Source organism: Enterococcus sp. AMC1623 (genome assembly GCF_058216495.1).
Genome location: NZ_CM177096.1, coordinates 1456787 through 1572129, shown reverse-complemented (window position 1 = coordinate 1572129; position 115343 = coordinate 1456787). Strand labels below are relative to the sequence as shown.

The 115343-nt window shown below is 34.9% G+C and carries 105 protein-coding genes, 3 pseudogenes and 1 other annotated feature (2 of these 109 running past the window's edge); of the genes and pseudogenes, 85 read left to right on the top strand and 23 right to left on the bottom strand.

Going from position 1 to position 115343, the window contains the following annotated elements; translation table 11 throughout:
* Both AC4BC7_RS07725 and AC4BC7_RS07720 read left to right on the top strand, forming a co-directional pair.
* A protein-coding gene (locus AC4BC7_RS07725; protein ID WP_490504307.1) for an AcpB/EbpR/MafR family transcriptional regulator crosses the window boundary here: on the top strand, window positions 1–494 show its 3' portion. 970 nt of this gene lie to the left of the window's left edge; only the last 494 of its 1464 coding nucleotides appear in the window; the start codon falls outside the window, past its left edge; it ends in the stop codon at window positions 492–494.
* A gap of 74 nt (window positions 495–568) precedes the next feature.
* Window positions 569–797, top strand: a binding site (T-box leader).
* 57 nt (window positions 798–854) lie between these two features.
* On the top strand, window positions 855–1949 hold the full coding sequence (locus tag AC4BC7_RS07720) for an aminotransferase class I/II-fold pyridoxal phosphate-dependent enzyme (RefSeq protein WP_207941358.1): 1095 nt from the start codon (window positions 855–857) through the stop codon (window positions 1947–1949).
* A 41-nt stretch (window positions 1950–1990) separates the two neighbouring features.
* On the opposite strand, the gene paiA is transcribed toward AC4BC7_RS07720, so the two are convergent.
* Window positions 1991–2512, bottom strand: a complete 522-nt coding sequence (paiA, locus tag AC4BC7_RS07715; protein ID WP_207941357.1) for a spermidine/spermine N(1)-acetyltransferase — start codon at window positions 2510–2512, stop codon at window positions 1991–1993.
* A 307-nt stretch (window positions 2513–2819) separates the two neighbouring features.
* Between paiA and AC4BC7_RS07710 the strand changes: the two genes are divergently transcribed.
* From AC4BC7_RS07710 to AC4BC7_RS07665, 10 genes are all read left to right on the top strand, one after another.
* Window positions 2820–3380, top strand: a complete 561-nt coding sequence (locus AC4BC7_RS07710; protein ID WP_207941356.1) for a DUF1836 domain-containing protein — start codon at window positions 2820–2822, stop codon at window positions 3378–3380.
* Window positions 3373–4227, top strand: a complete 855-nt coding sequence (locus AC4BC7_RS07705; RefSeq protein ID WP_490504306.1) for a DegV family protein — start codon at window positions 3373–3375, stop codon at window positions 4225–4227. The genes AC4BC7_RS07710 and AC4BC7_RS07705 overlap by 8 nt, the downstream gene beginning before the upstream one ends.
* 163 nt (window positions 4228–4390) lie before the next feature.
* The gene (gene yycF / locus AC4BC7_RS07700) at window positions 4391–5095 is read left to right on the top strand and encodes a response regulator YycF (protein WP_016174435.1); all 705 of its coding nucleotides are present in this window, start codon (window positions 4391–4393) and stop codon (window positions 5093–5095) included.
* Window positions 5096–5101: 6 nt separating this feature from the next.
* Window positions 5102–6934: a cell wall metabolism sensor histidine kinase WalK gene (gene walK, locus AC4BC7_RS07695; RefSeq protein WP_207941352.1), complete on the top strand. Its 1833-nt coding sequence runs from the start codon at window positions 5102–5104 to the stop codon at window positions 6932–6934.
* A complete protein-coding gene (locus AC4BC7_RS07690; protein ID WP_207941350.1) occupies window positions 6931–8247 on the top strand; it encodes a YycH family regulatory protein in 1317 nt (438 codons plus the stop codon). Before walK ends, AC4BC7_RS07690 begins: the two co-directional genes overlap by 4 nt.
* Complete coding sequence (locus AC4BC7_RS07685) at window positions 8237–9100, top strand: two-component system regulatory protein YycI (RefSeq protein WP_490504305.1); 864 nt, start codon at window positions 8237–8239, stop codon at window positions 9098–9100. Before AC4BC7_RS07690 ends, AC4BC7_RS07685 begins: the two co-directional genes overlap by 11 nt.
* 53 nt (window positions 9101–9153) lie before the next feature.
* Window positions 9154–9960, top strand: coding sequence for an MBL fold metallo-hydrolase (locus AC4BC7_RS07680; RefSeq protein WP_207941346.1), 807 nt, complete (start codon window positions 9154–9156; stop codon window positions 9958–9960).
* Window positions 9961–10007: 47 nt separating this feature from the next.
* Window positions 10008–10775 carry a MurR/RpiR family transcriptional regulator gene (locus AC4BC7_RS07675; protein WP_490504304.1) on the top strand — a complete coding sequence of 256 codons (768 nt, stop codon included), beginning with the start codon at window positions 10008–10010 and terminating at the stop codon, window positions 10773–10775.
* 174 nt (window positions 10776–10949) lie between these two features.
* On the top strand, window positions 10950–12245 hold the full coding sequence (locus AC4BC7_RS07670; protein ID WP_490504303.1) for a PTS sugar transporter subunit IIC: 1296 nt from the start codon (window positions 10950–10952) through the stop codon (window positions 12243–12245).
* 23 nt (window positions 12246–12268) lie between these two features.
* Window positions 12269–13696 (top strand): 6-phospho-beta-glucosidase, encoded by a 1428-nt coding sequence (locus AC4BC7_RS07665; RefSeq protein ID WP_490504302.1) that lies wholly within the window; start codon window positions 12269–12271, stop codon window positions 13694–13696.
* 34 nt (window positions 13697–13730) lie between these two features.
* Here AC4BC7_RS07665 and AC4BC7_RS07660 read toward each other — a convergent pair whose 3' ends face one another.
* The gene (locus tag AC4BC7_RS07660) at window positions 13731–14369 is read right to left on the bottom strand and encodes a CPBP family intramembrane glutamic endopeptidase (RefSeq protein ID WP_490504301.1); all 639 of its coding nucleotides are present in this window, start codon (window positions 14367–14369) and stop codon (window positions 13731–13733) included.
* Between the two features lie 228 nt (window positions 14370–14597).
* On the opposite strand from AC4BC7_RS07660, the gene groES reads away from it, so the two are divergent.
* The 7 genes from groES to AC4BC7_RS07625 all read left to right on the top strand — a co-directional run bounded on the left by groES (window position 14598) and on the right by AC4BC7_RS07625 (window position 25331).
* The gene (gene groES / locus AC4BC7_RS07655) at window positions 14598–14882 is read left to right on the top strand and encodes a co-chaperone GroES (protein ID WP_207941338.1); all 285 of its coding nucleotides are present in this window, start codon (window positions 14598–14600) and stop codon (window positions 14880–14882) included.
* A gap of 47 nt (window positions 14883–14929) precedes the next feature.
* Complete coding sequence (gene groL / locus AC4BC7_RS07650; protein WP_207941336.1) at window positions 14930–16555, top strand: chaperonin GroEL; 1626 nt, start codon at window positions 14930–14932, stop codon at window positions 16553–16555.
* Between the two features lie 948 nt (window positions 16556–17503).
* Window positions 17504–20053, top strand: coding sequence for a sensor domain-containing diguanylate cyclase/phosphohydrolase (locus AC4BC7_RS07645; RefSeq protein WP_490504300.1), 2550 nt, complete (start codon window positions 17504–17506; stop codon window positions 20051–20053).
* 14 nt (window positions 20054–20067) lie between these two features.
* Window positions 20068–20925 (top strand): HAD-IIB family hydrolase, encoded by an 858-nt coding sequence (locus AC4BC7_RS07640; RefSeq protein ID WP_490504298.1) that lies wholly within the window; start codon window positions 20068–20070, stop codon window positions 20923–20925.
* 113 nt (window positions 20926–21038) lie between these two features.
* Window positions 21039–22523 carry a nicotinate phosphoribosyltransferase gene (locus AC4BC7_RS07635; protein ID WP_207941330.1) on the top strand — a complete coding sequence of 495 codons (1485 nt, stop codon included), beginning with the start codon at window positions 21039–21041 and terminating at the stop codon, window positions 22521–22523.
* A complete protein-coding gene (nadE, locus tag AC4BC7_RS07630; RefSeq protein WP_490504296.1) occupies window positions 22520–23344 on the top strand; it encodes an NAD(+) synthase in 825 nt (274 codons plus the stop codon). Before AC4BC7_RS07635 ends, nadE begins: the two co-directional genes overlap by 4 nt.
* Before the next feature lie 187 nt (window positions 23345–23531).
* A complete protein-coding gene (locus AC4BC7_RS07625) occupies window positions 23532–25331 on the top strand; it encodes an LTA synthase family protein (RefSeq protein WP_490504294.1) in 1800 nt (599 codons plus the stop codon).
* Window positions 25332–25531: 200 nt separating this feature from the next.
* Here AC4BC7_RS07625 and AC4BC7_RS07620 read toward each other — a convergent pair whose 3' ends face one another.
* Together AC4BC7_RS07620 and nrdI are read right to left on the bottom strand one after the other, a co-directional pair.
* A complete protein-coding gene (locus AC4BC7_RS07620; protein WP_207941326.1) occupies window positions 25532–26359 on the bottom strand; it encodes a LysR family transcriptional regulator in 828 nt (275 codons plus the stop codon).
* A gap of 32 nt (window positions 26360–26391) precedes the next feature.
* The gene (nrdI, locus tag AC4BC7_RS07615) at window positions 26392–26850 is read right to left on the bottom strand and encodes a class Ib ribonucleoside-diphosphate reductase assembly flavoprotein NrdI (RefSeq protein WP_490504293.1); all 459 of its coding nucleotides are present in this window, start codon (window positions 26848–26850) and stop codon (window positions 26392–26394) included.
* Between the two features lie 86 nt (window positions 26851–26936).
* On the opposite strand from nrdI, the gene AC4BC7_RS07610 reads away from it, so the two are divergent.
* Window positions 26937–27497, top strand: coding sequence for a GNAT family N-acetyltransferase (locus AC4BC7_RS07610; protein ID WP_490504292.1), 561 nt, complete (start codon window positions 26937–26939; stop codon window positions 27495–27497).
* A gap of 82 nt (window positions 27498–27579) precedes the next feature.
* On the opposite strand, the gene AC4BC7_RS07605 is transcribed toward AC4BC7_RS07610, so the two are convergent.
* Together AC4BC7_RS07605 and AC4BC7_RS07600 are read right to left on the bottom strand one after the other, a co-directional pair.
* Window positions 27580–28098 carry an LURP-one-related/scramblase family protein gene (locus AC4BC7_RS07605; RefSeq protein WP_490504291.1) on the bottom strand — a complete coding sequence of 173 codons (519 nt, stop codon included), beginning with the start codon at window positions 28096–28098 and terminating at the stop codon, window positions 27580–27582.
* Between the two features lie 35 nt (window positions 28099–28133).
* Entirely contained in the window at window positions 28134–29003 is an 870-nt protein-coding gene (locus AC4BC7_RS07600; protein WP_207941322.1) for a Cof-type HAD-IIB family hydrolase, read from the bottom strand.
* A 140-nt stretch (window positions 29004–29143) separates the two neighbouring features.
* On the opposite strand from AC4BC7_RS07600, the gene AC4BC7_RS07595 reads away from it, so the two are divergent.
* The 4 genes from AC4BC7_RS07595 (at window position 29144) to AC4BC7_RS07580 (ending at window position 32047) form a co-directional block, all read left to right on the top strand.
* Window positions 29144–29824 (top strand): uracil-DNA glycosylase, encoded by a 681-nt coding sequence (locus tag AC4BC7_RS07595; protein WP_490504290.1) that lies wholly within the window; start codon window positions 29144–29146, stop codon window positions 29822–29824.
* Between the two features lie 152 nt (window positions 29825–29976).
* On the top strand, window positions 29977–30957 hold the full coding sequence (gene pta / locus AC4BC7_RS07590; protein WP_207941320.1) for a phosphate acetyltransferase: 981 nt from the start codon (window positions 29977–29979) through the stop codon (window positions 30955–30957).
* Window positions 30958–31061: 104 nt separating this feature from the next.
* Complete coding sequence (gene tsaE / locus AC4BC7_RS07585; RefSeq protein WP_207941319.1) at window positions 31062–31529, top strand: tRNA (adenosine(37)-N6)-threonylcarbamoyltransferase complex ATPase subunit type 1 TsaE; 468 nt, start codon at window positions 31062–31064, stop codon at window positions 31527–31529.
* A complete protein-coding gene (locus tag AC4BC7_RS07580) occupies window positions 31526–32047 on the top strand; it encodes a GNAT family N-acetyltransferase (protein WP_207941318.1) in 522 nt (173 codons plus the stop codon). The genes tsaE and AC4BC7_RS07580 overlap by 4 nt, the downstream gene beginning before the upstream one ends.
* Before the next feature lie 47 nt (window positions 32048–32094).
* Here AC4BC7_RS07580 and AC4BC7_RS07575 read toward each other — a convergent pair whose 3' ends face one another.
* Window positions 32095–32628 (bottom strand): 3'-5' exonuclease, encoded by a 534-nt coding sequence (locus tag AC4BC7_RS07575; protein ID WP_490504289.1) that lies wholly within the window; start codon window positions 32626–32628, stop codon window positions 32095–32097.
* Window positions 32629–32786: 158 nt separating this feature from the next.
* On the opposite strand from AC4BC7_RS07575, the gene AC4BC7_RS07570 reads away from it, so the two are divergent.
* From AC4BC7_RS07570 to AC4BC7_RS07500, 15 genes and pseudogenes are all read left to right on the top strand, one after another.
* The gene (locus AC4BC7_RS07570) at window positions 32787–33701 is read left to right on the top strand and encodes a Gfo/Idh/MocA family protein (RefSeq protein ID WP_490504288.1); all 915 of its coding nucleotides are present in this window, start codon (window positions 32787–32789) and stop codon (window positions 33699–33701) included.
* A gap of 62 nt (window positions 33702–33763) precedes the next feature.
* Window positions 33764–34666, top strand: a complete 903-nt coding sequence (gene murB, locus AC4BC7_RS07565; RefSeq protein WP_490504287.1) for a UDP-N-acetylmuramate dehydrogenase — start codon at window positions 33764–33766, stop codon at window positions 34664–34666.
* Window positions 34667–35021: 355 nt separating this feature from the next.
* Window positions 35022–36386, top strand: a complete 1365-nt coding sequence (allW, locus tag AC4BC7_RS07560; RefSeq protein WP_490504419.1) for an allantoin permease — start codon at window positions 35022–35024, stop codon at window positions 36384–36386.
* Between the two features lie 17 nt (window positions 36387–36403).
* Window positions 36404–37768, top strand: a complete 1365-nt coding sequence (allB, locus tag AC4BC7_RS07555) for an allantoinase AllB (RefSeq protein ID WP_490504286.1) — start codon at window positions 36404–36406, stop codon at window positions 37766–37768.
* A 99-nt stretch (window positions 37769–37867) separates the two neighbouring features.
* A pseudogene (locus tag AC4BC7_RS07550) lies at window positions 37868–38756 on the top strand (transposase); the annotation flags it as partial.
* A 447-nt stretch (window positions 38757–39203) separates the two neighbouring features.
* Entirely contained in the window at window positions 39204–39887 is a 684-nt protein-coding gene (locus tag AC4BC7_RS07545) for a hypothetical protein (protein ID WP_490504285.1), read from the top strand.
* Window positions 39887–41620, top strand: a complete 1734-nt coding sequence (locus tag AC4BC7_RS07540) for a sensor histidine kinase (protein ID WP_490504284.1) — start codon at window positions 39887–39889, stop codon at window positions 41618–41620. Before AC4BC7_RS07545 ends, AC4BC7_RS07540 begins: the two co-directional genes overlap by 1 nt.
* A gap of 20 nt (window positions 41621–41640) precedes the next feature.
* A complete protein-coding gene (locus AC4BC7_RS07535) occupies window positions 41641–43017 on the top strand; it encodes a response regulator transcription factor (RefSeq protein WP_490504283.1) in 1377 nt (458 codons plus the stop codon).
* A gap of 220 nt (window positions 43018–43237) precedes the next feature.
* Window positions 43238–44188: an ABC transporter permease gene (locus AC4BC7_RS07530; protein WP_490504282.1), complete on the top strand. Its 951-nt coding sequence runs from the start codon at window positions 43238–43240 to the stop codon at window positions 44186–44188.
* An 18-nt stretch (window positions 44189–44206) separates the two neighbouring features.
* Window positions 44207–45124: a carbohydrate ABC transporter permease gene (locus AC4BC7_RS07525; protein WP_490504281.1), complete on the top strand. Its 918-nt coding sequence runs from the start codon at window positions 44207–44209 to the stop codon at window positions 45122–45124.
* Window positions 45125–45139: 15 nt separating this feature from the next.
* Window positions 45140–46579, top strand: coding sequence for an ABC transporter substrate-binding protein (locus AC4BC7_RS07520; RefSeq protein WP_490504280.1), 1440 nt, complete (start codon window positions 45140–45142; stop codon window positions 46577–46579).
* A 76-nt stretch (window positions 46580–46655) separates the two neighbouring features.
* Entirely contained in the window at window positions 46656–49700 is a 3045-nt protein-coding gene (locus tag AC4BC7_RS07515) for an alpha-mannosidase (RefSeq protein WP_490504279.1), read from the top strand.
* A 13-nt stretch (window positions 49701–49713) separates the two neighbouring features.
* Window positions 49714–51927 (top strand): glycoside hydrolase family 3 N-terminal domain-containing protein, encoded by a 2214-nt coding sequence (locus tag AC4BC7_RS07510; RefSeq protein ID WP_490504278.1) that lies wholly within the window; start codon window positions 49714–49716, stop codon window positions 51925–51927.
* 22 nt (window positions 51928–51949) lie between these two features.
* Entirely contained in the window at window positions 51950–53194 is a 1245-nt protein-coding gene (locus tag AC4BC7_RS07505; RefSeq protein WP_490504277.1) for a beta-N-acetylhexosaminidase, read from the top strand.
* A 14-nt stretch (window positions 53195–53208) separates the two neighbouring features.
* Window positions 53209–54564: an alpha-L-fucosidase gene (locus AC4BC7_RS07500; protein ID WP_490504276.1), complete on the top strand. Its 1356-nt coding sequence runs from the start codon at window positions 53209–53211 to the stop codon at window positions 54562–54564.
* 247 nt (window positions 54565–54811) lie between these two features.
* On the opposite strand, the gene AC4BC7_RS07495 is transcribed toward AC4BC7_RS07500, so the two are convergent.
* From AC4BC7_RS07495 to AC4BC7_RS07480, 4 genes are read right to left on the bottom strand one after another with little or no spacing between them, the layout of a single operon-like run.
* The gene (locus tag AC4BC7_RS07495; protein ID WP_207941311.1) at window positions 54812–55453 is read right to left on the bottom strand and encodes an ECF transporter S component; all 642 of its coding nucleotides are present in this window, start codon (window positions 55451–55453) and stop codon (window positions 54812–54814) included.
* Window positions 55454–55465: 12 nt separating this feature from the next.
* Window positions 55466–56014 carry a phosphopantothenoylcysteine decarboxylase gene (coaC, locus tag AC4BC7_RS07490; RefSeq protein WP_207941310.1) on the bottom strand — a complete coding sequence of 183 codons (549 nt, stop codon included), beginning with the start codon at window positions 56012–56014 and terminating at the stop codon, window positions 55466–55468.
* Between the two features lie 25 nt (window positions 56015–56039).
* Window positions 56040–56774 (bottom strand): phosphopantothenate--cysteine ligase, encoded by a 735-nt coding sequence (locus AC4BC7_RS07485; protein ID WP_207941309.1) that lies wholly within the window; start codon window positions 56772–56774, stop codon window positions 56040–56042.
* Window positions 56774–57763: a YhdH/YhfP family quinone oxidoreductase gene (locus tag AC4BC7_RS07480; RefSeq protein ID WP_207941308.1), complete on the bottom strand. Its 990-nt coding sequence runs from the start codon at window positions 57761–57763 to the stop codon at window positions 56774–56776. Before AC4BC7_RS07480 ends, AC4BC7_RS07485 begins: the two co-directional genes overlap by 1 nt.
* A 267-nt stretch (window positions 57764–58030) precedes the next feature.
* On the opposite strand from AC4BC7_RS07480, the gene AC4BC7_RS07475 reads away from it, so the two are divergent.
* The 9 genes from AC4BC7_RS07475 (at window position 58031) to AC4BC7_RS07435 (ending at window position 65214) form a co-directional block, all read left to right on the top strand.
* A complete protein-coding gene (locus tag AC4BC7_RS07475; RefSeq protein WP_207941307.1) occupies window positions 58031–59119 on the top strand; it encodes a polyamine ABC transporter ATP-binding protein in 1089 nt (362 codons plus the stop codon).
* A 10-nt stretch (window positions 59120–59129) separates the two neighbouring features.
* Window positions 59130–59936 carry an ABC transporter permease gene (locus AC4BC7_RS07470; protein ID WP_207941306.1) on the top strand — a complete coding sequence of 269 codons (807 nt, stop codon included), beginning with the start codon at window positions 59130–59132 and terminating at the stop codon, window positions 59934–59936.
* Entirely contained in the window at window positions 59933–60772 is an 840-nt protein-coding gene (locus tag AC4BC7_RS07465; RefSeq protein ID WP_207941304.1) for an ABC transporter permease, read from the top strand. The genes AC4BC7_RS07470 and AC4BC7_RS07465 overlap by 4 nt, the downstream gene beginning before the upstream one ends.
* On the top strand, window positions 60769–61842 hold the full coding sequence (locus tag AC4BC7_RS07460; protein WP_490504275.1) for an ABC transporter substrate-binding protein: 1074 nt from the start codon (window positions 60769–60771) through the stop codon (window positions 61840–61842). Before AC4BC7_RS07465 ends, AC4BC7_RS07460 begins: the two co-directional genes overlap by 4 nt.
* A 299-nt stretch (window positions 61843–62141) precedes the next feature.
* On the top strand, window positions 62142–62435 hold the full coding sequence (locus tag AC4BC7_RS07455; protein ID WP_490504274.1) for an ArsR/SmtB family transcription factor: 294 nt from the start codon (window positions 62142–62144) through the stop codon (window positions 62433–62435).
* A gap of 21 nt (window positions 62436–62456) precedes the next feature.
* Entirely contained in the window at window positions 62457–63533 is a 1077-nt protein-coding gene (arsB, locus tag AC4BC7_RS07450) for an ACR3 family arsenite efflux transporter (protein ID WP_071131631.1), read from the top strand.
* Window positions 63530–63946 (top strand): arsenate reductase (thioredoxin), encoded by a 417-nt coding sequence (gene arsC, locus AC4BC7_RS07445; protein WP_048720943.1) that lies wholly within the window; start codon window positions 63530–63532, stop codon window positions 63944–63946. Before arsB ends, arsC begins: the two co-directional genes overlap by 4 nt.
* A gap of 20 nt (window positions 63947–63966) precedes the next feature.
* The gene (locus tag AC4BC7_RS07440) at window positions 63967–64953 is read left to right on the top strand and encodes a permease (protein WP_071131630.1); all 987 of its coding nucleotides are present in this window, start codon (window positions 63967–63969) and stop codon (window positions 64951–64953) included.
* A gap of 24 nt (window positions 64954–64977) precedes the next feature.
* The gene (locus AC4BC7_RS07435) at window positions 64978–65214 is read left to right on the top strand and encodes a thioredoxin family protein (protein ID WP_490504273.1); all 237 of its coding nucleotides are present in this window, start codon (window positions 64978–64980) and stop codon (window positions 65212–65214) included.
* A 273-nt stretch (window positions 65215–65487) separates the two neighbouring features.
* Here the strand turns inward: AC4BC7_RS07435 and AC4BC7_RS07430 are convergent, their stop codons facing one another.
* Window positions 65488–66300 (bottom strand): helix-turn-helix domain-containing protein, encoded by an 813-nt coding sequence (locus AC4BC7_RS07430; protein WP_490504271.1) that lies wholly within the window; start codon window positions 66298–66300, stop codon window positions 65488–65490.
* A gap of 161 nt (window positions 66301–66461) precedes the next feature.
* On the opposite strand from AC4BC7_RS07430, the gene AC4BC7_RS07425 reads away from it, so the two are divergent.
* The 3 genes from AC4BC7_RS07425 (at window position 66462) to AC4BC7_RS07415 (ending at window position 69301) form a co-directional block, all read left to right on the top strand.
* Window positions 66462–67694, top strand: a complete 1233-nt coding sequence (locus AC4BC7_RS07425; protein WP_048720935.1) for a replication initiation factor domain-containing protein — start codon at window positions 66462–66464, stop codon at window positions 67692–67694.
* Window positions 67695–67835: 141 nt separating this feature from the next.
* Complete coding sequence (locus tag AC4BC7_RS07420) at window positions 67836–68039, top strand: DUF3173 domain-containing protein (RefSeq protein WP_048720931.1); 204 nt, start codon at window positions 67836–67838, stop codon at window positions 68037–68039.
* A gap of 59 nt (window positions 68040–68098) precedes the next feature.
* Window positions 68099–69301: a site-specific integrase gene (locus AC4BC7_RS07415; protein ID WP_490504269.1), complete on the top strand. Its 1203-nt coding sequence runs from the start codon at window positions 68099–68101 to the stop codon at window positions 69299–69301.
* 353 nt (window positions 69302–69654) lie between these two features.
* On the opposite strand, the gene AC4BC7_RS07410 is transcribed toward AC4BC7_RS07415, so the two are convergent.
* Entirely contained in the window at window positions 69655–70428 is a 774-nt protein-coding gene (locus AC4BC7_RS07410) for a GntR family transcriptional regulator (protein WP_490504268.1), read from the bottom strand.
* Window positions 70429–70586: 158 nt separating this feature from the next.
* Here AC4BC7_RS07410 and AC4BC7_RS07405 point away from each other — a divergent pair, with 158 nt between their 5' ends.
* From AC4BC7_RS07405 to AC4BC7_RS07385, 5 genes are all read left to right on the top strand, one after another.
* Window positions 70587–72323 (top strand): class I mannose-6-phosphate isomerase, encoded by a 1737-nt coding sequence (locus tag AC4BC7_RS07405; RefSeq protein ID WP_490504267.1) that lies wholly within the window; start codon window positions 70587–70589, stop codon window positions 72321–72323.
* A gap of 75 nt (window positions 72324–72398) precedes the next feature.
* Window positions 72399–73292, top strand: a complete 894-nt coding sequence (locus AC4BC7_RS07400; RefSeq protein ID WP_490504266.1) for an ROK family protein — start codon at window positions 72399–72401, stop codon at window positions 73290–73292.
* A gap of 38 nt (window positions 73293–73330) precedes the next feature.
* A complete protein-coding gene (locus AC4BC7_RS07395) occupies window positions 73331–75781 on the top strand; it encodes a glycoside hydrolase family 38 N-terminal domain-containing protein (protein WP_207941278.1) in 2451 nt (816 codons plus the stop codon).
* A gap of 14 nt (window positions 75782–75795) precedes the next feature.
* Window positions 75796–77874, top strand: coding sequence for a DUF5054 domain-containing protein (locus AC4BC7_RS07390; protein ID WP_490504265.1), 2079 nt, complete (start codon window positions 75796–75798; stop codon window positions 77872–77874).
* Between the two features lie 291 nt (window positions 77875–78165).
* A complete protein-coding gene (locus AC4BC7_RS07385; RefSeq protein WP_207941274.1) occupies window positions 78166–78507 on the top strand; it encodes a hypothetical protein in 342 nt (113 codons plus the stop codon).
* Window positions 78508–78559: 52 nt separating this feature from the next.
* Here AC4BC7_RS07385 and AC4BC7_RS07380 read toward each other — a convergent pair whose 3' ends face one another.
* Entirely contained in the window at window positions 78560–79318 is a 759-nt protein-coding gene (locus tag AC4BC7_RS07380; protein ID WP_207941272.1) for a MurR/RpiR family transcriptional regulator, read from the bottom strand.
* Window positions 79319–79481: 163 nt separating this feature from the next.
* Here AC4BC7_RS07380 and pfkB point away from each other — a divergent pair, with 163 nt between their 5' ends.
* The 10 genes from pfkB (at window position 79482) to AC4BC7_RS07330 (ending at window position 88467) form a co-directional block, all read left to right on the top strand.
* Window positions 79482–80408: a 1-phosphofructokinase gene (gene pfkB, locus AC4BC7_RS07375; RefSeq protein WP_207941270.1), complete on the top strand. Its 927-nt coding sequence runs from the start codon at window positions 79482–79484 to the stop codon at window positions 80406–80408.
* 7 nt (window positions 80409–80415) lie between these two features.
* Entirely contained in the window at window positions 80416–81816 is a 1401-nt protein-coding gene (locus tag AC4BC7_RS07370; RefSeq protein ID WP_490504264.1) for a PTS fructose transporter subunit IIC, read from the top strand.
* Between the two features lie 12 nt (window positions 81817–81828).
* The gene (locus AC4BC7_RS07365; protein ID WP_207941266.1) at window positions 81829–82275 is read left to right on the top strand and encodes a fructose PTS transporter subunit IIA; all 447 of its coding nucleotides are present in this window, start codon (window positions 81829–81831) and stop codon (window positions 82273–82275) included.
* A gap of 4 nt (window positions 82276–82279) precedes the next feature.
* Window positions 82280–83287, top strand: coding sequence for a tagatose-bisphosphate aldolase (gene lacD, locus AC4BC7_RS07360; protein ID WP_490504263.1), 1008 nt, complete (start codon window positions 82280–82282; stop codon window positions 83285–83287).
* Between the two features lie 781 nt (window positions 83288–84068).
* A complete protein-coding gene (locus AC4BC7_RS07355; RefSeq protein ID WP_207941262.1) occupies window positions 84069–84401 on the top strand; it encodes a PTS lactose/cellobiose transporter subunit IIA in 333 nt (110 codons plus the stop codon).
* Window positions 84394–85794 (top strand): glycoside hydrolase family 1 protein, encoded by a 1401-nt coding sequence (locus AC4BC7_RS07350; RefSeq protein ID WP_490504262.1) that lies wholly within the window; start codon window positions 84394–84396, stop codon window positions 85792–85794. The genes AC4BC7_RS07355 and AC4BC7_RS07350 overlap by 8 nt, the downstream gene beginning before the upstream one ends.
* Window positions 85795–85799: 5 nt before the next feature.
* On the top strand, window positions 85800–86090 hold the full coding sequence (locus tag AC4BC7_RS07345; RefSeq protein ID WP_207941258.1) for a PTS sugar transporter subunit IIB: 291 nt from the start codon (window positions 85800–85802) through the stop codon (window positions 86088–86090).
* Window positions 86091–86094: 4 nt separating this feature from the next.
* On the top strand, window positions 86095–86493 hold the full coding sequence (locus tag AC4BC7_RS07340; RefSeq protein ID WP_490504261.1) for a hypothetical protein: 399 nt from the start codon (window positions 86095–86097) through the stop codon (window positions 86491–86493).
* Between the two features lie 4 nt (window positions 86494–86497).
* Window positions 86498–87661, top strand: a complete 1164-nt coding sequence (locus tag AC4BC7_RS07335) for a BglG family transcription antiterminator (protein WP_490504260.1) — start codon at window positions 86498–86500, stop codon at window positions 87659–87661.
* A 116-nt stretch (window positions 87662–87777) separates the two neighbouring features.
* Window positions 87778–88467 carry an aspartate/glutamate racemase family protein gene (locus tag AC4BC7_RS07330; protein ID WP_490504259.1) on the top strand — a complete coding sequence of 230 codons (690 nt, stop codon included), beginning with the start codon at window positions 87778–87780 and terminating at the stop codon, window positions 88465–88467.
* A 62-nt stretch (window positions 88468–88529) separates the two neighbouring features.
* Here AC4BC7_RS07330 and AC4BC7_RS07325 read toward each other — a convergent pair whose 3' ends face one another.
* A complete protein-coding gene (locus AC4BC7_RS07325) occupies window positions 88530–89912 on the bottom strand; it encodes an MATE family efflux transporter (RefSeq protein ID WP_490504258.1) in 1383 nt (460 codons plus the stop codon).
* Between the two features lie 144 nt (window positions 89913–90056).
* Here AC4BC7_RS07325 and AC4BC7_RS07320 point away from each other — a divergent pair, with 144 nt between their 5' ends.
* A complete protein-coding gene (locus AC4BC7_RS07320; protein WP_207941252.1) occupies window positions 90057–90812 on the top strand; it encodes a MerR family transcriptional regulator in 756 nt (251 codons plus the stop codon).
* Between the two features lie 42 nt (window positions 90813–90854).
* Here AC4BC7_RS07320 and AC4BC7_RS07315 read toward each other — a convergent pair whose 3' ends face one another.
* The 4 genes from AC4BC7_RS07315 to AC4BC7_RS07300 form a co-directional block, all read right to left on the bottom strand.
* Entirely contained in the window at window positions 90855–91310 is a 456-nt protein-coding gene (locus AC4BC7_RS07315) for a DUF1307 domain-containing protein (protein WP_207941251.1), read from the bottom strand.
* Between the two features lie 104 nt (window positions 91311–91414).
* Window positions 91415–92524: an alanine dehydrogenase gene (gene ald, locus AC4BC7_RS07310; protein WP_207941249.1), complete on the bottom strand. Its 1110-nt coding sequence runs from the start codon at window positions 92522–92524 to the stop codon at window positions 91415–91417.
* An 81-nt stretch (window positions 92525–92605) separates the two neighbouring features.
* Entirely contained in the window at window positions 92606–93307 is a 702-nt protein-coding gene (locus AC4BC7_RS07305) for a C39 family peptidase (protein ID WP_207941248.1), read from the bottom strand.
* A 90-nt stretch (window positions 93308–93397) separates the two neighbouring features.
* On the bottom strand, window positions 93398–95329 hold the full coding sequence (locus AC4BC7_RS07300; RefSeq protein ID WP_207941246.1) for an ABC-F family ATP-binding cassette domain-containing protein: 1932 nt from the start codon (window positions 95327–95329) through the stop codon (window positions 93398–93400).
* 212 nt (window positions 95330–95541) lie between these two features.
* Here AC4BC7_RS07300 and AC4BC7_RS07295 point away from each other — a divergent pair, with 212 nt between their 5' ends.
* From AC4BC7_RS07295 to AC4BC7_RS07285, 3 genes are all read left to right on the top strand, one after another.
* Entirely contained in the window at window positions 95542–96192 is a 651-nt protein-coding gene (locus AC4BC7_RS07295) for a redox-sensing transcriptional repressor Rex (RefSeq protein ID WP_207941244.1), read from the top strand.
* Window positions 96193–96270: 78 nt separating this feature from the next.
* The gene (locus tag AC4BC7_RS07290; protein ID WP_490503092.1) at window positions 96271–96846 is read left to right on the top strand and encodes a transposase; all 576 of its coding nucleotides are present in this window, start codon (window positions 96271–96273) and stop codon (window positions 96844–96846) included.
* A complete protein-coding gene (locus tag AC4BC7_RS07285) occupies window positions 96756–97691 on the top strand; it encodes an IS3 family transposase (protein WP_490504418.1) in 936 nt (311 codons plus the stop codon). Before AC4BC7_RS07290 ends, AC4BC7_RS07285 begins: the two co-directional genes overlap by 91 nt.
* A 97-nt stretch (window positions 97692–97788) precedes the next feature.
* On the opposite strand, the pseudogene AC4BC7_RS07280 reads toward AC4BC7_RS07285, so the two are convergent.
* A pseudogene (locus AC4BC7_RS07280) lies at window positions 97789–98133 on the bottom strand (thioredoxin family protein).
* 269 nt (window positions 98134–98402) lie between these two features.
* On the opposite strand from AC4BC7_RS07280, the gene AC4BC7_RS07275 reads away from it, so the two are divergent.
* From AC4BC7_RS07275 to AC4BC7_RS07265, 3 genes are read left to right on the top strand one after another with little or no spacing between them, the layout of a single operon-like run.
* Window positions 98403–98669 (top strand): IreB family regulatory phosphoprotein, encoded by a 267-nt coding sequence (locus AC4BC7_RS07275; protein WP_207941240.1) that lies wholly within the window; start codon window positions 98403–98405, stop codon window positions 98667–98669.
* Window positions 98669–99100: a Holliday junction resolvase RuvX gene (gene ruvX / locus AC4BC7_RS07270; protein WP_207941238.1), complete on the top strand. Its 432-nt coding sequence runs from the start codon at window positions 98669–98671 to the stop codon at window positions 99098–99100. The genes AC4BC7_RS07275 and ruvX overlap by 1 nt, the downstream gene beginning before the upstream one ends.
* A gap of 30 nt (window positions 99101–99130) precedes the next feature.
* Complete coding sequence (locus tag AC4BC7_RS07265; RefSeq protein WP_207941236.1) at window positions 99131–99436, top strand: DUF1292 domain-containing protein; 306 nt, start codon at window positions 99131–99133, stop codon at window positions 99434–99436.
* 84 nt (window positions 99437–99520) lie between these two features.
* Here AC4BC7_RS07265 and AC4BC7_RS07260 read toward each other — a convergent pair.
* The 3 genes and pseudogenes from AC4BC7_RS07260 to AC4BC7_RS07250 form a co-directional block, all read right to left on the bottom strand.
* Window positions 99521–99643 (bottom strand): annotated as a pseudogene (locus tag AC4BC7_RS07260) (site-specific integrase); the annotation flags it as partial.
* A gap of 371 nt (window positions 99644–100014) precedes the next feature.
* A complete protein-coding gene (locus AC4BC7_RS07255) occupies window positions 100015–100500 on the bottom strand; it encodes a hypothetical protein (RefSeq protein WP_490504257.1) in 486 nt (161 codons plus the stop codon).
* Between the two features lie 109 nt (window positions 100501–100609).
* Entirely contained in the window at window positions 100610–101488 is an 879-nt protein-coding gene (locus AC4BC7_RS07250; RefSeq protein WP_207941233.1) for a hypothetical protein, read from the bottom strand.
* 1014 nt (window positions 101489–102502) lie between these two features.
* Here AC4BC7_RS07250 and AC4BC7_RS07245 point away from each other — a divergent pair.
* The 12 genes from AC4BC7_RS07245 to AC4BC7_RS07190 all read left to right on the top strand — a co-directional run.
* Complete coding sequence (locus AC4BC7_RS07245; RefSeq protein ID WP_207941232.1) at window positions 102503–103312, top strand: MetQ/NlpA family ABC transporter substrate-binding protein; 810 nt, start codon at window positions 102503–102505, stop codon at window positions 103310–103312.
* Between the two features lie 98 nt (window positions 103313–103410).
* Window positions 103411–104151 (top strand): methyltransferase domain-containing protein, encoded by a 741-nt coding sequence (locus AC4BC7_RS07240; RefSeq protein ID WP_490504256.1) that lies wholly within the window; start codon window positions 103411–103413, stop codon window positions 104149–104151.
* Between the two features lie 58 nt (window positions 104152–104209).
* A complete protein-coding gene (locus tag AC4BC7_RS07235) occupies window positions 104210–104659 on the top strand; it encodes a MarR family winged helix-turn-helix transcriptional regulator (RefSeq protein WP_207941230.1) in 450 nt (149 codons plus the stop codon).
* 87 nt (window positions 104660–104746) lie between these two features.
* Window positions 104747–105934 carry an MFS transporter gene (locus AC4BC7_RS07230; RefSeq protein WP_490504255.1) on the top strand — a complete coding sequence of 396 codons (1188 nt, stop codon included), beginning with the start codon at window positions 104747–104749 and terminating at the stop codon, window positions 105932–105934.
* Between the two features lie 320 nt (window positions 105935–106254).
* Entirely contained in the window at window positions 106255–106956 is a 702-nt protein-coding gene (locus AC4BC7_RS07225) for a polyphosphate polymerase domain-containing protein (RefSeq protein WP_207941228.1), read from the top strand.
* Between the two features lie 22 nt (window positions 106957–106978).
* The gene (locus AC4BC7_RS07220; protein ID WP_207941227.1) at window positions 106979–107659 is read left to right on the top strand and encodes a DUF4956 domain-containing protein; all 681 of its coding nucleotides are present in this window, start codon (window positions 106979–106981) and stop codon (window positions 107657–107659) included.
* A gap of 11 nt (window positions 107660–107670) precedes the next feature.
* Complete coding sequence (locus AC4BC7_RS07215; protein WP_207941226.1) at window positions 107671–109254, top strand: CotH kinase family protein; 1584 nt, start codon at window positions 107671–107673, stop codon at window positions 109252–109254.
* Window positions 109255–109266: 12 nt separating this feature from the next.
* Entirely contained in the window at window positions 109267–110667 is a 1401-nt protein-coding gene (locus AC4BC7_RS07210; RefSeq protein WP_207941225.1) for an MBOAT family O-acyltransferase, read from the top strand.
* Window positions 110668–110689: 22 nt separating this feature from the next.
* Window positions 110690–111865 (top strand): alginate O-acetyltransferase AlgX-related protein, encoded by a 1176-nt coding sequence (locus AC4BC7_RS07205; protein ID WP_207941224.1) that lies wholly within the window; start codon window positions 110690–110692, stop codon window positions 111863–111865.
* A gap of 6 nt (window positions 111866–111871) precedes the next feature.
* Window positions 111872–112723, top strand: coding sequence for a ComEC/Rec2 family competence protein (locus tag AC4BC7_RS07200; RefSeq protein WP_490504254.1), 852 nt, complete (start codon window positions 111872–111874; stop codon window positions 112721–112723).
* Window positions 112724–112727: 4 nt separating this feature from the next.
* Window positions 112728–115097 (top strand): glycosyltransferase family 2 protein, encoded by a 2370-nt coding sequence (locus AC4BC7_RS07195; protein ID WP_490504252.1) that lies wholly within the window; start codon window positions 112728–112730, stop codon window positions 115095–115097.
* 52 nt (window positions 115098–115149) lie between these two features.
* Window positions 115150–115343 carry the 5' end (the start) of a glycoside hydrolase family 5 protein gene (locus AC4BC7_RS07190; protein WP_490504250.1) on the top strand. 832 nt of this gene lie beyond the right edge of the window, so the window shows 194 of its 1026 coding nt (coding positions 1–194); its start codon is at window positions 115150–115152; its stop codon lies off the right edge, out of view.

The window sequence follows — 115343 nt, the reverse complement described above, 5'->3', positions numbered from 1 at the left end:
TACTCTACGCAAATCTGATTCATAAACACATCAAAGCTCTTACGTTTCAAGGCGCAGGTACATTAAGTGGCATTGATATTAGTGCTTCGGTATTTCTTCCACCTGAAATGAATCAACGAGTTGAATTTATTGTGAATCAACTCACGAATAAGAATAAAATTTTGCGTAAAAATCAAGCATTTTTGTTGGATAATTATCGTTTTCTCATTAGTCAATATATCGAACAAGAACGTAAACCAATATCTATTTGTATTTTATCAGTATTTGGAGAGGAAGGGTTAGAAATGATTAAGCGCCGCGCCTTCCAAGGGATTGATATGGATGTGACTGTCACAGGTACCATTACACCACAAACGGACTTGGTGATTATGGATCGAGAATATGAGCAGGTGTCGTTCGATCAAGAGAAGATTCTTTATTGGGAAAATATCCCTAGTAAGAAATCAATTTTTCGTGTACATTATTTTATTAATGAACATTTCGGTTATGGATAAAAATCAAAAAGGTTATTGACATTTTCTCATCTTGCAGTCTATACTATCGTCATAATCTAATTTAATTCTCATAGTTTAAAACGTTGACGAGAAGAGTAACTTAAGGATTCAGTTAAGAGAACCCGGTTTGGTGCGAAAGGGGACTGAAGAGCAAAGTGAAGATGAGCTCTAAGTTTGTAAATAGTTCACGCTATTTATGCGGATGCGACCGTTATATCGCCGGATTTCAACAGGAATCGTCGAGGTATCATTTGTGAGAATGGTATAAATTAGGGTGGTAACGCGAATTTATTCGTCCCTTTGTAAAAAGCAATTGCTTTTACAAAGGGACGATTTTTTTTTATTTTAGGAGGGAAAGATATGACTGAAAAACAATTAGCAACAAATTTAGTACAACTAGGGAATCGCACAGATTTGCAAAACGGTTCTATCAGTGCGCCGATTTTTTTATCAACAACTTATGCGCATCCGGGTTTAGGCCAAAGTACAGGATATGATTATATCCGTACGAAAAACCCTACACGCGATGTTTTAGAAGAAGGACTAGCAAAATTAGAAGCAGGTACTCAAGCAGTAGTGACCAGTTCTGGAATGAGTGCGATTCAATTAGTGTTTAATTATTTTTCAGTAGGAAGTAAATTTTTAGTTTCTAGAGATTTATATGGTGGTAGTTTCCGTTACTTTGATGACCTTGAGTCAAAAGGTATCGCAACGTTTGATTATTTTACAGATTTAGATAATTTTAAAGCAAAAATGACCAAAGAAATAGATGGTGTGTTCTTAGAGACGCCAACGAATCCATTAATGAATGAAGTTTCTATTCGAGAAGTAGCAACGATTTCCAAAGAACACGAAGCTCTTTTAATTGTTGATAATACTTTCTTAACGCCATTACGCCAGCGTCCTTTAGAAGAAGGAGCGGATGTAGTCATTCATTCAGGAACGAAATATTTATCTGGGCATAATGATATTTTAGCTGGTGTCGTCGTTGCAAAAGACCCTGTGTTGGGTGAGAAACTAGCTTGGCTAGCAAACACAACAGGACCAACATTGAGTGCTTTTGACAGCTGGTTATTTGTTCGTAGTTTAAAAACATTAGAAGTCCGTTTTAATCAACAAGAAAAAAATGCGCAAGCAATCGTTGAAGTATTGAAAAAACATCCAGCAATCAAAGATGTTTTATACGTAGGCATTGGGGCTATGATTAGCATTCGTGTCGCTGATGAAAATAAAATTAGTGATTTTTTACAAGCGTTAGAAGTGTTCTCTTTTGCTGAAAGTTTAGGTGGCGTTGAAAGTTTAATCACGTATCCTACGACGCAAACACATGCAGATATTCCGCAAGAGTTACGTGAGTCATACGGCTTAACCCCGGATTTATTACGTATTTCTGTCGGAATTGAACACGTTGCTGATTTGATTGCCGATTTGGAAAAAGCGTTAAATGTTTTTTAATGAAATAAAAAGAGGACCTGCACTCGGGTCCTCTTTAATCGTTAGTCTGTTAATTTCTTTACCATAATAAAGTCGGTTTGCTGGTCTTCCCCCATAAAAAATGAGTGTTGACCTTGGCGTACAAAGCCCATTGTCTGATAAAAAGCTCGTGCAGGTTGGTTGTGTTCCCACACGCCAAGCCAAACGGTGTCTTTCCTTTGTTCTAACGCCATTTGGATTGCTTGGTCAATAAGATAGCGACCTAAGCCTTGACGTTTATGGGACATGCGAATATATAACCGCTCAATTTCTAAGGCGTTGTTGGCAATAGCTTCAGTTTGGGCATCATCGGTATTGATTTTTAAATATCCAGCAAGTTCTTCATTTTTGTATAAAAAGAAAAAGGTAGAATGAGGTGTTTGTAATTCATTGGTTAATTTCTCATCTGTATACGCATGATCTAGATAAGCTTTCATATTTTCAGGCGAATTTTGTTTGGCAAACGTGTCACTAAAGGTTTCAAAACTAATTTCTTGTAAAGTTTTTAAGTCTGTTAACGTGCCTTTTTTTAATTGAATCGACATAGTCTTCTCCTTTTTTAATTTTCTTTTTATCATACGCGTAATTTTTTTAGGACGCAATAGTATTTTTTCCTTACTTTTTTATAAGAAAAAATTTACAAGATGGAAGATTTTCATTCATTATTTATTCATATTTAGTGATTATTATTTGTACATACCAATAAAACAACCCTAACACTTTTTCATTTTTACTCCTACGTCTGCCGATTCCCCGTTGGCAGACAATTTTTTTGCTTTACCTAGTTCTGAAAACTAGATATAATGATTATATAAAACATATTTAATGAATTTCAAAAAGAGGTGCATTTTTTTGGACAAGCTACAAGCGGATATTTATGAATGGGGTGAATCACTGGCCGATTTTCATTTGCCACGTTGGGATGAATTGCCAGAATTAGATTTATATATGGATCAAGTCATTACATTGGTAGATCGTTATTTGTCACCAGTCATTCGGATTGATAAACATACCCTTCTAACCTCTTCAATGGTAAATAATTATGTGAAAAAAGGCATGATCCCACCGCCTGAAAAAAAACGTTATACGCGTCGACATGTTGCGTTTTTAATAGCAATTACATTGCTAAAACAGGTGCTAACCATTCCAGAAATTAAAAATGGCATCTTGTTTCAAGGAAAAGCTGTTGGTATTCGTAATGCATATAATCTTTTTTGTGAAGAGCAAGAAACAGCTGTGCAGCATGTATGCTTACAAGCCATGGGGCAACTTGAACATCAAGAGCCACAAAAAATTGCAGTAGAATATTTGGCAGTTAAAGCCGCAACCGTTTCGTTTGCAAATAAATTATTTGCTGAAAACGTAATTGAAATAGAAAGTCAGTATTTAGAAAAAGGAGAAAGCCATGACTAAAGAAAAAATTGCCTTACTGGTAGATTCAGGTACAGATGTTCCACAAGAAATAATTGACAAGTATGGAATGTTTATGATTCCGTTAAAAATTATTTATAAAGAACGTACGTATACAGATAAAATTGATATTACACCTGAGCAAGTATATACACGTTTGAAAGAAGAGGTGCCAACTACCTCTTTACCTGATGGGAAAGCTATTCAAGAAATTTTTGATGAAATCAAAGCGCAAGGCTATCAGAAAGTAATTGCGGTTACTATTTCAAGTGGCTTAAGTGGGACCTATAATATTTTACGGTTATTAGGTCAAGAACAAGAAACCGAAGTCTTTGTCTTAGATACAAAAAGTATTGGAATCGGCGCTGGTCTACAAGCAATTCATGCAGCCGAATTAATCGCTCAAGGAATGGAATGGGAAGCGTTGATTCTGCAATTAGAGAAAAAAGTCAAAGAATCTAAAGTCTATTTCAATGTTGCAACGTTAGAATATTTGCAAAAGGGTGGCCGGATTGGTTTAGTTGCTTCACTTATTGGGACGGCCTTAAAATTAAATCCGACGATTTCTTGTAACGAAGAAGGTGTCTATCATACCGTTGCTAAAACTCGTGGGCGCAAAAAAAGTTTAGAGAATATGGTCAAACTAGTGAAAGAATTTGTTGACGATCGACCATCTTTTCGTTTGGCAATTGCCCAAGGAGATGCCATAGAGGAAGGTAAATGGTTACATGATTTAGTTAAACAAACCTTTCCCAATGCCGAATCGATTTTATTTGGGCCAATTTCTCCTGCGTTAGTGGTACATACAGGACCAGGACTTCTAGGAATTGGGGTACAATTATTAGACTAATTATTAACAGACTCAAATTTTATGAGTCTGTTTTTTTAGTAAGAAAAACTTTAGAAAACTATTATCAAAAGGTGTTTTAATGAAACCATGCGCAAAATCATGTATAATAGACACGATAGTCAAGATGTGAGCGCATAATAATTAAAAACGAGGTGACTTTTTTGTGAAAAAAATATTAGTCGTAGATGATGAGAAACCGATCTCAGATATTGTTAAGTTTAATCTTACTAAGGAAGGTTATGAAGTATACACCGCATACGATGGGGAAGAAGCGCTTGAAAAAGTGAACGAAATAGAACCAGATTTGATTTTATTGGATTTAATGTTACCTAAAATGGATGGTTTAGAAGTAGCACGTGAGGTTCGTAAAACGTATGATATGCCAATCATTATGGTAACTGCCAAAGATTCTGAAATCGATAAAGTATTAGGTTTAGAATTGGGTGCCGATGATTATGTCACGAAACCATTTTCGAATCGTGAGCTAGTTGCTCGCGTCAAAGCAAACTTGCGTCGTGGCTCTTCTGCTGGTAAAGAAGTGGAAGAACCTGTTAACACAGAGTTGTCAATTGGCGATTTAACGATTCATCCCGATGCGTATATGGTAACAAAATATGGTTCAGCTATTGAATTAACACATCGTGAATTTGAACTATTACATTATTTAGCCAAACATATTGGTCAAGTAATGACTCGCGAACATCTATTACAAACAGTGTGGGGCTATGATTATTTTGGTGACGTGCGTACAGTGGATGTAACAGTTCGTCGTTTACGTGAAAAAATTGAAGACAACCCAAGTCATCCAAACTATTTAGTTACTCGCCGCGGTGTAGGATATTACCTACGTAATCCGGAACAGGAGTAAGAATGTATGAAGAATAAAGTTCGCTTTTTTCAATCAGTGAACTTTAAAATCGCCCTGACATTTATCTTGATTTTGTTAATTTCAATCGAGATTATCGGGGCGTATTTTATTCGCGGATTGGAACGCTCAACGATCGAGAGTTTTAAAACAGGGATGAATTCTCAAGTTGAAACGCTCGCAGGTACGTTAGGCAATTATTTAGGTCAAGAAGGAACAAATAGTCAACAAGTGGATAGTGAAATCCAACGAGTCTTAGATAATAGTGATTCACCAGACATTGTTGAGATGAAAGTCGTCGATCAAAAAAGCATCATTCGAGCAACGACAAATGTCAGTGACCGTAATTCGATTGGTAAGAAAAATGAAGATCCGTATATCAATGATTTTGCGAATAAAAATATTACAGCGATTGATGATTCCACAGGTGATCGTGTGCAGATTAATGTTCAGGTCATTCAGTCTGCTGGTGATACGGTCATTGGTGTCTTATATGTGAAAAGTAATTTAGAACAAAAGTACAATGAAATTAATAACATTGCGTTTATCTTTGTAACGGCATCAGTGATTGCGGCGATGATTTCTATGCTAGTGGCGGTCTTGATTGCACGTTCTATTACGCAACCCATTGGCGAAATGCGAGAACAAGCATTGCGGATTGCTAAGGGAGATTATAGTCACAAAGTAGAGGTTAAAGGTCGTGACGAGCTAGGTCAATTAGCCGAAACATTCAATCAACTAGCCGAAAGAATTGAAGAAACACAAGAAGCGATGGAGTCTGAACGCAATCGATTAAATAGCGTATTAGCGCATATGACTGACGGCGTCGTTGCGACTGACCGACGAGGCAAAGTTATCACCATCAACGAAATGGCGTTATCGTTATTGAATGTCAAACAAGAAGAAGCAATCGGGCAATCGATTCTAACGTTATTTGAAATGGAAGAAGATTATACATTGCGTAAATTATTGGAAAATCCAAATGAAATTTTATTGGACCGCCCTTCAAATGATCCTAATTTAGAGGCTTTAATCTTACGTGTCGATTTCTCAATGATTCGCCGGGAATCAGGGTTTATTTCTGGTTTAGTAGCGGTGTTACATGATGTTACTGAGCAAGAAAAAACAGAACAAGAACGTCGAGAGTTTGTCTCAAATGTTTCTCATGAATTGCGCACGCCGCTAACGAGTATGCGTAGTTACATTGAGGCATTAAATGAAGGCGCATGGCAGGACCCGGAGATTGCACCCAATTTCTTAAAAGTAACATTAGATGAAACAGATCGTATGATTCGGATGATTAATGACTTATTAAATCTTTCGCGGATGGACAGTGGGAATTCTGGTCTACAATTGGAATTTATTAATTTTAAAGAATTAGTCCATTTCGTCTTGGATCGTTTTGATATGATGGTTAATAATCATGAAAAGAGTTATATCATTCGTCGTGAGTTTACCAAGCGTGAGTTATGGTTAGAAGTGGACACGGACCGCATGATTCAAGTAATCGATAATATTATGAACAATGCTATTAAATACTCGCCTGATGGTGGGATTATCACTGTTCGTTTAGTAGAGACGCATAACAATATTATTTTAAGCGTGACGGATCAAGGCTTGGGAATTCCGAAGAAAGATTTAACAAAAATTTTCGATCGTTTCTATCGTGTAGACAAAGCGCGTGCTAGAAAACAAGGGGGAACGGGGCTTGGTTTAGCAATCTCTCGTGAAGTGCTTAAAGCACATGGTGGAACTATTTGGGCAGAAAGTCGTGAAAATGTTGGTTCAACGTTCTTTATCAGCTTACCATATGAACCTTACGAGGAGGATTGGTGGGAATGAAAATTACAGAAAGAATGGTACGCTTTGGCTTATGTACGATGATTGCGTTAAGTTTTTATTTGTCTTATCTGATATGGTGGAGTCCAGCAACCAAAGATACGACATTAGTCAATGAAGTCGAGACAGATGCGCGTACGGAATTAAACGTTAAAGATGCATCAGAGGTTTTTCTGCCGTTACGTTTAACACGCATTGACCAGGAAACAATTGATGAAACCAATACCGAAAGTTTAGTAAAAAAATTCCAAACAGATATCGCAAATGCACAGTTTGAAACAGCGCATATAAAAAAGTATGACTCTGCCGAAGATTTTGCTACCCAAACGCAATTAGATGAAGGCGTTGAGTTAGCATATGCAGCAGCGATGCCGATGAGTTCCTATTTAGATACTTTCCATATTACCTTGCCAATGTCAGAGGAAATGGAACAAGAGACGGAATTTTTACGTATTCAAATTGATTTCAAAAAAGAAAAGATTCGATTTTTAAATCGGAATAAATTGACTGTTTTAGAAGCGAAAGTTTTATCAGGAATGAATGAATTTAAACATACAATTAAGAATAATGCTGCAGAATGGGTGGCGGTATTTCGTGACCCAGGCTACAGCTCGTACCAATATTACACCGTTGAACCAGTGAAACTGAAGATGTATAGCTACATTTCTTCGACGCGTCCTTATACGGTATTTCGAGATTCATTCTTTACTAATCCTAAAAACGTGCGCAGTAATGATGGAACAGCTAATTTGAATTTTTACGATGGGACAGAATCAATGACAATCCAACAAGAGCAGCAACAAATCGATTTTCGTAGTGTTGTTCGTACGGATCATCAATTTGATATCTATACCACTAGTTATAATTATATTCGTGGATTAGGGACAAATTACGGCTCATTACGTTTATTCGATCAATCGAAAAATATCATTGATTACCGTATTTTTGTTGAGGGATTTCCTGTTTTTAGTGATAGAGCGGAAGGGAAAATCACTGTTCGTTTTAGTGAAAACGGTCAAGTGAATCAAAAAAATATCGAAATTAAAGCCAATTTAAATACGATTCAAGTACCGATTCCGTCAGAGCGAGAAATTACCTTGCCTTCCAGTTATGAAGTAGTCCAAAACTTGTATTTACATGGGGCGGAGTACGAAAAACTAAATATGATTGTCATTGGATATGGTTGGAAAAATATACAAGATACAGGCGTCATTGATTTAGAACCGAATTGGTACATTCAGTATGAAAACACTTGGTATAGCTATGAACAGTTACTAGCGTATTTAGAAGAAAGCGAGGAGACAAATGGATTTTAAACGAATCGAATGGATTTTTTTCCTAGCTTTTCTGGGGGTAAATATATTTTTAGTCAGTATTTATCGAGAAGCACGCTCTGAGCAAAATATTGTCTCTCGTTCGAATCAAAAAATTCCAATTGAACAACGGTTAGCTTCTGAGAATATTCAATCAGCGGGTGGTTTTTCAGAAGAAAAAATTCTCGGCTATTATTTAAGCGGCGAACCCACAAATATGGATCAACTCATAGAAAAAGAACGCGCAAACAGCGCTCATCCAGAACTTGTTAATGGCCAAACGACAACTGAAGGAACGGTGTTAACGCATGTCGTCAATGACGGCGCGTACCTACGTAATAATGGTCGAATGACAGATACTATACACAATTACTTTGAACGAAGCAAGAATTTAATGTTTCAAAATGAATATACGTATATTTCAGAATGGGATAGAGTAGACGGTGATTATGTTGAACTCTTTGCTGCTCAAGCGTATGAAGGAATTCCAATTAATGATGATTCTAGTCGCTTAGGAATCACAGTAAGAAAAGAAGAAGACTCCTTAACCGTGGTGAGTTATACACAAACGCATGTGGATAATTTAACACCACTCCGTGAAGCAATGACATTATATTCAGAAGACGATGCGGTCAATACGTTATATATCAATAATAAAATTCCAAGCAATTCCACTTTGAAGTGGCAACAGCTTGCCTATACGTTGACGCTTAAAGTTCGTGGGAAAAATGTTTATGTTCCAGCTTGGTTTGTTGCGATTGAAACCCCAGATGAGACGGTTCAAATTGAGCGCGTTAATGCTTTAACAAATCGTATTATCACAAATACTACAGTTCGCACAGTAGAAAATACGTAAAAAGATGGGTATAATAGATTCAATGTTTAAATTTAGAGAGGAAGTCACAGGCAATGGAGAAACAAAACGCATTTCAAATTAGCATCTTAGCAAGTGGAAGTTCAGGAAACTCGTTGTTTATTGAAACCGAGAAGAAAAAAATCTTGGTAGATGCTGGTCTAAGCGGTAAAAAAATTACTTCATTGTTAGGTGAAGTCGGACGAAAACCAGAAGAATTAGATGCTATTTTGGTTACTCATGAGCATCGCGATCATATTCATGGAGTCGGTGTTCTGGCTAGAAAATACAAATTGGATGTCTATGCGAATGAAAAAACGTGGCAAGCAATGTCACCTTTAATCGGTAATGTCGCAGTGGAACAGCAACATATTTTTGAAATGGGGAAAATCTTAACTTTTGGTGATATGGATATCGAAAGTTTTGGGGTATCTCATGATGCGGCTGCTCCTCAATTCTATCGTTTTTATAAAAACGGGAAATCATTTGTCATCCTAACAGACACGGGTTATTGTAGTGATTATCTACGCGGCACGATTCGTGGAGCAGATGCGTATTTAATGGAAAGCAATCATGATCTGGAAATGTTACGAATGGGTGCGTATCCGTGGAACTTAAAACAACGAATCTTAGGTGATCGAGGGCACCTATCGAATGAAGACGGGGCATTAGTGATGACTGATATTCTAACCGATAACACGAAACGGATTTATTTAGGACATTTAAGTCGTGAAAATAATTTGAAAGAATTGGCTCATATGACTATGGAAAATATCTTATATGAACACGGACTAGGTGTAGGTGAAACCGTGCATGTTTATGATACCGATCCAAGTAAAGCAACAGAATTATTTGTCATTTAAAAGAAGGGCGCGAGGCTCTTCTTTTTTGTTCAGAAAGGATAGTTGAGATGTTTGATAACGAAAAAGTGAGGACCTTAAACGAGTTAGAAATGCTGGTTTATGATTATATTTTAAAACATAGAGAAGTTGTAGTAGAAATGTCGATTCGTGAATTGTCTGCGGTATGTCACGTTTCGACGGCAACTATTGTTCGTGTGTGTCACAAGCTAAATTTAGCCGGATTCTCTGAGTTGAAATATGTTATTAAACAAAAAATTGAAACAGATACGTTGTATAATCTGGATTATTTTTATCATGAAACTTCTCAAATCGATACTTTTTTAAAACGTGTGAACCAAGAAAGTTATCGTAAAATCCTAGAGATCGCCATTGATATGATTGTTGCAGCGAATCATATTATTTTTACAGGGATTGGCACTAGTGGCATTTTAGGCATGTATGGTAGTCGTTATTTCATGAATGTTGGTTTGAATTGTTACAGCTTAACAGATGCTTTTGCTCCAGTTTCTCCTCGGTTGCAAACGAACACGTTAGTCATTGCTCTGTCGGTATCTGGAGAAACACCAGAAGTTTTAGACCAAATAAAAGAATTTAAACAATACGGCGGAACAATTTTAAGTATTACCAATGATGAGCATTCAACCATTGCTCGTTTTTCAGATTATAATTTATCGTATTATATGCCGGAAGTCTTTTATGGTAGAAGAGACGACTTAAATATTACCACACAAGTTCCTGTTATTACGCTTTTGGAAGTTTTAGCCCAACAAGCCAGTCATAAAATTTATCTTGCTAAAAAAACAGATTCCGAATGAAGAGAGGAATCTGTTTTTTTTATTGAAACATGTTTCAAATTTCTGGTAACTACTTTTTTTTCAAAAATTTTTTGTTTATATTAAGGGATGTAAGCGAATACTTTGTTGGATAATAGTAACAACAGATTTACAAGCAATTATTATAAGTAAAATGAACGAATAGGAGAAATGACAATGAACGATTTTATGAATGAAAGAGTATTACCTCCGATTTTAAAATTTGTTAATACCAAAGCAATCACAGCTTTACGTAATGGGATGTTATATACGATGCCCTTCACTATCGTAGGCTCAATTTTCTTATTGCTTTCTAATTTTCCAGTTACAGCGGTTGCTGATTGGGTAAGAGATTCTGGTTTAGGTGTGTATTTTGACCAAGCATACGGGGCTTCATTTGCCATTATGTCCATTTTTGCTGTCATGGGAATTGCTTACTCTTACGTTAAAAATGAAGGGTTTGAAGGCTTACCAGCCGGTATGATTGGATTAGTTGTTTATTTATTGACAATGCGTTCAACTGTAACCGATGCAGAAGCAGGAGTGACAATTGGTAATGTAATCGATAAAAACTGGACAAGTGGTCAAGGAATGATTAGTGCTATTTTAGTCGGTCTTTTTGTTGGTTGGGGTTATTCATGGTTCTTAAAACGAGATATTCGAATTAAACTTCCTGAACAAGTTCCGGCAAATGTTGCTAATTCGTTTACAGCATTAATTCCAGCAGCCGCGTTAATTACTGTCGCGATGATTGTATATGCTTTGTTTGATGTTTTCATGAAGACCACCGTAATTGAATGGATTTATGCAGTGATTCAAAGTCCAATGCAAGGTGTGACTGATTCTTTAGGCGGCGCCTTAATGATTGGTTTTTTAACGCCATTTCTTTGGTTTTTCGGAGTTCATGGTTCAACAATTGTTGGTGGAATCATGGGACCAATTTTACAAGCAAACTCATTGGCGAACTCAGAAATTTTAAATTCTGGAAAAGAATTGACGTTAGCAAATGGTGGACATATTGTGACACAACAATTTTATGACCAATTTATCAATGTGACGGGTGCGGGAATGACGATTGGTTTAGTGATGTTTATGGCGGTATTTGCACGTTCTGCTCAATACCGACAATTAGGTCGCTTGTCACTAGCGCCAGCTTTTTTCGGAATTAATGAACCAATTGTTTTTGCTACACCAATTGTGATGAATCCAATTATGGTTGTACCATTTATTTTAACGCCAGTTGTTTCTAGTATTATTACTTATTTTGCTCTATACACTGGATTAGTCCCCTTGTTTACAGCTATTCAAGTACCATGGACAACGCCACCTGTGATTTCAGGCTTTTTAATTAGTGGTTGGCAAGCAGCGTTACTTCAGTTAATCGTTTTAACAATTGGCTTTTTCATTTATTTCCCATTTGCAAGAAAAATGGATCAAATTAATGTAGCACAAGAACGTGGCGAAGAAATTTAATTAAAGGAAAAGGGTGTATAAGTATGTTAAGAAAAGATTTCTTATGGGGTGGCGCAGTGGCTGCCCATCAATTAGAAGGTGGTTGGCAAGAAGGCGGCAAGGGTATTAGTGTGGCTGATGTGATGACTGTAGGAAAACATGGCGTTCCCCGTCGAATTACCGATGGCGTGTTGGCAGGCGAAAATTATCCTAACCATGAAGCCATTCAATTTTACCATCATTACAAAGAAGACGTGAAGTTATTTGCAGAATTAGGATTAAAATGTTTTCGAACATCGATTGCTTGGACAAGAATTTTTCCTAAAGGGGATGAAATAGAACCTAATGAAGCTGGATTACAATTTTATGATGATTTATTCGATGAATGTCTAAAATATGGCATTGAACCAGTCATCACATTGTCGCATTTCGAAATGCCGTATCACTTAGTTACAGAATATGGTGGGTGGCGTAATCGGAAAGTGATTGATTTCTTTGCACGTTTTGCAGAAGTTTGTTTTACACGCTATCAAAATAAAGTAAACTACTGGATGACATTTAACGAAATTAATAACCAAGCAAATTATGTAGAAGACTTTGCGCCGTTCACAAATTCAGGTTTGAAATATGTTGAAGGCGAAGACCGAGAAAAAATTATGTATCAAGCGGCACATTACGAATTAGTTGCTAGTGCGAAAGCTGTTGAAATTGGTCATCGAATCAATCCTGATTTTCAAATTGGCTGCATGATTGCAATGGTGCCAATCTATCCATATTCTTGCGCACCAAAAGATATGATGGCCGCAACAGTAGCCATGCAACGTCGTTATTGGTTCACGGATGTTCATTGTAAAGGCGAATATCCAAGTTATATCGATGCTTATTTTGAACGCAAAGAGTATCAATTAGACCGAACAAAAGAAGACTTAGACTTATTGAAAAAAGGCACAGTTGACTATATTGGTTTTAGTTATTACATGTCATTTGCGATTAAAGACAGCAGGAAAGCACCAACCTTTGATTATGATGAAGCTCGTGATTTGGTGCGAAACCCGAATGTAGAGGCTTCTGATTGGGGCTGGCAAATTGATCCAATGGGCTTGCGTTATGCGATGAATTGGTTTAATGAACGCTATGAACGCCCATTGTTTATTGTTGAAAATGGCTTTGGTGCAATTGACGAAATCGATTCTGTAACGAATCGAGTAGAAGACGACTACCGGATTGCTTACTTGAAAGCTCATATTGAAGCGATGAAGGAAGCTGTGGAATACGACGGAATTGATTTGCTGGGGTACACACCTTGGGGGTTTATCGATTTAGTTTCTGCGGGAACTGGGGAAATGAAAAAACGCTATGGCTTTATTTATGTTGATAAAGACAACGAAGGTCAAGGAACGTTAGCTCGCAGTAAGAAAAAATCATTTGATTGGTACCAAAACGTTATTGCAACGAATGGAGAAGAACTATAAAAAAACCGTCTAGTGTTGAAGCTAGACGGTTTTTTTATTTGGGAAGTTCTATTGATTGTAAAAGTATATTGGCAATAACAACTAAGGTATTCATCCCCACATGCGCTAAAATAGAAGTCCAGATTTTTCCAGTGTTGTAATAGAGTAGACTAAAGAAAAATCCTAAGGCGAAATACAATAACAAATGCCCATCTTGATGAATGAGTGCAAATAAGAACGAGCTGATACTAATTGCTAACCACACATTCAGATATTTTTCAAGAAAACCAGTGATAGCACGACGGAAGACAAATTCTTCCATGATAGGTCCACCAATCATCACCGCAATGGCAAAAAGAGGTTGCTGTAAAACAATTTGAATAATATTTTGCGTATTTTCAGAAGCAACCTCTTGTCCAAATAATTGTTCGATTTGTAAGACGATATTTTGTAAAAAGATGGCTACAAAAATTCCGCCTAATCCAAATGCAATGACTTTTAACCAATTGCTTTCTTTTCTTTCGAAAGATAGCCATTCATTTTGTTGTAAATATAAGATAATTAAGACAGCTGCTCCTAAAAGATACGCAATCATCGTGGCAAATACTTGATTAGTTGCGGGTAAGAAAGCAGGCGAGAAAAAAGCAGCTGCATAAAATAAAATCGTTAATACACTATATTTTTTTGTGGACATAGAATTCTCCTCTCGTTTATTTACTATTATAACAAAAATAGTGCAGGACAAGTTGTTAAGAAGGAGAGACTTATTTAACCAATTTTGACTTTTATAAAAAAATAATTCAAAAGACTTGCATTCTAGAATGAAAATAAGTAATATTAGTTTTGTAAGTTAGCACTCGATATATGAGAGTGCTAATGACAGCAAATCATAGAGATTAGAAATTAATTGGAGGGATTTATCGTGTTAAAACCATTAGGTGATCGTGTATTGATCGAAGTCGCAAAAGAAGAAGAAAAAACTGTCGGAGGACTTGTTTTAGCATCTGCAGCAAAAGAAAGACCGCAAACAGGAACGGTTGTCGCTGTTGGTGAAGGCCGCGTCTTAGATAATGGGGAACTAGCAGCTGTACCAGTTAAAGTTGGTGACACTGTTTTATTTGAAAAATATGCTGGTTCAGAAGTGAAATACGACGGTAAAGAATATCTGATTTTTTCAGCAAAAGATATTGTTGCAATCGTAGAATAATCAAATAAACATACGCAGTATAAAAAAACTTTGAGGTGAAAAAAATCATGGCAAAAGATATTAAATTCGCAGAAGACGCTCGTTCAGCAATGCTACGAGGTGTAGATAAATTAGCAGATACAGTAAAAGTAACATTAGGCCCTAAAGGTCGTAACGTTGTTTTAGAAAAATCATATGGTTCTCCATTGATTACCAATGATGGGGTAACAATTGCTAAAGAAATCGAATTAGAAGATCATTTTGAAAATATGGGTGCAAAATTAGTTTCTGAAGTTGCCTCTAAAACAAATGATATTGCAGGTGACGGTACAACTACAGCTACTGTTTTAACACAAGCAATTGTTCGCGAAGGTTTGAAAAACGTTACTGCTGGCGCAAATCCATTAGGTATTCGTCGTGGGATTGAATTAGCAACAAAAGCTGCAGTTGAAGAATTACACAATATCTCTTCTATTGTTGACTCTAAAGAAGCAATTGCGCAAGTAGCGGCTGTTTCTTCAGGTAGTGAACAAGTTGGCGAGTATATCGCTGATGCGATGGAAAGAGTTGGTAACGATGGTGTTATCACAATTGAAGAATCAAAAGGAATTGAAACTGAATTAGATGTTGTAGAAGGTATGCAATTTGATCGTGGTTACTTATCTCAATATATGGTAACAAATAACGATAAAATGGAAGCAGAACTAGAAAATCCATACATCTTGATTACAGATAAAAAAATCTCAAACATTCAAGATATCTTGCCGCTATTAGAACAAATTTTACAACAATCAAAACCATTATTAATTATTGCAGACGATGTAGATGGCGAAGCTTTACCAACATTAGTCTTGAATAAAATTCGTGGAACATTTAACGTCGTTGCGGTAAAAGCACCAGGTTTTGGTGACCGTCGTAAAGCAATGTTAGAAGATATTGCTATTTTAACTGGTGGTACAGTGATTACAGAAGATTTAGGTTTAGATTTGAAAGATGCAACAATTGATACTTTAGGTCAAGCAAGCAAAGTAGTTGTTGATAAAGACAATACAACAATCGTTGAAGGTTCTGGTACAAAAGAAGCCATTGAAGCACGTGTTCAAGTTATTAAAAACCAAATTACTGAAACAACTTCTGATTTCGATCGTGAAAAATTACAAGAACGTTTAGCGAAATTAGCTGGTGGTGTAGCAGTAATTAAAGTTGGTGCACCAACTGAAACAGAATTAAAAGAACTAAAACTACGCATTGAAGACGCATTGAATGCTACACGTGCCGCTGTAGAAGAAGGCATGGTTTCTGGTGGTGGGACAGCTTTAGTGAATGTTATCAATAAAGTTGCTGCTCTTGAAGCAGATGGTGATGCTGCAACTGGTATCCGTATTGTTTTACGTGCGTTAGAAGAACCTGTACGCCAAATTGCTGAAAATGCTGGTTATGAAGGTTCAGTAATTATTGACCGCTTGAAAAATGCTGAATTAGGTATTGGTTTCAATGCTGCAACAGGTGAATGGGTAAACATGTTAGATGCTGGAATCGTTGACCCTACAAAAGTAACTCGTTCAGCGTTACAAAATGCCGCTTCGGTAGCTGCATTATTATTAACAACTGAAGCAGTTGTTGCTGATAAACCAGAACCAGCTGCACCAGCAGCGCCAGCAATGGATCCATCAATGATGGGCGGTATGATGTAAAAACGAACGACAATCCCTGTTTTAAAAGGGATTGTCGTTTTATTTTTGTTCTATATCATCTGAAAGAAGCAAAACTTGGCAGTTTATTTAAACACTGGTTTACTTGTTTTTTCATTACATAAGTATAAAAATGCAATGTTGTACTTGCATCCATAGCTCTTCATCCATTCAAACATAAAAATCGAGAATAGCCCTCTATTTTAAGGAAATGTATCCATGATAGGATAAAAAAGATTTATTTAAGGAATTTTAAATCAAGTGTAAATAACATGGCTATAAATGTAATAGCGTATAGAGCTTTAGAAATTACAAAAGAAGTCACCCTCAAATAGTAATAAGCTTGGATTTAAAACTAATGCTATAACTAGAATCATAGATACAACAATAAAAATATCATCCCATTTTTTTATAATAGATCACTCCTCAATGAAATAGTTCTTACCTACATTGATAATCCTAGCATTGATTTGTAAGCAATCACTTTTAGCTTAAACGTCGTAAATCAATGCTTGAACGTTAAATTTTTTTGTTTAGCAGATGAATCTGTGTGTTTAATTGAACAGGTGCTGAAAAATACTGCTTAGTCTTTCAAATTCGCTAAAAAAGTCTTATTAAATAACCCGAATAATATTATAAAATTATGTGAAGAGGAAATTTTAGCGGAACCTGAAATTACTGCAGATGATTTATAGAGACAATTGATAAGTTGCCAGGGTTTATAAATTAATTTAAATATTTTAGAAAAATTAAATGAATTTTTTTAATAAATCCAGATAACGAGCGCTATTAAATCAGTTTTTTACTAGAATTTTTATTTTTCTTTAATAAAAAAACAAAAAATATATTCAATCAAGCTAGTCCTAAAATTGCTTTTCTGAAAGGTGCTTGCTAAAATAAGAGAAGAATTGAACGAACTAGAAGAAATGATTCAAAACTGGTGGTAGATGAATGATTAAAGACAATATAATAAATACACAGGCAATGAATTCATTAGGAAGTTGTCAAATTGAACTAATTTTTGATTTAGAAAATAGTGTGGTCGATTTCCGATTACAAGCTATGAATGAAAGCTTTGCAAAAATGTTACATTGGAAACAAGAACAAATTGGAGAAAAACTTTCGTCACTTCTTAAAAAATTTCCTCATGAAGAAAAAATTTGGTTGTCTTTATGTAATTATGCAATTCGCTATAATAAAACACACGAATTAACTTGTTTTATAGCAAGTGCTAACGAATATTTTACAATGAGTGCGATGCCATTAAATAACAAACAAATGGTTTTGTTTTTACGATTAGCTGATGAACAACTAGCACTGCAAAAAGAAACAGAATCACGGATGGAAATAGTGCGTATTGTAGAGCCATTATTTGAAAGTCAAAATTATGCCTTAGCATTACTAGAATTTAATGAAGGCATATATCGCTATGTAAAAAGCAATGAGTTATACATGCAATTGACGGGGTTAAAAGATTTAAACGCAGAACCGCTTTCGACAGTTTTCAAAACGGATTTGCGACAAAAAATAGAAGGTTATTTGGATGAAGCAATTCAGAAAAATCGTTTGGTTCAATATGAACGGAGCTATGAAGTAGGTGAGCGAAACTTTACTTTACATACAGAACTAACACCTATCTTTAGTACTTATGGGATTCCGTATATTTTGTCTTACAGTAAAGATGTTTCAGAAGTAAATAAAGTAAAAAAAGAAAATCAGCAACTAAGTAAAAGGTTACGAGCAATGTTTGACCAACATGCGGCAATCAAAATCATTTTTGATGTGAAAACTGAGCAAATTTTATCCGTGAATCCTTCTGCCTGTGATTTTTATGGATATACAGAAGAGGAATTTTTAAAGCTTCGACTATCAGATATTAATGAATTATGGATTGATGAGTTTTACAAAAACTACAATAATAAAGGGCGAGGAAATACATTATTAAGTTCAGTACCCCAAACGTTAAAAAATGGTGAAAAACGTTTATTAGATGTCTATTGTAGCCCGATATGGGATGGGAGTGAACATATCCACTATGTCATTGCATATGATGTGACTGATCGAGAAAATTTACGTCGAAAATTAATACACGAGGAAGAGTTGTTACGAATTACCTTACAATCGATTGGTGATGGTGTGATTGCAATGAATGAGCAAGGCAACATTACTAGTTTTAATGATGAAGCAGCCAAAATTACTGGGTGGCAAAGTCAAGAGGTTCTAGGTAAACCGTTTGAAGATATCTTCACTATTTATGATGAGAAGACGCATGAAAAAATTGATTTCAAAGATAACGCGATGTTCTATAAAGACTCACAAGTTAAATTCGAGCACACCGCATTATTATTAACGAAAGACTCTCGTTGGCTACCAATTACTAAAAGTGAAGCGCCAATTAAAGATCAAAATAATGACTATCAAGGCGTAGTGATTGTTTTTCGAGATGTGCAAAGAGAATTGGAACATATTCAACAAATTGAGTTTTTAAGTTATCGTGATCCGATTACAAAATTGTATAATCGTCATTATATAGAAGAGCATTTTGATTGTTTTAGTCAACCAAGTAACTTCCCGATTACTGTAGTGATGGCGGATGTCAATGGCTTGAAATTGACGAATGATGTGTTTGGTCATAAAGCAGGTGACGAATTATTAAAAGAAATCGCATCGGCTTTTAACGGTGTCTTTTCTGAAGAACATATTATTTCTCGATGGGGTGGCGATGAATTTATGATGATTTTACCGAAGACAGAATTGGTAGCAGCAGAGGAAATGGTGCAAAAGATTCGCCAAATGCCAATCACTGTTCCAGGTATTGCTGGGATCAAAGCTAGCGTATCTTTAGGTTTTGCGACAATCACAAGTCCTACCAAAACAATTATAGAAGCAATGAATGAGGCAGAAGAATATATGTATCATCAAAAATTACTTGATGGCAAAAGTTATCGTCATGCTATTATTAACAGCTTATTAGCGACATTATATGAAAAAAGCAATGAAACCGAAGAGCATTCTCATCGTTTGGTTCAATATTGCCATGCGATTGGGAAAAAGATGAAACTCACTTCGAATGAACTAAATGAATTAGACCTATTGTGTTTACTCCATGATATTGGTAAAGTGGGAATAGATCCGAATGTATTAAATAAACCAGGAAGATTGACTGACAGTGAATGGCGAGAAATGAAGCGTCATGCAGAAATTGGTTATCGTATTGCCCAAGCGACACCAGAATTAGCCCCCTTTGCTCATTTGATTTTAGCGCATCATGAGCGTTGGGACGGACAAGGATATCCACGCCAATTATCAAAATGTGAAATTCCACTTGCATGTCGCATTTTAGCAGTTGCTGATTCATACGATGCGATGACTAATGATCGAGTTTATCGGAAAGCTTTGTCAAGAGAAGCGGCAATCGAAGAAATTCGTGTCAATGCCGGAACGCAATTTGACCCTGCTGTAGTAGACGTTTTCCTGAGTATATTAACCGATGAAGAGTGAGAAAGGGATAGAGCATGAATATTGTATTTTCAGATGTGGACGGTACGTTTCAAGATTTTGGTCAGACGGTACCACCCATTAACTTAGCTGCGGTTCGAGCACTCCATGATCAAGGCGATCATTTTGTTTTTGTAACAGGAAGAGGTTATGAATTAGCACAAGAATTATTAACAACAACTAATCTTCCATGCGACATTATTTTTGGTAATGGTGCAGGAATTAAGTTAGAAAATGAAGAACCACGATTGAGAAATTGTCTCGACCATCAAGTGTGTTTAGAGCTTTTAGCTCGTTTAGAATCCGAAAATACATTTTATTTTATTCATACGGACCAAGGTGTCTTTGTGAACACGATTACGCGTTACCACACGCATTTTGAAGACTTGCATGTCAAATTCGAATCAGAATTAGGAACGATCGGTGCTGAGATAATGGACTATAAAGAAGTCTATTTTACAAAAGAATGCCACAATATTTTAAGTGTACCTACGTTTATACAAGAACATCCAGAATTAAATATCATTAAAATTGAATTGATGGAAGCAGATGATTTACAAAAAGAGAGTTTACGCGACAAGTTAGCAATAGAGGGCGCGTATATTTTCGAGTCATACCAACAAACATTGGAAGTAGTCAATCCGTTAGCGACAAAAGGTGCGGCTATTTTATCTTATCTGAAAAATTTTCCAAAGGCGAAAAGTTATGGTTTTGGGGATGGCGAGAACGATGTGCCGATGTTTGAAGTGGTGGATGTTTCTGTTGCCATGGCAAATGCCAATACTGACGTTAAAGCCGTTTGTATGGAACAAGCTGGTGAATGTGCGGCAGGTGGTTTAGGAACCTACATTTTTGACCACTTGATTCAAAAATAAGCTAAAAATTAAAGCGATAGTGAAAAAACTATCGCTTTTTTGCGCTTGAGTCGGTATTTTTAATTTTTTTTGTTATAATAATAAATAGAAATTGACAAGGGAGTTACTAGCGTATGCAAAAAACATATACAGATGACAGTTTGACTTTACACACCGATTTATATCAAATTAATATGATGCAAACTTATTGGGAATTAGGCCGTGCCGATTTACATGCAATTTTTGAATGTTATTTTAGAGAAATGCCTTTTAAACATGGATATGCCGTTTTTGCAGGATTAGAACGTTTGGTAAAATATCTAGAAAATTTAACCTTTACAGAGACTGATTTGGCTTATTTACGGGAAGTAGGCGGCTATTCTGAAGATTTTTTGACGTATTTAAAAGAGTTTAAATTTAGTTGCACGGTTCGCTCAGTTAAAGAAGGCGATTTGGTGTTCAACAATGAACCATTGATTCAAGTAGAAGGTCCTTTAGCCCAAGCACAATTAATTGAAACAGCTTTATTGAATATGGTAAATTTCCAAACCTTGATTGCGACAAAAGCAGCTCGTATTAAATCAGTGATTGGCGATGATCCTTTATTAGAATTTGGTTCTCGTCGGGCACAAGAAATGGATGCAGCGATTTGGGGAACACGTGCAGCTTTTATTGGCGGTGCTGACGCAACAAGTAATGTTCGTGCAAGTAAAATTTTTGGTATACCAGCAAGTGGTACTCATGCGCATTCATTGGTTCAATCTTATGGCAATGATTACGATGCATTTATGGCATATGCCAAAACACATAAAGAGTGTGTCTTTTTAGTAGACACGTATGATACCTTGAAATCAGGAGTTCCTAATGCTATTCGTGTCGCAAAGGAAATGGGCGACAAAATTGACTTCTTAGGTGTACGGATTGATAGTGGAGATATGGCGTACATTTCGAAAAAAGTCCGAGAACAATTAGATGAAGCTGGTTTTACTGAAGCAAAAGTGTATGCTTCAAACGACTTAGATGAAAGTACTATTTTAAGTTTAAAAATGCAAAAAGCAAAAATTGACGTATGGGGCGTAGGAACAAAATTAATTACGGCCTATGACCAACCTGCTTTAGGAGCTGTGTATAAATTAGTAGCCATTGAAAATGAAGAAGGCATCTTAGAAGACACCATTAAATTATCTAGTAACGCAGAAAAAGTTTCTACACCAGGAAAAAAACAAGTGTGGCGGATTACTCGTAAAGTAGATGGTAAATCAGAAGGTGATTATGTCACTTTATGGGATGAAAAACCAACAGAACAAGAGAGTATCTTTATGTTCCATCCAGTTCATACGTATATTAATAAAACCGTCACAGATTTCGAAGCACGTCCATTATTGCAAGATATTTTTGTAGAGGGAAAATTGATTTATGAATTACCTGACTTAGAACATATCAAAGCGTATTCTCATCAATGTTTAGATGCTTTATGGGATGAATACAAACGAGACTTAAATCCACAACCGTATCCTGTCGATTTATCACAAGAATGTTGGAACCATAAAATGGCAATTATGGATAAAGTCCGTAAGCAAGTTCAAGCATTTAATGAACAAGGAGGAGCGAATTTATGAGTTTACAAGAAGAAATTATTCAAGAATTAGGCGTAAAACCAGAAATTGATGCCTATACAGAAGTTCGTCGCAGTATTGATTTTTTAAAAGCGTATTTAGTGAAGCATCCTTTTTTAAAAACCTTTGTATTAGGTATTAGTGGCGGACAAGATTCAACTTTAGCTGGGCGATTGGCACAATTAGCGATGGAAGAAATGCGTCATGAAACCAATGATTCAGATTATCATTTTATTGCAGTGCGCTTACCTTATGGCGAACAAGTGGATGAAGAGGATGCAAAGAAAGCAATGACCTTCATTAATCCAGATAGTCAATTAGCTGTTAATATCAAGCCAGCTGTTGATGCACAAGTCGCGTCTTTGGAAGCCGTGGGTGTGACAGTTTCTGATTTTAATAAAGGAAATATTAAAGCAAGACAGCGAATGATTACACAATATGCCATTGCGGGTGAATTTTCGGGTGCTGTCCTTGGAACCGATCATGCGGCAGAAAATGTGACAGGATTCTTTACGAAGTTTGGTGATGGTGGTGCAGATATTCTACCACTTTTCCGTTTGAATAAGCGTCAAGGCCGTCAATTGTTAGCTGAACTTGAGGCTCCAGAAGAATTGTATTCAAAAATACCAACTGCAGATTTAGAAGATGGCAAACCACTGATTGCAGATGAAGTCGCGTTAGGTATTACGTACGATGAAATTGATGATTATTTAGAAGGAAAAACTATTTCTCCAGAAGCTCAAGCAACTTTAGAGAATTGGTGGCGTAAAGGCGAGCACAAACGTCATTTGCCGATCACAGTTTTAGATGACTTTTGGAAGTAAAAATAAGTTAGTTTAAGAATAAACTATCCGAACTATCGAGAGATTGCTACTAAGGTCTAATTAGACCTTAGCACCCACCTTAATTAGGGGATGTTCTTTCATATAGTTCGGATAGTTTTATGTTGTTTGTCATTTACAATTGTAAAAAAGAGGCTTAAAATAAAACACTAATGGAGGAGGTTTTTCGTTGAAAATAAATTCTAAAATTAAATATAGTATTGCAACTGTTGTGAGTTTGGTAGGAATTATTCTTAGCAATCTTTATTTACAATGGTGTCAAAATAATTTATCTGCTGACTTAGCACTAAAATTTGCTTTTTCTTGGCATACAGAAAAATTTCTTTTAGGTAGTTTAGTGTTAGGGATTTTTTATTTGTTTTTGATTAGTTTAGCAGGTTCTTGGATTGCGGGCACCACCGTTTATAGTGTCATCATTTTATTAATTGGTTACGCTACCTATCTTAAAATGTTATATCGTCAAGAACCGATTTATCCAGATGATTTGAAAATGGTCACACAATTTGATTTATTAAAAGAAATGATTGGTACAGGACCATTTGTCGTGGCGATTTTAATTGTAATTGGTGCGTTGGGAATTTTTGGCTGGCAGTTGTATCGTAGCATTTATTTACCAAAAAAACGTCAAATTATTCGTGTATCGGTTTTGGCACTTAGTTTTTTAGGGCTAATTTATGTGAGTCATTTTAATGATGAAACTAATGTATTGCGTAAAGCTTATAATCGCACGGCTTTATGGATTCCATATTCACAGCAAATGAACTACTATAATACAGGTTTCATGGGTGGTTTTTTATTTAACTTACGAGTGGAAGCAATGGAAGAGCCTAAAGCGTATTCTGAAAAAACAATTGATGAGATTACAGAGAAATACCAGCCTAGCAAAAAAGAAGCAACCGAAGAGCCGAATATTATTTATATTATGAGTGAGAGTTTTTCTGACCCAAGTCATCTAAATGAATTAGAAATTACAGGCGATCCATTGAAAGAATACTACGAACGAGCGAACCAAACGTATAGTGGAAAAATGTTATCGCAAAATTACGGTGGTGGCACTGCTAACATTGAATTTGAAGCATTAACTAGCTTTTCAATGGAATTATTTAATCCACAAATGACGACACCATACACCTTGTTAGTTCCAAAAATGGATAATTTACCGTCATTGGTTTCCTTAACTGCACAACGAGGGTATGAAACAACAGCTATTCATCCGTATGATACTTCAATGTATAAACGAAAAGATGTCTATGATATTCTAGGTTTTAACCAGTTTTTAGATCAAGAGACAATGAAGCATACAGATAAAATTGAACAAAATCCCTATATTTCTGATAAAGCAGCTTATGATGAAATCATGGATATTTTGAAAGACAACCAACAACCACAATTTGTGCACTTAGTGACGATGCAAACGCACATGCCTTATGGTGGAAAATATGATACCTTGCATTATTCAGCAAAAGGTACAGGTAATATGAATAGTGTTGGAAATTATCTACAAGACATTGCCTACAGTAGTCAAGCCTTGAGTGATTTTATCAATCAAGTAGAACAACTGCCACGTCGGACATTAATTGTTTTTTGGGGCGATCATTTACCGGGAATTTATTCAGATGAAGTTCAAGCAGAAAATGAACAAAGCACACTTCATGAAACAGAATTTTTAATGTGGGATTCACAAAATGAATGGAAATTTGAGCCAAATCAAATAACCAGTCCATTTTATTTTGCGCCTAATCTATTTGAACGAAGCAATTTGCTGTTGTCACCTTTTTATGACATGTTATTAAAATTGGAAAATGAATTACCTGCCTTTGAAAAAGGGATGTATTTACAAGATGGTCAATGGCAATCAGAGTTAGCGTTAGATCAAAAAGCCCAAGAAATTTATAATGACTATCAGTTGATTCAATATGATATTGTGCAAGGAAAACAATACAGCGTGGATAAACAATTTTTTGAATGAATGTTTTGTTTCACGAAGGAAAACAAGCTTGAAAAGGTGAAAGCGGAACAAGCATGATGAACAAAAGGTTTTATGAATTTTCTCCTCGATCTTTTTTGTGAAACGTAAAAATTGTGAAACAATCCACTCGCAAATATGTGGATAAAAAAGAAGTCATCGTAAAAACGATGGCTTCTTTTTAGTTATTCACAAGTCCAGTTTTAAGAATGATTGGCTTTTTTGATTTGTTCTTGGATAAAGCTTGCGACAGCTGCTAATTCTTCAGAAACGACTTTTTGTCTAGTTACAAAATAAAGGCTTCGTTGACTCCCAACTTCTAACGAACACCACGGAATAGATTGATTGAGTGCTAATTTAGAAATGATTGTTTTTCCCACGCCATTTTTTAGTAAAGCTAACGTCATTTCATGACTGTTTGTTTGAATGATATGAGGAACCAGATTACGAATTTTTAAATAATTCTCGTTAATTTCTCCTAGTGGGGAATCTGATTCTGGTAATAACCAATAATTAGAAGTTAAATTACCAGCTAAAACTAATTCATCTTCTGCAATCAAATAACGATCAATTTGACTACTGCGTTCAGGAGTTTCAATTAAACCAAAGTCAACTTTGGATTTTTCTAAATCATGGATAATTTTCTCACTAGACATAATTGGAAAGCTAAAATCAATCATGGGGAACTCTTTTATCAAAATTGGCACAAATTTAGGAATCAGATAGGCCCCACATGTTTGAGAACTAGCAAAAATACATTTATCTCGAAAATTCTTTTGCGTGCTGACATGGTGAGTCGCATCTTCCCATTCTTCAATGATTTTTAAAATACGTGGGTACAAAAAATCGGCTTCTTTTGTTGGAATAATTTCTTGTTTTCCATTACGAATAAAAAGTGAAACATTTAAATGGTCTTCTAATTTTTTGATTTGGGCAGAAACAGTGGGTTGTGACAAAAAGAGACTGTCTGCCGTGCGCGTAAAATTATGTGTTTCATATACCGATAAAAATGTTCTTAATACTTGAAACAAATTATCACCTCATTTAATTCTCGTTACCTTGTTTACTGAGCGACTTTTTTCCATTCTGTGACTAACTTTTCATAGATTGCTGCTATTTCTGAATTATTTCCACGAAGTTCAAAATCTGCTAGTAGAGGCGTGTCGAATTGCTGACTGTATTGTTTCGCTGTTAAACAATATTGATAACCGAAATTCTTATTCCCACTACCGATAATTCCTAAACAAAAATCTGCGTTATTTTCAAATGCAATATACTCGCGTAACGCTTCCGTTAAAATTTCTTGATCGCCGTTGTCCACACCATTGCCACCTTCTAAATACGTAGGAACGATAGCGAAAAATGGTTCAGATATGGCTTCGTCGAAACTGTTGTCGTGAATTTCTTTTGATTGTATAATAGGGAAATCAGGGTTTTCTACGTGTTTTTGTTCAGATAAGGCTTGCATACGAGCGACAAAAGAACGAGTGTTGCCTGAAATTGATATATATAGGATATTCATTGTGTATTCCTCCTATGGAACAGTATAACAAAAAATAAGAAATTCAGCAGACTAAAACCTATACAAATGAAAAGAAGGTAGAATAAATGATTCGATTTGCAACATCAGAAGACGGTTTAGCTATTGCGAAATTAGTGCTGGTTATTTTGAAGGATATGGAATTGCCATTTGTCAAAGAAATCGGCGAAGCAAAGACCATCGAGATTTTAACTGAAGCAGTTAAAGACCCAACGTATCGTTATGGTTATAAGAGAGGCTTGGTCAAAGAAGTGGCTGGCGAAATTGCGGGAATTGCTTTTGGCTATCCTGCAGAAGAAGAGGCAATTGTCGATGATGCCTTAGCTCGTGTTTTAAAAGAAAAGGGAATGACCGAGCGTCCACTCTTCCTTGATCCAGAAACATTTCCAAATGAGTGGTATTTAGATACCATTTGTGTCGATGAAGCGTTTCGTGGTCAAGGAATTGGCTCTGAATTACTAGATACACTAGATAAAATGGCGAAAAGAGAAGCGAAATCTGTGATTGGCCTTTGTGTTGACCAAGCCAATCCCAATGCGCAACGTCTCTATGAACGAAAAGGTTTTGCAGTAGTGGGAGAACAAATGCTTAGTGGCCATAAGTATAACCACATGCAAAAAAATATTTAATAAAAAAACAGCATGTACTATGAGGTACTATCCCTAAAAGGTTCAACTTTTAGAGCAGTTAATTCATGTTACATGCTGTTTTTTATTCAAATGTATCAGCAAATTTAAGCCTATATTCAAGTGATTCTTTGGGTTTGCGATTATACAGCCAATAATCTAAAACTGCTGCGATACAAATACATTTTGGAGCGTTTTTGTCATCAATAACATTCAAGACATAAAAATCACCGGTTAGCAAACTTGCTTTGTACATCCGCATAATTTCTTCTTTAAAGTGATGAATTTGATAATGATGATTGTAAATATCACCGTGGACTTGCCAATGTAGTTGTTGAACATAATAGAAGTCACCAGGCCAATTAAAAATTTTTTGCATAGTACCAACTTTTTGGAAATTCTCGTAGATTTCAAACCGTTTGCCAAATGTAAAGCTAACTTGTTTAATGCTAGCAACCAAAGTTCCATTCATGCGATAAAGTGATAGCGCATCGCCTTTGGTTCCCCAACGACCGACGAGTAAATAAAGAGAGTGGCCCGCTTCATCTTTAATGACGGTTCTTGTTACGGCACTCAATTGTTCTTGAATAAAAAATTCAGACACGACCTCTCACCTCCGTTTGGTCGATACGTTACAGCTTACAACTCTTCATCAATCGCGCGACGAATAGCTTTTCCCACACCCGATTGAACATTTGGCTCAGTGACATATTTTGCATATTCTTTGAGCTCTGATAGGGCGTTGCCCATTGCAAAACTCACACCTGCTGCTTGAATCATGCTTACATCATTTAAATTATCCCCAATAGTCATAACTTCTTTCATATCAATATTTCTGTTCAATGCAACATGACTGACAGCAATTCCTTTTTGAGCAGCGCGATGATTGATTTCAATATTATTTTCACCAGATGAGGTTACAAACAATTCATCATAAGCATTAATTTTTTTAGCGGCTGGACCTAGATACACAGCGCCTTCTTTATGGAAGCAAATGATTTTTAAGATAGTAATTTCATCTTGAACAATCAACTCATGGATACTGTCCACAAAATGAATAGGCAAAAATTCAAGACGCGCGACTGTCATCGCAATCGCCATTTTATGAGTTAAATGAGGCATCGTTTCTGCGATATGCGCAGCAAAATTTTCAATGCGTTGTTCTTTGCTTTCTGAATAAGTTCCTTTGTTTGTTGACACTTCATAATAGATTTGATGTTCATCTAAAATGTCCAAAATAGTTTGTGTCGTTTCTAAATCGATGGGTGCACTAAAGACCACATTTCCTTCTTGGTCAAAGACTTGTGCGCCATTTAAGGTAATCATGGCACAGTCAATGCCGGCTTCTTCTAATGCAGGTAGTGCCTCAGAACGATTCCGACCAGTAGCAACCATAAATTCAATGCCGTGCGATTGTGCGTATTGAATCGCTTCTATATTTTCTTGGGAAATCCGCATTTCTGCGTCTAATAACGTACCATCCATATCTGAAGCAATTAATTTAATCATATAAGCAACCCTTTCTTCTCCTGTAATTCTCTTTTAGTTTACCACAAAAAATAGAAATTTTCTTGAAGTCAACGTGGGTTTTCGAGACTTGTCGTTTCTAACAGATTACGCTATTCTAAAAGAAATAAGGAGGAACGTATATGAAAACAATTATTCATAACAGTTGGCAAAACATCTTGGAAGAAGAATTCCAAAAACCCTATTATTTAGAACTCCGTGAATTTTTAAAACAAGAATACCAAACCCAACGCATTTTTCCAGATATGTATCATATTTTTGAAGCATTAGAAAAAACACCTTACGAAAAAGTGAAAGTAGTTATTTTAGGTCAAGATCCTTATCATGGAATGAATCAAGCGCATGGTTTATCTTTTTCAGTTCAACCAGGAGTAAAAATTCCACCATCATTAAAAAATATCTATAAAGAGTTAGCAGATGATTTAGGAATTCCACCTGTTACGCATGGATATCTTACGTCTTGGGCAGAACAAGGTGTGTTATTGTTAAACACTGTTTTAACCGTACGAGAAGGACAAGCTTACTCTCATCGTGGAAAAGGCTGGGAACAATTAACAGATGTAATTATTCAAAAACTAAACGAACGTGAACAGCCAATAGTTTTTATTTTATGGGGAAAACCAGCACAACAGAAAATGACGATGATTGATACACAAAAACATATTATCATTCGCTCTGTTCATCCGAGCCCGCTTTCGGCACACCGTGGTTTTTTTGGTTCAAAGCCATTTTCAAAAACCAATGATGCGTTAATTGCCTTAGGAGAAACACCAATTAATTGGCAACTTCCGGAAAGAGTATAACAGAAGGAAGAGTAAATTGTAGCAGAAAGAAAAAATGATGTGTAAAAGTCAATTAGATACTCTTTTTGATATTAATACAGACAAAAAAACTGTTCTTTTTTTTTAAGATAGTGTATGATGGGAATGTATAAAAAATCTGGAGGTTATTATCCATGGAATTATTTGACAGTTTAAAATTTAAAATCGTTCGTCGTGGCATCCGTATTGCTTTCCCAGAAGCTTCTGATACACGTATTTTAGGTGCCGTTGCTCGTTTAAAAGGGGAAGAGCTAATCGAGCCTGTTTTAATCGGTAAACAACATGAAATCGAAAAAGCTGCGGCAACTCGTGGAATCAACATTGCGAATATGACAATTTATGATCCAGATAACTGCGGTCGTTGGGATCAAATCGTTGATGCGTTTGTTGAACGTCGTAATGGAAAAGTAACAAGAGAGCAAGCGGAAGAGTTATTAAAAGATGAAAACTACTTCGGTACAATGCTTACTTACATGGGAATTACAGATGGTTTAGTATCTGGTGCGATTCATTCAACGGGTGACACTGTACGTCCTGCTTTACAAATTATTAAAACAAAACCTGGAATTAGCCGTACTAGTGGCGCATTCTTAATGATGCGCGGGAATGAACAAGAAAAATATATCTTTTCTGATTGTGCGATTAATGTAGCACCATCTCCAAAAGAATTAGCTGAAATTGCGATTGCTTCTGCTCATACAGCTGAAATGTTTGATATTGAGCCTCGCGTAGCAATGTTAAGTTTCTCTACAAAAGGTTCAGCAAAAGCGCCTCAAGCGGATGCAACCATTGAAGCGACTAAAATTGCCAAAGAATTAGCTCCAGAATTAGCAATTGATGGTGAATTGCAATTTGATGCAGCATATATTCAATCTGTTGCTCAATTAAAAGCTCCTGAATCAGACGTAGCAGGTAAAGCTTCTGTCTTTGTATTCCCAGATTTACAAGCAGGTAACATTGGTTACAAGATTGCACAACGTTTTGGTAACTTTGAAGCAATTGGACCAATCTTACAAGGGTTGAACAAACCAGTTTCTGACTTATCTCGTGGTTGTAACGAAGAAGATGTTTACAAACTATCAATTATTACAGCAGCCCAATCATTAATGGCTTAATCGCTGTTTTTAAGAGTCGTCGTTTCAGCGATGGCTCTTTTTGCTATTTCAGTTAAAAAAAGCTATACTAGTCGAGAAGTTAAAGGAAATGGAGTAATAGCGGTATGATTGTTTTGGAAAATGTCGAACAAACAGCAACATTTGCTCAACTAATTGGCGAAGTCGCCCAAGCAAGTGACAATTTAGTTTTAACCGGTGATTTAGGCGCTGGTAAAACTACTTTAACCAAAGGCATTGCTAAAGGACTAGGAATTGAGCAAATGATTAAAAGTCCAACCTATACGATTATTCGTGAGTACGAAGCAGGTCGATTGCCTTTATATCACATGGATGTTTATCGTGTAGAGCATGGTGCAAGTGAGTTAGGTCTGGATGAATATTTTGAAGGAGACGGTTTATCGGTGATTGAATGGGGAAATCTTTTGGCTGATGCCTTACCTGTTGATTACTTAGAATTAGTTTTAGAAAAAGATTCACAGGATGAAAATAAACGATTGGTTACACTGACATCATTTGGCAAACAAGGAGAAAGCTTTAAGCAACGAATTCTTGAAAAGTGGGAACAACTATGAGTGAAGCCATTGACTTGCTCATTCGTGAAGCGTTATCTGAAGATGCCACTAATATTTTAGCCATGATGGATCAGGTGAGTCGTGAAACAGAATTTTTAGTTATGGATGAAGGCTTCACTTTAAGTCCGGATCTTTTAGCACACCACATTGAGGCAATTTATGAAAGTTCCAATAATTTATTGTTAGTGGCGTATAATGGGGAACAGCTTATCGGTACGGCATCGATTCGAGCAAGTGAGGAAAAACGAATTGCTCATATTGGTGAAGTTGGTATTTCAATTTTGAAAGACTATTGGGGAATGGGCTTAGGCAGTGTTTTATTAGAAGAAATAATTATCTGGGCGCAAGAATCAGCATCTATCCGTCGTTTGGAACTAACCGTGCAAACTCAAAATAAACGAGCTACCCATTTATATGAAAAATTTGGTTTTCAATTAGAAGCAACAATGAAACGTGGGGCTTTAGGCGACGATGGCCGCTTTTTAGATGTGTTATTGATGAGTTTAATGATTGATTGAATCGTATCTCCAAATAAAAACAACGCCAACTCAGCTTGGCGTTGTTTTTATTTCATCATGACCAATTTTTTTAACGGTTCCACGCCAAACATTTTTTCTTGTTGTAATAAAATATTGGCACATGCGCGACTATCTTCTAACGCATCGTGGTGGTTATTTAATGGAATATCCAACAATTCACACATCGTATTTAATTTATGATTAGCTATTTCAGGATATAATTTGCGACTTGTTTTGACCGTACACAAAGAAAGATAGTGAGGCTGTTTTAACCCGTAATACTCTAAACAACCTGTTAAAACGCCCGTATCAAAACCTGCATTATGCGCAACAATTAAACTATTTTCTTGATAATATTGCTCAATTTGCTGCCAAACTTCAGGAAATTTTGGTGCATGAACGACATCTTGTGGTCGAATGCCGTGGATTTGAATATTACGCCAAAAAAATTCAGTTTCTGGTTGAATCAAGGTATAATATTCGCCAACGATTTGACTATTGCGAACCATGACTAATGCTAATGAACAGGCACTATGTCGTTGATAGTTTGCTGTTTCAAAGTCCATTGCGATAAAATTCATTTTTTTCACCTCTTATAAATCAACGGTTAATTCAATAGGACCAAGCGTACGTCGAAGAAATAAATGTCACGTAATCTTGCCAATTTGTTTTTCCTTACTGTATTCTAAACAAAAAAAGTGTAAGATAAAAGTAAGAACAATTATAAAGGAGCAAGTATATGAAAATTGGCGTTATCGGTTTAGGAGGAATCGCTCAAAAAGCGTATCTACCGACCTATGTAAAATTACAAAATCAAGCAACATTTTTTTTCGCTACACGTAACCCTGAAGTACAACAAGCATTAAAAGAAACCTATCAATTGCAACATATGAAAGCTAATCTGCAAGAGTTATTAGCAGAAAACATTGAAGCTTGCTTCATCCATACAGCGACACATAGTCATTATGCTTTAGTTAAGGAATGTTTAGAAAATGATATTCATGTGTTTATTGATAAGCCTTTAAGTGAGAATCTTGCAGAAGTTAGTGAATTGCAAGAATTAGCAGAACGCCGAAATAAACTTCTTATGGTAGGTTTCAACCGTAGATTTGCGCCAATGGTTGAAAAATTAAAAGCAATGCCAGATAAGCGTACAATTTTTTTACAAAAAAATATGGTTCACTCCGTACAGCCAACCGCGTTTGAAATTTTTGACGTCTTTTTACATTTAGTTGACACGGCTGTTTATCTATTAGATGAGCCGATTGTTTCGATGAGCAGTCGCATTCGCGATACGTCAGCTGGTATGGAGACAGCCTTTTTACAATTGGAAACGGAAAATACCACTGCAATGTTATCCATGGATTTAAAAAGCGGTGCTAGTCGTGAGCAGTATCAAGTAACTTCATCACAAGGGACAGCGGTTGTTGATAATTTGGTAACGTTACAAATATTCAATCAAAACCAACAAACGACACAGACTTTTGGCGACTGGGAAGTAACCTTGAGAAAACGAGGATTTGAACAGATGGTTGAACTATTTTTAGAAGCCATTCAAACAAAAGAGACGGCTAAATTACATCAAGAAAATATTTTTGTTAGTCATGAATTATGCGCAAAAATGTTAAAACAACATGAAGAACAGTCCAACTAGTAGTCAGTTTGTGAAGAACATGTTAAAATAGACAAGACGTTGAGAAGAAGGAGCGTTTGTCAGTGAAAAAGGAAAAAATGATCAAAGAATTCCCTGAAATGGCTTTATTAATGGATGAGCCATTGATGAATTATACATTTACACAAACAGGTGGACCAGCAGATATTTTAGCTTTTCCAAAAAATAGAAAAGAAGTCGAACAGTTAGTCAATTATTGTCGTGAACAAGAGATTCCGTGGTTAGTCTTAGGAAATGCTAGCAATTTAATTGTACGTGACGGTGGTATTCGTGGTGTAGTCATTATGTTGTTAGAGATGAACCAAATCCAAGTGAATGGCACAATGATTGAAGTTGATGCCGGCGCACGTTTAATTGATACTAGCTATGCCGCATTGGATGCATCACTAACAGGATTAGAATTTGCTTGTGGGATTCCTGGAAGTATCGGTGGCGCAGTCTTTATGAATGCGGGAGCTTACGGTGGAGAAATTAATGACGTTTTTACTTCATGTGACGTCTTATTTCCTGATGGTTCGATTCGGACACTTACAAGAGAAGATATGCATTTTAGTTATCGTCACAGCATTATTCAAGAAATGGAAGGCATTGTCTTAAATACGCGTTTTACCTTAGAAAAAGGTGAACCTTTGTCGATTAAGACCCAAATGGAGGAATTGACTTATCTAAGAGAATCAAAACAACCATTAGAATATCCCTCATGTGGTAGTGTGTTTAAACGACCAGAAGGACATTTCACTGGAAAATTGATTCAAGACGCAGGCATCCAAGGGCTTATTTGGGGTGGCGCTCAAATCTCTGAAAAACATGCAGGCTTTATTGTGAATATCAATCATGCAACTGCAACAGATTATGTAGAATTGATTGCACATATTCAAGCAGTCATTAAAGAGAAATTTGATGTTTCATTAGAAACAGAAGTGCGTATTATTGGCGAAGAAAAATAATAAAAAACATTGGAAAGATTTCTTTTCAATGTTTTTTTGCATTTTAGAACAACAGAAAGTCCTTTTAAAGGAGTGAATCATAAATAACGTTTTTTTTAATTAGCGGTTTTTCACAAATGAAATATTTTTTTTAGTTAATACACCTAATGAAAAGGTTTTTTTAAGCGATTACAATTAAAGGTGAAAGGGACTTTGTGAAAAATAAATAAGATAACAGATTGTTTGTTAAATAAAATTAGAAAGGAAGGTAGTTGTGGAAGTAAATGATTATCATGTGTCACCAACAGAGTTACAGCAATTAGAAAAAAGGGGATACAACCAAGATTTATTACCTAAGGATGAGACCAAACGTAATATGGATGCCAAAAATTATTTTACATTATGGATGGGCTCGATTCATAATATCCCCAATTATACAGCAGTGGGAGGATTTTTATTTTTAGGATTATCACCACTCAATGTGATGTTAGCGCTGATTATTAGTGCAGTTGTTGTTGCAGGCTTTATGACCGTTAATGGTGTTGTAGGCTCGCGTTTTGGTATTCCATTTGCCATGCATTTACGTTCAACTTATGGAAATGTTGGTGCAAAATTACCAGGGTTCTTGCGTGGTTGCGTGGCTGCTATTGCGTGGTTCGGTTTACAAAACTACACTGGATCGTTAGCATTGCTCATTCTAATTGGCAAAATCTGGCCAGGATTTTTAGAATTAGGTGGGGATACAATGATTTTGGGCATTAGTATTCCAGGATTAATTGCATTTACCGCTTTTTGGTTATTGAACGTGGCAATTGGTTTTGGTGGCGGAAATATTTTAAACAAATTTACCGCTATTCTTACACCTCTGATATATATCGTTTTTGGTGGAATGGCAATTTGGGCCTTTACAGTTGCTGGTGGAATGGGTCCTATTTTATCGTATGATACAGTAGGTGTTACACGTTCCATCCATCCGTTGTTTGGTTATCTAATGGTAATTAATTCCGTTCTAGCTGTTTGGGCTGCACCAGGCGCCAGTGTTTCTGATTTTACTCAAAATGCGAAATCAACTAAACAACAAGCTGTTGGTCAAACATTAGGTTTAGTCATCGGTTATGCCATTTTCGCTATCTTTAGTGTGGTCATTTTAATTGGAGGTTCGATTCATTACGATATTCAAGAATGGAATGTCTTAAATATTATTGATCGTTGGGATAATTTTCCAGCAATTATTTTAGCAATGGCGGTCTTTTTACTAACAACTATTTCAACAAACGCGACAGGCAATATTATTCCAGCGGCGTATCAGTTGACAGCATTATTCCCTAAAAAAATTAATTACAAAAAAGGCGTATTGATTGCTTCGATTATTAGTTTTGTCATTATGCCTTGGAAGCTAATGGAAAATGCAGATAGTATTTTTATTTTCTTAAATACAATCGGTGCAGTTTTAGGTCCGGTTGCAGGTGTCATGTTGACGCATTATTTCTTCGTTAATAAACAACAAATTGATTTAGATAAGTTATACATGGATCCAACGAAAAATAACAAAAACAACCAATATCATGGCATTAATCGTCAAGCCTACATTGCCACAATTATTGCGTTATTATTGAGTTTGAGTGGACAATTTATTTCTAGCCTAAAAATGATTTCAGATATTTCATGGTTAGTTGGCTTTGCAGCAGCGAGTATCATTTATCTTGGTTTACAAAAATTTTCAACAAAAACAAATGATTAAAGATGGAGGAATGGATAATGAGTTATGATTTAGTCATCAAAAATGGATTAGTTATTTTGGAAGGCGGCGAGGTGCAAACCGATGTTGCAGTCAACGACGGATTAATTGCAGCAATTGGCACTGATTTAACGGGTGAAAAAGAAATTGATGCGACAGGTTTAGTTGTTAGTCCTGGAATGGTAGACGCGCATGTGCATATTACTGACCCTGGTGGTGGCTATCGTGATGAATGGGAAGGATATGTAACAGGAACAGCAGCTTGTGCCAAAGGCGGCGTGACGTCATTCATGGAGATGCCTTTAAATCAGGTTCCAGCAACTGTTGATGCCAAGTCATTAAACATTAAATATCAAGCAGGAGAAGGTAAATTAAAAGCTGATGTGGGCTCATTTGGTGGATTAGTCCCATTTAATTTAGAAGGTGGTATCCAAGAGTTGAATGAAGGTGGCGTTGCAGCCTATAAATGTTTTATGGGGACATGTGGCGACCGCACAATCGATGGCGATTTTATGAACGTGGATGATTATGCTTTGTATGAAGGGATGAAACAAATCGCCAAGACCGGTAAAGTCTTAGCGATTCATGCTGAAAATGCACCAATTACGGATAAATTAGGTGAAATTGCTTATAAAAATGGTGAAACAACCTTAAAAGCTTATGTGGCAACACGTCCTGTTTTTACAGAAGTCGAACCTATTCGTCGTGCGATTTTACTTGCCAAAGAAACTGGCTGTCGCATTCACATTTGTCATATTGCTTGTCCTGAAGGCGTGGAAGAAGTGACCAAAGCACGCAATGAAGGTATAGATGTAACGTGTGAAACTTGTACACATTATTTATACTTTGAAACGGATGAATTAGATGCGATTGGTCCAGTTGTGAAATGCTCTCCGCCAATTCGTGATAAAAAAGCACAAGACGGTTTATGGGAAAAAGTCTTACGAGAAGAAATTGCTTTTGTAACATCCGATCATTCACCATGTACACCAGATTTAAAAGAGAAAGACAATGCCTTTGAAGCTTGGGGAGGAATCTCAGGTGTACAAAATAATGTCGATGTCCTTTTTGATGAGGGCGTTCAAAAACGCGGCATGTCTTTAGATTTATTTGCACGACTTATCGCAACAAATCCAGCAGATCGTTATGAGTTAACACAAAAAGGTCGAATCAGTGTTGGGAAAGATGCCGACTTTGTGTTAATTAAACCTAATGCACCGTACACGTTAAAAGCAGAAGATTTAGCGTATCGCAATCAAATCAGCCCTTATATTGGTCGTGAAATTGGTGCACAAGTTGTGCAAACAATTTTACGTGGAACGATTGTTTATAGTCAAGACGAGGGTATTTCCGAAGAATTTGTAGGAACATTTATCAAAAAATAAAACAAAAAAGCATTCAAATGTACCAACCTCCAAAAGTTAGATCAAAAATCTAACTTTTTTGGGGGTCATTTTTTTATGGCTAGATATAATTTTGAACTGAAAAGACGAAAGAATCAATCGCACGAATCATCGACATCCTTTAAGGATTATTCAAACTAGTTGAGCTTCTTGAAATTTCCTAAGCCAACCTTTATGTATTGGCAAAAATGGTTTGATCGCACAAATCCAGATCAGGACAACAAGGAGGAAATACTTAAAATAAGAGAAAACATAAAGATTATAGCTGTTTGCGTCAGACAAAGGAATTACGTAATCGAGAATCCCACGTCAATAAAAAGAAGGTGCAACGGTTGATTCGAAAATTGGAGATGGAGGTAAAATCGTATATACGAGAATCTCGTAGCTATCATTCTTATCGTGGGAAAATCGGAGTGGTTGCGAAGAATCGCATTCATCGACGCTTCTATATCCGTATTTGTCACCAAAAAAACATAGTAGATATGACAGAATTTAAATACTTTGAATTCGACAAATTTGGGTAAACTGTGAAAAGAAACTGTATCTCATCCTTGTCTAGATATATACAATAGTGTAATAATCTGTTATCGTATTTCTGAAAAGCCAAATACACCGGCGATTATGGAAGCGTTGGAAGAAGTCATTCAAGTGATCGAAGACTGTATTTATAGCTGAACCTTTCGTTCCGATCAATGTTATGCCAATCAAATGAATACTTATAACTATACGTTGAAAGAACATATCATATTCCAAAGCATGTCTTGAAAAGAGAGCTGTCTAGATAATTCAATTATGGAGAATTTCTTTAGTTTACTAAAGAAATTTATCACGGAAGAGAATACCATATCTTTGAGAAATTGAAACAAGCCCTTGAAGTTATATCCATTACTACAATCATGAGCGTATGAAAGGAAAACTAAATTGGCAGAGTCTAGTACAATTTAGAGAAGCAGCTTTGAAAGCTGCTTAGAGTAGAATTAGAATAATCAAGAAATGCAATGAAAAATGGAATCGATTTTTTCACTCTGGAAAAGTCTAACTTTTGGAGACACTACACTTTGTCAATGTTTTTTTGTTGTAATTGAATATTTAAGTAACTCTCTAAAAAGTGTGCTAATTTTTTTTTGCAAGCTAGTTTTTATATAACGATGAAAAACTGATTATTTTTACAAGATAATCATTGTTGGCATGATTTGAAATTTGTTTTGGATGCTCACTTAGTTTATCTTTTATTTGGTGGTTGTAATTGATAATTTTATCTCAATTTTTAGTTGTTCCAATGTTACTTTATAGAATTAGTTTAGATTTTTTTATCAGTCTTTAAGCTGAAAGTACGTTAATTAAAAAAAGTGGAGTTGTTCAAGAAAAAAAATTTGTGTATAGTAAGTGATATATTAAGTAGTGAGGATGTGAAGTGATGAATGGAAGTTCGTTTATTTACAAATTATTAACTGGGTTAGATATATTCATAACATTAATTAAAATAAATTTGACTTTTCTTTTAGTGAATATTGGTTTGTTTATTTATTTGTATTTATTAAGTACTCAAAAAGTTGGAATGTACCTTTTTTTATTGATGTTCTTACTTTTCCCTCTATCTGTATCTCTGTTCGCTCTTTATAGTAGTGTCGATGATTTGATTAGTCAGAAAGTAAAAGTTTCGATAAAAACTTTTTTTTATGATATGAGAAAAATAATGACAAAAGAACTATTCTCTATTTTTGCACTTGTGTATAGTACAGCTGGAATTTTAGCTCTTTATAGCTTGGAAATTGATAGTTTAAGCATTGCTGTTTTATTACCCATTTATTTATTAATTATTTGCATCAATCTGTTAGCGCTACCAATTTTATGTGTGGAAATAAAAACGTTTTCTAATTCAAATATAGGACATTTAAAAAATACAATTATTCTATTGCTAGGTAATTGGAAGTTAATTATTTTTCAAATGATTTACGTTGCCTTATTTTATCTTATTTTAAAAGAGCTGCCAGCACTTATCCTATTTATTGGTAGTTCCTTGTTTGCTTACTTATTTTTAATAATTTATAAGCCATATGTGGTTAAGCGAGTAGCGCAAATTAAGTCAGGTGAAAAATAATGCTCGAAACAAATCGTTTAGCAAAGCTAGAAATCCGAAATAAAATTTTGAAAAAAATTATGTTTGAAATGTTGCTTTACTACTTTTTTTTAGCAAGTAGCTTATTTTTAGTTCTATTTGTTTTAACTAATTCTATTAAGGTATCAAGGGAAACAACTGTTCGAGAAGAGTTGATTGAATTAACAGGAGAGATGAATACGCTGAATAAACTCTCTGATAAACTAGGTGAAGAATTTTATACAGAGCCTATTACAATGGAAGATCTAGAATTAATGTTGGCGTATCCAATGACTGATTATTTCAAGTTTAAAACAAATCTTTATTTAGAAACTAATTCTTCTGTCTATAACGGAATTCAAAATCTAGTCAAAAATTCGTTTAAGAGTAATGAGGCATTAGAGGGTGTTTATTTTTATAGTGAAGAGAAAAAAGTATCTGTGCTTTTTGCGAATCCTCTAGGAAAATATTATCTTCGAGAAGAGGGAGTTGATGGAGATGATACTCTATCTATTGATAAGATTTTATCAGATAAATTAAACGAACATTCTAATCAGGAGCAGGTTAACGTGATGGTTAAAAAAACTATTTTTAATCCAGTTAATTTGATGTACGTTGCAGATGTTTATTTTATTTATAATATTACAGATTATTATGAAAAGGCTGAGGAAAGGATAGAAAGAAATCTAGGATACTTATCTATCAAAGAACATAATCATTTTTATCGTGGAAAAACGAATATTGAAAAATATCTTATTCTTGAACAAAGGGAAATGAACCAATATTCTTTTTATGCAACCAAAAAATATAATTCGATTTTCCACGAGTTTTCAACAGTCTATATAATCTATTTAAGTATTGTAATTGTTGTATTTTTTATAATGATCTTTTTTTCAATCAGAAGAATGCGCGAGATGGAAATGAAATTAGATGTTCTCGTCAAAAAAATGAATGCGATTAAATCGGGAAACTGGGATTTAACTTTATTTGATACGAATGAAGTCAACCAACAAGACGAGTTAAGCTTAATATCCAATGATTTGAATGACGTAGCAACAACCTTATCTGAATACGTCAGTGAAGTGTATGAAAGTGAAATTAAGCTAAGAGACTATCAATTGAAAAATATTCGTTCTCAAGTTAACCCACATTTTTTATTTAATACAATTGAATCTATTCGAATGAAAGCATTAGTTAATGAAGACCAGATTGTAGCAGACATGCTGTATAATATGTCGCAACTTTATCGCAATTTGATTAGAGGGCCGCAGCAAGTGACGTTAAAAGAAGAGATGGCTATGTGTGGCGCTTATTTGAGTTTGTATGAGAGTCGTTATGAAGATTATTTCTTTTGGGATATTAGCTATCATGATGATTTAAAAGAACTATTAGTTGAAAAGTTTTCGATACAGCCTTTGATTGAAAATTTTATTCATCATGGTTTAAAAGAAGATGAAATTAACTTTATTCAAATACATGCTAATTTTTCAGATGAACAATTAGCAGTGACGATTGAAAACAATGGTAAGAAGATTCCAGAAGAAAAATTAAGAGAAATTAATCAGCGACTACTACTTTCAAATATAGAAAATCAAAATAAGGAACTGACAGGATTATACGGAGTTGACTTCCGTTTGAAAAAGTTATTTGGTCAGGATTACGGTGTGAAAATTGAAAATAGTGAAGAGGGGATCATTGTCTATGTTAGCATGCCAGTTTTATATTCAAAGGAATAAGTTAGTGGTAGGAGGACTATATGAAATTTTTAATTGTTGATGATGAAAAATTAATTACAGATGGTTTGAGAGTTATGCTGCAAAAAATTTCTCAAGAAGATGAAATAATTTGTACGAATTCTAGTGTAAAGGCGATTGAGATATTTGAAAAGAGTTCTCCCGATGTGATCATTACAGATATCTGTATGCCCAATATGAATGGTTTAGAGATTTTAAGTACATTGCGTCAAAAACATAAATTCAAAAGTATTGTTATCAGTAGCTATGATGAGTTTGATTACATCAAGACATCCATTAAATTAGAATCCACGAATTATATACTCAAACCAATTGATCAAAGGGAATTATTAAATACAATAGAAAAAATTAAAAAAAACTGCTTAGAAGAGCAATTAATAGAGTCATTTTATACGAAAAGTAGCCAACCCATTTTGTTTAATAACTTAATGAATCGTGTTTTAAAAAAAGGATTAGTGAATTTACAGCCAGAAGATTTGAAGAGAATTAAAGAATTATTTCCAACTACTGTAAATTACCAATTTATTTATTTTAAAGTTGGCACACAAAAAAAAGAACTTTTCAACCAGATTGTTTCTTTTTGTGAAACATTGCCACTGTCTACTAGAACCGTTATTACTGAGAATAATGATATATTAACCATCTTTCAAAAAAACGAGTTGAACCGTTATCAAGAAAAAATTGAAGTTCTAAAAAAAATAAGGACACCAATTTTATTATCACCGGCCTTTGGCTTTGAGCAGTTATCTACGGTTGTAACGACAACCACAAAGATACAAAATAATTTTGAAGCAGCCAATATGTCATTATCATTTATTTCTTATCAGAATGAAGAACTAAAAGAAACAGATATCCAGCTATTTTTAGGTTCAGAACAAGAGGATAAAGCTGAATATACTATTTTTAGTTTGCTTTATATGCTTAGTGAAAAAATACTTGAACATAGTCATCAATTAATGTTAAATGAGACGAGTCAACTAATTATGACAAGTGAGTTGACCACTAAATCGGTTTTATTAAAATTATTGGCTGTTATTGAGAGAGAAAAAAACATGAGAATTTCTCCAGTTATTTCAAAAGTGTTAGACATGGGGAAACAAAAAATAAATATTCATTATTCCCTAAAAGAATTAGGGGAGATATTAAATACTAACTCAGCCTATTTAGGTCAGCTGTTTTTAAAAGAGATTGGGATTAGTTACACACAATATTTTCAAAAAAAACGAATGAATTTAGCAGATGTTATGATTCGTCAAAATGAGCTGAAAATTATCGATATTGCCAAGAGTTTAGGTTATGAAGATATTTCACTGTTTTATCGTCACTATAAAAAAGAATACAATCGAACCCCCAATAAAGTTCGACTTGATTTAAAATAAAAAATTAGCTCAGATTTATCTGATATGCTTTCATCATAGTAACTTAGAAATTTTTGTTTTTTCTAATGCCTACTATGACGGAAGCATATCAATTTGAATAGAGTTAATTTTTTATTTTTATTTTAAGTAACTATAAAATGTCCAAAAAACTATAAAAAAGCAAAGTGAGAAAGCGTTTTCTTGGTGGTAATATTAACTACAAGAAGAGGAGATGAATAAGATGCTAAAGGAGAATATCAAAAAAAAGAATTCTGCTAGAACAAGATTTAAAAAAAATAGACCGCTATTTTTACTCTCTCTACCTGGAATTGTGTGGTTTACTATTTTTTCTTACATTCCATTAATGGCGATACTTATTGCTTTTAAAGACTATCGACTAAATGGAAATTTTTTTAATAGTTTATTCACTAGTGAATGGGTAGGGCTTAAGAATTTTGAGTATATTTTTAAAAGTGGCGATGCCGCATTAATTATTAGAAATACTGTGGGATATAACGTAGTTTTTATTATTATGGGATTGATTATTCCTTTGGCACTAGCATTGCTTCTTAATGAAATTTTTAATGCAAGATTGTCAAAGCTTTATCAAAGTATCATGTTTATTCCTTATTTTTTATCGATGGTTGTTGTAAGTTATATTGTATTCGCTTTCTTAGATCCTACAAATGGATACATAAATGGTGTACTTCAGATTTTCGGAAAAGAACCTATTCAGTTTTATATGGAACCTAAATATTGGCCATTTATAATAATTGTAGTTCAGATGTGGAAAACAATGGGCTATAATATGATTATTTTTCTAGCAGCTATTTGTGGATTTGATAAATCTTATTATGAAGCAGCTATGCTTGATGGTGCAACTAAATGGGGACAAATAAAAAATATTACTATTCCAATGCTAAAACCAGTAATCATTATGTTACTTATCTTATCCGTAGGTGGTATTTTTAGAACTGATTTTGGTCTATTCTATCAAGTGCCTAAACAGTCGGGGGCATTAATTTCTGTCACTCAAACAATTGATACATACATTTATCGAGGATTGTCAACAATGGGAGACATGGGATTATCAGCAGCAGGTGGTTTATTACAATCTGTGATTGGCTTTATTTTAGTTATGACTACTAACGGTATTGTTAAAAAAATAGATTCGAAACAAAGTATTTTTTAGGAAGTGAGGATGGATTAGATGGAAAACAAAAAAACGCTAGGAGAATCACTCAATCGATTTGGTAGAATAAGCAAAAAGAATAATATTTTATTTACTATAGGCTTAGGTATTTTAACAATTATTACGGCCATTCCATTTGTCTTAGTCTGCATCATTTCCTTTACTGATTCAGCATCTATTCAAAAAAACGGGTATAAGTTTTTTCCGGAAAAATGGAGCTTAGAAGCATTTCAATCTATTTTTAATGAAGGCGCTATTATAAAATCCTTTGGCATAACTATTTTGATCACAGTGGTAGGAACAGTGATAGGTGTCTTTTTAATGTCAACTTATGCCTATACACTTTCTAGACGAAGCTATGCTTATCGAAGCTTTCTATCAAAATTCTCGTTAATTCCAATGCTTTTCAGCGGTGGAATTATCGGTAATTATATTTTAGTAGTTAATATTCTAGGACTTAGAAATTCCATTTGGGCATTGATTTTGCCTCTATGTATGTCAACGTTCTCAATTATGGTGTTGCGAACCTTTTATCAGTTATCTGTTCCAGAAGCTTTAATTGAATCAGCTTATATGGATGGTGCGAGTGAGTGGTTAATCTATTTCAAAATAGTATTACCACTTTCTTTACCAGGGCTTGCGACAATTGCTTTATTTTTAACATTAGGTTATTGGAATGATTGGTTTTCAGCTTTACTGTATACGGACAATAATCAAATTGTCCCATTGCAATATTTATTGATGAAGATGGAAACCAATATTGAATTTATTGCTAGTAACGCGGGAAAAATGGGAATGACTGATACTGGTAGTTTACCCACTGAAACAATCAAGATGGCAGTTGTAGTAGTTGCAACACTACCGATTTTAATTGTTTATCCATTTTTTCAAAAATACTTTATTGGTGGACTAACTGTAGGTGCAGTAAAAGAATAGGGAGGAGAAAAAGAAATGAAAAAAGTTTTATTGAAAGGTGCCGTATTAGTAGGTGCATTAGGAGCATTAGCAGCATGTGATAATCAAAAAGATACGGCTGTATCAGAAGATGGGATAACGAATTTATCTTGGTATATCACAGGAATTCCTCAAAAAGATCTTAAACAAGTAAATGAAAAAGTTAATGAATATACGAAAGATAAATATAAACTAACTGTTACATTAAATCAAATTGACTGGGGAGAATATGATCAAAAAATGAGCGCTCTTGTGAATGCAGGTGAAAGTTATGATTTAGCGTATACGGCTTCATGGCTTGGAGGATTTAATTATCTAAACAATGCACGAAAAGGTGCCTTTTTACCGATTGATGAATATTTAAATGACCAAAATAAAAATTTAAAAGCCGAAATTAATCCAAATTTTTGGAAGGGTGCAACGATTGATGAAAAAATATATGCTGTTCCGACTCAAAAAGAAATTGCAGCTACAGAATATTTCGTTTTCAATAAAGAATTAATTGATAAATATGAAGTACCTTATGAAACAATTAAAACTTACTCTGATTTAGAACCATGGTTGAAAAAAATTAAAGCAGAAGAAGGAATTACGCCTTGGTATATGTCAGAAGGATTTAAAAATCCGTATGCTTTTGATGAATTAAGCACAGGAATTGGTATTAACTTAGATCAAGATGTTAATAAGATTGAAAGTTACTTTACTGATCCTGAATATGTTACTTTAATTAAAAAAATCCATGAATTTAAACAAGCAGGTTATATTAATGATAATGCAGCTCTAGCAAAGCAAACTGATATTGTAGGTAAAGATTGGTTTGTGACATCAACAGTTATGGGACCTTTGGATACAGCAACTGTTGAAGACCAAGTGAAAAAACCAATTGTTGTAGCACCAATGGTTAAATCAATCGTAACAAACGCTTCAGCAATGGGTGGAGGAACGGTTATCAGTAGTAACTCCAAACATCCAGAAGAAGCTATGAAATTTTTAGAAGCTGTTAATACAGATCCAGTTTTGATGAATCTGTTGGCTTATGGGATTGAAGGCACTCATTATGAAAAAACTGGTGATGATACCATCGAATGGTTAGATGCACATAGTAATTATACAATGCCATTCTACATGTTTGGTAATTACTTCAATCTATATCATCAAAAAGGTGCACCACTAGATGAATGGGATACTTTGAAAACTTATAATGAAAATGCCACTGAATCAAATGCCCTTGGTTTTAACTTTGATACTAAAAATGTAACGACACAAATCGCTGCGTACAATAATGTTCTAGAAGAATTCAAGGCATTATTAAATACTGGTAGTGTAGATCCAGATGAAACCTTGAAAAAGATGGAAGATAAAATGAAAGCAGCAGGCGTAGAACAAATTATTGATGAAATGCAAGGTCAATATGATATGTGGAGAGATAGCAAGTAATTAATAATAAGAAATAGAAGCTAGAAAAAATCACTAGATTTTAATTCTAGCTTCCTTTTTATATAGGGAGTTAACTATGACGAAATTTTTAGAGTTTGAGCGTATTCAACGAATTGTGATGGAATTAAAAAAAATGATTATTAAAGAAGAACAGGCGATCGATTCTTTAACTTTTCAATCTGGAGAAATCTATTATTCTGGAAGTTACTTTGGTGAAAAAGAGCAGTACTATACTTTAGAAACAGAAATCAAATTACCTGTAGATTGGCAAGAAGAAACTCTTGAATTATCCATTTATACAACATTAACTGAATGGGACAATGCTACTAATCCACAAATGAAAATCTATTTAGAGGATGAATTGATTCAAGGATTTGATGTGAATCATCGAAGTTTACGATTAACAAAAGAACAAAAAGGATTAGCGAATTTAAAATTACGCATTGAGTTATTTTCAGGAAGTGAACAAAAGAAATTTCCATTATTTGTTAAAGTCGAGAAAATTGATGTACCAACCTATGAGTTATATTACGATTTGTATGTCTTGTTGGATAGCTGGCGTTCATTAGAGAAAACAGATCCAAACTATTTGTTATATGAAAAAAATCTGGGGAAAGCTGTTAATCAATTATTATTTTATGATAAGTATTCACAAGAATATTATCATGGTTTAAACGAAGCAAAAAAATATATTGATGCAATGTATTTAGATGAGATTGTCACGTTACCTAATTTACCTAAAGTTTCTGTTGTAGGACACACACATATCGATTTAGCTTGGTTGTGGACAGTTGCCCAGGCGGTGGAAAAAGGAGAAAGAAGCTTTTCCACAGTCTTAAATTTAATGGAGTGCTTTGATGATTATACATTCATCCAAAGTCAGCCTCAAATGTATGACTTGATTAAAGAAAGATATCCTGAGATGTATCAAAAAATCAAAGAAAAAATTGCTGAAGGAAAATGGGAACCAGAAGGAGCTATGTGGGTTGAAGCGGACTGTAATTTAACATCAGGCGAATCTTTAGTAAGACAAGTAGTTTATGGTAAACGATTTTTAAAGGAAGAGTTTAATAAAGAGAGTAAGATTTTATGGCTACCAGATGTTTTTGGATATTCTGCTGCTTTACCACAAATTTTAAAAAAAGCAGATGTTCCTTATTTTATGACAACCAAATTATCATGGAATCAGTACAATCAAATTCCTTTTGACTCTTTTTACTGGCAAGGAATTGATGGTAGTCGTGTGTTGACTCACTTTATTACAACCATTAGTGAAGGCTATAGTCCAACACCATTTTATACAACGTATAATGGTGTACTAGATCCTTACACGGTAAAAAAAAGTTGGGAAAGATACCTTGATAAAAATATCAATGATAACATTTTAATTGCTTATGGCTATGGGGATGGCGGTGGCGGACCTACTGTTGAAATGCTAGAGGTTTTAGAAAGAATGAAACGTCCACTCCCAAGTATGCCACAAGTTATACCAACAACTGCTAAAAAATATTTTGATGAATTAGCTGAGAAAATGCAAGTTACTTCTGATAACGAATGGTTGGGAGAACTTTATTTTGAATATCATAGAGGAACTTACACGTCAGTAGGTAAAAACAAGTCCAATAATCGAAAAGCAGAAAGCTTACTTCAATCAAGTGAAAAAATATTAAGTGCTAACCTAGTCAGAGAATATACTAGTTCTTTATTTGAAAAGGAATGGAAAACAGTCTTAAAAAATCAATTCCATGATATTTTACCTGGAAGTTCTATAAAAGAGGTTTATGATCAAACAGATGAAGAGTATGCTCTAGTGTTTCATTCTATTACAGAAAAAATGCAAGAGTTACTAACAGAACCTAATGGAGATGGATTATATGTCTTTAATCCGATTGGACATAAAATAAATCGAAACATTATTTTACCTAAGGAAATTTCAGCTGTCACATTAAATGAAGAGATAGTTCTTGCTCAACGAACGCATTCGAATGAATTGCTTGTTAAATTATTGGATATGCCAAGTTTGGGTGGTCAATATTTAAAAGTAGTCGAAGCGAAAGAGGATGTTAAGCAACGAAGAACTGACTTAAAGTCTTGTTTTGAAACCCAAGATTTTTCTATTGAATTTGATAAAGACTTTCAGATGGTTAAAGTCTATGATAAAAAAAATAATCGAGAAGTATTACCAAAAGGCAAAGTTTTCAACGAGTTAGTTGTTTATGAGGATTTACCATTAAATTATGATGCTTGGGAAATTGATTATTTTTACAAAGAAAAACCATTTCCAATTACAAAGGTTATTAAAGCTGAGATTGTTGAACGAGGACCTATTCGTGACACGGTCTATATCGAGAGAATGTTCCATTCATCAACCATTGGTCAATACATTCATTTTGTCCATGGAAACAATCAAATACTTTTTGAAACAAAAGTTAATTGGCAAGAAAATCACTTACTATTAAAAGCTAACTTTCCAGTTGATATCAATACATTGGATGCTATTTTTGACATTCAGTTCGGAAATGTTAAGCGCCACGTCCATAAAAATACATCTTGGGATAAAGCAAAATTTGAAGTATGTGGTCAAAAATGGATGGATATGTCCGAAGGTGGCTATGGAGTATCTCTGATAACAGATAGCAAATATGGGTTTGATATGAACTATAAAAAAATGGGTGTATCGTTGATTAAATCAGCAACAGATCCTTATCCAGAAGCTGATTTAGGAGAGCATATGTTCACCTATGGCATCTATTGTCATGAAGGGAATTGGAAAGAGAGCAAAACCCCGTTGCTAGCTCAGGATTTAAATCAAGAACCTATAATTATAGCCACTAGTAATGAGCATTTGAGAGAAAACTCTTTTGTTGAAACAACATCAGAAAATATTATTATCGATACATTGAAGGTTGCAGAAGATAGTCAGCAATTGATTCTTCGCAGTTATGAAAACGAAAATAAACGCACGAAGGCCCTATTTAAGATAAATGAAAATATAGAAAAAATAGAATTATGTAATTTACTGGAAGAGGTTATTGCTGAAATTCCTGTTGTTAATCAAGAGGAATTTATGATTGAATTTAAGCCTTTTGAGATTCAGACAGTGAAAATAACACTAGCATAAATGAGGGAAAAAAATGAATGTAAAAGAATTATTATCAACTATGACAGTCAAAGAAAAAGTTGGGCAGTTAAATCAACGGCTTTATGGATGGAATGTTTATGAAAAAAAAGACGGTCAATTAATTTTGACTGATTATTTTAAAACTGAAGTCGAACGCTGGGGCTCTATAGGAGCTATTTATGGTGTATTTCGAGCAGATCCCTGGTCAGGAAAAAATCAAAAGACGGGTTTATCTCTTAAAGAGGCTAAAGTAGTTAGTCAGATGATTCAGGACTATTTAAAAACAACTACTAGACTGGGAATTCCAGCTTTATTATCAGAAGAATGTCCTCATGGTCATCAAGGAATTGATTCAACAACAACGCCTGTTAATTTCTTGTCAGGTTGTAGTTGGAATCCTGAAATTTATCAACGAATTCAAGAAATAGTTGGTCAAGAGATTAATGAAAAAGGTGCTCATTTAGGCCTTATTTCAACATTAGATGTGTTGAGAGATCCAAGATGGGGACGTAGTGAAGAATGTTTTAGTGAAGATCCGTATTTAACAAGTCAATTTACCATCGCCGCGGTCAAAGGGCTACAAAAACAAACATCGCTATTTCCTCAGGTAGGTGCTGTTGTAAAACATTTAGCGGGTCAAGGAAATGCTATGGGTGGACATAATTCCGGTGCAGTTCATATTGGAAAAAGGGAACTGCTAGAAATTCATTTACCAGCAGTCGAAACCGCAGTAATTTCAGGAGCTAGTGCTTTTATGGCGGCTTATAATGATATTGATGGGATTCCTTGTCATGCCAATAAAGAATTATTAACAGAGTATTTGCGAGAAGCTCTTCATTTTTCAGGCATTGTTATGGCGGATGGATGTGCTTTAGATCGATTAGCAGATTTTGTTGAGAATCCTGTTAAAGCTGCAGCAGGTGCTTTAACAAGTGGAATCGATTTAAGCCTTTGGGATAATGTATATCCTTATTTAGAAGAAGCTGTGAAAACAAATATGATTGATGAAAAAGAATTAGACCAAGCCGTTCTACGTGTATTGGAACTAAAAAAATCTCTAGGCTTATTTGCAAAAAATGACGAATTTGAAAAAGTAACAATAGATAAAGAAAAGCAAGAGAAAAGAATGAAAAAATTAAATATTCAACTTGTCAAAGAAGGAAGTGTCCTACTAAAAAATAATAATGTTTTACCATTAAATAGAGAAAGTAAACTTAATGTTTTAGTGGTTGGTCCGCATGGTGATAATATTTATCATCACTTAGGAGATTATACGCCTTATAAAGATTTAGAAAATGTTCAGTCCATTCTCCAATCTCTAACAGCGTATACGCAATCGAGTCAAATAACAATAGATTATGAGAAAGGCAGTAATATCTCTACAGAAATTCCTCAAGGAGCTGAAAAAGCTTATGAAAAGGCAAAAAAAGCCGATGTAATTATTTTCACTCTAGGAGGTTCCAGTGCGAGAGATTTCTCAACAGAATTTGATGCAAATGGCGCAGCACTTTCAGGTTCAACAGAAATGACTAGTGGAGAAAATATCGATTTAGCTAATTTAGCTTTGCCTCAAGCACAAATTTCTTTAGTTCATAAATTAAAAGAATTAGAGAAACCAATGATTGGTATTTTGATTGAAGGCAGACCACATACACTAGAGGAAGTACATGAATCTTTAGATAGTATTTTGTTTGTAGGGTACCCAGGACAATACGGAGGAGCAGCAATTGCTGAAATGATTTTTGGAGAATCTCCTAATGGTCGACTAGCATTCTCAATTCCTATTACAAGTAGTCAGTTGCCTGTCTATTACAACTATCGAAATACGATGTTTAAAGAAGACTATGCTGATATTTCTGGAAAGCCAAGGTATGCTTTTGGTTACGGATTAAGTTATACGACTTTTAAAATGGAAAATCCTCAGTTTAAATACGAAAAAGAAAAATTTGAAATAACAGTAAAAATCAAAAATATTGGTTCTTTTGATGCCAAAGAAACTATTCAAGTTTACGTGAAAAAAAATCAAGAATTAGTTGCACCACGTGAGAAAGAACTAGTAGGTTTTAAGAAAATTTTTTTGAAACAAGGAGAAGAAAAAAGTATTCAACTAACCATTAATAAAAGAGAATTGATGTATTTTGATGAAAAGTTTCAGCGGCAATTACCAGAAAAGCTAATGGTAACCGTTGAAAGTAGCTCAGACACATATAGAATGGTATTAGAATGATAACGTATTGAAAGGATAAAAAATGAATTTGTATTTGGAAAATTTAATTCAAAAGATTACACAGCGTGTGAATAAATCAATTGTGATTGAATTAGGAAACGAAAAAGGGAAGATAAAACAAACTAATCAAGAGATAGTTATTTATTCTGATTCGGATGAAATGACCAAACAAGGGTTAATTTTTTTACAAAGTTTAGAGGACAGGGAAATTAATAATTTTGAGACTATCCAGTTAGTTCAGAAACAAATTGAAAGAGGCCTCATGATTGATATTGGAAGAAAATTTTATTCATTACTAATGTTGAAACAGCTAGTTGATACCATGAGTGAACTTAATATGAACTATTTGCAATTGCATTTTTCTGAGAATGAAGGTTTTCGAATTGAATGCCACACTTTTCCACAAATTATGTCACAAAATTATTTAAGAACTAGCGAAGTGAAGGAATTGATTGCTTATGCCAAAGAACGATTTATAACAATTATTCCAGAATTTGATAGCCCAGGACATTTACGACATTTTTTGAACTATTTTCCTGAATGGCATTTAAGTAATGATCCCAGACCAGATGAGTTAATCCCTTCAAACCGGGCATTAGATATCACGAATGAATCAGCCAGACGGGCTATTAAAACTATTATTTCGGAATACATTGAGCTGTTTTCCGATAGCCCTTATTTTCATATTGGTGCAGATGAATTTGTTGTGTTGGAGACTTTAGAAACATTCAAAGTAATCCAAGATAAATTATCAGAAACTAACTATCAAAAAAGCAATGGCTATGATTTATTTATTGACTATATTAATGAGATGGTGACTTTTGTTGAATCAAAAGGGAAAATAGCTCGTTTATGGAATGACAGTTTGTACAAAAAGGGAATAACAACAACAAGAAGTGTAGCTACAACTGCAGAAGTTACCTATTGGACTAGACATGATACAAAGATGGCATCAGTTACTCAAATTATTAAAAATGGTCACAGTATCATTAATTTTAATGACAATTATTTTTACTTTGTGTTAGGAGAAGCAGCCGGTTATGAATATCCAACACCTGAAAAAATCAATGACTGGGAGTTAAATAAATTTGCACAAAATCAATTATTGACAGAAACTGAAATGAAATCAGTCCTAGGAACTTATTTTGCAATATGGAGTGATGTGCCAGAAGCATTAAGCGAATTAGAAGTTTTAAACAAAGTAACTGAATGTTTACAAGAATTAGGACCAAAATTTTGGCAAGTAACTATAAAAAATAGGGTATAAAAAGGAGTAGCGATATGATTTTAGAACGTGGCGATATAGAATTAGCTAAGGATAACTTAGAAGACGATCCTAACATTTATCCTGAATCTGAAATGCTTAAAAAAAGATTATCATGGTTTGAAGATTTAAAGTTAGGGGTGATTTTTCATTATGGCCTATATTCTCAAGCAGGAATCGTGGAATCATGGCAGTTATCAGAAAAAGATGAATGGGCAAGAGACGGGCATGCCTTTCGAGAAAACATTGGAGAATTACAACTTGACTATTGGAATCTAATCTCTAAATTTAATCCCACACAACTTAATACTGACAAATGGGCTGATGTTTGTAAAAAAGCTGGTATTAAATATGGTATTTTTTCGACAAAACATCATGATGGTTTTAATTTATTTAACACAGCTACTAGTGAATACAAGGTAGGTGGGAAATTAAGCCCTTGTAAAATTGATATTTTTAAAGAAGTTATGGATTCTTTTCGCAAAAAAAATATTTCAATGGGAGCCTATTATTCTAAAGCTGATTGGTTTAGTCCTTACTATTGGCTAGAAGACGAGACTATTAAAGGTAGAAATGCTAGCTATGATACGAAAAAATATCCAGAAATTTGGAATAAATATGTTTCTTTTGTTCATGAGCAAATTTATGAAATAACGCATAACTACGGTAAAGTTGATTTTCTTTGGTTAGATGCTGGATGGTGTGGTGCAGACAAAGAAGATTTACAAATGGATAAATTAGCTGAAATTGCTAGAGAGAAGCAAAAAGAACTAATTATTGTAGATAGAACGATGGGAGGAAGACATGAAAATTATGTCACTCCTGAAAGAAAAGTCCCTGATTTAGAGGAAATACCTAAAAAACCTTGGGAGAGTAATATCCCTATTGGCAATGATTGGGGGTATGTTCCAACAGATAAATTTAAAAGTACACAAGAAATTATCGAGTTATTCATTGGGGTTGTTTCAAAAGGTGGAAATTTAATTTTAGGAGTTGGTCCAACACCAGAGGGATTGCTAACGGAGGGAGAAACAAAAGTTTTACTCGAATTGGGCGAATGGATTGATCTTTATCAAGAAGGTATTTATGAAACAAGAGCTAGAGCAGAATTGTCAGTTGGTGAATGGAAATACACCTTTTCAAAAGATGAAAAACCAATCACATATGCTTTTCGTTCCATTTCTCAACCGACACAAGAAAAATATTATTTATCAGAATTAGGAATCAATGATTTAGAAAGTGATATCCTAGATTTAGTGACGAAAAAGTCACTTTCAGTTTTTACTGATGAAACAGGTAGCTTTATAAAAAGTGCTGATATTTATCAGCCTAAAAATGGTTTTATTGGTCTAAAAATAATTAAAGAAAAATAATATTTCTGAAATTAGTTAGAGCTATATTTTTTACATGAAATTAGAAGTTGGTTTGATAAATAAACCATTGTTTTTTGTGGACTAAATGGTAGGAAAAGAATTGGCGCTTAAAAAATTAATAAGTTAGAAATAAACATGTAGCATTATCGATATACCAGGACTTCTTTTTGCAGCTGAGTTTGATTCTTACTATGGTAGTGTTTAATAAAAAACATGCAAATTCATGATTGAATCTGCATGTTTTTTATTAAACACTACGTTGCTTCGTTAATTTTAGTAATACTGAAGTTACAGCAGCTGTTGCAATTCCTGCAACAATTGATTCTGGCACTCCTTGGACAAAAATTACTGAAATAATTGCCCCATAAACTGCATTTCCAGCTGCACCAATTTTTTCTGCATAATCATTTTGGAACAAGAAATAAATCATATTCATAACTAAAATGGTATTCGTTAATCCACCAGAAACACCGGCAATAAAGAGACTTACCGCATTTCCGCGATTTTTAAACGCTTTTTTACACCATTGATAAACAAAATATGGAACAACACCAATTAAAATACGTGGAATAAAGGCAATTAAAATCGCTTTCCAGCTTCCCATCCCCGTCTCACCAAGAGGCGTAATAAAGGGAGAAAAAATAAATGATAGTGGTGAAACCACGATTGTTGCACGAACCATACTAATTAAACCAAAACAACCACCTAAAAATGCACCCAATTTAGGACCCAAAATAATTGATCCGATAATTACGGGAATGTGTAATGTTGTCGCATTAATAACTCCCAGTGGAATAAATCCCAAAAACGGTACACTAGCTAGTAAAATCAAAATAGCTAAAAATGAAGCTGTTAATACTAGCTGAAATGTTTTTTCATTTTGTTTCATAGAAACCCTCCTTTATGCTTCCAAAGTCGCCTTTACTTGCGCGACAATGGTTTCAACTGTTGCTAATGCACCAGTACCAAAATCTCCACACGCTAGTAAAGATTGACGTGGTGTTATTTCTTTATACCCAACTTCTTTCAAAATAGCAAGATTTTTTTGCATCAAAGGATTTAGATACATGTTGGTATTCATCGCAGGAGCTACAATTTTAGGCACATCAAAGGGCAAGGCTAATGCAACGGTTGAGATTAAATCATCCGCAAGACCGTGGGCTAATTTGCCAATAATATTAGCGCTGGCAGGAGCTACAATAAACAAATCAGCTTGTTTAGCTAATTCAATATGGTTAATTTTTTCGGGAACAATTTCTTCCATGACGTCTGTATGAATGGGGCGTTTGGATAAAGACTGCAAGGTTAAAGGAGTAATAAACGCTTGACTGCTCTTGGTCATCATCACATCAACTTCATAGCCTAATTTTGTTAATTCATTGGTTAAATCAGCGGATTTGTAAGCAGAAATACTGCCACTCACGCCTAATAAAATGCGTTTTTTCATCATTCATGCTCCTTAATAGTTTTTTCTATTATAGAGCGTTTAGGAGTGTTTTGACAATTAATTGAGCTATTTCTTCTTTGTTAGTAGCTTCGCCGGTGATTGTTCCTTCTTTGTTAATTAAATAACCCGTATGTTGTCCGTGATGGATTGAAGTTAAGTCATTGGCTAAAACAAAGTCAGCTTGATTGGTCATTAAGCTCTTCTGTGCTACAGCTAATAATTCTTCTTTTTCAACATCTACCAATAATTTAAAGCCGACTAAAATAGTGTTTGGTTGCAGTTGTTTAATTTGTTGAATAACTTTTGGCGTTTTTTTCAAAATTAAAAATAACTGGTCGGTATTTGATGAAATTTTAGTTTCTCTAGTTGTTACCTCTGTTAATTGAGTTAAATCTGCTGCTGTAATTGGTTGTTTATTCTCAATGAATTGATTGATTTTTGTTAAAAATTCTTCTTGAGATAAACTTTTTTCTGGCGTAAAATCACTCACGGCCATACTGTGAATAACAGCATCATACGTGTGCTGCTGTAATAACTTTTGCAATTGATCGGCTAACGCTTGCGTGTCGCCAATTTCGTAGACGGTTACGTTATCTGATTGAGGGCGTAATGCATGAGCAGTGGTCACATAATCAATCGTAACGTTGTGTTTTAAAAAAGACGCTGCAATTAAGCTACCTAATTTTCCTGTAGAATGATTGGTAATAGAACGAACTTCGTCAATTTTTTCCGAAGTTCCTCCTGCAGTAATTAAAATTCTCATTATTTCACTTCCATTTGTACAATAGTACGTCCTTGATGAGTTCCTGCTAATAAAGCATCGATGGGTTCATCTAACTCGATTAAAGACACTTCTTGATAGTGTAATTGTTCAATTAAAGGTTGATGTTGTGCTAAGAATTGCCAAGTAGCTTTTCTTTCCTCCATTTCAACATTTACTGAATCAATCCCTATTATTTTAATTCCTCTTAAAATAAATGGCAAGACAGTTGTATTCAGCTGAATACCGCCCGCATTTCCACACAAAAAGACACTGCCTCCATAGTTGACTTGACTTATTAACCCAGCCAATAAATCACCGCCAACACTATCAACTACTGCTGCAATTCGTTGTTTATTCAATGCTTTGATTGGCTCTGGTAAAATTTCTTCAGGTTCTACGATTTCAGTCGCTCCCAAATCTTTTAGCCAAGCCACATCTGCTTTTTTACGAGAAACAGCGGTAATATTGGTATAACCTAAGCGATGTAATAAGGCGATTGCGACACTGCCCACACCTCCTGATGCACCAGTGACGACAACACGTCCATTTTTTGGTGTCTCTTTTGCTAATTTTGTGACAGCCAAAGCAGCAGTAAAACCGGCTGTACCAAAAATCATGGCTTCTTTGGTTGTTAAATTTTCAGGTAAAGCGACTAACCATTCTTCAGGTACTTGTTGATATTGGCTAAAGCCGCCATTAGCAGAAACACCTAAGCCATAACCTGTGACCAGTACTTTTTGTCCGACTTGCCAGTTCTCACTACGAGACTCTATAATTTCTCCAGCTAAATCAATCCCTGGAATTTTCGGATAATCGCGAATAACGCCACTATTTTTTGCGGAAGCTAGGGCGTCTTTATAATTGATGTCAGAATAATCGACTTTAATAGCAACGTGCTTATTTGGTAGCGCTTGCGGTTCTTTTCGTACAATTCCTCTAGCATAAACATTGTCTGTTTTTGTCACTTCAAAAGCTAAAAATTGTTCCATTTTAATCGCTCCTTTTATTTAACTTCTAAAAATAATTGAATAACTCTATCATAACATATTCAATTATTTTGTTGCGGAAAAAAATAAATTAAATTGAAAGAATATACTTGTATTTTTCTGTAAAAAAAATTATCCTTAAACAGTATGTTCTGAGAACGAGAAAAATGGATGTATATATTGTAGTAATTTTATTCAAAAAGCGAAAAACTACAAACATTTATTCGGAAATGAGGGCATATAATAAACCAATTTGGGGAGGAAAGAATAGTGGGAAAACCAATCATTTCATTTAGTAATGTGGTGAAGCGGTATGACGATGATGAGACGATTTTGAAAAGTGTGAGTTTTGATATAGAAGAAGGAAAATTCTATACCTTGCTTGGTCCGTCAGGTTGTGGGAAGACGACGATTTTAAGGATTATCGCTGGGTTTTCTGAGGCGACCGAAGGAGATGTTTTCTTTGCAGGAAAACGAATTAATGATATACCTGCTAATCAACGCCAAGTGAACACTGTCTTTCAAGATTATGCACTATTTCCGCATATGAATGTATTTGATAACGTTGCATTTGGACTAAAAATAAAAAAAATCCCTAAAAAAGAGATTGAAACAAAAGTCAAAGATGCTTTACGTTTGGTGCAATTAGGTGGTTATGAAAACCGTGAAATTAGCGAAATGTCTGGCGGACAACGCCAACGGGTGGCGATTGCTCGAGCAATTGTCAATGAACCTAAAGTCTTGTTGCTAGATGAACCATTGTCTGCTTTGGATTTAAAACTTCGTACTGATATGCAATATGAATTGCGTGAATTGCAACAACGTTTGGGTATTACGTTTATTTTTGTTACGCATGACCAAGAAGAAGCCTTGGCAATGAGTGATGAAATCTTTGTTATGAATAAAGGAAAAATCGTTCAAAGTGGGACACCAGTAGATATTTATGATGAACCAATTAATCATTTTGTAGCAGATTTTGTTGGTGAAAGTAATATTGTCAATGGAACGATGATTGAAGATAATTTAGTTGAATTTGTTGGCAAACAATTTGAATGTGTCGACGGCGGCATGCGTAAAAATGAGCCAGTAGAAATTGTGATTCGTCCTGAAGATTTAAGCCTAACTTCTACTGAAAAAGGAAAGTTGAGTGTTCGTGTAGACACCCAATTATTCCGTGGCGTGCATTATGAAATTATTTGTTATGATGAACAGGAAAATGAATGGATGGTTCATTCAACGAGAAAAGCGGTTGAAGGTAGTCAAATTGGTTTGTCCTTTGAACCTGAAGATATCCACGTGATGCGTTTTAATGAATCGGAAGAAGATTTTGATGCCCGACTAGAAAGTTACGAAGAGTAGGGGGGAGAAAATGACAAAAATCAGACGCCTTTATGCGATTCCATATATGTTTTGGTTGGTTTTATTTGTAATTGCTCCAGTTTTAATGATCGTGTATCAATCGTTTTTTGATATGAATGGGCAATTTTCATTGATTAATTATCAAACATATTTTGCTTCTGGTAAGTATTTAACAATGACCTTAAACTCTGTCTGGTATGCTTTTTTAATTACGGTAATCACGTTATTGATTAGTTATCCAACGGCGTATTTTTTGACAAAATTAAAACACAAAGATTTATGGTTGTTACTCATTATCTTACCAACTTGGGTTAATTTATTACTAAAAGCGTATGCCTTTATTGGAATCTTTGGCATTAATGGGAGTATCAATAGTTTTTTAACATTCACAGGAATTGGACCTCAGCAAATTCTATTTACTGACTTCAGCTTCTTAGTAGTCGCTACGTATATTGAATTACCATTTATGATTATGCCGATTTACAATGCATTAGAAGAAATGAATCCGTCATTAATCAGTGCCAGCCGTGACTTAGGGGCAAATAGTTTTGAAACCTTTCGTCGAGTTATTTTTCCATTGTCTTTAAACGGAGTAAAAAGTGGTGTGCAAGCCGTATTTATTCCTTCGTTATCACTCTTTATGTTAACGCGTTTAATTGGTGGAAACCGAGTGATTACCTTAGGAACAGCAATTGAACAACATTTCTTAGTTACTCAAAATTGGGGCATGGGTTCAACGATTGGTGTTGTATTAATTATAGCCATGTTTGTCGTTATGCTTTTAACAGGTGAGAAGAAAAAAGGAGGTAAAAAATGAAAAAATTTCCTTGGTCTCGTCTTTATTTAGCGCTGGTCTTTGTGTTATTATATGCTCCAATTTTTTACCTGATTTTTTATTCCTTCAATGATGGAGGAACAATGAATAGTTTTACTGGATTCACTTGGGACAACTATACAGCAGTTTTTGAAGATTCGCGTCTGTTAATTATTGTGTTGAATACCTTTATGCTCGCGTTTTTATCAGCATTGGCTGCCACCGCAATTGGTACATTCGGTGCAATGGCTATTTATTACACAAAACAGCGTTCAACACGTAATACATTATTGAGTTTGAATAATATTTTGTTAGTGTCACCGGATGTTATCATCGGTGCTAGCTTTTTAATTTTCTTTACGATAATTGGGAGTTTATTCCGCAACTTTAGTTTGGGATTTATGAGTGTATTGCTGTCACACATTGCGTTTAGTATTCCGATTGTAGTGTTGATGGTTTTACCAAAACTACATGAAATGAATGATTCGATGGTCGATGCGGCTAGAGATTTAGGCGCTAATAATTTTCAAGTGGTTAAAAATATTATTTTGCCGTTCTTATCTCCGGGAATTATTGCAGGATATTTCATGGCGTTTACGTATTCATTGGATGATTTCGCTGTGACTTTCTTTGTGACAGGAAATGGCTTTAGCACATTATCTGTTGAAATTTATTCTCGTGCAAGACAAGGAATTAGCTTAGAAATCAATGCGTTAAGTACCTTAGTTTTCTTATTCTCGATGATTTTAGTAGTGGGGTATTATTTTATTAGTAAAGAAAATGTCTCACGACGTGTCCGTAAAAACCGTAAAAAAAGAGAGGTGACGGATTTACAATGAAGAAATTACAATCATTGATTATCGGTATTGTCCTCATTATTGTGGTATTACTTTTAGGTGTTCGTCAATTAGAAAAATCAACAGGAATGGCTGGCGCTCAGGTATTGAATATTTATAACTGGGGCGATTATATTGATCCTGAATTACTGAAAAAGTTTGAAGAAGAATCTGGATACAAAGTTAATTACGATACATTTGATTCAAACGAAGCGATGTTCACAAAAATTCGTCAAGGTGGTACTGCCTACGATATTTCAATTCCAAGTGAATACATGATTCAAAAAATGATTGATGAAAAATTAGTATTACCTTTAGACCATACTAAAATTAAAGGGTTAGAAAATATTGATTCCCGCTTTTTAAACTTAAGTTTTGATCCAGAAAACAGTTATTCGATTCCTTATTTTTGGGGAACGCTGGGCATTGCGTATAATGATAAATTTATCAGTGCTGATAAAATGACTTCTTGGGATGATTTATGGCGTCCAGAATTAAAAGATAATATCATGTTAATTGATGGTGCACGTGAAATTATTGGATTGGGTTTGAATAGCTTAGGCTATTCATTAAATAGTAAAAATATGGAAGAACTTGATGAAGCCGTGACCAAATTACGCAAAATGACACCAAATGTCAAAGCGATTGTTGCAGATGAAATCAAGATGTACATGGCAAATGAAGAAAGTGCCGTTGCCGTAACTTTTTCTGGTGAAGCAGCTGATATGATGGCAGAAAATGAACACATCCATTATGTTATTCCTAAAGAAGGATCAAATCTATGGTTTGATAATATCGTGATTCCAAAAACAGCTAAAAATGTTGACGGAGCATATGAATTTATCAACTTCATGTTACGCCCAGAAAATGCAGCACAAAATGCGGAATATATTGGGTATTCAACTCCCAATAAAAAAGCGTTAGACATCTTACCAAAAGAAATCACTGAGGATGAACAATTCTATCCAACTGATGAATTAATGTCACATTTAGAAGTTTATGAAGATTTAGGCAAAGAATATCTAGGAATCTACAATGATTTATTCTTAGAGTTGAAGATGTATAGGAGATAATGGCAAAACTCAGCGAGAATGGGGATTTATCAACGTTCTAAAAAGCTAAAAATCGTCTTTTTTCTACCTGAGTTTTCCAATCTTCTACCAAAAGCGGCTGAAAAGCCGCTTTTTTTGTGTTATTTTATTTTTTCTACCACGTTTTTCTACCAGAGATACTTTACTAGAAGAGCTTTACGATAGAGATTTTTACCAGACGATGTTGAAAATAAAAAGACAGAAACGCTTGACCGTATATAGACGTTCATCTATATTGTATATAGATAATTATCTATATACAATTCAATAGGAGGCCCTCCATGGAAAACTATGAACAGATTGCTACCATCATGAAAGCCTTAGCTGATCCAAAAAGGTTGAAAATTGTTGACTTACTTTCTACAGCTGACTCTCTTTGTGCATGTGAAGTGTTGGAGAATTTTGACTTTACTCAACCGACATTATCACACCACATGAAGCTTTTAGAGAAGGCAGGAATTGTCAAAGTAACGAAAAAGAGTCAATGGCATCATTACGCTTTACAGGAAGATTTTGTTGAGGATTTCCTAGTAATTTTGAAGGAACTTCTTATCAAAGAAAAATTAATTAGCTAGTAATCGATAGGAGTCTTATGAATGAACAATGTATCTACGGAAGTAACTGAAAAACCTGCAATTAATTTCTTCGAGAAGTATCTAACGGTTTGGGTATTGTTATGTATGGCAGCAGGCATGCTAATCGGAAAGTTTTTACCTAGTGTCGCAGACCGATTAGAAAGCTATCAAGTGTTAAATACAAATATTCCAATTGCCGTTTTAACTTGGGTTATGATTTTCCCAATGATGATGAAAATCGATTTTAAATCAATACTGAATGTCCGAAAAACATATCAGGGGATTATGATCTCTAGCATTACAAGCTGGCTAATTAAGCCGTTCTTGATGTTTGGCTTAGCATCTTTCTTCTTTTATGTTGTTTTTAGCAATTTTATCCCAGCAGACTTAGCAAAAGACTATGTGGCTGGAGCCGTTTTATTAGGGGCAGCGCCATGTACCGCTATGGTTTTTGTTTGGTCAAACCTTACAAAAGGTGATCCAGCGCATACCTTGGTTCAAGTATCAATTAACGATTTATTAATCATTGTCCTATTTGTACCAATTGTTTCCTTCCTTTTAGGAGTAAATAGTGTGTTTGTACCATGGAATATTCTCTTTGCCTCCGTACTACTATTTGTGCTAGTACCGTTAGTTGGTGGGGCATTAACGCGATACTTCATGATAAAACGTAAGGGAATTGATTACTTTAACAATCGCTTCTTACCAAAGTTTGACTCCATTACAACCATTGGCTTGTTATTGACATTGGTAATCATTTTTACTTATCAGGGGGATATTATTTTAAACAATCCGTTTCATGTTCTCATGATTGCCGTTCCTTTAGTCTTACAAAATATTATTACCGCAAACTTTGCTTATTTTACTTGTAAATGGACAAAACAGCCTCATAATGTGGCAGCGCCAGCAGCTTTGATTGGTGCTTCCGACTTTTTCGAGTTATCGGTTGCCGTAGCAATTATGCTTTTCGGTGTCAATTCACCAGTTGTACTTGTGACAACAGTAGGCGTTCTAACAGAAGTACCTGTTATGTTGTTATTAGTCAAATTGATAAATGGAACGAAAGATTGGTTCCCAACAAAAGGAGAAAATGAATGAAAAAAATCTATTTCTTATGTACGGGCAATTCCTGTCGAAGTCAAATAGCGGAAGGCTTTGCTAAAAAATACTTAGATGATTCTTGGGAAATCCGAAGTGCTGGAGTTGAAACCCACGGTCTGAATCCTAGAGCAGTGGCCGTAATGGAAGAATCTGGAATCGATATTTCGAATCAAACATCTGACTTGATTGATTTGGACTACTTTAATCAGTCTGACATGATTATCACTCTTTGCGGTGACGCAGCAGATAAGTGTCCCATGATTCCAAAGGAAAGCACTCACCTTCATTGGGACTTAGTAGATCCTGCCAAAGCGAAAGGATCTGAGGCAGAAATTAGAAGTGCTTTCCGAGACACAAGAGATGAAATCGAAAAGAGAATGATTGAATTATCGAAGCAGTTAAATGTTTAATTCAAAAGGGGGGGGAAGGTATGTGGACTTGGATTAGCGATCAATTACTAAAAATGGTTTGGCTAAATGATTTGATGGGAAAATTAGTTGAGCGTTTTGGACTTTCGATCGATAGCAAGATAGGGGCAAGTCTTCAGTTCTTTCTGTTTGATACAATTAAGATTTTTATCTTATTAACGATCTTAATTTTTGTCATGGGGGTTATTCAGACTTTTTTTCCACCTGAAAGAACCAAAGTATTGTTGGGTGGCTTAAAAGGTTGGAAGGGGAATTTACTGGGAGCACTTTTGGGTACAGTCACGCCTTTTTGTAGTTGTTCTAGCATTCCAATTTTTATTGGGTTTACAACCGCTGGATTACCGTTAGGAGTAACCTTCTCCTTCCTTATTTCCTCACCAATGGTTGATATTGCCTCAATTATCCTGTTAATGTCTTTCTTCGGCTGGAAATTTGCGATAGCTTATGTTCTTTTAGGATTACTGCTAGCTGTAATTGGAGGTACACTCATTGATAAATTACACCTAGAGAATGAAATTCAAGATTATATTCGCGAGATGGAGGAAGGTCTTAGCCAAGTTGAAACCTATACCATAAAAAAAAGAATGGCTTATGGTTGGGGGCAAGTGAAGGAGGTTGCTAGTAAAGTCTGGCTTTATGTATTAATTGGGGTTGGGATTGGTGCGCTCATTCATAATTGGATTCCGACCAGTTTTATTCAAAGCATCCTAGGTAATAATAATCCGTTTGGCCTGATTATTGCGACCTTAATTGGGGCACCAATTTATGCAGATATTTTTGGTGTTCTCCCAATAGCAGAAGCGCTATTCTCAAAAGGGGTGCCAGTGGGAACTTTGATGGCTTTCATGATGTCTGTCACAACGTTGTCTTTGCCGTCATTAATCATGTTAAGTAGAGTGGTTAAACCTAAATTGTTAGGAATCTTTATCACAATTTGTATTGTAGGTATTTTATTGATTGGCTTTACTTTCAATAGTATAGCTTTATAAAAAGTTAAGGGGGATTAGATAATTATGGAAATCAAAATTGTAGGTCCAGGTTGTAAAAACTGTCAAAAGTTAAAAGAAAATGTAGAAACAGCAGTGTCGGAGTTAGGCATTACGCCGACAATTACAAAAGTCGAAGATATGGCTGAAATCGTGAAAACTGGTGTGATGAAGACGCCAGGACTGATTATTGATGATAAATTAGTTGTTAGTGGCCGAGTTGCAAAACCAAAGGAAATCAAGGAGTTATTGCAAGAGGCTTAAAAGAGATCAAAGATAGATAAATCACTGAATGCTTGGAGATATTCGAAAGAAGCATAAAATAATACTGTAAAGACAAACTCCAGGTCGGGTTTCGCCACAAGCGAATTACCCGATCTGGAGTTTTGTCTATTGCAGGGAGGCGCAGCCGGACTGCATGAATAAAGCCCCCGGTTCTAACAGGGGGCTAACAAAGAACAGGAAACTGGGACAACTACCCATTTGGGAGTGTCCTAGCAGTGTTTTCTTTGTCACATGCTTATAGAGCTTGTCACTTTATTTTGATGATGGATACGCTGCGTTTAACAGACGTTCTTTCTCGACTTCCATCACGAATGGTAGATAGAGATATTGCTGTTCTAGTAGGTATTGATTGTCCTCTGTGTACTGATAAGAAGCGGTTTCTTTTGAATAGACCAACGGAGCAATTCGCACATCGCCGGTTGATTGATTGATTGAGTATAGAAGAATGGCCTTTTCTACTAGTTTCTTTGGCAAATGTTTCCCAAAATAGGAATAGGATTCTTGATTTTCTAAATAGACGAGTAAGCGATCCACACTAAAGTTGGAGAAGGTAAAGGGCATCATGTGCAGAATATGATTTTGATTGTCATGGTGTAAATAGAGCTGCGCTTCTTTACCAAAATTAGTTGAACCAAGGTAAAGCCGCTTTTTCTCGTCGATACATTGGAAAGTAAACTGATCTTGTTCAGTTGGTGGAATGAGGTTTGTAATAAAAAATTCAACCATTCGATCCATTTCTTTTTCACTGACAAAATCTGCTTGTTTCAGTTCGTCTACTATCAGTCCTTCAATCTTAGGATCAAGCTTACCTGCCTTCTTTTGAAGCATTTCTAAAATGTATTGGTTTTCTTGCTCACCATACAAAAGATATTCGTTGGTGACATGGCCTATTTCTGCAATTTGGTGAAGGGTTTCGGTTTTTGGAAGGTTAATCCCACGTTCCCAGTTATTGACTGTACTTCGCGGTAAATCACCAATTAGTTTGCCAAATTTCTCCATACTCAACTTTAACTCTTGGCGAATCTGCCGAATTCGATTGCCAACTGCTTGCTTGTCTATCTCCATGAAAACTCCTCCTCATGATGAGTTCTTAAATTCAGTATACTTGTGTACTTAAAAAAAGTCAAAATCTATTGACTTAAAATAAATACAAGCGTACAATTGATTTGTACTTAAAATAAGTCTATCGGTTCTTTGACAAGTAAATAGCAGAAGGAGGTTTGTCTATGAACCAAGTTAATCAACATGATCTCGGTGAAGCCATTCGAGTTTCTCGAGAAGAAAGGGGGTGGACCCAGCGATATTTAGCAGAAAAAGTGGGGATTTCGAGATCGTTATTATCGAAAGTAGAAAAAGGAACGAGACAATTAAGTGCAGAAAAATTGACTCTTATACTGGATAGTTTGCAAGAAGAGGTTGTTCCAGTTAATCGTGTTTTGATTGATTATCTAACCATTCACTTTTTCTCGAATCAACATTTAAAGTTGATTGAAGAGATTATTGGCATGCCTATTGAACGCTTTGAGGAATTGGATTATGCACCAAAGGGCTATATTGGGCAATATGTTTGGAATCAAGTAATCACGATTCGGTATTCCATTGACGATACGGTAAAAGGAACCGTAATGGAGTTTTCAGGTCAAGGCTGTAAACATCTTGCCATGCGTTTGAAAACCGCAAAATCAAACTGGCAAGAGTTCTTCCGTAAGGTATTAGATTATCAGGGAAACTTTACACGGATTGATTTTACTTTAGATGATTTTGTGGGGAGTCTCAGCATTCCAGAACTAAAGCGTAAAGTAACACTAGGCCATGTATGGACCACGTTTCAAGTGAGTGAATCTCATGGCGGGACGGATATCACAAATAATGAATCAAATGGCGAGACCTTGTATTTAGGCTCAAAGAAGAGTCAATGTCGCTTTTGTTTTTATCAGAAGGATTATGAACAACGAAAGCGAAGAGGAATACCACTTGAAGAGGCAGAAGTGAAAAATCGCTTTGAACTACGGTATCGAAAAGAGAAAGCACAAAGCTTGGCAAAGATTATTTCAAGATCCCATGATTTAACCAAACTGTTCTTTGAGTTACTTAATGGAGCAATTTGTTTTTATGACCGTGATCCAAATGATCCAGATGCAAAAGTCGATGCCAAATGGGCAGCCTTTATTGACAATCGTGGCGCAATCACTATTTCTTTAGAGACAATTCCTCAAAGCTTTGAGAAAAGTATGAATTGGTTAATTCATGGTGTTTCGCCATCGCTAGCTTTTATAGCACAAGTGGATCAAACGTTTCATTCTTCCTTGTTGTCTTTGATTATTGAACAAGGAGAAATGAATCCAAGACAGATTAAACTTCTCCAAAATATGAAGGCAGACCCAGAATATTATCAGGAGGAGGTTGAGTATTATGAACGAAAACTACAAAGTATATCAAATGAGAAAACAAGCTACTAAAAAAGCAAAGTACTGCTTACACAACAAGTTGTGCAACGTACTCCGCCTCGACAAGACGAGTATAACACAACCATTGAATGAGAAACAATTGATTATAAAGAGGATTAATTTAAAAGGAGTAAAGTATCAGGGGGTGAGAGAATGGAAACAAAATGTGATTTCATGGTAAATCGTGCAATTTTGATAGAGATGGGCTTTAAACCTAGTCAAGCTGCACGAATGATTAAAGAGAGCAAAACGTATCTTGCAAGGGTTGAAGGTATAGATTTTTATAACAATCGCCAAGTTGGTGTGGTGCCATCTCGAGTGATTGAACATCTTTTCCACGTTCAAGTTGCGGAATAAACAGTACAAGCGCGGTACAATTAAAGTAGCTTTTCTCGAGTATAGAGAGGAATGGTACGATGCCAAAAATTAAAAATATTTATCAAGACAAAAAAACAAAAAAATGGTTCTTTCGAGCATATCTAGGTATAGATGAAAATGGAAGAAAGGTTCAGAAGACTAAACGAAGCTATGCTTCACAAAAAGATGCCAAAATTGCTTATGACAAGTACATGGAAACACATGATTTTAACAAGACAGTTCCTAATCAACTGTGTTCTACCAATCAAATGACTTTCGAAGAGTTTTACAAGGATAGGTTTGTAAAATGGTATGAGAGACAGGTGAAAAGTCAAACATATGAGAATGCGCAATTTATATTCGAAAAGCGAATGCAGTTTTTCTATCATTTTCGTGTTCGAGATATTACAAGTCACGATATTGAGGATTGGTTATTTGAACTAAGCCAGACAGAGTCACGTAATTCACGGAAAAAAGTCAATGGCGAAACGTTATCAAAGTCTTATATCAATCGGATTCGGGGACACTTAAAGATTGTATTGGATCGGGCTGTTAAAGAGGGGGTGATTGCTAAAAATCCCGTTGAAGATGTTTCTTCGCTTCCCTCTGAGAATAAGAAAGTTGAGTTTTGGGAACACAGTGAGTTTCTAAAAGTGATGAATGAATTGAAGGACGATAAGATTCAAACCCACCATCGGAAGATTGTGTATGAAATGCTCTTTTATACTGGCATTCGGATTGGAGAACTTGAAGCTTTGTCTTGGTCAAATGTAGATTTCGAGAAAAACACGATAACGATTGAGAAGACACTAATTTATAATACAAAAAATGATTGGTACTTTTCGACTCCAAAAACTAAATGCGCTTATCGAACAATTGGGATGGGAAAGAAACTTTCATTAAAGCTCAGACAGTGGTATGACTTGCAAAAACGTATTGGAAATTTTGAATATGTTGCTCAGTTGGACGGAACCTTTACGCCACCTTATTCTTTTGCAAACTGGTTAAAAGAAGCTGCTAAAAAAGCGGGCGTCAAACCGATTAAGCTTCACGCGCTACGACATTCTCATGTTGCATTTCTGATTGAGCAGAACATTCAACCGCTCTCGATTCAAGAACGATTGGGCCATGCGAATATCCAAATCACTTTAGGAACTTACGGTCACTTATATGCGAAGTCAGATCAACAAGTGGTAAATGCGATTGATAATGTTCAAGAGGGCGCTATTCTTTCAAAAAATGACAATTTATTACCAGTCTGAGTTTTCCACTGCGCTACCAGAAGACAGACAAATGCTTTTGTACCAGTGCTTTTGGTTGAGTTGCTCCTGTTGAAGATGTATCGGAGATAGTACCAATCTTCGGTAAGAATGGCGTATATTCAACAATCTATGAGCTTCTACGTCTACCATTTTCATTGTTATTCTCTCAATTGTCTCTCAAAAAACGGCTTTTTAGCCGTTTTTTTTTGACATTTTTTTAATAAAGATACGGAATAATTAGTTTCCACCCAATTTGATTGTCATCAAAGTGAAAAATGTCTTTCTTCTAAAGGTGAACCAGAGATAAGTGTCAATAAAACGGATCTTCTCAATTTGATAGAAGCTAAGATGATTTAATCAAAATTCAAATAATAGCGGTATTTGTTACCGATATAAAAGCATTCGGTGTATTCAAAAAAATTCATTTCTTTTTGAGAGGTAAAACGAACCCGTTTCAATACTGGCTCAGCTTCACCAATCTTTAATAATTTTTTCAATTCCCGAGTAGCAGAAATGGCTTCAATATACTCATTCTCTTGGTTAACGCGAATGCCTTTTGTAGCAAGGTATTCGTAAAAAGAGCCATAATAATCCTTAGACTTTAAAGAATAGTCCTCTTTGAATATGATATGGGTCTTAAAAAAAGCTAAGATGTTGTTATCATCGCCTCTTACTCGATTTAAGACTAAGATGTCATCTCCGGGTTTGATTTGTAAATATTTGGCAATTTTATGATCAGCGTGGCTTTTATACACGTTAGCTTGTAAAGTTGTAGCATTTTTTCCTTGTTCCTTTAATTCCTGAGTAAATCCTTTGATAACAGTGGAATATTCGCTAATATTGGGACTAAATTTTTTGACGAAAGTTCCTTTTGCTCGTTCACGATACAAAAGATTTTCTCTAACAAGTTCATCTATAGCTTTACGAATAGTGATACGACTGACATGATAAATATCACAAAGGTCAAATTCTGTTGGAATTCGTTCCCCTTCCTGCCATTTTTCGGTTCTAATATTTGAACGAAGCTGATCGGCTATTTGTGCATATAAGGGAGAGTTTGAGTGAATGTTGCTCATATGAATAAACTCCTTTCGTAATAATTCTCTATGATTTACTAAGTATATCATAGAGAATTATCATATTTGATATTATTGTTATAACAATAGCTAGAAAAGCTGATAAATAGCAGGATTAAAAAAGACATTTTGAGTGAATCAGCTGTGCTATACTTTGGATGAATTAAGGATATTTAACGATATAATATCAGGTGGAAGGAGTTTTATAAGTGAACTATGATTTTTTTCCCGAAACAGCAATTACCAAACAATTTGATGTATATGTAGGTGAAGAAGAAATACTTGAGTTGATAAGAAAACGAATGGAGAATGAAGGTCTTAATGTTATAACAATTGAAAGTTATCCAGTTTTAGATAAACAATTGTTAAGAACGACTTTACTTGAACAATTGGAAATAGATGTTTTAATTGATAGCGACACTTTGTTCTATAATAGTCAAGTTATTACAGAAATGATAGCCGACAATTTGACAGAGGATCGAGTGTTTGGCTTTATGTCTCATCATTCATTGACTGACTTTATTGATTTAGATCAACAGCGTATGTTAATTAAACAAATTGAAATCGCTTTAAACGAAAAGAAACGTATTGGAATTTATGGTGTAGGTGCAAGTTTGGTCTATGCTCCCGATTTATTGATCTATGCAGATTTACCTCGATGGGAAATTCAACAACGTTATCGTTCAGGTAAGTATAGTAATTGGAAAGGTGAGAATCAAGGAGAGGATTCATTACGAATGATTAAACGTGGTTATTTCTTTGAATGGCGTGTTGCAGATAAGCAAAAGCGATCCATTTATGAGAAAATTGATTATTTTATGGATACACTCCAAGATGACTGGGTATTGGTGGATCACAGTACGTATAATCAAGCATTGTTGGAAGTGGCTCAACAGCCGTTTTCGTTAGTTCCTTTTTTTGATCCAGGAGTATGGGGCGGACATTGGATGCAAAAACAATTTAGTTTTCGTCAAGATGAAGTGAATCTAGCATGGAGTTTTAATGGCGTACCAGAAGAGAATAGCCTCTTTCTGGATTTTGGAAAAGCCAAGATGGAGATTCCAGGAAATAATCTAGTTTACTTCCAAGGAGAATGTTTGTTGGGGCGTCGCGTTTATGGACGTTTTGGGGCAGAGTTTCCGATTCGCTTTAATTTTTTAGACACTATGGGAGGCTCTAATTTAAGTTTGCAAGTTCATCCTACTATAGAATATGCACAAGAAGTGTTTGGTGCCAAATATACGCAAGATGAAAGTTATTATATTTTACAAGCACAAGAAGATGCGGTTGTTTATCTAGGTGTTAAAAATGGTGTATCCAAAGACGAATTAATGGCAGCTTTGCAACGAGCTTCTGAAGGAAAAGAAGCTTTTCCTACCCAAAAATTTATTTATCAACAACCTGTTAAAAAACATGATCATTACTCAATTCCTAGTGGGACGATTCATTCCAGCGGAGCAAATTCAGTTGTTTTAGAAATAAGTGCTACTCCAAATCGCTATACGTTTAAGCTATGGGATTGGGGCAGAGTAGATTTAGATGGTTTGCCTAGACCGGTTCATTTGAAACATGGAGAGCCCAATATTGATATCCGTCGTGATGAAAACTGGGTCAAAAAAGAATTAGTAAATCCCTTTGAAATAGTTGACTTTGGTGAAGGCTGGATGGAAGAACGGACAGGATTGCATGAAACTGAATTTATCGAAACACGTCGCCATAGTTTTTCTGTACCTGTTATCCATGAAAACCATGGGAGTGTGAATGTATTAAATTTAGTTGAAGGAGAAGAAGCGGTTGTTGAAAGTATCGATGGATCTTTTGCACCTTTTACTGTTCATTATGCACAAACTTTTATTATACCTGAGAGCGTCAAAGCTTATAAAATTAGTCCTAGTGGAACCAGTAGCGGTAAGACAATTAAGACAATGAAAGCTTTTGTTCGTTAAATGAATATAAATGGATTACATCTATTCAAAGGCAAGCGGGAAGTGTTCAATTTCTTAAAGATGAGGAGGCTGTGTATGAAGGGCTATTATTTTTTAATGGATGTTGGTGGGACGACGATTAAAACGAATTGTTTAGATGAGCAAGGGCTTCCTTTTTTCACTCGTAATCAAGAATTTCCTGCCAAGTCGCAAGAAGACCAGCAGACAATTTTAGAAAATTTTTATGCAATCGTGACAACTATTAATCGGCAAATGGCTCAAAAAGCACAATTGTTAGGTGTCGGTATTGCTTTTCCAGGTCCGTTTAATTATCAAGAAGGATACAGTTTAATGAAGGGGTTACGTAAGTATGATGAAATTTATGAGGTACGGTTAAAAAAATTAATTGCTGAGTGGCTATATTCTGAGTTTCAGCTGTCAGTACCGATTATATTCGAGAATGATGCGACAGCTTTTGGTTTAGGGGAATTCCTGCAAAGAGAGAAAAGCAGAGTTAACCGTGGAATATATCTGACTCTAGGTACTGGCTGTGGCTCTGTTTTTATCGTAGAAGGGGAGGTAATTAGAGAGGAATATGGTTTAAATAGTCAAGGAATGCTATACAATCGACCATTTAAGCAGAGTATAATAGATGATTATCTCTCTGCCAATGGTTTGCAGCAGTTGATTAAGAACAATTATTCTGTGCCTTTAACAGGTTATGAACTCTTTTTAGAGGCACAAAAAGGTAATCAAAAAGCATTGGTAATTTTTGATGAATTTGGCACTTGGATTGGAGAAGCATTGGCGCCATTTGTGACGTCTTTTCAGCCCGATGAAGTGGTTTTTGGTGGGGAAATTAGTGGAAGCTTAGATTATTTTCATCCAGCAATAGAACGATGTTTTGGTGGAAACTTAAAGATTAGATATAGTCAAAATACTAGTTTATCAACTTTACGTGGCTTAATGTCACTGGTAACGAATGGATAAGTAATGGAGAATATTTTTTTAAATTAGAAGGAGAAATTATGTCAAAACGTACTTTATATTTGATCCATCATTCCCATACAGATATAGGATATACGGATCGCCAAGAAAAAATTAGCCGGTATCATGTGGATTTTATCAAGAGCGTATTGGTTTTTCTGAAGAAAATTGAGTCAGGAGAGAAACCTGAGTGGTCAGGGTTTAAGTATACGTGCGAGAATTACTGGCAAGTAGAGCAATTTATAGCTAATAGCTCAATAGAGGAACAGCAAATTTTTGAATATTTTTTGAAAAAGGGTTGGATTGATATTTCTCTAAGTTATTTGAATATGACAGAATTGGTCGATGAACAGGTAGTGGGTAAGATGTTTGCTAAGGGGAAATCCTATGTAGATAGTCTGGGCCTACCATTAAATTCAGCGATGACTGCTGATATTAACGGGTTTTCGTGGGGATATGCAGAAATAATGTATCAAAATGGTATTGAAAACTTATTTTCGTGTTTGCATACGCATCATGGCATGTTTCCTTTATTTAAGAAACAAATTCCCTTCTGGTGGGAAACGCAAAAGGGAAATAAAATTCTGGTTTGGAATGGAGATCATTATCAAACAGGAAATGATTTTCTCCTTGTACCAAATTCTGATCAATCAAAACAATATGGAGTGGCAGGTTATACGCCAGAAGAAGCAGAATTGCAGTTTAAAAAGACTGAAGAAAGAATTTTTGCTCATTTCGATTTATTAGAAGAAGAAGGATATGCACTTGATTTTGTACCTGCAATGATTAGCGGGATTGTTACCGATAACGCCCCGCCTAATCCTAGAATGATGGAAAATATTCATAAGTGGAATGAGCGTCATGGAGATGAAATTAAGATTGAATTGATCACACTTAACGAATTCTTTCGCATCCTGCGCCAACAAGAAGTGGAAATTCCAACTTATCGTGGTGATTGGGCGGATTGGTGGGCTGATGGCGTAGGGTCAACACCAGCGCCAACAAAAATTTATCGTAATGCTCAGCATAAATATCGAATTGCGAATAAATTAGATCCTGAAGCAACTTTGGGAAGGGCTGATTTATTAGCGAAAGCTGAAGAAAATATGATGATGTATGCTGAACATACATGGGGCTACCATTCTTCTGTAAGTCAGCCATGGAATACCTTAGTAAATGATTTAGACTATCGTAAAGCAGCTTATGCCATTAATGCGAATAGCTTAATTTCTCAACATTTGGATGAAATTTTAGCAAAATTAGGCGAAGAATCTATTCAGATGAATCGAAAGGCTGTTTACAAGGTAATCAATCCTCATAATCGAACAGTAAGTGATCATACTCAAATTTATATCAAACATTGGGAAACGATAGATGATTCTTATTTTTATTTGGATACCAATGATTTTGTTGAGGTTATTGATTGCCAAACCGGTGAAATTCTACCTTCACAAGTGACAGATACATCTTTTGGTAAACAAATAGAATTTTTAGTGACGTTAAAAGCTAGAGAGGAACGATTGATTTGTTTACGTCGTCAAGAGAGTAAGCCACTACGGAAAAATTGGAATCATGCATATATTGGTACTGAACAAATTGCCGATGTGGCTTCTTATGTGGGATACGAACATCTCGTTTCTCCATTTGGAATTGAAACAAAAGATTTTAGTTTGTCAATTGACCACAAAAAAGGAATTAACCGATTGATTGATAAGCGAACGGGAACGAATTTACTTCATTCAAATCAAGAACATTCACCATTTGCGGGGGTCTATGAAGTGACTCCGATAACTTCCGATGCTTGTTCTGAACGTCGTATCATGGGACGAAATCGTAAAGGTAGAATAACAGAACGGTCTGTTGCCGATTTGAAGTCAGTTAAAGTGACGTTGGATGGACCTATTTATGCAGAATTTGAATTAGACTATTCGTTAGTGGGAACGAAGATGTACACAGTAGTTCTCCGTGTCTATAAAGATTTACCGAAAATTAACGTAACAGTTAGAATTCAGAAAGAAAACGAATGGGCACCCGAAAATATCTATATTCCGCTCCCGTTTAGTTATGGAAAATGTAGTGACTGTTATATTGGAAAAACAGGAACAACTTTTCGACCAGCGATTGATCAATTGCCTGGTTCCAATACAGAATTTTATCTTTTGAATAATGGTTTGACTTTCACGAATGGACAACAGGGTTTAGTGATTGCCGTCAAAGATACGCCACTGATTACTTTAGGGACACTTGAAAGTCATTTGGTGAATCTTTGTTCAGCTGATACAGCCTGGAAAAATAAAGAAGTTATTTATTCTTGGCCGATGAATAATTTCTGGGAAACTAATTTTAAAGTTGATTTGTCTGGTTTTTATGAATTTGATTATCAATTGTTCTTAATGTCTAATCAATCATCTGAAGATTTACTGGAAAAAGCGGCTGAATTAAACGAAGGCATTTTAACAATAGCTTACAATCCAAAAGCAGGTGAAATTTAGAGAGGTGACAGAGAATGGCAAAAAAACTTCATGTAGTTTATAAAACTCATTTAGATATAGGGTTTACAGATTTGGCAGCAAATGTAATAGAGCAGTATTTGATAGACTTTATTCCTCGAGCAGTACAAATTGGCAAAGAGTTACCCGATCAGTTTGTTTGGACAACCGGGTCATGGTTAATTTACTTTTATTTGAATCATCCCAATGTCTCCAAACAAGATAAGGAACAAATGATAGAAGCAATTAAATGTGGCACAATTAAGTGGCATGGCTTACCGGTAACAATGCATAGCGAATTGATGGATCAACGTTTGTTTGAATATGGATTATCGATTTCTAAAGAATTAGATCAACAATTTGACATGAAAACGGTAGCAGCGAAGCTAACTGATGTCCCAGGTCATACAATTGGGATTGTTCCTTTAATGGCCAAAGCAGGTTTAAAATATTTGCATATTGGCGTGAACGCGAGCTCCGCCATTCCCAAAGTGCCAGAAATGTTTCTGTGGCGTAATAGTGATGGAACAGAGATTGTGGTTCATTATGCACAAGATTATGGTGAAACCTTTATGCGTGAAGGTTGGGATGATAGGTTATATTTTGCCCACAGTCATGACAATGCCGGTCCACCAAAAGACAGTCAAGAAGTTCAGATGTTGATGGCTCGTTTGGAAAAAGAAAATCCAGATGTGGAGGTTGTGGCTTCTAGTTTGGATCAATTTGCACTAGCAGCGTGGGAAAAACGTGATAGTTTACCGGTAATTGAAGAAGAAATCGGGGATTCTTGGATACATGGAATTGCTTCTGATTCGAGAAAAATTTCAGATTATTTGAGTTTATTACGTCTTCGTAACCAATGGCTGGATTCAGGTGAGTTAAGTGTAGATAGTGCGGAATATAAAAATTTTTCGGAGCAACTTATGCTAGTTGCTGAACATACGTGGGGTGGAAACGGAAATGTTTTTTTACCCGACTATACAAATTATTTACTTGAAGATTTTCAAAAAGCGCGTGAGCAAGATCAAATTACTTTTAACCATGATCGAACATCTATGGATTTTGGGGATTTAATGGCTTTAATTAGTACAGATATCGAATCAAAAGAGCTTTGTTCGAAACGTTCTTATAGATTATATGAAGATTCTTGGCAAGAACAACGAGAATATCTGACGGTAGCGGTATCTTGCTTAAGTGATGTACGTCAAATAGAAGCTCAAAAAGTATTAGCCACCAAAAAATATGAAATTCAAAGTATAAATACGGGTGAATCAGTAATTCCGGGTAGATTGTATCAATATGGGGATGTTTCTTTGAAATTTTCAGTTAGCGGTGGAATCAGTTTTTTGAAAGTGGCTAATAATGATTACATTCTTGAGGGCCATGAGCTTGGGAGTTTATCTTATGAACGATTTGATTTTGCTGATTATCATAATTTTATTAGCAAATATAGCCGTTTAACACGATGGACTTCTAGTTGGTGTTTAGTAGATTTTGCTAAACGAGGCATCGAAGCTTTTCAAGATATTCGTTATGAATTAATCAAACCGATGATTCAGAAATCGTGTATCACTCAAATTAAAAACCAACTAGTCGTGACTTTTGATCTTTGCTTTACAGAATATGAACAGAGAATGTGGGGAGTACCTGCAAAAAATCAATTAACATATCACATTGATTTACTAGAACATCGGATTGAACTCAATTTGAAGTGGAATGGCAAACAGGCAAATAAGATGCCCGAAGCTTACTGGTTAGAAACCAGTTTGAAAGTAGCAAATCCTTATCGTTGGCAGATGAATAAACTGGGAACGACCCTTTCACCTTATAATGTGGTAGAAAATGGCAATCGCAATTTACACGCATTATCTCAAGAAGGATTATCTTATAGTGGGATTGAAGGAAAAGTGAAGATTCAAAGTCTCGATGCGCCACTTTTTTCTTTTGGTCGACGAAGTTTATTGAAATTTGATAATTTACAGCCTTCCTTAAATGAAGGAATGTTTATTAATTTGCAAAATAACGTTTGGGGGACAAATTTTCCAGCTTGGTTTGAAGACGATATGTTGTATCGGGTTATTATTGAGTTACCTTAATAATAGCGAATAACTTTCTCGAAAAAAAGAAACTTATGCAATCAAATAGAAAATTAGTGCATCTTCAAAAAAATTGCCTCCATAGGTAGCTTTTACTTAGAAACCGAATTAAAAAATCGTTCAAGCAGAGATTTTTAATTCGGTTTTTTATTTTTACCAAAAGACGTTCAGGCATAAATAAGCTACAGTTAGGTTAAAAATAGTTTTCAATAAAGAATGAATGCTATCATTAGCATGTACATAATAAAATAAACTTAGAGCATCTGAAAAATAGACGAAGGAGTAGTGGATATGATAAAAAAGTTCTTTTATAGAATACTCCAATTATGTTTTATGGTAACACTAGTTGCTGGCGGATTGGATTTGTTAGTAGGAAAACATGAGGTTTCTTTTTATACGGGTTTTATTGGAATGATTTTTACCCTAGTATTGCTTTCTAGTAAAGAGATTATAGGGAAACTTGGCTTTTGGAAAATAGCATGTATGGGTATCTTAGTGCCTTATCTATTAAATAAAGGTCTCAAGTTTTTTAGCTTAGAAGTAATTAAATTAACACCTGTTTATTTTATGCTTTTAGTATTAATTGAGGGATTAAGCGTACTAGTCATGTTCGCTGTTATTCGAAAAAAATAGATTGAATCTATCAGACTGTCACCTAACTACTATGAAAGGTGACGGTCTTTTTTTAACGTTTTATTTCTTGCTTCATTCGAATAACGTAAGAGTCTAACAAAATTCTAGCAATAACAGAAAGGGGCAATCGGGAACGGACTTCGTAGTCTGGAAAAAATGAAATTTCAGATTTGAATCCGACCAATACTAATTCGCATAAATGGGATAAGGGACTTTCTTTATTGGTTGTAATCGCGATAGTTCCAATTTCTTTTTGGTAACAATTTTGTGCAGCATCGACTAATTCTTCTGTTTCACCATTGAGTGAGACAAAGATGACAATATCTGTTTTCTTTAAATGCTTACTCATCGTTTTAATAATATTTGGATCCGTATGCAGTTCGCAATATTTATCTGTTAATTGAAATTTGATCTTCATTTCTTCTGCAATTAATTCTGAAAACCCTCTAGCAAAAATAATAATCCGTTCAGAGCTTTGGATTTTTTGAATCGCATCTTCAATCACACCGGTATGAATCATATTTAATGTACGAATGACTTCTTGTTCGTTTTTTAAAATCGAACGTTTAATTTCGCTATCAATTTTTTCGACATTTGCAAAATTAATCGTTGTATTTTGCTCGTCTTTTAAATGATGTTTAAATGCCGTAAATCCTTCATAGCCTTTTTTCTTCATCGTACGCACAATCGTGGAAGTGGATACATTTGCCAACTCGCTTAATTTGATGATGGAGAGATTCGGGATTTCGTGAATGTTTTTTGTGATGTATTTCCACAGGTAGGCCTCTGTTTCACTAAGTTTAACTTCCATTACCATCTTCCTTTCTCTAGGTATCTTTATTTTAGTTTGTAAAAGTAATTTTTTCTAGGAATCTTCCTCATTTAGAAAATATTTCCAAGCTTTTACTAGGATTAAGAAAACATTTTCAATAAAAAAAGCGCCATAATGAATATATCGATAGGAGGGAAGCAAGTTGTCGAATATCTATACATGTACTTTGAATTTAGCAATTGATTTATTTATTGAAACGGATTCGTTAAAACCGTTTGTGGTGAATCGTACGCAAGATGACGATATTCAGGCGAATGGCAAGGGTGTTAATGTGTCACTAGTTTTAAAAATGTTGGGGATTGAAAATACAGCTTTAGGATTTAAAGCAGGGTTTACAGGACAATATATTGATGATTTTTTAAGAGGAAAAGCGATTGGTACGGAGTTTATTGACGTACCGGGCTTAACTAGAATCAATGTTTTTACCCAAGTAAATGACACACAAGAGGAATTTAAACTTGTAAACAAAGGTCCTGAAATACCTGAAGAAAGTGTCACTCAATTTTTAGCTAGAGTTGAGCAATTACAAGCAGGCGACTTTCTTTGTGTCTCAGGAAGTTTACCGCAAGGCGTTGCACCAACGATTTTAATTGAACTTGCCAAACGCTGTCAGGAACGAGAGGTTTTTTTAATTATTGATAGTAGCTACAATGAAGTGTTGGCATGTTTACCTTATCAGCCCTTTTTATTGAAACCAAATGAAGAAGAGTTGGCAGCTTGGTTTGGTGTCACCATTGATACAAAAGAAGACTACCTTCATTACGGAAAAAAACTAGTGGCATTGGGCGCTCAAAATGTCTTGCTTTCTCTAGGCGGAGAAGGAGCATATTTCTTTAGTAAAGACGCTCTTTTATATGGAAATTCACCAAAAGGAAAAGTTGTCAATACAGCTTGTGCGGGCGATACTTTGTTGGGCACTTTTTTAGCAGGGATTTTAAAAAATGATGAATTGTCAACAACGCTAAAAAAAAGTTTAGCTGCAGGCAGTTCCACAGCGTTCAGAAAAGGTATTACGGATTTTTCAGATGTAGAAGAATTAGAAAAACAAATAAAAATTAGTGGGGAATGAAGTAGAGATGGCAAACTATCAAATTATTGCAGCGACAGGTTGTCCGACAGGTATTGCACACACGTACATGGCACAAGAAGCATTAGAACAAGCCGCAAAACGTAAAAATGTGTCCATTAAAGTTGAAACTCATGGTCAAATTGGAATTGAAAATGAGCTAACTCCGCAAGATATTGCAGAAGCAGATGTAGTAATTATTGCGGCAGACAAAGATGTTCATCCAGAACGTTTTGCTGGCAAACGCATTATTGATGTTTCTGTTAGTGCGGGCATTAAAGAAGCTGATCGCTTGATTGAAGATGCCTTGGCTGGTAAAGGGAAAGTTCTGGTTTCAGACACAGACAAAAAAGAGCAACAAGTAGAAGACAGCAGTTCAGGTATGAGCATTGGCAGAAGTATTTATAAGAATTTGATGAATGGTGTGTCGCATATGTTGCCGTTTGTCGTAGCAGGTGGTGTACTGATCGCTATTTCATTTGCCATCTGGGGAGTCTATTCATTTGACCCGTCAAGTGATCAATACAATCCAACAGCAGCAATGCTAAAAAGTGTCGGTGACGCATCAATGGGAATGATGGTTCCAGTGTTATCTGCTTATATTGCAGAAGGCATTGCGAAACGTCCAGGTTTGGTCGTTGGGTTCGTGGGTGGTTTAGTAGCGATGGCTGGTGGTACCGGATTTTTAGGTGGGATTTTGTCTGGTTTCCTTGGCGGGTATTTAGTGGTTGCCTTGCAAAAAGGATTGAAATTTTTACCGAAATCATTGGATGGTTTAAAAGCTATTTTCTTATATCCAGTAATTGGCGTTGGAATTATTGGTGTGATTATGTCTTTATTGGCGGATCCAATGAATGCAGTGAATCAAGGAATGATGGACTTTTTAGCAAGTTTTGAGAACTCGAATCCTTTAATTTTGGGATTAATTGTAGGCTGTATGTGTGCCTTTGATATGGGTGGTCCGATTAATAAGGCTGCTTATGTAACAGGAACAGCTTTATTAGCACAAGGGAATACCACCTTTATGGCGGGTGTTTCAGCTGCTTGTATTGCTCCACCGTTAATTACGGGGTTTGCGACATTATTCTTTGGTAAATATTTTGAAGCAAATGAACGCAATGCGGGGCTCGTGAACTTTATTTTAGGTTCAACGCACATTACAGAAGGAGCGATTCCCTTTGCAGCGAAGGATCCTGTCCGTGTTTTACCCATTATGATGATTGGTTCGTCAATTGCAGCAATTTTAACGTATATGTTTGGCGTTCAAGTACCTGCTCCTCATGGTGGATTTTTAGTATTACCAGTTGTGACAGGTAAATGGCAATGGGTATTAGCCATTTTAGTGGGTTCAATTATCGGTGGCTTATTATTAGGACTATTACAAAAAAATCGCGTAAAAAAAGCAGCGTAAAGGAGCAAAAAAATGGTCAACGAAGAATTAATTTTTATTGATTTAGATTTAACAACACAAGCAGATGTTTTTGATTTTTTATCAGAAACAACAGTCGCTAGACAGATTGCGACAAACAAAAAAGATGTACAGTCAGCTTTAAAAAAACGAGAAGAAGAAGGCACGACGGGAATGATGGATGGGTTTGCTATTCCGCATGCCAAAAGTGATGCTATTACGAAACCAGCGATTCTTGTGATTAAACTAAAACAAGGAATTGAATGGGATAGTATGGATGGTCAACCAACGCAATATATTATTGCGATGTTCATCCCAACTGCTGAAAGTGGTTCAACGCATCTAAAAGTTCTTTCGCAAGTCGCAAGAATGTTGATGAAATCAGATTTTAAAGAGGAATTTGTCGCAACCGATTCACCAGTAGCATTAGCAACACTTATTTCAGAAAAATTGGAGGCATAATCAAATGAAAAAAATTAGTGTTAATCAGTTACAAAAATTAAAAAATACAAGTAATCAAGCAGGAATCATCGGTGCGTTAGCGATTGATCAACGTGGTGCATTGAAAAAAATGATTAACAACTACAAAGAAGCAACAGATAAAGATATTGAAGACTTCAAAAAATTGGTTTCAGAAGAATTAACGCCTTATGCAACATCCATCTTGCTAGACCCCGAATACGGATTACCAGCGGCCAGCTCACGTTCAGATAATGCAGGGTTACTATTAGCATATGAAAAAACAGGCTATGATGCATCAACACCAGGTCGTTTGCCAGATTCTTTGAATGTTTGGTCAGTCAAACGTCTAAAAGAAGCTGGTGCAGACGCATGTAAATTCTTATTGTATTACGATGTTGATGAGAGTGATGAAATCAACGATCAAAAGAAAGCGTATATGGAACGAATCGGTTCAGAATGCGTGGCCGAAGAATTACCGTTCTTTTTAGAATTGGTTTCGTATGATGCAACTATTGCAGATACTAGTTCAAAAGAATACGCTCAAGTAAAACCACACAAAGTGAATGAAATGATGAAAGAATTTTCTAAGCCACGTTACAATGTAGACGTCTTAAAAATGGAAGTCCCTGTGAACATGAATTATGTTGAAGGGTATGGCGAAGAAGTGGTTTATTCTCGAGAAGAAGCCTTAAACTATTTCAAAGAACAAAGCCAAGCAACGGATTTACCATTTATTTTTCTAAGTGCAGGCGTTAGTGCGGAACTATTCCAAGAAACTCTACGTTTTGCTAAAGAAGCAGGTTCGACATTTAATGGTGTACTATGTGGTCGTGCAACCTGGGCAAATGGCGTAGAACCTTTTGTAACAGCAGGAGAAGAAGCAGCACGTCAATGGTTGCAAACACAAGGACGCAAAAACATTGAAGAGTTGAACGCTGTCTTAGCAGAAACTGCCAGCTCTTGGCACACTAAAATTCAAGTCAAAGAAGCCGATACACCAAGATTTTCTTAAAAAAAAGCGACTTTTTAGTCGCTTTTTTCGTGTTTTTCAAACATAAGCTAGTCTATAGTTATATTTGAAAAGCATAGTCAAGCGAGAGTGTGATTACTTGTATCAGCAAAAAAATTTCGTTCTGAGAATCAAAGAGTAGTTCTAAAAATATTCATTGTCCTATTGACGAGAGGTCCACTGTTTGGAGCTTAACACTGGGAAGTTGTTTTATTTATCTAAACCTGCAATCTTACGCTGTTTGCAGGTTGATTCTTCTGCAACATATTTTAAGACAGTGCAAAATTATTTGCGGGAATTTTTTTGAAAATTTTGTATAATTTTTTTCTAGCCATTTGATTTTACCTCTAATTCTTTCTTACTATATACACTATATTCTGGGAAATAGGTTCGAAAAATATCTGTATCGATAATACAAATATTATCTAGCATTTTAGTTGAAGAGGTAGTAACTAAGATGAGATGAAGAAAGATAAAAATAGTTTATAGATTGAATCTCTCAGACTGTCACCTAACTACTATGAAAGGTGACGGTCTTTTTGTATTCATTTGTTGTGTTTCCTCTTATATTTTGGGTGTTAATACATTTTTCCCATAGTTAGTAATTGTAGCGGGTCAATTATTATGGGAAGACGGTTATCATGTTGTTAACTGATACGCTAAGGAGATAGCTTTTTAAGTTTTTGCACCAACTTTTTCCACTTTACTAGTGGAAAAGAATGATTTCATTGTGTAATGAAACCGTTTTATACTAAGCGTGTAAGAAAGATAAGGAGTTGAATTTATGGAGAATAAAATTAATACAGAGTTGGACTCGATGGCAATCATTTTACATGCGGGGAATGCGAAGAGCTCTGCTTTTGAAGCGATGATTGCAGTTAAATCTGGTGATAGCTTAACATATGAAGCAAAGTACCAAGAAGCTCGCGAAGAAATTATTTTAGCAAAAAAAGCCCATGCGGAACTTTTACGGAAATTATCTGCAGCTGAACGTATGGAAAATATTGATTTGTTACTGGTACATGCAGAGGGGCATCTATCCTCAACAGATATTGCTATTGAATTGATTGGTGATATTGGTGAACTATATAAATGGAAGGAGAGTTTTAATGGATAAGAATTTTTTATGGGGTGGGGCTACAGCTTCTTACCAATGTGAAGGTGCTTGGGATATTGATGATAAACAGCCTTCAATGTGGGATTGCTATTTACATGAAAACAATTTAGAAAATGGTGATGTAGCAAGTGATTATTACCATCGTTATGAAGAAGATATCAGAATGATGGCAGAAGGCGGACAAAATACTTATCGCTTCTCTCTATCGTGGCCAAGAATTATTAAGGATAAAGAAGGAACCGTCAATTTAAAAGGAATTGATTTTTATCATCGTATTTTAGATACGTGTAAAAAATATGGGATTGAACCATTTGTAACCATTTATCATTGGGATCTGCCACAGTATTGGGAATTGGAAGGTGGTTGGTTAAATAAAGAAACGTGTTACGCGTTTGAACAGTTTGCTAAAGTTTGTTTTGAACATTTTGGTGATAAAGTTAGCTATTGGACTACTTTTAATGAACCAAAATGGTTTATTGTAAATGGCTATTTTATTGGTAATTATCCTCCGGGTTTACAAGATGTTCAAAAAACGATATATGGTGCTTATCATGTCATGTATGCAAGTGCGTTAGCTGTCCGAGCTTTTAGAGCAGGGAATTATCAAGGTGAAATTGGAATTGTTCATAGTTATACACCTGTAAATGGCGTGGATGATACGATTGAAACGAAAATTGCGATGCGTTATGCTGATAATTATTGCAATAATTGGATTTTAGATACGGCGGCGTTAGGAGAATTTCCAATCGATTTGATTGCTAGATTGTCAGAAAAATATGACGTGTCTTTTATGAAAGCAGAAGATTTAGCGGTTATCAAAAACTATACCGTCGATTTTATTGGACTAAATTATTATGCACGTACGTTAGTAAAGCCTTATACAGAAGGAGAAACACAACTGATATTCAACCATTCAGGTAAAAAAGGTCAAAGTAAAGTGATTATTAAGGATTGGTTTGAGCAAGTCAAAGATCCAAATAGTGAATATACAGCATGGGATACAGAAATTTACCCGAAAGGATTGCAAGATGGGTTAATTGAAGCATGGGAAAGATATGAATTACCAATTTTTGTTACTGAAAATGGCGTAGGTGTTCGAGAAGATGTCACGGTAGACTGTGTACAAGACGATTATCGAATCGAATTTATGAACGATCATATTAATGCAATCATGAATGCAATGGATAAAGGTGTAGATATTCGAGGGTATTATGCCTGGGCATCTTTTGACTTATATTCATGGAAAAATGGTGTCGAAAAACGTTATGGCTTAGTAGCTGTTGATTTTGGAAATGAACAAATCAGAAAACCCAAAGCATCTTATTATTGGTTCAAAGAGATGATTGAAAGTAATGCAAAAATAATCAAACGTAGAAAATTTGAAAAGGAATGAGTACAATGAAAAAAGTTATTTTAATTTGTAATGCAGGAATGTCTACTGGAATGTTGGCAAAAAAAATTGAAGCAGCTTCAAATAATTCTCTAGAGGTTAAAGCTTACAGTGAATCAGAATACAAAGATTATTTGGAAGGCGCAGATCTTGTTTTAATTGGACCTCAAATTCGTTTTTTACTGCCTCAAATAACCGCAAGTGTCAGTGTACCTGTTGAAGCAATTTCTCCTATGAAATATGGAATCATGGATGGAAAAGGTGTTTACGAAGATATTATCAAAATAATTGGAGGATAACTATATGGGCTTTGAATCATTAAGTGCAAGTATGGATAAATATATTTCTCCTCTTGCAAATAAATTAAGTCAGCAACGACACTTAAAAGCAACACGAGATGCCTTTATGTCTATGTTACCAATTACGTTATTTGGGTCGATTCCAATTATTATTAATGCAGCGCCGGTAACCGATGATACAACGAATAGTTTTCTTTTAGCATGGGCTGAGTTTGCGAACAATAATAGTATGATTTTGAATTGGCTTAGTGGTATAACCTTAAGTGCTATGTCACTATATATTTGTTTAGGTGTTACGTACTTTTTATGTCGTCATTATGAAGAAGACGTGCTACGACCAATCATGTTCGCCATTACGGGATTTTTAATGCTAGTGATGAAACCTTCAGGAAAATTTAAGTGATAGAATGGCCGTTGCTTTGATCGCACGACTAAAAGAGCAGTTAGGTATTTTATTACCTGAAAATGAGATACCTTATATCAAACGACTATATCTTGGGAAAATTTATAAAGAAGGAACAGAGGAAGCTTATTTAACCAAATTTGTTGATGATATCTTAGAAAAAGTTCATCAATTGTATCGAATTGATTTTTCAACAGATGAACAATTTAAAAATTATTTGACATTGCATCTCTCCGGTTTATATACCAGAGGAACACAAGGTAGATATTTAACCAATCCTTTAATCGAAGAAATGAAAGGAAAATTTCCTTTTATTTATAATATTAGTGTCTATGTTGCGGCACTGGTTCAAGAAGAGCTAGCTATCATTTTTCCTGATGATGAAATAGCTTATATTGCTTTACATTTTTTATCGGCTTCAGAAACATTGAATAGAGGCAAGAAGAAAAAAGTAGTGGTTGTTTGTCCGTATGGTATTGCTAGTCAGAGAATAATCCAAAAAAAATTATCTAAAATTACGGATTATACGATTGAAATTGTAAAATTTGTTTCTGCATTACAAATGTCATTATGCGATGAGACTGACATTGATTTAATTATTACCTCAGAATCATTGGAAAAAAATAGTAAAACACCTATTTTTAAATATTCGTCATTTCTAACTGATGAAGATATTGTACAAATTGAAAAAATTTTTTTGAGACAAGAAAAGACACTGACGGTACTAGATACTTTTTTCAAAAGAGAATTATTTTTTCCCAATATGAATTTTGAAACCAGAAAAGAAGTCATTGCTTTTTTATGTGAACAATTAAGTGATAAGAATTACTGTGAACCAGATTACTATGAGAAAGTTTGGAAACGTGAAATGCTTTCAAGTACGTCTTACGGTAATTATTTTGCGATTCCTCATGCAATTAAACGATGTGCGAAGAGAAATGCTGTGTCAATTTGTTTTTTGGATAAGGCAATTGATTGGGATGGGAAAAAAGTGAAATTGGTATTGTTGCTTTCTTTGAAGGAAGAAAGGGAAGATATGTTTGAAGAGCTGTTTGTTCAATTAGTAGACATGTTAGACGAAGTTAGGTTTGTTAAAAAATTATCTAGACAACAGTCCTTTGAATCATTTATAAAATTATGTCAAAGTTCTATTGAAATGTCTGAGTAAAAAAGGAGTATTTCAGAAGGGCTGCTACGATTTTTTTACTTTGCCCTAACAGGCAAGCTCTTTTTTAAGTTAGCGTGAATTGTGTTAAACTATCAGAAATTAATGGAGGTGGAGCAATGAAAACAATCGGTTTAATCGGTGGAATGAGTTGGGAGAGTACAGTGACGTATTACACACGAATCAATCAATTGATTAATGAACAATTAGGCGGTTTACATTCTGCTAAGATTTTATTAGCTAGTGTCGATTTTGATGAAATTGAAAAGTGCCAACTGGCGAATGAATGGGGAAAAAGTGGAGAAATTTTAGAAAAAGAAGCCCAAAAATTAGAACAAGCAGGGGCTGATTTTTTAATGATTTGTACGAATACGATGCATAAAGTTGTTCCTCAAATTGAAAAGAATTTGTCGATTCCTATTTTGCATATTGCAGATGCAACCATTGCAGAACTTCAACAGCACGGCATAAAAAAAGTAGCACTGTTAGGAACAAAATACACGATGACACAAGATTTTTATAAACAAAAAATTATTGATAGTGGGATTGATGTTTGGATACCGGATGAAGATATTGAGCGTATCAATCAAATTATTTTTGAAGAATTATGTCATGGGAAAATTTTAGCATCTTCTAAAGCCGTGTTTTGTCAAATAATCGACAAAGCAATTGCAGAAGGAGCAGAAGGCGTAATTTTAGGTTGTACGGAAATTGGTTTGTTGATTCAGCAAGCAGATGTTTCATTGCCAGTATTTGATACAACGGAAATCCACTCACAAAAAGCAGTCTTAATTGCATTAGAAAAATAAAAAAATAGCCAAATGATGTAGAGCTAAACTGTGCACTCGATATCATTTGGCTGGTTTATTTTTTAAGCTTCAACAACAATATTTTCTAACCAAGCATCAGATTTCACTAGGAAATAACCAATGATACATTTTAAGGCTTCGGTCATCTGGCAAATGAAATACACCCAAATGATTGGTAGAGAGGTATGCGTACTTAATAGATAGGCTAATGGTAAGACAATGACCCAAATAAAGACACTATCAAATAAAAAGGTAATAATCGTTTTACCACCTGAACGTAAGACGAAATAACTGACATGATTAAACGCATAAAATGGCATACAGATTGCGCCAATCATAATAAAATGACTCGCTAAATCTTTCACTTCACGACTTGTATTATAAATTTCTGGAAAATGAGGAGCGATAATAATCATAATAATTCCCATAATCGTGCAACTTACTACAGAGAAGAAAATCAGTTTGCGTGCACTGTCTTTAGCTTCTGCCATTTTATTTGCACCTAATAATTGTCCCACTACAATTGCCGCAGATCCACCTAAGGCTAAGAAAATAATGTTAAAAATATTCGATACTGTTGAAGCAATATTCATTCCTGCAATAACACTTAATCCTCGAATAGAGTAAGCTTGTAAGACAATTGTCATACCACAGGCCCAAAGAACTTCATTTAACATTAAAGGAGAACCTTTTTTGATGATTTGTTGGATCAGTTGTTTAGGAATATGAAAATTGCGAAAGGCACCGACAATAAATGGATTATCCATATTGTGGCGGTGGACCCAAACAACGATAATTGCACATTCAATGATTCGCGCAATAACGGTTGAAATTGCGGCTCCTTGCACGCCTAGTTGGGGTGCACCGAAATTTCCAAAAATCAATAGATAATTTAAAAGCGTATTTGTGACTACGGCCACGCTACTTGCAAACATCGGGACAATCGTTTTTCCCATTTCCCGTAAGGTACTTGCATAGGCTTGCGAGATAGAGAAGGGAATTAGACCGACCAACATGATTACTAAAAAGGCTTGTCCAGATTGTAACGCAAGTGTTAAATTACTACTGGTACCATCGTTGTGCAGAAACAATGAGATTAAAGGGATCTGCATAGTGAAAAGTAGAAGCATACCCAGTAAAGAAGCAATAATTCCTGCAACTAACTTAAAACGAAACGCATTTCGCATCCCCACAAAATCACGTTTTCCATAATATTGAGTGCCAAAAATACTAGCACCTGAAACAATACCAAAAATACATAAATTAAAAACAAAAATAAGTTGATTAACAATTGCTACGCCAGACATTTGTTCAGTACCAATTTGTCCAACCATAATATTATCCAAAAAATTGACTAAATTTGTTACCCCATTTTGAATCATTACTGGAATTGCAATCGTTAATACCGTTCGATAAAAAGCTTTATCTCCAATAAATTTTTTCATTGTTTTTCCTATTCACTTCCTTTTTTAGAACATCTCTTGTATTGTACATGAAATAAAAAAAGGTACAAGCAAAAAAATAAATTTTTTTACTTGACCTTCTCGTAACGAAAAGGTTTATGATAAGTTTGTCAGGAGGGATAAGACATGGAATATACGATAAAAAAAATAGCCAATTTATCGGGTGTCAGTGCACGGACATTACGCTTTTATGATGAAATTGATTTGCTGAAACCAGCAAGAGTTAATTCATCGGGTTATCGTATCTATGGTCAACAAGAAGTCAATCGATTGCAACAAATTTTATTTTATCGAGAACTAGATATGAAATTAGAAGAAATTAAAGAGATTCTCGATAATCCTGACTTTAATGTTGAACAAGCCTTAATGGAGCATCAAGAAAAATTATTAGCAAAACGACGAGAAATTGATCGTTTGTTAGCTTCTGTTCAACAAACAATGCATTATTATAAAGGAGAGATTGATATGACAGATCAAGAAAAATTTACAGCGTTTAAAGAACAAAAAATTGCAGAAAATGAAGCAAAATACGGCGAAGAAATTCGTGAGAAATATGGGAAAGAAACCGTGGAACGTTCAAATCAAAAATATTTGAACTTAACAGAAGAACAAATGCAGGAAATGACGGAGACAGAAACACAACTATTTGCAAAAATCGAGATGTATTTACAACAACCGGAAATTGAAAGTGATCTTGCAAAAGAAATTTGTGAATTACACAAAAAATGGTTGAGTTTCACTTGGCCGGCATACTCAGCTGAAGCTCACAAAGGTTTGGGAATGATGTATGTTGCTGATGAGCGTTTCACTGCTTATTATGATGACAAACATGCAGGCGCAGCACAAGCATTAAATGATGTGATTCAGTACCATGCAAAATAACAAAAAAGGCGTTCATGCGATTGCTGCATGAACACCTTTTTTTTATTCTTTCAATGTATATCCCTGGTTTAGCATTAGTTCTTCACTTTTTTTCATACTGATTCCTTGGCTAATATCACCTTCAATAGTAAAACCATCAATGTTTTTAACCTGTTCGTAATCGATATCAGCATAGGTAATTGTAATTTCTTCAACAACCGGATCCCTCTCGTAATCAATAGAATAATCAATTCCCTTAACATCACGATACTGACTAGCATACGGTTCAAGTGTTGCTTCTGCTTCCGCAGCATTTGTAGCACCTAGATACTCGTAACTAACCAAATTTTTCGTGGTTTGTCGCGTTACGTCATCATCTTTGTAATAATAAGTAATTTCAGAGGTATAACCTTCCGTTTCTGAGACAAATACTTTTTTCTCTTCACTACTACTACTATTACAACCTACCATAAAAACTAGAGCAACGATTGTCATTCCCAAAGCTAACAACTTTTTCATACCAAACAACTCCTCTATTTATAGTTATATGTTTTATTGTACCAATAAATAGGTAGAATGGCTTAATATTCGCTTGTAGGACCTTTTACAAGAAGGCTATTTTTTTAGAGTAGTTCATTTAATGAGGTATAAGGTAAAGACAAGTCACTTGCAACAGCTTCATGAACTAAGTGGCCTCGGTAAGTATTCACGCCACGGAAAAGGGCAGCATCGGATTTAATCACTTGTTCAAATGTGCCATTAGCGAGCTTTTTAGCAAATGGCAAGGTAGCATTGCTCAGTGCGTAAGTGGCTGTTTGGGCAACTGCTCCCGGCATATTTGCTACGGCATAGTGGATGACATGTTCTTCAATGTAGGTTGGATTATCATGTGTGGTTGTTTGACTTCCTGTCTCAAAAATCCCTCCTTGATCAATGGCGATATCAACGATAACTGAACGGTCAGGCATATCACGAACCATTTCCCGTGTTACTAGAGTGGGCGCTTTATGACCTGGAAGTAAGACAGCACCTACCACTAAATCGGCAGTTCGTAATTGCTGATGGATATTGAAGGTATTTGACAATAGCGTTTGAATTTGTCCGTTAAATTGCGCATCTAGTTCTTTCAAACGATTAATATTCACATCCAGAATAGTTACGTTTGAACCTAATCCATAAGCAATTTTTGCTGCATTCGTTCCAGCGACCCCACCACCGATAATGACCACATTGCCTTTACGAACGCCGGGGACACCTGCCAATAAGATACCTTTGCCTCCTTGAGGACTTTCTAAAAATTCTGCCCCAATCTGTGCTGCCATCCGACCAGCAATTTCACTCATAGGAGCGAGTAAAGGGAGTGAACGGTCATTTAGTTGAACGCTTTCATAAGCAATCGTATTAACTTTGGCTTTTAATAACGCGTCAGCAACCGGCTTGTTAGCTGCTAAATGTAAATAAGTAAACAATAATAAATCTTCACGGAAATAGGCGTATTCTTCTGGGAGCGGTTCTTTCACTTTCAAGACCATATCAGCGGACCAAGCATCTTTTGCATGAGCAATCGTTGCTCCAACTTGTTGGTATTCTTCGTCAGAAATCGCAGAACCCACACCGGCATTGGTTTCGACAATCACTTGATGTCCAGCTTGAATTAATTCGTAGACACCAGATGGCGGTAACGCAACACGATTTTCATTGTTCTTGATTTCTTTTGGTATTCCAATTTTCATAAAAATCCCTCCATTATATTCTCTCTCTAGTATAGAGGAAAAGAATCTTGATTACAAATTCACAATAAAAAAAGCAATCAATTAAATGATTGCCCAATAGTTTTGAATCGTGTTTGTTAGTTCGGAAGGTGTGTATACTTTTTTGTAGTGTTCTGTATCTGGTGAATCTAAAGGATCTAATACTCGTAGGTTCCCATCTTTTGTGCGAACAATGACGGCGAAGTGTTCATTTGAATAATCGTCAGGAGTTAAGGCTATGATGACAGGTTCACCGTTTTTCAAGTGGGTCTCAGCTTCTTCGTAGTGATAGCCTAAATTACTGATAGAAATACCATAGTTTTCACTAGCTTGTTCGAAAAATTTCCATTTAAGTGTATTATCAGAGTTAAAATAATCTTCAGAGATTAACTCATAAATGACTTCATAATCATAATCCAACTCTTGCTGATAGGAGAGAACCATCATCATCGATGCAATGGCACTACCGTGTGTCTCCATCGTTAAAGAGTTGGTATAATCAATCACTTCATTTTTCCAGCGTTCATCAGTTTGTAAATATAAGGGGACTTTGATGCCGTCTGCTTTTAGTTGTTGTGTTGCTCGATAGGAAAATTCGGTATAAGGACCTTCTTCATAATAATTGTCTTCAATAGGGGTTGTCGGTTGTTCATAGGCTTGTACGTCATAACTATGGATAGCATTTCGAATACCAAAGCTAACTATGCCGCTACCAATCAATAGACTACCAAAAACAATCATGCCCCAATTTCTTTGTTTTTTCACAAGTGAACCTCCTTAATTTCATTTACTATTCATTAAACCAAACTCAGTAAAAAAAAGCATCGGACTTTAGAATGAAAAGTCCGATGCTGGTTAATTTAATTCCTCTAACTCAAGACTTAATGTTTCCCATTCTTCCATTAATTGTTCTTGACGTTGTTGGGCAGTTTCAACAAACTGATTCAATTCATTTAACTTTACATGGTTATTTAAGATTTCTGGTTCAGTCATTTGAGTTTGAGAAGTTGTAATTTCTTCATCTAATGTTGCTAATTCTTCTTCTATTTTTTCAATTTTACGTTTTAAGTTACGGATAATTTTTTGTTGTTCTTTGCTTTGTTGAAAGTTTTGTTTTCCTGTTGAAACGGTGACAGTCTCTTCTTTTTCTTCTAAAAGGGCCGCAATTTCCGCTTCTTCTTGTTTCTTTTCTAAATAATAGTCATAATCACCTAAATAAAGTTTACTACCATTTTCAGAAAGCTCAATTACTTTTGTCGCAATACGATTAATAAAGTAACGGTCATGAGAAACGAAGAAAAGCGTTCCTTCATAGTCAATTAAGGTATTTTCTAAAACTTCCTTGTTGTCGATATCTAAATGGTTGGTGGGTTCATCAAGAATTAAAAAATTTTCTCGATTCATCGCTAATTTTGCTAAAGCGACCCGAGCTTTTTCGCCACCACTTAATAAAGCGATGGGTTTGTCAACATCTTCACCAGAAAATAAGAAACCACCTAATGCGGTTCGAATGTCTACTTCAGGAGTTGTTGGATGTTCATCCCATAATTCTTGCAAAATAGTTTTATTTTGATGTAAATTCGTTTGTCCTTGATCGTAATAACCAGTCGCAACATTGGCACCAAATGTTGCTGCGCCACGGATAAAAGGTAGTTCACCAATAATTGATTTCAATAAGGTAGATTTTCCAATTCCGTTAGGCCCGACTAAGGCAATGGCGTCTTTACGACGGATATCCAGATTGATTGGGTCTGATAAAATTTCTTCTATTGAATAACCAATGGCGGCATCTTCCACTTGTAAGACGATATTACCAGAAGGTTTTTCGATATCAAATAGGAAATGAGCCGATTTTTCATCCCCTTGCGGTCGGTCTAATCGATCCATTTTTTCTAATTGTTTGCGACGACTTTGTGCCCGTTTGGTTGTCGAAGCACGCACTAAGTTTCGAGCAACGAAATCTTCCAGTTTATTAATTTCGGTTTGTTGTTTTTCATAGGCTTTCCAATCACTTGCTAATTGCTCTGCTTTTAAGTCCAAATAACGGCTATAGTTTCCTTTGTAATGACGCATTTTACGACGGCTAATTTCATAAATCTCCGTAACAACTTTGTCTAGAAAATAACGGTCATGTGAAACGATTAGAAGGGAACCTGAATAATTTTGTAGATAGCCTTCTAACCAAGCTAATGTCTCAATATCTAAGTGGTTAGTTGGTTCATCGAGAATTAGAATATCTGGACTTTGCAATAACATTTTGGCTAATGCTAGACGAGTTTTTTGTCCACCAGAAAGTGTAGCTATTTTTTGACTGTAAAAAGTAGCATCAAATTGAAAACCATGCAATACAGAGCGAATTTCATTTTCATATCCATAGCCATTTTTTTCCGAAAAGTCATGTTGTAAACGATCGTATTCTTTTAAAATAGTTTGATAGTCTGGCGTCGTTGGATCTGTCTCACTAATAGCAATTTCCAATTCACGCATACGTTTTTCAATTAGCCGAACTTCAGCAAAGGCATCGAGCATCTCTTCCCAAACGGTTGCGTTTGAAATTAGCCCCGTATCTTGAGCTAAATAGCCCATAGTAGCAGTTTTATTTTTAGCTATCGTACCAGCATCAGGTGCTTCGATACCAGCGATAATTTTTAAGAAAGTTGATTTACCAGCACCGTTTCTACCCACAAGTCCAATGCGAGCACGGCTACTAATTTCTAATTGAAGATTTTCAAAAAGAACCTCAGCACCGAAGAGACGGGCGATTTGGTTGGCTTGTAATAAAATCATAGTATCCTCACTTCTAAATTCTTTTCATTTAATGGACGAATCAGTGTTAGTCTATCACATTTTCTAAGACTTAGCGAGATGGCTAAAAAACGATTTGCAAGAAAATTCGTGAAAATCGCTTATTTTTGAGCAATCAAATTGCTTTTTTTTAGTTCTTTTTGATATGATACTCTTTGTACTAGTGAAGATTTCACAAACGGAGGTCTATAAAAGTGAAAGAAAATCAAATACCAAAGGCAACAGCGAAACGATTGCCTCTATATTATCGCTATTTGCGAATCTTAAATAATGCTGGAAAGAAAAAAGTTTCTTCGACTGAATTGAGTGAAGCTGTTCAAGTTGATAGTGCAACTATTCGCCGTGATTTTTCTTATTTTGGCGAATTAGGAAAACGTGGTTACGGATACGATGTTCAAGATTTAATGCAATTTTTTGCTAAAACATTAAATGATGATCAAATGACAAATGTTGCGTTAATTGGTGTTGGGAATTTAGGAAGCGCGTTACTAAAATACAAATTCCATCAAAGCAATAGCATCCGCGTGAGTGCGGCATTTGATGTAAATCCTGATATTGTAGGACGTATTGTAGACGGTATTCCAGTTTATCCAATGACGGATATGAAAGAACAGATTGCGATTCAACAAATTGATATTGCGATTTTAACTGTTCCTGCACAACGTTCACAAGATGTGGTGAATGAATTAGTAGAAGCTGGCATTAAAGGGATTTTAAACTTTACACCGGCTCGTATTACAGCACCAAGCGATGTGTTAATTCAAAATGTCGATTTAACAAATGAATTACAAACTTTAATTTATTTCTTACATTCTGGTTCAGAAGGCGAAACGATAGCAGAATAACAAAAACACCCCAAATCATTTTTGTACCGACCCCCAAAAGTTAGACCAAAAATCTAACTTTTGGAGGTCGGTGTTTTTATGGCAAAATATCGTTTTGAATTTAAGTTGAAGGTTGTTCAAGAATATCTTGACAAGGAAGGTAGCTATTTATTTCTAACGAAGAAATATGGGCTAAAGGACACAAAGCAACTACGAACCTGGGTCAATTCTTACCAAGAATTTGGTGAAGAAGGGCTGCTTCGAAAAAGGCAAAATAATTCTTATCCTGTTCAATTAAAGCTAGATGCGATAAAGTTATATCAAACAAGTGAGTTGTCCTATCGAGAAATTGCCAATCAATTTGGGATAAACAATCCTGCGCTGATTGCCAACTGGATGCGGAAATTTCGGGATCAAGGAATCGATGGACTCTCAAATACGAAGGGACGGCTATCTACCTTGCCTAAAAAAGATCAGAATAAGGCTAAACCTGTTACTAATCCTACAGTTGAAGAACAAGATCGAATGAAAGTGCTCGAAAAACGCATTCGGACTCTCGAAATCGAGAATGCCTTTTTAAAAGAATTGAGGAAGCTGCGAAAACAGGAAGCCCAACAAAGACGAAGGAATCAATCGCACGAATCATCGACAGCCTCCGAGGATCATTCAAATTAGTGGAGCTTCTTGACACATTGAAATTTCCGAAAGCTACTTTTATGTATTGGCAAAAACGGTTTAACCGTATGAATCCTAACCAAGAAATCGAGGACGAAATGTTGGAGATTCGAAAAGACCATAAGGATTACGGATGCCTACGCATGACAGAAGAACTGAAGAAGCGTGGCTTCCTTGTTAATAAAAAGAAAATTCAAAGGCTGATTAAAAAGTTGGGCATCGAAGTGACGTCCTATACCCGCAAATCTCGACGCTATAATTCTTATCGAGGAAAAGTCGGCACAGTCGCTAAAAATCGCATTCATCGTCGTTTCTATACCAGTGTTTGTCATCAAAAAATTACCACTGATACAACTGAATTCAAATACTTTGAAATAGATATAGCTGGTGTCGTTCGTCAGAAAAAACTTTATTTAGATCCATTTATGGATTTGTACAACAGTGAAATTCTGTCTTATCGGGTTTCAAAGAAACCCAATGCGGTAGCCGTGATGGATGGATTAGAAGAAGCAATTCAGGTTACCAACGACTGCTCTGTTCGTAGAACCTTCCACTCAGATCAAGGTTGGGCTTACCAAATGAAGGCTTACCGTCATAAACTGAACCAACATAAAATCTTTCAAAGTATGTCTCGAAAAGGAAATTGTTTAGATAATTCGCCTATGGAAAACTTCTTTAGTATTTTGAAACAAGAAATCTTTCATGGAGAGATTTATCAGAGCTTCGATGAACTAAAAATAGCGATTGATCAGTATATTTACTATTACAATAATGAACGAATGAAAAAGAAGTTGAACTGGCAAAGCCCTGTTCAATTTCGAAAGGCAACACAACTCACTGCCTAACAAGCAAACAATAAATATGAAAAAAGGAGTGGATTTCTCCACTCCATAAAAGTCTAACTTTTTGGGGTCACTACATTTTTTGATGATGGGGTGTTTTTTAGCTGAAAAGTTCATCATAACTAACCGATAGATTTATAGACTGGTAGTTTTTTACAAGTTCCTCTAGTTTTTTGAAATCAATAAAACGTGCTTAACGATGCACTTCCTTGCCTTCAAAAAAGAGCAAAATAACTGGAGCAGTCAAAACTTGAAAAGTACTTGCAACTTCAGGATACGTATTAGCATCGAGATGAAACATTGGTAACGAGCTATTTTTGAATAATTGTTCAACTTGTGGCTTTACAGCATGACAGACACTACAATTGGGCATAGATAAATAAAGTAAAACTAGTTGTTTGCTTGCAATTTGGTCTTGTGCATAGGTAAACGTAACTGTTTGCATGTGTCCATTCCTCCTTGTATGTACTTTAGAATAGAACCAGTCATCTCGTCAATCATTTAAAAAAGAAAAAGAGGAGATAACGAACAATTACATGTTATTTTACAGTAATTTAATAGAAAACAAAAAACTAGTAGTAAATTCATAAATTTATCACAAAAATAAATTATAGTAAGATAAAAGCAAAGTATTTGTTTGTAGTTTCTGGTGATGTTTAGTACAATAGACAAGGAGAAGTCGCAAACTTATTCGGAGAAAGAGGTGTCATATTAATGGGTTTTACAGATGAAACGGTACGTTTTGATTTTGATGATAGTCGAAAAAAAGAAGTAAGTGAAACGTTAGCGATTGTGTATAGCGCACTAGAAGAAAAAGGGTACAATCCAATTAACCAAATCGTGGGTTACTTACTTTCTGGAGACCCGGCTTATATTCCTCGTTATCGCGAGGCTCGTAATTTGATTCGTCGCCATGAGCGTGATGAGATTTTAGAAGTGTTAATTCGTTTCTATTTAGAAAATCATGGGGTCAATCTATAATGAGAGTAATGGGACTGGACGTTGGTTCACGAACAGTGGGTATTGCTGTCAGTGATCCAATGGGATGGACCGCTCAAGGTGTAGAAATTATTCGAATTAATGAAGATGAAGGCGAATTTGGTTTTGACCGTTTGAAAGAACTGGTTGATCAGTATGAAGTCAATCAATTTGTCGTTGGTCTTCCTAAAAATATGAATAACACGATTGGTCCAAGAGCCGAAGCTTCTATGGCTTACGGTAAAAAAATTGAAGAGCTTTATCATATTCCTGTTACCTATCAAGATGAGCGTTTAACTACTGTTCAAGCGGAACGGATGTTGGTGGAACAAGCCAACACATCACGTGCTAAACGTAAGAAAGTTATCGATAAAGTAGCAGCAGTAATGATTTTACAAAACTATTTAGATGGCGCAGGCAAAAAATTGTTTTAAACTTAACACAAGGAAAGAGGAAAAAAGAACATGACAGAACATACACATGATCATAACCATGAAGGACATGAACACATTACTTTAGTAGATGACCAAGGTAATGAAACACTTTACGAAATCTTATTAACAATTGATGGTGAAGAAGAATTCGGACGCAATTATGTATTATTATATCCAGCTGGAGTACCAGAAGACGAAGAAGTAGAATTACAAGCATATGCTTACGTTGAAAATGCCGATGGTACTGAAGGCGACTTAGAAGAAATCAAAACAGATAAAGAGTGGGACATGATCGAAGAAGTGTTCAACACTTTCATGGCTGAAGAAGAAGAATAAGCTTTAAATGATTGCTGAACCCTTGATGGATAAGGGTTCAGCTTTTTTGTGTTTTTGTTTGAACACGAGATTGAATACGTTCTGCTAGAAATTTAGGTGCTCTGCAAGCTTTTCTACGGTTTTTTCTTTGGTTTCTTTAGTTAAGTGAGCGTAAGTATCCATTGTTAATTTAAGTGATGAATGTCTAAGGCGATTCTGAGCTTCCTTCGCAGTAAAGTTTTATCGCAATCTGCTCTATAGGTACTTCTTTTTGATTCCAAGTATTGGAAGAGACTTTCTAGTTGATCCCGTTAAAGCATTTTGCATGTCTTCTACGCTTTCAGGCTGGTAAGTATCAACAATGGACTGGGTTAACTCTACAGATTTTTTGTCTCGTTTTTTTCTAATCACTCCTCGTTTAATTTTGGATGAAATTAAAAAGAAAAACTGTGCAGCTGCTTCATCTAGAATTAGCAACTTACACAGTTTATCTTATACCCCCATTTTGTACATCTTAAAAAGGCTTTATCAACATTTTAAATTTAAAAAGTAGTTTAAATAGGATTTTGGCTACCAAATCACTTATATCTTGCAGTGTTTCAATCCATCATCTGATATTCATGAGTATACAAACCATTTGCTAATGATACCTCATGAATTAATTTTTCCGTTGTTTCATCAGCTGTGATGTAAATAATACACATTTCTCCAACAAAAAGTAACAGAGATAAACTAGGAACTGAAATTATTGTTGCGTCATGGTCATTTAACGAATAAATAATCGCTTCGTCAAGTGTTTTATAGTCTGTCGTAGTAGCGGCTAATTTAAGTAAAGTAAAATCTTTCTCTTCAAATTGTGTACGTTCTAAGAAAATAGTATCTCCATAACCCAAGATAGTCATCAATGAACGTCTAAATCTTTTTAAATAGTCGAAATAATTATTTCGTTGTTTTTCATCAGTAGAATATCGATTAAAGTCAAATTCGTATAAATAAAGCTTGCTATCCATTCTCTTTGGAAGATGATCAATGCATTTATACAGATACTTTTTCTTAGGCGTTAAATACAAAAAATGTTCTGACATAAACCCCGGCTCACAAAGATTCTTCTCTTCAAAAATTTGTTTTCCATGGGTATAAGATTCTCGATATAACTCTTCATTTGACATATAGTTCCTCACTTCATTTTATATTTTATTTTGAAATTATTTTTCCGTTTCCATCAACAGAAGCCTTTCGATTTCCTTGTTTATCTTTTATTTTCCACTTCTTTCCCGCGTGATTAGTATCATCCTTTTCCTTTATCCAACCAGACTTAGGCTCTTTCCATGTAGGTCTATTACGTCCAGTTACTTTTTGATTAAAATCTCTTACTCTTACATTTCCGTTTGCATCTAGTAAACGTTTAGGAATACCATATTTATAGACTATATAATCAACATAAGTGACAGATTTTTGATAATTATATGAAGTTGTAGACTTAGTTTTTGGTCGAGGTTTTGAGTTTACGTAGTTTCTAATTGAAGTATATGCCCAGTGCCCCGCTTTTACAATATTTTTTGAGAGAATATAGGTACCATAAACTGCTCCTACTGATGCAACTGCAACGACTGCGACTTGACCAACTCCCGGTACAGGATATAACCAAACCGTTGCTTGTCCTATAGCTGGGATAAAGAATGCCGTCCCGACACTAAAAGTACCTACACTTGGCTGATCATCAGTAAGTTTCACTTCTAACTCAGTTGGCTCCACCATTCCATCTAATAGCTCTTCAAATTCCTCTGGAGTATAATAAATACCATCAATGTAAACACCAGTATCTGTGAATTCAACGTCAGGATTATTTTCATTATTCAAATACTCAACAATAAAATCAGTTAAAGACTCCTCATTCAAATCTTCATCTAGAACCTCAGGCAACTGGTCAGTATCATCTTCCTCTGAAAATAATTCCTCCACAGTATTTTCAGAATTTACAATGTTATCAGCGTAAACCATGCTAGCCCCTGAATGCATAACAACAGACAATGGTAAAATAAGTGACATGAATACAATGATGATTTTTTTCATTAATAAAAACGCCTTTCAATTTTATAATCAGAGTATCTTCTTTTTTTTCTCGTTAAAATCAAAAATAGCCCAAACGTTGAATATCTTGTCCTGAACGTTAAGAAATTTAGTACTACCAGAAGGTATATCTTTATTCTCTTTACATCAACGATTTATTTACCGGACGATAGAAAATTAAAAATATGGCATAAATAGTAGATGGAGAGCTATTCTTCAATCAGCCAACTTGCCATGTTGTGGTAATGATTTGAGGTAATGACAGAATATAATTTTATCTAACGCAGTGGAATTATATGAATCATTAAATACTGATTCCACACGTTTTATTCCTCTGTAAAACATTATAAAACAAAAATTTGTTTAACCAGGTCTTATGATTTCTTACCAAAAGCACGCCACGCAACTTGAATACGACCAGAAAACCAATCAATAAGAATTATCATCAATAAAGTGATTAACTCTATTCAAAAATCATTTAAATATCAACTATCTTCAACTAATATAAATGAACTTAATTTCATGGCTGAAGAAGAATAGACCTGAAATACTAACTGCACCCTTGATGAAGGGTGCAGCTTTTTTTATAAAAAGCAAAAGAAATTTATACCTGTAAGTTTCATGGGAATATTCTAAAATGTTGACAGTGAAGCGTTGCTTTGATAAGATGAGATTACTCTAATTTAATCTCATTAAACACTCATGGAGATAAGTACATTCGAAACCATTTAAAGAGAGCTCGTAAATGCTGAAAGCGGGTAATGTGTGAACAATGGAAAATGGTCTTTAATAAGAATTATTCTAAGTGGCATGGCCGAGTGGAAACATTAAGTCGTGACGGATGCACCCGTTAAACATGCAATGGTATCGGAAAAGTTTCCTGTACTGTATAAGGGAAAAATGGCGACGTTTTTCTGAAATCTAGGTGGTAACACGTATTGGAATACGTCCTTGCTTAAACTGTTGTTTAAGTGAGGGCTTTTTTTATTGGAACAAACATTATAAGGGGGAGATAAAATGAAGAAACAAGTACTTTTAGGATTAGGATTAAGCGCATTATTTTTATTGGGAGCGTGTGGTAAAAAAGAAAGTAGTGCAATTGAGCAACCGTTGACAATTGGTGTGACAAGTGGTCCGCATGAAGAAATTATTAAACATGTGCAAGAAACGGCGAGCAAAGATGGCTTTGAAATTGAAGTGAAAGTGTTTGATGATTTTGTTGCACCCAATCGTGCGTTGGCTGACGGTGATTTAGATGCGAATTTATTCCAAACAAAACCATATTTAACAGAAATAGTTCAGACAGAAGGGTTTGAACTAGAACCGTTATCGCCCACTATTACTTTACCGATGGCTGTATATTCAGATTCATTGACTTCATTGGACGAAGTTAAAAAAGGTGCGAAAGTGGGGCTTCCAAATTCAGCAACCCAAGAAGGTCGTGCGTTGTTAGTCTTGCAAGATGCGGGATTGATTACTTTACCAGAAGGGGTAGGTCAAGAAGTAACAGTAAATGATGTCAAAGAAAATCCCTATGAGTTAGAATTTATTTTAGTTGATGCAGCACAACTTTTATTACGATTAAAAGATTTAGATTTTGCAGTGGTCAATTCAAATTATGCGATTGATGCTGGTTATTTCCCAGATGATTCTGCTCTTTTTGTAGAAAATTCAGAAGACTTAAAGCAAGCGAACTATCTAGTAACACGTAAAGAAGATGCGGACGAAGAAATTTTCCGAGAATTTTTAGAATATTATCAAACGGAAGAAGTGAAACAATTTATTTTAGACAAATATCGTGGGGCAGTCATTCCTTCTTGGGATTAGACCCGTATGAAACTACTCTTTTGTGGAAGGGTAGTTTTTTTACAATTCTAAACATAATATGATATAGTTAGTCTAATTTTTTAGTTGGAGGGGATTAGATGAAATGGAATGCACTGATTTATGACACACATCATGATTTTGTTGCGGAATATGGTAAAGGTTTATTAGAACTTATTCCATTAAATCAAGAACAACGAATTCTTGATTTAGGATGTGGAACCGGGACATTAACTAAACAGCTGACAAACTATGGCAATGTTCTTGGTGTAGATGGTTCGGCATCTATGATTGCACAAGCAAAAAAACGTTACCCAGAAGTGGTATTTCAAGTCATGGATGCGTTACAACTTCCATTTGAAAATGAATGGGAGGTTATTTTTTCAAATGCAGTATTTCATTGGATCAATAATCATCAACAACTTTTATCATCGATCTATCAAGCGTTAGTACCAGAAGGGCAATTGATTTGTGAGTTTGGTGCTTATGGAAACATTCAAGTAATCGAAGAAAGTTTTCAATTAGCTTTAGAAAAACGAAATTGTGCGTATCAATCAAAATTTACTTTTCCAAAAACAGCTGATTTTGCAAAACTATTAGAAAATCAAGGCTTTATCATTGATGCTATAGTTGATTACGATCGTCCAACAGTTCTATCAGGGGGCGAACAGGGATTAGCAATTTGGGGAAAACAATTTTTTGAAACGGAATTAGCTATGTTCTCAGAAGTAGAACAAGAGCAGATTCTCACTGATTTTGTTGAAACTGCTCATGAAAAATTATGGCAAGAGAGTGATTGGATTGCTGACTATCGCCGATTACGTGTAGTTGCGCATAAATAGGAAGGAATTTGCAATCATTTGGAAATCTTGCTATGCTTGGTTGGAAAGAAGGGATTGCATGGATCGACGACAACAATTAGTTAGTGAATTAATGGACTTATGTCATGAAATTACGTGGTTAAATAAACCAGTATTGGAAAAAGCTTTAAGTGATTATACATTAAGTGAAATTGAAATGATTGAACATATTGCACTCATTCCTTATGCAAATGTGACGAAACTAGCAGCTGCTAGCTATATGACCCGTGGAGCTATTAGCAAATTAGCAAAAAAATTAATCAAACAAGAATTAATTGAAAGCTACCAACAAGCTGAAAATAAAAAAGAGATTTATTTTCGATTAACCAAAGCCGGACAAGAAATTAATCAAATACATCAGGAATTGCATCAAACATTTCTTGAAAGAGATAAAACTGTTTTTCAACATATGACGGATGATGAATTTGATACTGTATTTCGCTTTATTGGACGTTATCGCTATCATTTAAAAAATATCACAGAAGAGTGATATTTTTTTATTTCTTTATTGTTGACTAGGAAACAAAAGTGGTTTAAAGTTATTTTTGTTGACCAAGAAACAATAAGGAGTGATTACATGAATTCAACTATTAATAAACATGCTTTAACATTTGGTTTTATTTCCGTTTTTCTTACAGGGGTGGGTTTGACGATTGTTAGTCCCGTGCTACCATTTATCGTCGAGACGTACACCACGAATGCACATAGCCAAGCAACAGTAGTCACATTACTGATGGCAATGTATGCTCTGGCCGTTTTTTTAGCAGCACCTTTATTAGGAAAGTTAAGTGATCGTTATGGTCGTCGTCCAGTTATGATTTTGAGTTTATTAGGGTCTGCATTTGGTTATTTTATTTTTGGCTTAGGTGGTTCGATAATGCTTTTATTTATCGGACGCTTGATTGAAGGGATTACTGGTGGTGAAATTTCAGCTATCTTTGCTTATTTTTCAGATATTACACCAGTTAGTGAACGCACCAAATATTTTGGCTGGATTAGTGCGTTAGTCGGTGTTGGTACAGCTATTGGTCCAAGTCTGGGCGGTTTTTTAGCAACATTTGGGAACCATATTCCAATGTATGCAGGAGCTGTTATTACGTTACTAAATGCTATTTATGGGTATTTTTTTATGCCTGAAACGTTAGATAAGTCGCAACGTTTAACAAGTATTTCGATCCAACAGATGAATCCTTTGCGAGAGTTAGTGCATTTATTGACACAGAAAGCTGTAAAATGGCTTTTACTTACGGGCTTTTTCATATGGGTTCCTAATGGTTCATTACAAGCAATTTTTTCTCAATTTTCAATCGATACATTTGCTTGGCAACCAACATTTATTGGATTTCTTTTTTCAATTTTAGGAATTTTGGATATTTTTTCACAGGCGTTTATTATGCCAAGAATGTTAACGAAATTATCTGACAAACAAATTGCGACAGTAGGTATGATTAGCGAAACAATTGGTTATGGATTGATTGCGTTATCGGCCATTTTTTCTGTGGTACCTATTTTCATTATAGGGATGACTTTATTTGGGATTGGTGATGCTATTTTCGGTCCCGCCTTTAATGGATTGCTATCTAAATCGGTGGCCGCTAATGAACAAGGTCGCGTGCAAGGTGGCGCACAGAGTATTCAAGCTCTTGCACGCGTCATCGGTCCAGTGATTGGTGGTCAAGGGTACGCGATAATTAGTCATACAATGCCTGCTTTCATGGGAATGATTTTAATTAGTATGGCAATAATGATTTTAACTAAAAAATAATAAAGACAAACGAAATTCTTTTGAGAGTTTCGTTTTTTGTTTGATAAAAGTAAAAGAATTTATTGACTTAATATGAATTAACACCTAGTATCTCGATAAACAAATTGCGATGGTAATTTTATCAGACAAGATTAGCAAAAAGACATAGACAGATTCAGATGGTTTTAGGATAAATAAGAAAATAAAAATAGCGTCATCCATCTATTTATATCGTATAATTAATAAGGACATAAAATTTTTGTAAATGTAATTTTTATGAAGTTTAAATTCTAGTTAAAAAATCGACAAATAGTATGTTTTTGAAATAAAGGAGAAATTTTATGAAACAAATGTTAGATGTTACGAGGCGTGAAATAAAATATCGTATTTCCTTAGAAACTGCATTACTTACACAACAATATTTATCGCAAATATTACCCCAAGATAGTCACAATGGCGTAGATGGCTATCTTGTACGATCTCTTTATTTTGATAGTTTATATCACGATGACTTAGAAGAAAAATTAGAAGGAATTGAAGAACGACAAAAAATACGTCTACGTGTTTACTCTCCGCAAGATCAATTGGTAAAACTAGAAATAAAAGAAAAAAATGGCGACTGGCAACAAAAGCGTTCTTTAACAATTGCAAAAAAAGAAGCGATTCGATTAATTGCGTGTGATTATACGGTTCTACAAGAAATTAATCATTCACTGGCACAAAATCTATATTATAAGATGACAACTGAACTATATAGGCCTCAAGTAATTGTTCAATATAATCGTTATGCTTTTATGATGGATGTAAACGATACACGAGTGACTTTTGATCAAAAATTAGTAGCTAGTGAAAGTAGTTTTGATTTATTTGGCGAATCGGATACTTTTTATCCTGTAGGTTTTCCAGATGATGTGACACTAGAAATAAAATATAATCATTTTTTATTGTCACATATACGTGAACTATTGGATAGTATTGATAAATCTTCACAATCATATAGTAAGTATGTAATGTCGCGTTTTATTAGTCACACAACTGAATAAATTAATGTAGAGGAGAACAATTATGAGAGACGTTTTGTTAGAATTATTAAAATCAAATCAAGGAGCATTGACTATTCAGGATATTGTATTGAATTTTTTTATTGCAGGAATTTTAGGAGTAGTTATTTATTTATCTTACCGAATTTCACATGCAGGTGGAATGTATAGTACGAAATTTAATGTGTCTTTAGTTATGTTGACACTGATTACAACTTTAGTCATGAATGTAATTGGAAATAATATTGCGCTATCTTTAGGTATGGTCGGAGCGTTATCGATTGTTCGTTTTAGAACAGCAATTAAGGATTCTCGAGACACTGCATATATTTTCTGGGCAATTGCTGCAGGAATTTGTTGTGGTGTACAAGAATATGTCATTGTGTCGATTGGTTCAGGAGTGATTTTTTTATTTTTAATTTTATTTGGAGCAGTTAAAAGCAATGAACGTTATTTATTAATTTTACGTGGTGATAGTAGTTCTGAAAATTTAGTTGAACAGGAAATGGAGCAATTATTTTTAGGAAAAGTTCGTTATCGTGTGAAAAATATCAGTAATGGTTCATTGGAATATATTTATGAATTATCAGAAAAGCAATTACAAAATGCGGATAAGAAAGTATCTTCTACATCTGCATATTTAAGTAATATTACTGGTATTAAGACTGTAAGTATTGTTAGCCAAAATGATGAAATGAGTCGATAGGTTGTGAAGAGATGAAATATAATCGTAAAAAAACAATGATTACTATTGTAGTATTACTTGTAATAGTTATTTTTGTTTCATTACTCACTCAAATACCTCAATCTAAAAAAATGAACAGTATATATGAACAACCATTGGAAGAAGCGCCTTTAAAAAAGAATCCGCTGCAAGGAATTAATAAGCAGTGGGAAGTAGACGAAAGTTTTTCAACTAATCTTCCTATTATTGTCATTGATACAGGAAATGAAAAACCACCAATCAGCATGAAGCAAGAAAAAGATGGTGTCTTTGTACCTATTCCTGAAGTAACGCCTTATCGATCAGGAACATTTAAAATTATTGATACAGGAAAAGAAAATCATATTACAGATAGAGCTGAAGTAGAGAGTTTAATTCAAATAAAACGTCGAGGAAATAGCTCGATGCTTTATGAAAAAGCGCAATATCTAATCAAATTAGTAACTGAATCAGGTCAAGAACGTTATCTAGATTTTTTTGGAATGGGTTCAGATCAAGAATGGATACTCAATGGATCGTTAATGGATAAAAGTATGATGCGTAATTATTTAGCACTACGTCTGACGGATAAAATTATGCCTTATACACCGGAATCTGTTTATACAGAAGTAATTTATCATGAACATGGGCGCTATTACTATGAAGGAGTACATCTGTTAATGGAAAATGTGCGTCAGGGAAACGATAGAGTAGCTATTGAACCGGCTAAAAATGCTGATTCATTTCCTTCCTATATTGCTAGAAGAGATCGTATTGCTGAAGATGAAGTTATTTTGGATACATGGGCAACTAGAAAAAAATTAAGTGCTAATTATTTAGGTCTGATTTATCCAAGTAAGAAAAATGTGACGCAAAAAGAAATTGATTTTGTAACAGAAGATTTAAGTAAAATTGAGCAGGTTATTTATTCAAATGATCCAGATATTTTTGCCACTTATTCACGTTATATTGATGTCGCTTCTTTTGTTGATTATTTCTTAGTTAATGAGTTCTTTGCAAGTTATGATTCTGGATTAAATTCGACCTATATGTACAAAGATAAAGGTCAAAAACTAAAAATGGGTCCGGTTTGGGATTTTGATGGCACGATGGATAATTATCTTCATGAACCATTAGAGTACAAAGTGACTTCATTTCAAGTAAGTCCATGGTTTGATCGCTTAATTAAGGATAAGCATTTTATTAAGCTTCTACAAAAACGTTATGCTGAATTACGAAGAGGCGCTTTTTCAGATGAAAATGTTTTGAATACTGTGGATATGATTACAGCCCATTTAGGTGATGCTATTGATAGAGAATGGACACGTTGGGGGCATATATATACGACTGAAAATAAATTGAGTTTAGACAATTTTGGTGAGAACGATGAATTCGTACGAAATGCCATAGAATATCGTGTGGAAATGTATCGTTTAAAAACAGCTATTTTAAAACATGCGACCTCTATAGGACCGTATTTAAATATATTAGAAAAAGATACAAAAATGGATACAGGAATAACGTATTATATGCCATTACTATTATTAGTTGCTGTCCTTGGTTTTGCTTTACCAGCATTTAAAGCATCAAGGAAATAGGAGGACTGAAGCATGCGATTTGAAACGATTTCTTTTATCACTCTCTTTTTACCGTTAACATTAGTAATATATTATAGCGTAGCTCGCTTTTTGAAAATTCAAAATGGATTGCTACTTTTAGCTAGTTTATTATTTTATTATGTAGGAACAACCAATTTTTTTGCTAGTGTTATTTTAGTTAGTTGTATTATTTGGAATTGGCTAGGAGGCCTTTTTTTAGAAAGACAAATGAAGAGAAATAAATATGTAAGAAGTGCGTTGTATATCGGAATAGGCGGTAATCTGTTCATTCTTGTAAGTTGTCGTGTTCTTAATCAATGGTCAGAAATTACGAATCAATTATTTAATCATTGGATGTTACCTTTAGGCATTTCATGGGTAGTTTTACAAGGGATAGGTTATTGCATGGAAGTGTTTCTTAAGGAGACAACGGCGGAAAAGAATATTTTTATGATTGCGCTGTATATAGCATTTTTTCCCAAAATAGCCTATGGGCCATTAATTGATTTTTCAATAATGAAAAATCAATTTCTAATGCGCAACTATGAGATAAGCATATTTGTAGAAGGGATTCGTCGATTTGTTATTGGTTTGTCAAAAAAAGTATTGATAGCCGATCAATTTGCCTATTTTTTAAACTATGCGTTTGTGCAATCCTCTCTTGATAATACCGTCATACAATCCTCAGTCACAATGGCGTGGTTAGCATTGTTTGTAAATGGCATCTATTATTACTTCCTTTTATCTGGATACGCGGATATGGCTATCGGACTGGCGAAAATGTTTGGTTTTTCTTTACCAGAAAACTTTGATAATCCATTTATTGCGACTTCTTTAACAGATTTTTGGAAACGTTGGAATATCACCTTAATTCGTTGGTTTAGAAAATATTTTTTCAGTTTAGTTAATCTGAAGAAAAATCGTGATCAAGTTATCATTAATTTATTTGTTATTTGGTTATTAATTGGTTTATGGTATGGTTTTGGTTGGCAATTTATTTTATGGGGAGCGTTTAACTTTGCTATTTTAATAGTAGAGTATTTCTTTTATTTTTCTGAGAATAACTCTTATATCATTTTACGAAGAGTTTATACAACGTTGACAGTATTTTTGGGTTTTATTTTTTTGAGAAGTCAATCACTCTACCACACTGGTCAATTTTTTAGTGATTTATTTGGTTTAAATAATAATGGGTTTTACGATGCTCGAGTTATGGCATTTATTAGAGAATTATGGATACCTATTATTCTATCTTGTTACATCATGTTTATTCATCCTCTGGTTAAAGAAAAAATAAAGATTACATCAGTAGGATTGCTAAAATTAGGCAATACGATAGGCATTCTATTACTTTATATTCTGTGCTTATTGTTCATGTTGCTAGGATTTCAAGTTAATCAAGTATTTGCTTAAAGAGAGGAGATAATCAGTTATCATGAAGAAACAAAATATGTTAAATCTCTTGCTAATCATTATCTTCTCCAGCTTTACATCAATAGTAGGAATAATAGAGATACAAGCATCCTTTGATAAGCTAAGAGAGACACCACAAATACTTTCAACTACTTCACAACAGGAGATTGAAAAAATTTTGATTGATCAACTGCCTTACAAAAGGCAATTACGTGATGTGTATTCTTTATTGTTACGAGCTCAAGGAAAAGCGGAAGCACGTGATTTTTATATAACGAAAACAGAAGACGGCTATCTTCAACAAGCAAATTACTTTGCAGAAAGTAATCCTAATATAAAAAAATATGCAAAACAATTAGAAAAGATGACGAAAACTTTGAATGACACTACTTTTCTTTATGTAGGAAGCTCCGGAAAGTATATACATGGAGTAAGTAAAATAAGACCTGGTTATCCTACAAATGATGTTGCTTTACAAAATTTAGATGAATTATTTTTAGAATTATCTTATAGACAAATCAATACACTTGATTTACGTAAAACAGTTCCTGAAGAACGAGACACCTATCAGGAATATTATTATAAAACACATAGTATTTGGACAGATGTTGCTGCTTTTCAAGCAACGATTCAAATTATGGATGAACTACAAAAGAAGAACTCAATATTTAATTATGATAAAAAATATGCTTTATCCTCTAACTATCGCAAGGATGTTTATTCTAAAAAAATGGTAGGTGATCAATTACGTTCTACTGGAATTTTTTTTACAACTGTGGATGATTTAGAATTATTTGTACCCAACTTTCCTGTTAATCTGACCTATAAAGATGTATCAAAAAATGTAACTCGTCAAGGAGATTACTATCAAACTGTTATTAATCCTGTAGAATACGCAAGAAAAGATACCACATATTTCAATGCTTCAACTATCTATTTTGGATCTGAATTAAGGCATTTAAAGCTAATAAACAATCAAATAGAGACGGGTGGAAAAATAGTCTTATTAACAGATAATTATTTTTTATCCATTGCTAAATATTTAGCTTTAATGAATAAAGAAGTTGAAGTTATAGTGACTGAAAATGAAACATCCAAAACAATTGAGAAATTAATAGAAAATGAAGAGTTTGATGCGGTAGTAGTAGCAACACAAAGTACATCTATCCAAGATTCCTTTTATAATTTTTACAAGTAAATGGAGGTGAGAGTAATTAAAAATGATTTTTTAGAAAGAAGTTTTATCATCTTTCGTTTTATAATTTTTATTGCTGTGTTGGCAGGAGCTTTTTTTCTAGTTCGCCATTATAATACAGCGAAAGACAATGAACGACCACTAGATGTCTATTTTCTTTCCACAGTTAATGATGCAAATGCTACTTTGCTGACACAAGGAGCAAATACGATTTTAATTGATACAGGAGAACAACAAGACTACCAAGCGTTAAAAAAATTATTAAAAGACGAACAAATCAAAACGATTGATTACTTAATTTTAACGCATCCAGATAAAGATCATGTTGGTGGTGTGTTAAATATCTTACAAGATTTTTCTGTTGTTCATGTAATTATGCCTTATTATGGTAAAGAGCACGAAAACTTGGAAAAAATAACTAACGAACTGACAGCTTTGGAAGTGTCTGTAACCTATCCTTCGAGGACACGTAATTTTGCTTTAGGATCTATAAAATTGACAGTATACCCGCCTTTAGAGAGACATTACAAAAAAGATAATAATTACTCGCTTGCTACTTTAGTTACATATCAACAAACAAATATGCTATTTGTCGGTGATAGTGAATCAAAAAGATTGCAAGAGTTGATGCAAGTTAATTGGCCTACCATAGATTTATATCTAGTTGCACATCATGGGCGTGCTAATTTATCATCAGAATCTTTTATAGAGCAAATTAAACCAAAAATAGCTGTAACTACAGCCTCTAGCAATGACTTAGAAGTACAAAATGCACTAAAAGAGTTAGCATCAACTATTTATTTTACAAACAAACAAACGTTGCATTTCCAAAGCAATGGAGAGGAAATTGAAAGGAAATGAGAATATGAAGTCTATACCTAAAGAAACAAGTAAATTGTATTCTTCGATTTACCCTAAAGAGTCAAAGATTAAAATTTATCGTAATCAATTATGGGTATTACTCACTGTTATCTTAAATATCATTTATTTGTATTGGCGGATTCGCTACACGTTACCTTTGGAGTTTGGGGTGGTATCTATTATCATTGGCGTGTCTTTAGTTATTGTAGAATTTTTAGGAGCATTGGAATCGATGGTTCATTACTACAATATGTATAAGATAGAAAGCCCACAAGTTCCAGATGTGCCGTTAGAATTGTTTCCAGATGTAGATATTTTTATTGCTACGTATACAGAACCAATGGATTTACTTTATAAAACGATTAATGGTTGTAAACACTTAGAATATCCTGATAGAACAAAAATTCACATTTATTTATGTGATGATGGTCATCGACCTGAAGCCAAAAAGTTAGCTGAATCTATGGGGATTCAGTACTTAGATCGTTCTGACAATAAAGGTGCAAAGGCTGGAAACTTGAACCATGCGATGAGTAAAAGTAACTCCCCGTTAATTTTAACAATGGATGCAGATATGATTCCACGCCGAATATTATTAATGCGCTTAGTTCCCTATTTTGTAGATGCCTGGATTAAAAATGAAGGAAAAGAAGAAAAGGATCAAATCAAAATGGGGTTTGTTCAATCGCCACAAACATTTTATAACCCAGATCTATTCCAATACTTCTTGTTTTCTGAAAATCGTATTCCAAATGAACAAGATTATTTCTATAAAGATGTACAAGTATCACGTAATAGATCAAACAGTGTTATCTATGGCGGTTCGAATACTTTACTCAGTCGTGAAGCTTTGAATGATATTGGCGGTTTTTATGAAAAAGCTATTACGGAAGATTTTGCTACAGGAATGTTACTCCAAAAGAAAAATTATCGTTGTTATGCTATGAATGAAGAGTTAGCCAGTGGGTTATCACCAACCGATTTTCCAAGTTTGATTCAGCAACGGATTCGTTGGGCACGTGGATGTATTCAAACAGGACGCAAAATGCATATTTTTTTGACAAAAAATTTCTCTTTATCTCAAAAAGCAAACTATTGGGCGTCAATTTGGTATTGGTATGCGCCAATAAAACGATTAATTTATATTATGTCTCCTATTATGTTTGCAACATTTGGTTATATGGTTATTAAAACTGATTTATTGCATATTTTAATTTTCTGGTTACCTATGTATATCTCAAGCACAGTTACGTTACGAATGATGAGTCGCAATATTAGAACAACGAAGTGGACAAATATTTATGAGACAGCGATGTTTCCATTTTTGTTATTCCCCGTTATAGAGGAATTTTTAGGTATTTCGTTGAAAAAATTTAAAGTAACAAGAAAAGATGGTGTGAATACAGAACAGCAGAATAACTTATTGTATGTACTCCCCTTTTTATTGTTTATTATTTTATCTGTGATTGGAATTGCGAATATTATCTTTATGATTTTAAGAAGTGGTTCTATTGGTCCAATCGTGGTTTTATTTTGGCTCTTAATCAATATATTTAACTTAGTTATGGCAAGCTTTTTTGTTTTAGGTAGAAAATTTCATCGTAAAAGTGAACGTGTGGCTATTTCAGAAGCAGTCGTTTTAAAACCAATTCATGAGGAAGAAATTCACTGTCGTACATTGGATATTTCAGAAGGTGGTGTTTCATTATTTATGGAAAAGCCTATCTTTATGGATCATAAAAAATTGATAAAGTTAACTATCACAACCGATTGTTATCAGGCTGAAGTAGAAGGGAAAATTGTTCATATCGATGAATTTAGAGGCGGATGGAAATATGCTTTTCAAATTGTTGATTATCTAGATAGTAAAGCCGATTATATGCAAATACTTTATGATAGAGTGCATACCCTACCAAAAAATTTACAATCATCGCATAGTACGTTTGATGATTTACGCTTAAATATTGTGCGTCGCATGCAACCAGTTGTTTATTTTAGTCGTAAATCTGCTCGTATTGATATGAATGAACAACTTCCTCTAGTTTCAGGGGGATTTGTTACCATTATTAATTTTAATTTCGAATATCTTGTGACAGACACTGTAAATGTAGATGATGAAATTGAATGTGTCGTATCTGATGGCGTGAACTTTAAATGTAAATACATTAAACAGTTAAATAATAAAAATAAATTATACCAAATTGTAAATATTGATGAACTAACAAGTGATTCAAAGAAACTCCAATTAGTTACACAATGGGCTCAAAAAGCGCATATAAGTAAACAAGTTGATGAGAAACAACAAGTCAATAATACTAGTTTATTAGTTAATGATATATTAGGTGGCGCAGATGAAGATACTCATACTAAATAAACAAATCTATTTTCTCTTGTATCTAGGCTTGTTAATTCTAGGAGGGTGTAATTTGCAGTTAAAGAGTGAAGAAATACGTTTCTCAGAAAAATTGCAAGCAGGTTGGAATTTAGGGAATAGTTTAGATACACACAACCTGAATTTTCAAACAGATAGTCCAACTGATTACGAGACGTATTGGAAAAACCCTCCAACAAATCCTGAAATAATTCAAGATATTCGCAAAGCAGGCTTTCAAACAATTCG

Excerpts from the sequence above, each read along its gene's own strand:
- AC4BC7_RS07235 (WP_207941230.1), top strand. The coding sequence starts at position 104,210 with ATGGATCGACGACAACAATTAGTTAGTGAATTAATGGACTTATGTCAT.
- AC4BC7_RS07350 (WP_490504262.1), top strand. The coding sequence starts at position 84,394 with ATGGATAAGAATTTTTTATGGGGTGGGGCTACAGCTTCTTACCAATGT.
- AC4BC7_RS07435 (WP_490504273.1), top strand. The coding sequence starts at position 64,978 with ATGGAAATCAAAATTGTAGGTCCAGGTTGTAAAAACTGTCAAAAGTTA.
- AC4BC7_RS07680 (WP_207941346.1), top strand. The coding sequence starts at position 9,154 with ATGGAGAAACAAAACGCATTTCAAATTAGCATCTTAGCAAGTGGAAGT.
- coaC (WP_207941310.1), bottom strand. The coding sequence starts at position 56,014 with ATGATGAAAAAACGCATTTTATTAGGCGTGAGTGGCAGTATTTCTGCT.
- AC4BC7_RS07385 (WP_207941274.1), top strand. The coding sequence starts at position 78,166 with ATGATAAAAAAGTTCTTTTATAGAATACTCCAATTATGTTTTATGGTA.
- AC4BC7_RS07315 (WP_207941251.1), bottom strand. The coding sequence starts at position 91,310 with ATGAAAAAGTTGTTAGCTTTGGGAATGACAATCGTTGCTCTAGTTTTT.
- pta (WP_207941320.1), top strand. The coding sequence starts at position 29,977 with ATGGAATTATTTGACAGTTTAAAATTTAAAATCGTTCGTCGTGGCATC.
- AC4BC7_RS07340 (WP_490504261.1), top strand. The coding sequence starts at position 86,095 with ATGGGCTTTGAATCATTAAGTGCAAGTATGGATAAATATATTTCTCCT.
- AC4BC7_RS07225 (WP_207941228.1), top strand. The coding sequence starts at position 106,255 with ATGAAACAAATGTTAGATGTTACGAGGCGTGAAATAAAATATCGTATT.
- AC4BC7_RS07300 (WP_207941246.1), bottom strand. The coding sequence starts at position 95,329 with ATGATTTTATTACAAGCCAACCAAATCGCCCGTCTCTTCGGTGCTGAG.
- paiA (WP_207941357.1), bottom strand. The coding sequence starts at position 2,512 with ATGTCGATTCAATTAAAAAAAGGCACGTTAACAGACTTAAAAACTTTA.
- AC4BC7_RS07325 (WP_490504258.1), bottom strand. The coding sequence starts at position 89,912 with ATGAAAAAATTTATTGGAGATAAAGCTTTTTATCGAACGGTATTAACG.
- AC4BC7_RS07460 (WP_490504275.1), top strand. The coding sequence starts at position 60,769 with ATGAAGAAATTACAATCATTGATTATCGGTATTGTCCTCATTATTGTG.
- AC4BC7_RS07420 (WP_048720931.1), top strand. The coding sequence starts at position 67,836 with ATGGAAACAAAATGTGATTTCATGGTAAATCGTGCAATTTTGATAGAG.
- AC4BC7_RS07365 (WP_207941266.1), top strand. The coding sequence starts at position 81,829 with ATGGTCAACGAAGAATTAATTTTTATTGATTTAGATTTAACAACACAA.
- AC4BC7_RS07290 (WP_490503092.1), top strand. The coding sequence starts at position 96,271 with ATGGCAAAATATCGTTTTGAATTTAAGTTGAAGGTTGTTCAAGAATAT.
- AC4BC7_RS07540 (WP_490504284.1), top strand. The coding sequence starts at position 39,887 with ATGCTCGAAACAAATCGTTTAGCAAAGCTAGAAATCCGAAATAAAATT.
- allW (WP_490504419.1), top strand. The coding sequence starts at position 35,022 with ATGGATGCCAAAAATTATTTTACATTATGGATGGGCTCGATTCATAAT.
- AC4BC7_RS07465 (WP_207941304.1), top strand. The coding sequence starts at position 59,933 with ATGAAAAAATTTCCTTGGTCTCGTCTTTATTTAGCGCTGGTCTTTGTG.
- AC4BC7_RS07195 (WP_490504252.1), top strand. The coding sequence starts at position 112,728 with ATGAAGTCTATACCTAAAGAAACAAGTAAATTGTATTCTTCGATTTAC.
- AC4BC7_RS07690 (WP_207941350.1), top strand. The coding sequence starts at position 6,931 with ATGAAAATTACAGAAAGAATGGTACGCTTTGGCTTATGTACGATGATT.
- AC4BC7_RS07250 (WP_207941233.1), bottom strand. The coding sequence starts at position 101,488 with ATGAAAAAAATCATCATTGTATTCATGTCACTTATTTTACCATTGTCT.
- AC4BC7_RS07380 (WP_207941272.1), bottom strand. The coding sequence starts at position 79,318 with ATGGAAGTTAAACTTAGTGAAACAGAGGCCTACCTGTGGAAATACATC.
- AC4BC7_RS07510 (WP_490504278.1), top strand. The coding sequence starts at position 49,714 with ATGAATGTAAAAGAATTATTATCAACTATGACAGTCAAAGAAAAAGTT.
- AC4BC7_RS07495 (WP_207941311.1), bottom strand. The coding sequence starts at position 55,453 with ATGAAACAAAATGAAAAAACATTTCAGCTAGTATTAACAGCTTCATTT.
- AC4BC7_RS07220 (WP_207941227.1), top strand. The coding sequence starts at position 106,979 with ATGAGAGACGTTTTGTTAGAATTATTAAAATCAAATCAAGGAGCATTG.
- AC4BC7_RS07345 (WP_207941258.1), top strand. The coding sequence starts at position 85,800 with ATGAAAAAAGTTATTTTAATTTGTAATGCAGGAATGTCTACTGGAATG.
- AC4BC7_RS07265 (WP_207941236.1), top strand. The coding sequence starts at position 99,131 with ATGACAGAACATACACATGATCATAACCATGAAGGACATGAACACATT.
- AC4BC7_RS07580 (WP_207941318.1), top strand. The coding sequence starts at position 31,526 with ATGAGTGAAGCCATTGACTTGCTCATTCGTGAAGCGTTATCTGAAGAT.
- AC4BC7_RS07355 (WP_207941262.1), top strand. The coding sequence starts at position 84,069 with ATGGAGAATAAAATTAATACAGAGTTGGACTCGATGGCAATCATTTTA.
- ruvX (WP_207941238.1), top strand. The coding sequence starts at position 98,669 with ATGAGAGTAATGGGACTGGACGTTGGTTCACGAACAGTGGGTATTGCT.
- AC4BC7_RS07530 (WP_490504282.1), top strand. The coding sequence starts at position 43,238 with ATGCTAAAGGAGAATATCAAAAAAAAGAATTCTGCTAGAACAAGATTT.
- AC4BC7_RS07440 (WP_071131630.1), top strand. The coding sequence starts at position 63,967 with ATGTGGACTTGGATTAGCGATCAATTACTAAAAATGGTTTGGCTAAAT.
- AC4BC7_RS07455 (WP_490504274.1), top strand. The coding sequence starts at position 62,142 with ATGGAAAACTATGAACAGATTGCTACCATCATGAAAGCCTTAGCTGAT.
- AC4BC7_RS07275 (WP_207941240.1), top strand. The coding sequence starts at position 98,403 with ATGGGTTTTACAGATGAAACGGTACGTTTTGATTTTGATGATAGTCGA.
- tsaE (WP_207941319.1), top strand. The coding sequence starts at position 31,062 with ATGATTGTTTTGGAAAATGTCGAACAAACAGCAACATTTGCTCAACTA.
- allB (WP_490504286.1), top strand. The coding sequence starts at position 36,404 with ATGAGTTATGATTTAGTCATCAAAAATGGATTAGTTATTTTGGAAGGC.
- walK (WP_207941352.1), top strand. The coding sequence starts at position 5,102 with ATGAAGAATAAAGTTCGCTTTTTTCAATCAGTGAACTTTAAAATCGCC.
- AC4BC7_RS07600 (WP_207941322.1), bottom strand. The coding sequence starts at position 29,003 with ATGATTAAATTAATTGCTTCAGATATGGATGGTACGTTATTAGACGCA.
- AC4BC7_RS07570 (WP_490504288.1), top strand. The coding sequence starts at position 32,787 with ATGAAAATTGGCGTTATCGGTTTAGGAGGAATCGCTCAAAAAGCGTAT.
- AC4BC7_RS07400 (WP_490504266.1), top strand. The coding sequence starts at position 72,399 with ATGAAGGGCTATTATTTTTTAATGGATGTTGGTGGGACGACGATTAAA.
- AC4BC7_RS07705 (WP_490504306.1), top strand. The coding sequence starts at position 3,373 with ATGACTAAAGAAAAAATTGCCTTACTGGTAGATTCAGGTACAGATGTT.
- nrdI (WP_490504293.1), bottom strand. The coding sequence starts at position 26,850 with ATGAATATCCTATATATATCAATTTCAGGCAACACTCGTTCTTTTGTC.
- groL (WP_207941336.1), top strand. The coding sequence starts at position 14,930 with ATGGCAAAAGATATTAAATTCGCAGAAGACGCTCGTTCAGCAATGCTA.
- arsB (WP_071131631.1), top strand. The coding sequence starts at position 62,457 with ATGAACAATGTATCTACGGAAGTAACTGAAAAACCTGCAATTAATTTC.
- AC4BC7_RS07685 (WP_490504305.1), top strand. The coding sequence starts at position 8,237 with ATGGATTTTAAACGAATCGAATGGATTTTTTTCCTAGCTTTTCTGGGG.
- AC4BC7_RS07245 (WP_207941232.1), top strand. The coding sequence starts at position 102,503 with ATGAAGAAACAAGTACTTTTAGGATTAGGATTAAGCGCATTATTTTTA.
- lacD (WP_490504263.1), top strand. The coding sequence starts at position 82,280 with ATGAAAAAAATTAGTGTTAATCAGTTACAAAAATTAAAAAATACAAGT.
- AC4BC7_RS07670 (WP_490504303.1), top strand. The coding sequence starts at position 10,950 with ATGAACGATTTTATGAATGAAAGAGTATTACCTCCGATTTTAAAATTT.
- nadE (WP_490504296.1), top strand. The coding sequence starts at position 22,520 with ATGAGTTTACAAGAAGAAATTATTCAAGAATTAGGCGTAAAACCAGAA.
- AC4BC7_RS07645 (WP_490504300.1), top strand. The coding sequence starts at position 17,504 with ATGATTAAAGACAATATAATAAATACACAGGCAATGAATTCATTAGGA.
- AC4BC7_RS07390 (WP_490504265.1), top strand. The coding sequence starts at position 75,796 with ATGGCAAAAAAACTTCATGTAGTTTATAAAACTCATTTAGATATAGGG.
- AC4BC7_RS07485 (WP_207941309.1), bottom strand. The coding sequence starts at position 56,774 with ATGAGAATTTTAATTACTGCAGGAGGAACTTCGGAAAAAATTGACGAA.
- AC4BC7_RS07425 (WP_048720935.1), top strand. The coding sequence starts at position 66,462 with ATGAACCAAGTTAATCAACATGATCTCGGTGAAGCCATTCGAGTTTCT.
- AC4BC7_RS07230 (WP_490504255.1), top strand. The coding sequence starts at position 104,747 with ATGAATTCAACTATTAATAAACATGCTTTAACATTTGGTTTTATTTCC.
- AC4BC7_RS07545 (WP_490504285.1), top strand. The coding sequence starts at position 39,204 with ATGAATGGAAGTTCGTTTATTTACAAATTATTAACTGGGTTAGATATA.
- AC4BC7_RS07370 (WP_490504264.1), top strand. The coding sequence starts at position 80,416 with ATGGCAAACTATCAAATTATTGCAGCGACAGGTTGTCCGACAGGTATT.
- AC4BC7_RS07500 (WP_490504276.1), top strand. The coding sequence starts at position 53,209 with ATGATTTTAGAACGTGGCGATATAGAATTAGCTAAGGATAACTTAGAA.
- AC4BC7_RS07210 (WP_207941225.1), top strand. The coding sequence starts at position 109,267 with ATGCGATTTGAAACGATTTCTTTTATCACTCTCTTTTTACCGTTAACA.
- AC4BC7_RS07415 (WP_490504269.1), top strand. The coding sequence starts at position 68,099 with ATGCCAAAAATTAAAAATATTTATCAAGACAAAAAAACAAAAAAATGG.
- AC4BC7_RS07215 (WP_207941226.1), top strand. The coding sequence starts at position 107,671 with ATGAAATATAATCGTAAAAAAACAATGATTACTATTGTAGTATTACTT.
- AC4BC7_RS07480 (WP_207941308.1), bottom strand. The coding sequence starts at position 57,763 with ATGGAACAATTTTTAGCTTTTGAAGTGACAAAAACAGACAATGTTTAT.
- AC4BC7_RS07410 (WP_490504268.1), bottom strand. The coding sequence starts at position 70,428 with ATGATATACTTAGTAAATCATAGAGAATTATTACGAAAGGAGTTTATT.
- AC4BC7_RS07575 (WP_490504289.1), bottom strand. The coding sequence starts at position 32,628 with ATGAATTTTATCGCAATGGACTTTGAAACAGCAAACTATCAACGACAT.
- AC4BC7_RS07505 (WP_490504277.1), top strand. The coding sequence starts at position 51,950 with ATGAATTTGTATTTGGAAAATTTAATTCAAAAGATTACACAGCGTGTG.
- AC4BC7_RS07470 (WP_207941306.1), top strand. The coding sequence starts at position 59,130 with ATGACAAAAATCAGACGCCTTTATGCGATTCCATATATGTTTTGGTTG.
- arsC (WP_048720943.1), top strand. The coding sequence starts at position 63,530 with ATGAAAAAAATCTATTTCTTATGTACGGGCAATTCCTGTCGAAGTCAA.
- AC4BC7_RS07320 (WP_207941252.1), top strand. The coding sequence starts at position 90,057 with ATGGAATATACGATAAAAAAAATAGCCAATTTATCGGGTGTCAGTGCA.
- AC4BC7_RS07205 (WP_207941224.1), top strand. The coding sequence starts at position 110,690 with ATGAAGAAACAAAATATGTTAAATCTCTTGCTAATCATTATCTTCTCC.
- AC4BC7_RS07635 (WP_207941330.1), top strand. The coding sequence starts at position 21,039 with ATGCAAAAAACATATACAGATGACAGTTTGACTTTACACACCGATTTA.
- AC4BC7_RS07660 (WP_490504301.1), bottom strand. The coding sequence starts at position 14,369 with ATGTCCACAAAAAAATATAGTGTATTAACGATTTTATTTTATGCAGCT.
- AC4BC7_RS07395 (WP_207941278.1), top strand. The coding sequence starts at position 73,331 with ATGTCAAAACGTACTTTATATTTGATCCATCATTCCCATACAGATATA.
- AC4BC7_RS07610 (WP_490504292.1), top strand. The coding sequence starts at position 26,937 with ATGATTCGATTTGCAACATCAGAAGACGGTTTAGCTATTGCGAAATTA.
- AC4BC7_RS07535 (WP_490504283.1), top strand. The coding sequence starts at position 41,641 with ATGAAATTTTTAATTGTTGATGATGAAAAATTAATTACAGATGGTTTG.
- AC4BC7_RS07255 (WP_490504257.1), bottom strand. The coding sequence starts at position 100,500 with ATGTCAGAACATTTTTTGTATTTAACGCCTAAGAAAAAGTATCTGTAT.
- AC4BC7_RS07595 (WP_490504290.1), top strand. The coding sequence starts at position 29,144 with ATGAAAACAATTATTCATAACAGTTGGCAAAACATCTTGGAAGAAGAA.
- AC4BC7_RS07430 (WP_490504271.1), bottom strand. The coding sequence starts at position 66,300 with ATGGAGATAGACAAGCAAGCAGTTGGCAATCGAATTCGGCAGATTCGC.
- AC4BC7_RS07330 (WP_490504259.1), top strand. The coding sequence starts at position 87,778 with ATGAAAACAATCGGTTTAATCGGTGGAATGAGTTGGGAGAGTACAGTG.
- AC4BC7_RS07525 (WP_490504281.1), top strand. The coding sequence starts at position 44,207 with ATGGAAAACAAAAAAACGCTAGGAGAATCACTCAATCGATTTGGTAGA.
- ald (WP_207941249.1), bottom strand. The coding sequence starts at position 92,524 with ATGAAAATTGGAATACCAAAAGAAATCAAGAACAATGAAAATCGTGTT.
- AC4BC7_RS07515 (WP_490504279.1), top strand. The coding sequence starts at position 46,656 with ATGACGAAATTTTTAGAGTTTGAGCGTATTCAACGAATTGTGATGGAA.
- AC4BC7_RS07720 (WP_207941358.1), top strand. The coding sequence starts at position 855 with ATGACTGAAAAACAATTAGCAACAAATTTAGTACAACTAGGGAATCGC.
- AC4BC7_RS07640 (WP_490504298.1), top strand. The coding sequence starts at position 20,068 with ATGAATATTGTATTTTCAGATGTGGACGGTACGTTTCAAGATTTTGGT.
- AC4BC7_RS07335 (WP_490504260.1), top strand. The coding sequence starts at position 86,498 with ATGGCCGTTGCTTTGATCGCACGACTAAAAGAGCAGTTAGGTATTTTA.
- AC4BC7_RS07675 (WP_490504304.1), top strand. The coding sequence starts at position 10,008 with ATGTTTGATAACGAAAAAGTGAGGACCTTAAACGAGTTAGAAATGCTG.
- AC4BC7_RS07240 (WP_490504256.1), top strand. The coding sequence starts at position 103,411 with ATGAAATGGAATGCACTGATTTATGACACACATCATGATTTTGTTGCG.
- AC4BC7_RS07520 (WP_490504280.1), top strand. The coding sequence starts at position 45,140 with ATGAAAAAAGTTTTATTGAAAGGTGCCGTATTAGTAGGTGCATTAGGA.
- AC4BC7_RS07665 (WP_490504302.1), top strand. The coding sequence starts at position 12,269 with ATGTTAAGAAAAGATTTCTTATGGGGTGGCGCAGTGGCTGCCCATCAA.